Source organism: Mycobacterium sp. (assembly GCF_035640695.1).
Classification (GTDB): domain Bacteria; phylum Actinomycetota; class Actinomycetes; order Mycobacteriales; family Mycobacteriaceae; genus Mycobacterium.
The window spans coordinates 1-105,224 of the sequence record NZ_DASQVQ010000132.1 but is presented as its reverse complement, the minus strand read 5'-3'; the positions used below and the strand labels follow the sequence as shown (position 1 = coordinate 105,224).

The window sequence follows — 105,224 nt, the reverse complement described above, 5'->3', positions numbered from 1 at the left end:
CGCGACGTGGGTCGTCGGCTCCGGCGGCCGAGCCCGCGTCGGCCCGACCGCGGCGGCGTGCGCGGCGGCGGTCCGGCCCGCCCGGCCGCCCACGACCAACCCCTCCAGCAAGCTGTTCGACGCGAGCCTGTTGGCGCCGTGCATGCCGGTGCGGCCCACCTCACCGGCCGCGAAAAGCCCGGGCAGCCGGGTGCGGCCGGAGGTGTCGGTGATGACCCCGCCGCAGCTGTAGTGCGCGCCCGGCACGACGGGTATCGGCTGGCGCGTCGGGTCGACACCGACCGCACGGCACGCCGCGGTGACCGTGGGAAACCGCTTCTCGAAGCCCGAGATCGCCCGAGCGTCGAGGAAGACGCAGTGATCGCCGCTGGCCCTCAGCCGCGCATCGATCGCCGCGGCGACGACGTCGCGCGGCGCCAAGTCACCCATCGGGTGCACGCCTGCGGTCACCGAATTGCCTTGGCGGTCAATCAGTCTGGCGCCCTCGCCGCGCACCGCCTCGGTGATCAGCGGTCTGCGGCCCCTGGCGCGGCCGTCGAAGAGCATGGTGGGGTGGAACTGGATGAACTCGATGTCGCCTACCGGCACCCCCACCGACAGCGCCAGCGCGATCCCGTCACCGGTCGACCCGTCGGGGTTGGTGGTCGAGCTGTAGAGATGGCCGAGGCCGCCGGTGGCCAGAATCACGGTCGGCGCGTGCACGATGCCGACGCCGTCGTCGTTGGCGACCAGCACACCCGACACCCCGTCTGGGCCCGAAATGACTTGCTGTGCAACGTGATTGTGACGGATGTCGAGAATGCCCGCGGCTCGGTTCAGCGCCCGCTGCACCTCGGCGCCGGTCGCGTCGCCGTCGGCGTGGATGATGCGGCTGCGCGTGTGTCCGCCCTCGCGGGTCAGCGCCCAGCGGCCCGGGGCCGCCTCGTCGAAGCGGGCGCCGTCGGCGACCAGGGCGGCGACCGCGCGGTAGCCATCCGCGACGATCGAGCGCACCGCGTCGGGGTCACACAATCCCCCGCCGGCCGCAATGGTGTCCTGCACGTGTGCGTCGACGGAATCGTCGGAATCGGGCAGCACCACCGCTATTCCGCCTTGGGCGTAGTAGGTGGCGGTGACCCCATTGCTTTGGCTGGCCTTGCTCAGCACGATCACCGAGCTGCCACGCCGATGCGCGGCCAGCGCGGCGGCCAGTCCAGCGACCCCGGTGCCGATCACGACGACGTCGGCCCGGTCGTGCCAGGTGATCATTCCCCGCCGCCGGGTTGGCCGATCTCGATCATGCGCTGCACGCTGGCGCGGGCGCGCCGGGCAGTCTCGGGATCGACGTCCACCTCGTCGGCGCCGTCGGTGAGGCAGCGCAGCAGCGCGGCGGGCGTGATCATCTTCATGTACCTGCACGACGCCCGGTCGTTGACCGCGCGGAAGTCCACATCCGGTGCGGCCCTGCGCAATTGGTGCAGCATGCCGACCTCGGTGGCGACCAGGACCTGGCGGGCGTTCGTCGCGCGAGCCGCGTCGAGCATGCCGCCAGTGGACAGGATCTTGACGCGGTCGGCCGGAACCGCGCCCTCGCTGGCCAGATACAGCGCCGACGTCGCGCAGCCGCACTCGGGATGAACATACAACTCCGCTTCCGGATGGCTGCGCGCCTGACCGGCGAGCTCGTCGCCGTTGATACCCGCGTGCACATGGCATTCGCCCGCCCACACGTGCAGATTCTTGCGGCCGGTCATCCGTCGCACGTGCGCGCCGAGGAACTGGTCGGGGCAGAACAGCACCTCGCGCTCCGCGGGAATGGAGGCCACCACGTCCACGGCGTTGGCCGAGGTGCAGCAGATGTCGGTCTCCGCCTTGACCGCCGCGGTGGTGTTGACATACGACACCACGACCGCGTCGGGGTGCTCGTCCTTCCAGGCCCGCAACTCGTCGGCGGTGATCGAGTCGGCCAGCGAGCAGCCCGCCCGCTGGTCCGGGATGAGCACGGTCTTGCCGGGGCTGAGGATCTTGGCGGTCTCGGCCATGAAGTGCACGCCGCAGAACACGATCGTGTCCTCGGGCGCGTCGGCGGCGATGCGCGACAACGCCAGCGAATCGCCGACGTGGTCGGCGACGTCCTGGATGGCCGGGACCTGGTAGTTGTGCGCCAGCAGCGTCGCGCCGCGCAAGTCGGCGAGCCGACGGACCTCGGCCGCCCACTCGGCGTCACCGTCGACGCCGGTATAGCCGGCGGGGCCGTCGCTGATTCGGACGGCCACATCGTCTGCGATCACACGGTCTAGAACCGTCATGCTGGGCACCTCAATCCCAAAACAGGTTTTCGACTTATAATCGAAAACATGCCCCATGCTAGCACTGCCCATGAAGTGCTCGCCGTCGTGTTCCAGGTTCGGCAGCTTGATTCCCCGCAACCCGCGCTTAACGTGCTGTTATGGCAGCGTGCACGCGAGCCGGAGCGCGGCAAGTGGTCGCTGCCTGGTGGCCGGCTCGGCGACGACGAGGACCTGACCAGCTCCGTTCGTCGCCAGCTCGCCGAGAAAGTGGATCTGCGTGAGCTTGCTCACCTCGAACAGCTCGCCGTGTTCTCCGACCCGCACCGGGTGCCCGCAACGCGCACGATCGCATCGACGTTCTTGGGCGCGGTGCCCTCCCCCGCGACGCCGGCGCTGCCGCCGGACACCAGGTGGCATCCGGTCAACGCGCTGCCGGAGATGGCGTTCGACCACGGGCCGATGGTTGACCATGCGCGCACCCGGTTGGTGGCCAAGATGTCCTACACCAACATCGGTTTTGCCTTGGCACCAACGGAGTTCGCAATGTCGACGCTGCGCGACATCTACGGCGCCGCGCTGGGCTACCAGGTGGATGCGACGAACCTGCAGCGGGTGCTGACGCGCCGGGGTGTCATCATCCCAACCGGTACCATCGCCCGCTCCGGCCGCAGCGGCGGCCGGCCGGCGGCACTGTACCGCTTCACCGACTCGCGGTATCGCGTAACCGACGAATTCGCCGCGTTGCGACCACCCGGGTGAGTCGACTGGATTCTTAGTGCCTTCTTAAGTAACAATGCCCGTTGGCCACAAAGGAGTGTCAATGGACCCAGCCAGCCTCGCCCAGGCGACGACCGGTGCCGACTGGATCGGATATGTGCCGCACGAGGACATGCGGCGCAGCCGTCCCATATTGCCGCCGAACGACCCGTTCTACCGGCCGCCACCGGGCTTCCAGCACGCCAAACCCGGCACGGTGCTGCGCTCGCGCGACGTGGAGCTGGCGTTCTTGGGGCTCGTTCCGCAGTGCTTCGCCGCCGTCCAGCTGCTGTATCGGACCACCGACAAGGACGGCGTGCCTGAGGCGGCGGTCACCACGGTGCTGGTCCCGGCCGAACCCGACCCGCGCACCCCGTGCCCGGTGATGTCCTACCAGTGCGCGATCGACGCGGTGAGCGCGCGCTGCTTCCCGTCCTACGCCTTGCGTCGCGGCGCCCACGCCGTCGGCGCGCTGCCTCAGTTCGAGCTCCTGATGGTGGCGGCCGCGCTCGCCGAGGGCTGGGCGGTCTCGGTGCCCGACCACGAGGGCAGCAACGGCATGTGGGGCACGCCCTACGAGCCGGGCTACCGGGTTCTCGACGGCATCCGCGCCGCGGTGACTTCCGACCGGCTCGGCCTGTCCCCCTCGGCGCCGATCGGACTGTGGGGATACTCCGGGGGCGGGCTGGCCTCGGCGTGGGCCGCCGAGGTGAGCGCCTCCTATGCGCCGGACCTGAACATCGTCGGCGCGGTGCTGGGCTCGCCCGTGGGCGACCTCGGCAGTACGTTCCGCCGGCTGAACGGCACCTTCTTTTCCGGCCTGCCAGCGCTCGTGGTGGCCGCGCTGGCCCACGTCTACCCCGACCTCGACGCGGTGATCCAGCGCCATGCCACCGAGGAGGGCCGCGCCCTGCTCGACTCGCTGGAGAAGATGACGACCGTCGCCGCGGTGCTGCGGATGGCGGGCCGCAACATGGCCTCCTACGTCAATCGGCCACTCGAGGAAATCCTCGAAACCCCGGCTGTGCAACACGTTTTCGCCGACATCAAGCTCGGCACGACGATCCCCACCCCGCCGGTGCTGATCGTCCAGGCGGTCCACGACAAGATCGTCTCGGTCAACGACATCGACGAACTCGTGGACACCTACAGCTCCGGCGGCGCGGCCGTCACCTACCACCGCGACATGTTCAGCGAACACATACTGCTGCATCCGATGTCGGCTCCGATGACATTGCGCTGGCTGCGGGAACGATTCAACGGCCGACCGCTCGGCGAGCACCGGCTGCGGACGACGTGGCCAACGTTGTTCAACCCGTCGACGTATCGCGGGATGGCCGCGCTGATAACGATCGCCGCGAAGATCATCACTGGCAGAACGGTCGAGCGCCGGCCGCTGTCGAAGTTCGACAGGCCGAAGCCGGCCGAGGTTTAACCGGCTCAGCGGTGCAGCACCGCCCCGCCGCCCGATTCGGCGGTCGCCAGCGCCCTAGGACGCGAAGTACCGAGCTCGATGTCACCGCGATGGCGGCGCACCGTGGCTCACAATGTGAGGGTGAAGACAGCGATCTGCGACATGCTCGGCATCGACATCCCGCTGGTGGCGTTCAGCCACTGCCGCGACGTGGTCGCCGCCGTCACCAACGCCGGCGGGTTCGGCGTGCTCGGCGCGACGACGTACACCCCCGATCAGCTCGAGCAGGAGCTCGCCTGGATCGATGGCGAGGTACGCGGCAGGCCGTACGGCGTCGACATCATCGTGCCGGAGAAGTCGGTCGGCAAGGGTCAGCGGCTGACCTCCGAGCAGTTCGCCGAGATGATCCCGGCCGAGCACCGCACCTACATCGACGCAATCCTGAAGGACCACGGCATCGAGCCGGCGCCCCGGACCCGACCGCCGCGGGTGTCGGTGTCCGATGACGCCGGCGAGCGGCTGCTCGAGGTCTCGTTTGCGCACCCGATCAAGTTGATCGCCAATGCGCTTGGCGTACCGCCGAAGTCGATGCTGGAGGCCGGCAAGTCAGCCGGCGTTCCGGTTGCCGCGCTGGTGGGCGCCAAGGAGCACGCGATCAAGCAGGTGCAGGCCGGCGTCGACATCCTCGTCGTGGAGGGCACCGAGGCCGGCGGGCACTGCGGCGAGGTGACGACGCTGGTGCTGGTGCCCGAAGTCATTGAAGCCATCGAGCCGATACGGCCGGTGCCGGTGCTGGCCGCCGGCGGGATCGTCACCGGCCGGCAGATGGCCGCCGCGGTCGCGCTCGGTGCGGCGGGCGCGTGGACCGGATCGGTGTGGCTGACGACCGACGAGGCGGAGACCGCGCCGTACACCAAGGCGCGCATGCTGGCGGCCACCTCGCGCGACACCGTGCGTTCGACATGCCGTACCGGCAAGCCGACCCGGCAGCTGCGCTCGGACTGGACCGACGCGTGGGAATCCGCGGACGCCCCCGACCCGCTGCCGATGCCGCTGCAGTCGATGATCAGTGAGCCCGCGCTGCGCCGCATCGACGCGCTGGCCGGCCGGGGCGATGAGGGCGCGCGCGCGTTGGCGACCTATTGGGTCGGCCAGGGCGTCGGGCTGATGAACGCGGTCAAGCCGGCGAAACAAGTGGTCTACGAGTTCGCCGAGGACTATCTCGCGGCGGCCGAGCGGCTAGCCGGCAGTCTCGGGGACTGACGCGTCGACGCCAAGATCGTCGTGCGCCGACCCGGCCGCCAGCGCGGCATAGGTCAGCGCCGCCGCCACCGCCGGCACCAGCAGCGTCGCCAATACCTGCAGCGGGGCGTGGCCGAAGAACACCGTCGGCGCCTCGGTGACATAGTGCACGCGGTGCTCGGGCGAAATCGGCGCGCCCGCGACGTCGACCGCGCCGTACCGCAACCGCGCCAGCGCCGCACCGCCGGCCGTCGCGGCGCCCGCCCCGGCAATGCCGCCCAGCGTCAGCGCGATGACCATCCACGGGCCGCGTTGCCGTCGCCACTGCCACACCAGCACCGCCGTCACCACGGCCGCCGAGGTGAGCAGCCCGACCATGATCACCGCGGAGACGAAGAAGTGGTCGGCCTCGCTGCCGAGGTACACGTGCACCCGGTCGCCCTTTCTGGTCAGCGCGACCGCCCCGTGCACCGGCGGTGCCAGAACCGCCCACGCCGCGCCGATCAGCGCGCCCGCGACCGCCATCGCGACCACCACCGCCAGCAGTCGCCTCATCGCTTCACGTCCAAGTCCGTCGAATCCACCCGGCCGTGTCGCGAGCACTGCGCCCACCAACCGTCGGGCCGCACCTGTACGACCATGCGTCGCCCGCATTCGGCGCAGAACCGCGGCGGCTCCAGGCCGAGCCGCGCGGCGGTCGGCGTGTCGCCGCCTTCCGGTTCGCCGGTGTAGGCGTTGAACGTCGGCGTCATTCCTACAGCGTGCCTACAGCGTGGCGTTGAGCGCCTTGATGGGCATCTGGAGATCGTCGAGCAGCTCGAGGTCGGCCTCGGCCGGGCGGCCCAGCGTGGTGAGGTAGTTCCCGACGATCACGGCGTTGATGCCGCCGAGAATGCCCCGCTTGGCACCGAGGTCGCCGAGCGTGATCTCGCGGCCGCCGGCGAAGCGCAGCATCGTGCGCGGCAGCGCGAGCCGGAACGCGCCCACCGCCTTCAGCGCCTCCGACGCCGGCAACACGTCGAGGTCGCCGAACGGTGTTCCGGGGCGCGGGTTCAGGAAGTTCAGCGGCACCTCGTCGGGTTCGAGTTCGGCCAGGTTCGCCGCGAATTCGGCTCGCTGCTCGAGGGTTTCGCCCATGCCGAGGATGCCGCCGCAGCACACTTCCATGCCGGCGTCGCTGACCATCCGAAGCGTGTCCCAGCGTTCCTCCCACGTGTGGGTGGTCACCACGTTGGGGAAGAAGGACCGCGCGGTCTCGAGGTTGTGGTTGTAGCGGTGCACGCCCATCTCCGCGAGCTGCTTGACCTGCTGTCGGGTGAGCATGCCCAGCGAACAGGCGATCTGGATGTCGACCTCGTCGCGGATCGCCTCGATGCCCGCGGCGACCTGTGCCAGCAGCCGCTCGTCCGGGCCGCGCACCGCGGCGACGATGCAGAATTCGGTGGCTCCGGTCTTGGCCGTCTGCTTGGCCGCCTCGACAAGGCTCGCAACATCGAGCCACGCGCTGCGCACCGGCGACGAGAACAGGCCCGACTGGGAGCAGAAGTGGCAGTCCTCCGGACAGCCGCCGGTCTTCAGGCTGATGATGCCCTCGACCTCCACCTCCGGCCCGCACCAGCGCATCCGCACCTGGTGGGCCAGGGCCAGCAGCTCGTCGAGCCGGTGGTCGGGCAGCCGCAGCACGCGCAGCGTCTGGTCCTGGTCTAGGCCCTCGCCGCGGTCAAGCACCTGCTCGCGAGCCTGCGCCAGAATGTCGCTCACCCGTCGCCTCCTCAAACTTGAACGCCGTTCAGGTTAAGGTACGGGGCCAGGGTGAAGCGACCGGGAGGGGGCCAAGCCGCGTGCAGCTGCACAAACGGGACCTGGTCGATGCCGCCACCGCGATCCTGGACAACTACGGGATCGCCGACCTGACGATGCGCCGCTTGGCGCGTGAGCTCGACGTGTCTCCCGGCGCGCTGTACTGGCATTTCGGGAACAAGCAGCAGCTGCTCGGCGCGGTCGCCGACCGGATCCTGCAGCCCAGCGTCGAGGTGAATTCGGCGTGTCCGGCGGCGTGGCCCGATCGCGTCGCCACGCTATGCGAACGGCTGCGCGACGCGCTGCTGTCGCACACCGACGGCGCCGAACTGGTGTCGGCGAGTTTCGCCGCCGGGCAGTCGCGGGTGGCGGGCGAGATCCTCGCGCGGCTCGCCGACGCGGCAGCGGAGGCGGGCGTCGACCCCGGGCAGGCCGAGCTGGCCGCCCGCACGGTCCTGTACTACGTGCTGGGCTTCACCGTCGACGAGCAGTCCCGGCTGCAGTGGGACGCCGCCGGCGCGCAGATGCCGGACGGGCAGTCGGTGTTGTGCACCGATCCGAACCGGCGCTTCAGATTTGGGCTGCGGCTGCTGATCGACGGTATCGCCGCGCGCCGGTCGGCGCCGGCGCGCCGAAAGTGACGTTTTGCAGAGGAAGTGCGAGTACGGCCGGCAAAACGTCGGTCTCGGCGCACGGGTGTCAGCCGATCGGGTACTCGATGCGCTTGTTGCCGTCCCAGCGGCGCAACCCGACGATGTCGCCCTTGATCTCACGGGTCAGCTTGCGAACGGTCAGCGCCCGTGCGAGCTGCCCGGGCTCCACCCGCCGCGCCAATGTGACGTGCGGAGTCCATTGGCCGGCAAGGGTGTTCGGCGCCGGTCCGGGAGTCAGATAGGGCAGGCACACGCGCAGCGCCTCGGCTTGCACCGCGAGCAGTTCGGCCGACGCGACGACCAGCCGCACCAATACGAACGTCGAGCCACCGAACAGCATCGGCGCGCCGACCACGCAGCGCAGCGGCAACCGTCGGGTCACCGCGACGAGCGGCTCGTCGACGTCGGGCGCGACATCGTCGGCGACGATCATCGTGACGTGCGGCCGGCTGGTGAGCGCCGGGCTGCGCAGCCCCAACTCGGACAGTCGTTCCCACACCCGTCGAATCGCCGACTCGGTGTCCGGGTCGAAGAGCAACTCGACGGAGTGGACCATGTCAGCCGATCAGCCCCTTGACCCAATCCGGGTCGAACGCCGATGCGCTCATCGCGGCGAACTCTGCTCTGGTCAGCGTCCCGGCGCCGGCGGGCAACGCCGCGCGCAGCGGCGCCAGCCTAGAAAGCGCCTCCCGATTGGACTCCGCGACCGTGCCGGGCCGGGCCGGCCATCCGCCGATGACCAGGCCCGCGCATGAAAGACACTGTGTGGCAAGGGCTTCGATCGTCAGTGCGGTGTGGTTGAGTGTTCCGAGCTGCGCCGAGACCACCACAAGCACCGGTGCCGCCAGGTCGACGGCGAGGTCGCGCAGCGTCACACCGCGGGAGCCCAGCTCGACCAGCAGGCCGCCGGCGCCCTCGACGAGCGTCAGTTGTCCCGGGCGGTCCAGCCGGCGGATCGCGGTGACGAGTTGACGGCGCGTGGGCAACGGAAGACCGGCCCGTGCGGCGGCCGCCGCCGGCGCCAGCGGGTCGGGATAGCGCGCCACCGCGGCCAGCTCGGTGACACCGGCAAGCCGGCGCACGTCCGCCAGGTCATCGTCGCCGTCGGCGGTGCCGGTCTGCACCGGCTTGCACACCGCGACCTCAAGGCCCGCCGACAGCGCGCAGCCGGCCAGCGCGGCGGTCGCCACCGTCTTGCCGACGCCCGTGTCGGTGCCGGTGACGACGAGGACGCTCACGCGCGCGCCGTCAACACTTCCGTCAGCACGCGGCGCGCCAGGTCCAGCTCGTCGTCGCTGAGCGACGCCCGTGCGGTCAGCCGCAGCCGCGACGTGCCGGCCGGGACCGACGGCGGCCGGAAGCAGCCAACTCGCACACCGCGGTCCAGGCACGCGGTCGCCGCGGCCACCGCGGTCTCGGGCTGCCCGAGGATCACCGACACCACCGCCGACTCCGGTCGCTCGGCGACCCCGCAGCCGGCGGCCAGCGCGGCCGCGTTGCCCAACACCTTCGCGGGCAGGTCTGGCCGCGCGATCAGCAGGCGCAGTGCGGCCAGCGCCGCGCCGACCGCCGCCGGCGCCAGGCCGGTGTCGAAGATGAACGGCCGCGCCGCGTCGATCAGGTGATCCCGCACCGGCGCCGGCCCCAGCACCGCGCCGCCCTGGCTGCCCAGCGCCTTGGACATCGTCGTGGTCATCACCACATTCGGCGCCCCGGCCAGCCCGACCTCGTGCAGCAGGCCGCGCCCGCCGGTGCCCCGCACCCCGAACCCGTGCGCCTCGTCGACGATCATCAGCGCGCCGTGGCGGCGGCAGACGTCGTGCAACCGCAGCAGCGGAGCGAGCCGGCCGTCGGCGCTGAACACCGAGTCGGTGATCACGACCGCGCGCGGCTCGGTGCGGCCGGCCAAGGCGGCCTCGACGGCGCCGACGTCGCGGTGCGGGGCGACCACCACCCGGGCCCGCGACAGCCGGCACGCATCGACCAGCGATGCGTGGCTGTGCGCGTCGGACACCACCAGCGAACCGGCACCGGATAGCCCGGCGACCGCCGCGAGATTCGCGGTGTACCCCGACGAGAACACCAGCGCCGATTCGGCGCCGACGAATTCGGCCAGCGCGGTCTCGAACGCCTCGTGCAGCTCGGTGTTGCCGGTCACCAGCCGGGACCCCGTCGACCCGGCGCCCCAAACCCGCAGCGCGTCGACGCCGCCGTCGATCACGGCCGGATGCTGGGACAACCCGAGGTAGTCGTTGGACGCCAGGTCCAGTTCCGATGCGACGGCCGGACGCGGCCGAATGGATCGGCGCAGACCGGCGTGCCGGCGCTGCCGCTCGACCTCGTCGAGCCACGCCAATGGCGAAGCAATGCCGGTACCGCCGGCCCCCGCGAGGCGACCGGGGGAAAGCTGGGTCATCGCGCCCTACCCTAAGCGACCGGCCACGTTGACCATGGCCGAGGTGATCCGGTCGACCTCATCGGGGGTGCAGATGTAGGGCGGCATCGCGTAGACGAGATTGCGGAACGGCCGCAGCCACACGCCGTTGTCGAGCGCCGCGGGGGTCGCGACGGTCAGGTCGACCGGTCGATCCATCTCGATCACGCCGATCGCGCCGCGCACCCGAACGTCGGTGACCCCCGCCACCCTGCGCGCGCGCTGCAGACCCGAGCTCAGTCCCGCTTCGATCGCCCGCACCCGGCCGTGCCAGTCCTGGCCGAGCAACAGCTCCACGGAGGCCACCGCGACCGCACAGGCCAGCGGGTTGGCCATGAACGTGGGGCCGTGCATCAGAGCGCCGGGCTCGTGCGTGCCAATCGTGTCGGCGATCTCGCGGGTGCACAGCGTGGCGGCCAGCGTGATGTAGCCGCCGGTCATCGCCTTGCCGACGCACATGATGTCGGGGGTCACGCCGGCGTGGTCGGCGGCGAACAACGCGCCGGTACGGCCGAAACCGGTGGCGATCTCGTCGAAGATCAGCAGTACATCGTGGCGGCGGCAGGCGTCGCGAAGGTCGACCAGATACCGGGGGTCGTGAAACCGCATGCCGCCCGCGCCCTGCACCACCGGCTCAACCACCACGGCCGCCAGCTGGCCGGCGTGCTCGGCCAGCTGCTTTTCGAACGCGGCGCCGTACTGGGGGTCATAGTCGGTCGGAACCTGCGGCGCGAACACCTGACGGGCCAGCACGTCGGTCCACAGCGCGTGCATGCCGCCCTCGGGGTCGCAAATGCTCATCGGCGTGAACGTGTCGCCGTGGTAGCCACCCCGCCACGTCATCAAGCGGTGTTTGGCGGGGCGGCCGAGGCTGCGCCAGTACTGCAGCGCCATCTTGACCGCGACCTCCACCGACACCGAGCCGGAGTCGGAGAAGAAGACCGTCTCGAGCCCGTCGGGGGTGATCTGCACCAGCAGCTGCGCCAGCCGGGCGGCCGGTGCGTGCGTGAGGCCGCCGAACATCACGTGGTTCATCGTGGCGAGCTGGTCGGTGATCGCCGCGTCCAGCGCCGGATGGCCGTGACCGTGAATAGCGGTCCACCACGAGCTCATCGCGTCGAGCACGTCGGTCGGTCGGCCGTCGCGGATCACTGTCAGGCGGGCGCCGTGCGCGCCGACGGCCACGACGGGCGACACGGCGTCGGCGCCGATCTTGCCGTAGGGGTGCCAGACGTGGGCGGAATCGATCGCGCTGATTTCCGCGGGGGTCAAGGCAAACACGGCAAATGAGCCTAATGCAGCAGCAATGTCCGGACCGTTAATCATTTGCTCAGGTGCCCCGAAAGCGCGTGCCGCGGCAGGTGTCGGCACATCGCCTTCGGTACATTGAGGTGCGATCATGATTACGCTCACCCCGACCAGGCCGGCGCCATCGACCGCTTCGGCGCCCGCCCCGGCGGCCATCAACGGCTCCCGGGACTCGGGGTCCTACCGACACGATCTGGACGGTCTGCGCGGCATCGCGATCGCGCTCGTCGCGATGTTTCACGTGTGGTTTGGTCGGGTTTCGGGCGGCGTCGACGTCTTTTTGGTGCTGTCGGGATTCTTCTTCGGCGGCCGGATGGTGCGCGCCGCGCTGAACCCCAGCGCGTCGTTGTCACCGCGCCCGGAGCTGATCCGGCTGGTTCGCCGGCTGCTTCCGGCGCTCGTCATGGTGCTTGCTGCGTCGGCCCTGCTGACCATTGTGGTGCAGCCGGAGACACGCTGGGAAACGTTTGCTGATCAAAGTCTGGCAAGCCTGGGCTATTACCAGAATTGGGAATTGGCGAACACCGCGGCAAGCTATTTGAAGGCCGGCGAGGCGGTCAGCCCGCTGCAGCACATCTGGTCGATGTCGGTGCAGGGTCAGTTCTATGTCGCCTTCCTGATGCTCATCGTCGGATTTGCCGCGGTGTCTCGCCGCGTTCTTGGCAAATACATGCGCATTTCACTTGTGCTGCTGTTGACGGCGATGACGGTCGGGTCGTTCGTGTTCGCGATATTTGCTCAGCAGGCCAATCAGGCCACCGCCTACTACAACAGTTTCGGCCGGGCGTGGGAGTTGTTGGTCGGCGCGCTGATCGGCGCGCTGATCCCGTACATCGGCTGGCCGATGTGGCTGCGAACCGCGCTTGCGACGCTTGGGCTGGCCGCGATCGTGTCGTGCGGCGCGCTGATCGACGGGGTGCGCGAGTTCCCCGGACCGTGGGCGCTGGTGCCGGTCGGCGCGACGGTGTTGTTGATCCTGTCCGCCGCCAACCGGCAATCCGATCCGCGCCTGCGCGACCGGATGCCGGTGCCCAACCGGCTGCTGGCCAGCCGGCCATTCGTCGCGCTCGGTGCGCTGGCGTACTCGCTGTACCTGTGGCATTGGCCGGTACTGATCTTCTGGCTGTCCGCCACCGGGCGAGCCCACGCCAAACTCGTCGACGGCGCCCTGGTGCTGCTGCTGTCGGGCGGGCTGGCGTACCTCACCAACCGGTACGTCGAGAAACCGCTGCGCTATCGCGCCGCCTCGAGCACCGCGCCCGCCCGCACGGTGCCGTTGCGGGTGCGGTTCCGCCGCCCCACGATTGTGATCGGCTCGGCGGTCGCGCTGCTTGGCGTGACGTTGACGGCGACGTCGTTCACCTGGCGCGAGCACGTGATCGTGCTGCGCGCCAACGGCAACGAGCTGGCGGGGCTGAGCGCGCGCGACTACCCGGGTGCGCGCGCGTTGATTGAGCACGCGAAGGTGCCCATGCTGCCGATGCGGCCCACCGTGCTGGAAGCCAAGAAGGACCTGCCCGAGACCACCACGGACGGCTGCATCAGCGACTTCGGCGACATGTCGATCCGCAACTGCGAGTACGGCGACAAGACCGCCGCCCGCACCATCGCGCTGGCCGGCGGCTCGCATGCCGAACACTGGATCACCGCGCTGGACCTGCTGGGCCGGCTGCACCATTTCAAGGTCATCACCTACCTGAAGATGGGCTGCCCGCTGTCGACCGAGGAGATCCCGATCATCGTCGGCGACAACCTTCCCTACCCGCAGTGCCGCAACTGGGTGCACGACGTGATGGCGAGGCTTGTGACGGACCATCCGGATTATGTGTTCACCAACAGCACCCGTCCGCGTTACTATCCCCAGCCCGGCGACGTGATGCCAGACAGCTATGTGGGCATCTGGGATATCTTGTCGCGCAACATGATCGGCATTCTCGGCATGCGTGACACGCCGTGGATGACGCGTGACGGCCGCCCGAACCAACCCGCCGACTGCCTGGCCGAAGGGGGCAACGCGACCTCCTGCGGGATGAAGCGCACCGATGTGCTCGACGACCACAACCCGACTCTGGACATCGTTGCGCACTATCCGTTGCTGAAACCACTGGACATGACCGAAGCGGTGTGCCGCACGGACATCTGTCGCGTCGTCGAAGGAAACGTGTTGATATATCACGATTCCCACCACCTGTCCGCCACCTATGTGCGCAGCATGGCACCCGAGCTCGGCCGACAGATCGCCGCGGCGACCGGCTGGTGGTGACAGCTCGCGCGGCCCGAGCGGGCCGCCGATAAGGTCGAAGAATGTCCTCGCCCGCACGCGCCGCCACAACCACGGCCGACACCGCACCCCGGCTGCCGACCGTGTGGCCCGGCACGCCGTATCCGCTCGGCGCGACCTACGACGGCGCGGGCACCAACTTCTCGCTGTTCTCCGAGGTCGCCGACAAGGTCGAACTGTGCCTGATCGATCAGGACGGCGCCGAGGAGCGCATCCGCCTCGACGAGGTCGACGGCAACGTGTGGCACGCGTACCTGCCGACGGTCACCCCGGGCCAGCAGTACGGCTTCCGGGTGCACGGCCCGTGGGACCCGGCCAAGGGGCTGCGGTGCGACCCGAGCAAGCTGCTGCTTGACCCGTACGGCAAGTCGTTCACCGGCAACTTCGACCGTGGTCCGGCGCTGTTCTCCTACGACCTCAAAAACCACGACGACGCGGCCTCCGGCCCGCCGCCCGGGCTGGACTCGCTGGGCCACACCATGACCAGCGTGGTGATCAACCCGTTTTTCGACTGGCAGTCCGACCGCTCGCCGCGCACGCCGTATCACGAGACGATCATCTACGAGGCCCACGTGAAGGGGATGACGAAAACCCATCCGGGCATCCCAGAAGAGCTTCGCGGCACCTACGCCGGCCTGGCACATCCGGTCATCATCGACCACCTCAAGTCGCTGAACGTGACGGCGATCGAATTGATGCCGGTGCACCAGTTCATGCAGGATCACCGGCTGCTCGACATGGGGCTGCGCAACTACTGGGGCTACAACACGTTCGGGTTCTTCGCCCCGCACCACGAGTACGCGTCGGTGCAGCACGCGGGCGGCGCGGCGGCCGAGTTCAAGACCATGGTGCGGTCGTTTCACGAGGCGGGCATCGAGGTGATCCTCGATGTGGTTTACAACCACACCGCCGAGGGCAGTCAGCTGGGGCCCACCATCAACTTCCGGGGCATCGACAACGCCGCCTACTACCGGCTGCTCGACGAGGATTTGCGCTATTACAAGGACTACACCGGCACCGGCAACAGCCTCAACGCCCGGCATCCGCACACGCTGCAGCTGATCATGGACTCGCTGCGGTACTGGGTGCTGGAGATGCACGTGGACGGTTTCCGGTTCGACCTGGCCGCGACGCTGGCCCGCGAGCTGCACGAGGTGGACCGGCTGTCGGCGTTCTTCGACCTGATTCAGCAGGACCCGGTGGTCAGCCAGGTCAAGCTGATCGCCGAGCCGTGGGACGTCGGCGAGGGCGGCTACCAGGTGGGTAACTTCCCCGGCCTGTGGACCGAGTGGAACGGCAAGTACCGTGACACCGTCCGCGACTATTGGCGCGGCGAGCCGGCCACGCTAGGCGAGTTCGCGTCAAGGCTGACCGGATCGTCGGACCTGTACGAGGCCACCGGTCGGCGCCCCGGCGCCAGCATCAACTTCGTCACCGCCCACGACGGGTTCACGCTGCACGATCTGGTCTCCTACAACGAGAAGCACAACGACGCCAACGGCGAGGGCAACCGCGACGGCGAAAGCCACAACCGGTCGTGGAACTGCGGTGTCGAGGGACCGACCGGCGACCCGGCCATCGTCGAGCTGCGGTGCCGTCAGATGCGCAACTTCTGGGTCACCCTGATGCTGTCGCAGGGCACCCCGATGGTGCTGCACGGCGACGAGATGGGCCGCACCCAGCGCGGCAACAACAATGCGTACTGCCAAGACAACGAGTTGTCGTGGATGGACTGGTCGCTGACCGAGACGAACAGCGACCTGCTCGAATTCACCCGTCGCGTGACGAAATTCCGTAGCGAACATCCGGTTTTCCGGCGTCGCCGGTTCTTCGCGGGCACCCCGATTCGCAGCGGCGATCAACTCCGCGACATCGCGTGGCTGACGCCCGCGGGCCACGAAATGACCCCGGCCGACTGGGGCGCGGGGTTCGGCAAGAGCATCGCGGTGTTCCTCAACGGCGAGGCCATTCCCGAACCGGACGCGCGGGGCGAACGGATCGTCGACGACTCGTTCCTGTTGTGCTTCAACGCACACGACAACGCCCTGGATTTCGTTGTCCCCGAAGGTGTCTACGGCAAGGAGTGGACGGCAGACCTGGACACCTCCCATCCGGTGGGTGACACCGAGCTGGTGGTGCAGGCAGGCGAGAAGATTTCCATCCCCGGCCGTTCGGTGCTGGTTTTGCGCAAGACGGCGTAACCATGCCCGAGCCGCTGGCGACCTATCGGCTGCAGTTGCGAGGCGATGCCTTCACCTTTGCCGACGCGGTGGAGCTGCTGGACTACCTCGACGAGCTCGGCGTCTCCCACCTATACCTGTCGCCGATCCTGACCGCGGTGTCCGGTTCGGCGCACGGCTATGACGTCACCGACCCGACCAAGGTGTCGCAGTCACTCGGTGGCGCCGACGGGTTGGCGCGGTTGTCGGCCGCGGCGAAGGCCCGCGGCATGGGCCTGATCGTCGACATCGTGCCCAACCACGTCGGCGTCGATCCGCCGGACCAGAATCCGTGGTGGTGGGATGTGCTGCGGCACGGCCGGGACTCGCCGTACGCGACGTTCTTCGACATCGACTGGGGCCTCGACCCCGATCGCCGGATCGTGTTGCCGCTGTTGGGCTCCGACGACGACGTCTCGCGTCTGCACGTCGACGCCGACGTGCTGCGGCTCGACGGGCTGGCGTTGCCGATCGCGCCGGGCACCGGTGGCGGAACCGGGCCTGAGGTGCACGACCGTCAGCACTACCGGCTCGTCGGCTGGCGGCGCGGGGTGTGCGGGTATCGCCGGTTCTTTGCGATCACGTCGCTGGCCGGGCTGCGCCAGGAAGATCGAAGCGTGTTCGAAGCTACGCACGTCGAGGTGGCGCGCTGGTTTTCGGCGGGGTTGGTCGACGGAGTGCGGGTCGATCATCCCGACGGTTTGGCTGATCCGACGGGCTATTTGAGGTGGCTGCGGGAATTGGTCGGGCCGGACGCGTGGATCGTGGTGGAGAAGATCCTGGCCGTCGACGAGCCGTTGGAGCCGTCGTTGCCGGTGGCCGGCACCACGGGCTATGACGCGCTGCGTGAGATCGGCGGGCTGTTCATCGACCCGTCGGGGGCGGCCCCGCTGACTTCGCTGTACGAGTCGGCGGCTGTCGGCTACGCCGCAATGCCGCTGCTGGCGCGGGAATTGAAGGCCAACGTGGTCGTGAACACGCTGGCCAGCGAGCTGGGACGGCTGCGGCGCGCGATCGTCGGGGCCACCGGCGTCGACCATGCGGACCTGCCAGCGGCGCTGGCCGCGCTGGTCGGTCACATCGGCGTGTACCGATCCGACTACCGCGGGCTCTCGTCGGTGACACCCGAGGCGGTGGCCACCACGGTGTGCGAGGCGCCCGAGCTCGCCGACCCGCTCGAGGTGATCGCCGCCGCGCTCGCGACGGGCTCCGAACCGGCGACGCGCTTTCAGCAGCTGTGCGGCGCGGCGACGGCGAAGGCGATCGAGGACTGCCTGTTCTACCGCGACGCCCGGCTGGTGTCACTCAACGAAGTCGGCGGTGAGCCACAACGATTCGGCGTCAGCGCCGCGGAGTTCCATCAGCGCGCCGCCGTGCGCGCCCGGCTGTGGCCGCACACGATGTCGGCGCTGTCGACCCACGACACCAAGCGGGGCGAGGACGTCCGGGCTCGGATCGGGGTGCTTTCACAGGTGTCGTCACTGTGGGCGCGGTTCGTCGCCGCCTGGCAGCAACGAGCGCCGTCGCCCGACGCCGCGACTGGACTATTCTTGTGGCAGAACATTTTCGGCGTGTGGCCCGCGGACGGCGACGTCACCGCCGAGCTGCGTGAGCGGCTGCATGCCTACGTCGAGAAGGCGATCCGCGAGGCCGCCGTTCACACCACGTGGAACGATCCCGACAGCGATTTCGAGAGTGCCGTGCACGATTGGCTCGACACCGTGATCGACGGGCCGGTCGCCGCAGAGCTCACCGAATTCGTCGCACGGCTCGATCCGCACGCGCGCAACGATGCGCTCGGGCAGAAGCTCGTGCAATTGACCGCGCCGGGCATCCCGGACGTCTACCAGGGCACCGAGCTGTGGGAGGACAGCCTCGTCGACCCGGACAACCGGCGGCCGGTCGACTTCGCGGCGCGGCGCAAAGCGCTTGCGGCGCTGGATCACCCGAAGCTCAGGGTGACCACCGAGGCCCTGCGGCTGCGCCGGCGCCGTGCGGACAGCTTCCTGATCGGCGGATACATCCCGGTGCTGGCCACCGGGCCGGCACATGAGCACCTGATCGCATTCGGCCGCGGCGACGACGTGGTGGTGGCGGTGAGCCGGTGGACGGTGCGGCTGGCCGAAAAGGGCTGGCGTGATACGGCTTTGCCGCTGCCCGACGGGCAATGGGTGGAGCTGCTCGGCGGGCGCCGGTGCAGCGGCGCGGCACCGGCCGCCGAGCTGTTCGCCGAGCTGCCGGTGGCGCTGCTGGAGCGCGAGCCGGGGGCAGGAGCGATGGAGGCAGCTCCCGCCCTCGGGGCGGGGGCACAGCTCGGGGACGAGCACCGTGCGTGAATTCGCGGTATGGGCGCCGCTGCCGCAGCTCGTGCGGTTGGACGTCGACGGGCAATTGCACGACATGGCCCGCGGCGGCGACGACTGGTGGCGCGCAACGGTGCCGGCCCGGCCCGACGCCCGTTACGGCTTCGTGCTCGACGAGGATGCGACGGTGCTGCCCGACCCCCGGTCGCCCCGGCAGCCCGACGGCGTTCACGAGCGTTCGCAGCTGTGGGAACCGGACCCACAGGCGTGGACGGACGGCGACTGGTCCGGGCGCCCGATCGCCGGCTCGGTGATCTACGAACTGCACATCGGCACGTTCACACCCGACGGCACGCTGGACGCCGCGATCACCAAGCTGGACCATCTGGTCGGCCTCGGTGTCGATTTCGTCCAGCTGATGCCCGTGAACGCGTTCAACGGCACGCACGGCTGGGGGTATGACGGCGTGCTGTGGTACGCCGTGCACGAACCATACGGCGGCCCGGATGCGTTGGTGCGCTTCATCGACGCGTGTCACAACCGCGGGCTGGGGGTGCTGATCGATGCCGTGTTCAACCACCTCGGACCGTCGGGGAACTATCTGCCGCGGTTCGGCCCGTACCTGTCGTCGGCGCGCAACCCGTGGGGTCAGGCGATCAACCTGGCCGGGCCGCACGCCGACGAGGTGCGGCGCTACATCATCGACTGCGCGCTGCGCTGGATGCGCGTATTCCATGCCGACGGGCTGCGGCTGGATGCCGTGCACGCGCTGGTCGACACCACCGCCATTCACATTCTCGAGGAACTCGCCGCCGAAACCGATGCGCTGGCACACCAGTTGGGCCGGCCGTTGTCGCTGATCGGCGAGAGCGACCGCAACGACCCGCGGCTGATCACTGGGCGTCACCGCGGCGGGTATGGCCTGGCGGCGCAGTGGGACGACGACATCCACCACGCCATCCACAGCGCGGTGTCGGGCGAACGGCAGGGCTACTACGCCGATTTCGGCTCGCTGGAAACCCTGGCCACGACGCTGCAGAACGGCTATTTCCACGCCGGCACGTATTCGTCGTTCCGCGGCCGCCGCCACGGCCGCCCGTTGGACAAGTCGACGATTCCCGCTACCAGCCTGATGGCCTACAGCACCACTCACGACCAGGTGGGCAACCGCGCCGTCGGCGATCGCCCGTCACAGAATTTGGACTTCGGCCAGCTCGCAATCAAGGCCGCGCTGGTGCTCGCATCACCCTATACCGCAATGATTTTCATGGGCGAGGAGTGGGGCTCGTCGCGGCCGTTCCAGTTCTTCAGCGCACATCCCGAGCCGGAGCTGGCGCGAGCCACCGCCGAGGGCCGCAAGCGGGAGTTCGCCGAACACGGCTGGGACACCGACGATATTCCCGATCCGCAAGACCCGCAGACCTTCCTGCGGTCCAAGCTCGACTGGGACGAGGTCCGAATCGGCGAGCACGGTCGGTTGTTGAGCGTGTACCGCGATCTGATTGCGTTGCGGCACAAGGAGCCTGACCTGGCCGACCCATGGCTGCAGCACCTGTGGGTTGATTATGACGAGCAACAGCGGTGGATCGCGATGCGCCGCGGCCCGCTGGTGATCGCCTGCAACATCGGAACCGACGCCGCGACGGTGCCATTCACCGGCGAGGTCGTGTTGGCCTGGGACGATCCCGACGTGCGGGCCGATGCCGTGACGCTACCGGGCCATTCGTTCGCGATATTGCGGGAAGCCCGACCCAGCGCGATGGCGGCTACGGATTGATCAGATACCGGTAGGCCTGCGAATCGGGCTTGAGTTGTTCGACGTCGATGTCGGAAGCCGCCATGCGGGTCAACAGACCGTCGAGATCCTCCGCCGAGCCCAGCTCGATGCCGATCAGCGCGGGGCCGGTCTCTCTGTTGTTGCGCTTGACGTACTCGAACAGGGTGATGTCATCGTTGGGTCCGAGCACCCCGTCGAGGAACCGCCGCAGCGCGCCGGGTTCCTGCGGGAAGTTGACCAGGAAGTAGTGCTTCAGGCCGAGGTGGACCAGGGAGCGCTCGAGAATCTCGCCGTAGCGCGACACGTCGTTGTTGCCGCCGGAGATCAGGCAGACCACCGTCGAATCCGGGTCGATCTGGTCGGTCTCCATCAGCGCCGCGACCGAGAGCGCGCCGGCCGGCTCGGCGATGATGCCCTCGTTCTGATACAGGTCGAGCATCGCGGTGCAGACCGCGCCCTCGTCGACCGGCGTCACCGCCACCATGTCATCGGCGGCGGCCAGCGCGGCATAGGGCAGCGCGCCGGCCCGGTTCACCGCCGCACCGTCGACGAACTGGTCGACGTGTTCCAACGTCACCGGCTCACCCGCGGCGAGCGCGGCGATCATCGCGGCCGCACCCGCGGGCTCGACGCCCAGCACCGACGTGGTAGTGGTCCGCTCGGCGAGATAGGTGGTGATGCCGGCGACGCAGCCGCCACCGCCCACCGGCACCACCACCAAATCGGGTTCGCCGTCGAGCTGTTCGAGGATCTCCGCGGCGATCGTGCCCTGCCCGGCGATCGTGCGCAGGTCGTCGAACGGGTGTACCAGCGTCGCGCCGGTGCGCTCCACGTCCTCGAGGGCCGCGGTGGCCGCCAGGTCGTAGGTGGAGCCCACCGCGATCAGCTCGATGAAGTCGCCGCCGTGGAAACGAATCCGGTCGCGCTTCTGCTTGGGCGTCTTGGCCGGCACGTAAACCCTGCCGTGGACACCCATCGACCGGCAGGCGTGGGCGAAGCCCTGCGCGTGATTGCCGGCGGACGAACACACCACGCCGGCGGCGATCTCGTCGGCGGACAACTGCATGAGCAGGTTGTAGGCGCCGCGCAGCTTGTAAGAGCGCACCGACTGTAGGTCCTCGCGCTTGAGGTAGACGGTGGCGCCGGTCGCCGCGGAGAGCCGCTCGCTGATCTGCAGCGGGGTCGGCGCGACGACCCCGGCAATTCGCTCGGCCGCCGCGTCGATGTCGGCCGCGGTCAGCGGCCCACCGCGGTGGCTCAGGCTCAGTTCAGCGGACACCCGCCAATGGTGTCATGAGACCGGCGTGAGCACGAAGACGGGGATCTGGCGATCGGTCTTGGTCTGGTAGTTGGCGTAGTCCGGCCACGCCTGCACGGCGCGTTCCCACCACCGGGCCTTCTCGTCGCCGAAGACCTCGCGCGCCTCGTAGTCGCGGGTGACGGTGCCGTCCTGCAGCTCGACGCGCGGGTTCGCCTTGAGGTTGTAGTACCAGACCGGATTCTGCGGCGCGCCGCCCAGCGACGCGACAACCGCATACTCGCCGTCGTGCTCCACCCGCATCAGCGGCGTCTTGCGCAGTTTGCCGGTCTTGGCACCGACGGTGGTCAGCAGGATCACCGGCTTGCCCTGCAAGTCGGTGCCGTCTTTACCGCCGGACTCCATGTACTTCTCGGCCTGTTCGCGGGACCAATCGAGAGGGCTGGGTGCATATTCTCCGGATAGTGGCATGCGACCAGCTTAGACCGGCTATTGAAGCGGTCGCGGCAAGGTTTGGAGCAGCGGCCTCGACGTGACATGCCCACTGAGCTCGGTCATGGTTCGTGCACGAGAGGCCCCGGCTCGGCGGCGTAGAGTTCCTCGATTTCTGCGGCGTACTTCTCGTTGATCGGCTTGCGTTTGAGCTTCATCGTCAACGTGATCTCCTCGCCGCCGGGCTCCCAGAACGTCGGCAGCACCCGGAAGCGCTTGATCTGCTCGACCCGGGACAGTTTCGCGTTGCCCTCGGCCACCCCGGCGGCGATCCGGGCGATCAACTCCGGGTCGGATGCCAGTGTTTGCGGCGACGCGTCGGCAAGCCCCCGCTGCGCGGCGTACGGTCCGGCCGACTCGGCGTCGAGCACGATCAGCCCGGTGTTGTACGGGCGGGCGTCGCCGAGAGCGATGATCACGCCGATCAGCGGGCACGCCGCCTTGATCGTGTTCTCGATATTGGCGGGCGACATGTTCTTGCCGCCGGCGTTGATGATCAACTCCTTCTTGCGGTCGACCACCCGCAAGTGGCCATCATCGTCCATCTCGAAGATGTCGCCGGTGTGTAGCCAACCGTCCTTGTCGATCGCCTCGGCGGTCTTCCGCGGCTCCTTGCGATAACCCTTCATGACCAGGGGACCCCGGATCAGCAATTCGCCGTCGTCGGCGATCCTGCCTTCCAGTCCCGGCAGCAGCTTGCCCACGGTGCCCAGTCGCGCGTCGGACGGATGGGCCACGGTGGCAATGCAACTCAGTTCCGACATGCCCCACACCTCGGAGATGGGGATGCCGAGCCCGGCAAAGAATCCCAGCGTCTCCTTCGGGATCGGGGCGGCACCCGACACGGCGCCCCTGAGCTGGTCAAGACCCAGCCTGGCCCGCAGCTTCGACAGCACCAACTCGTCGGCCTTTTCCCACTCTGCCGCCACGTCATCTGGCACCGGTTCGCCGGCCAGCAGCGCCGCGGCCTTTTTCGCGGCGACCGCCAAACCCCACTGCAAGCCTTGGCGTTTCACCTCGTCGGGTTCGGTCGCGGCGGTGAATTCGATTGCCGCCTTGAGCTTTTCCCACACGCGTGGCACCGCGCCCCAGATCGTCGGCCGCACGTCGGGCAGCGCCGCCGCGATGGCGCGGGGGTCGGGAACCGTGGTGACCTGAACGCCGAACACCTCCTGGAGGTAGAGGCAACCCATCCGGTCGGCGATGTGCGCGGACGGAAGAAACGACGTGGTTCGGTCGCCGAACCGGTAACCGAGCACGTCATGCAGGGCGAACGCCTCGAACAACAAACTGGCGTGCGTCATCTCGACGCCTTTGGGGTTTCCCGTTGTGCCCGACGTGTAGATCAGCGTGACGACGTCGTCGGGACGGACCGCCCGCCAGGCGGATTCGAAGTCGAAGTCGTCGGCGCCGCCGGCGATGAACTGCTCGAACGCCATTGTGCCCGCCGGCGATCCGTCGATGCAGACAATGTGCTCGATGGGCGCGCCGCTGGCGCGGATGCGGTCGACGTACTGTGCCTCGCAGATGACGACTTTGGTGCCGGCGTTGTCGAACACGTAGGTCAGCTGCTCCGGGGCCAACGTGTTGTACACGGAGAACGAGGTGGCGCCCACGTGCTGCGCGCCGACGTCGAGCGGATAGAACTCGATCCGGTTGGTCATCATCAGCGAGACGGTGTCGCCACGCTGCACGCCGAGCGCTGTCAGCCCGGCCGCGACCCGGCGCACCTGGCCGGCGTATTGACGCCAGGTCAGCGTCTGGGTGTCTGCGACGGTTCGCAGCGCGACCGCGTCGGGGTCGATCGCGGCCGTGCGCTGGAACGCCTCGCACAGTGTGGTGGGACGTGCGTCGCTCATGGCCGGTTAGCCTACGTGGCTCACACTTGGCTGATGAACGGCATCGAGGAACCCAAGCGGCCCCGTGACGGCGTGGTGCGGCGGGCCGAGCAAATCGCCGTCGACGCTGAGGCGCATCTGCCCGCGTGGCTGCGACCCGGAAACGCGGAAAGCCGCCTCCCCGTGCTGGTGGCGCTGATCACGGCGATCGTCATGCAGCGCGCGATCCCCCAGCGCTACACGCTGGTTCCGCGCTGGCCGCTGATCACGATGGAACTGCTGCTGCTGGCCGTGCTGCTGGTCATCAACCCGGTGCGGATCAAGCGGTCGACGAAGCTGGGTAAGACCGCCAGCTTCGTGCTGTTGGCGGCGATCACCGCCGACAACACCGCCTCGGCGGCGATCCTGGACTACCACATCGTGACCGGCAAGGTGAGTAACGACGCCGCGATCCTGCTGGGCAGCGGAGCGGCGGTATTCCTCACCAACATCATCGTGTTCGGAATCTGGTATTGGGAGTTGGACCGCGGCGGCCCCTTCCGGCGCCTGGGCTCCGATCCGGATCATCCAAAGCCCAGGTTCCCCGACTTCCTCTTCCCACAGATGACGACGGCGAAAGTCGCACCGGAGAAATGGGAGCCGCGCTTTGTCGACTACCTCTACGTCAGCATCACCAATGTGATGGCGTTCTCCCCCACCGACACCATGCCGCTGACGCACCGGGCGAAGGCGATGATGACCTTGCAGGCCGTCGTGGCGGTGTCGACGATCGCGCTCGTGTTCGCGCGCGCGGTGAACGTTTTGCGCTGATTGTTCAGCCACCGAAGCGGAGTACGTTGGCGGACATGGGAATTGATGCGGGGGCACTGACGCCGCTGGAAGCGACCGCCTTGCTCACGGTGTACGCCCGGGCACTGGACAGCCGCTGGGCCCACCCGCCCGATACTGGGCGACGTGCGGGCCGACGAGGTGGTCGCCAAGATCGACTACGACTTCAACGGCCTGGGCGTGGGCAACAGCGTGGTGTGCCAGACGGCGCTGCGCGCCAAGATGCTCGACGACCGGGTGCGGAGGTTCGTCAAGCAGTACCCGGACGGGGTGGTGGTCGACCTGGGCGCCGGCCTGGACAGTGGCGTGTACCGAGTGGACCCGCCACCGACGGTGGACTGGTACAGCGTGGACCTGCCGGACGTCACCGCGCTGCGCGACGCGGTGCTGCCCGCTCGCGACGGGTCGCACTCGGTTGCGGCGTCGCTGGCCGACGGCCACTTGCCGGACTCGATTCCGGCCGACCGGCCGACGATGCTCATCGCCGACGGGCTGCTGGCCTTCCTGTCCGAGGACGTGATCATCCGGCTCTTCGGCCGGGTCACCGACCACTTCTGTAGCGGCGAGGTGGCTTTCAACGACTACGGCCGCATCGGCTGGTTCAGCCGGCTGGCGGTCAGGCTCTCCCCGCGGAAGATGTTCAAGGACGTCGGAAGCCAATGGGGGTATCCGGGATTCAAGGACGCGCACCACCCCGAGACGTGGAACCCGCGGCTGGAACTCGTCGAGGAGGCCAGCCTGGCCCACCAGCCCGAGGTCGACCTGTTTCCCGGCTGGATCCGCGTCGCCACGAAACTGTCCGGCATGAGTAAGGCCGCCGCCCGCAAGGCCCGGATCCTGCGCTACGCGTTCTGACCGCGAGCTGAAGATCGGCTGAAGAATTCCCGCCAAATGCGCCGACATGTCGTCCCGATTCGTCGCGGGACGACTCTGGCAACAGGTCGCCGCACCCCGCCATCGGCACAAGCGCTTGAACGTATCGTCGCCGCCTACCGTAACGGCCGCGACCTGCGAGCACTCACCAAGGCGATCCTCATCGAGAACGCAGCGCTCAGCTAAAGCCCAGCGTGCGAGTCCGGAAGTTGTTGCAAGGGGCCGTGCCTGGAGGCACGCATGGGAGTTGGGTAGCGTCGTTTTATGCTGACCGACAGGGCGCTCGCGCCGTCGTACTCCACCCTCCGGCCGACCAAGCCGATCGCGTCGTCCACCTTCCCGGTGTACGACGATCTCGGCGCGAAGCTCGCCGGGGTCACGCAGCATCCCGACCCGACCGTGGCCCACACCCTCGCGGTGGCGGCCGGGTACGCCTACTCGGACGCCGAGACGGTCGCGATGATGCTCGCGCGCATGGGCCTTGCCGACAACCATTGTCTGCGGGTGGCCATGTCGGTGGACGCGATGTTCATCCAGTCCACCGCCCACGTAGTCCAGAGCAGCGATGGCAGTGTCGTGATCGTGGCCTACCGGGGAACCGAGCCGACGAACTTCGTCAACTGGCTGACCGACGCGGACGTGTACCCCGACAAGATCGCCTTGCGATTTGCGGACGACACCGATCTGTATGCCGTCCATGGCGGGTTCTACCGCAACGTGCGGGCGACCCGGTTCGAGGTTGTCGCGGCTCTGAAGCGGGCGCTTGACGGGCGCTCCGTGCTCGACGACGGCACGGGAGCGTCACCGATGCCGTCGATGGCGAGCCCGATGACAACGCTGTACCTCACCGGTCACAGTCTCGGTGGGGCGATGGCCGCGCTCATGGCCGTGATGCTGTCGGTCGACAAGGACTACGTCGAGCGTTTCGCGCCGGTCTTCAAGGGCGCCTACACGTACGGCGCACCGATGGTGGGCTCACCGGACTTCGCCGAGGCCTGCACCGGCCACCCTTTCCTCAACCGGAACGTAGTCCGATATGTCTACAAGCGCGACCCGGTGCCGCACCTCCCGCCACGGGATTCCGACTTCTTCCAGCACTTTGGACAGGAGTACCGCTACGAAGGCAGCTACCCGTGGAAGGACACCTCCGACGACCCGATTAGGCAAATTGGCCACCCCTTTGCGCTGATCGAGGCCCCGCTGGCGTTCGTTGCCCGCCAGTTCCGGCTGGTGCGTGGCCTACCGTTCCAATTTTCTCTAAACGACCACGGCCCCCAGCACTACATTTCAGCCATCACTCCGCCCGAGGTACCCAACGAGTTCGGCGACGCCTATCTGATCCCGGCAACCTGACCAATCGCGCATCGGGGAGGACATCTGTGCCGGCGATCCCGCCCTCTCCGTGGACGCCGTCGCGCGCCTCGATGCCATCGGTGTCCTGAACGTCCCGGGACCTACGCGACGGTGACGGGCGCGGTAGCGGCCGCCGAATGACGCTGAATGAAAATGGTTGTGGCACAGTGCAATTCAAATCGCAACAGCCACGGCATCCGACACGCCTACGCCCATTATCGCTGGAACTGCGGATATGTGGCTCAATCCGGCAAGTTTCGCGCTCAGCCGCTGAGGCAGTCCGGGCCGAGCAGCGCCTTCAGGTCACCCATCAGCGCCGACGACGGCGTGACCCGCAGCGACGCGTCGAGTTCCAGCGTGGTGACGCGATCGCCGCTGACCAGCCGCAGGTGCACCTGCGAGGTGCCGGGATGGCCCGCCAGCACTTGCTTGAGCGCGGTCACCTTGTCGACCGTGCACTGCCGCGTCGGCATGCTGACCGCCAGCGTTCGGTTCACCTGAACGTTCGAAAAGTCGGGCACGACGAGCTCACCGGCGATCAAGCAGATCCGGTCGTCCTGGATCCGGACCTTCGCACTGATCACCACCACCGCGTCGTCGATGATTTCGGCGCCATATGTGGAATAGGTGTGCGGGAAGAACATCACCTCGATTCCGCCGGTGAGATCCTCCAACTGTGCTGATGCCCAAGGCATCCCGTTCTTGTTCACCCTGCGGTTCACCGACGCGAGAATGCCGCCGACCCGCACCTGGGTTTCGTTCGGGACATCGCCGTCGAGGATGGCCGGGATCTGGGTGTCCACCTGGCCGGCCAGCAGATGAGCGACGCCGTTGAGCGGATGGCCGGACACGTACAGGCCCAGCATCTCGCGCTCCAGCGCAAGCTTGTGCTTGTCGTCCCACTCCTCGTCGGGCACCTTGACCGCGAACACCGCATCGCTGCCGGCGTCGCCCGCTGCCCCGAACAGGTCGAACTGGCCCATCGCCTCGGCCTTCTTGGTGCCCAGCACCGAGTCGACCGCGTCGCTGTGCACCAGGAACAGGCCCTTGCGGGGATGGCCCAGCGAGTCGAACGCACCGGCCTTGATCAGCGACTCGGTGACCTTCTTGTTGCAGGCGGCGATGTCGACCTTGTTCAGGTAGTCCGAGAAGTCGGTGAACTTGCCCTTGCCGCTACGGGTTTCGATGATGGAGCCGACGACGTTGGCGCCGACGTTGCGCACCGCGCCCAGCCCGTAGCGGATGTCGGCTCCCACCGACGCGAAGTTCAGCCCGGATTCGTTGACGTCCGGCGGCAGCACCGTGATGCCGAGCTTGCGGCAGTCGGCCAGATACACGGCGGCCTTGTCCTTGTCGTCGCCCACCGACGTGAGCAGCCCGGCCATGTATTCGGCCGGATAGTTGGCCTTCAGGTACGCCGTCCAGTACGACACCATCCCGTAGCCGGCGGCATGCGACTTGTTGAACGCGTAGTCGGCGAACGGCAGCACCGTATCCCACAGCGCCTTGATGGCGGCGGCAGAGAATCCGTTGGCCCGCATGCCTTCCGAGAAGCCCTCGTACTCCTTGGCGAGCACATCGCGTTTCTTCTTGCCCATCGCCTTGCGCAGGATGTCGGCTCGCGCCAGCGAATAACCCGCCACCCGCTGCGCGATGCGCATGATCTGCTCTTGGTAGACGATCAGGCCGTACGTCTCGGCGAGAATGTCGCGCAGCGGCTCGGCCAGCTCCGGGTGGATCGGGGTGATGGGCTGGCGGCCGTTCTTGCGGTCGGCATAGTCGTTGTGGGCGTTCATCCCCATCGGGCCCGGGCGGTACAGCGCGATGACGGCCACGACATCCTCGAACCCGGTCGGCTGCATTCGACGCAGCAGGTCACGCATCGGGCCACCGTCGAGCTGGAACACGCCCAGCGTGTCGCCGCGGCCCAGCAGCTGGTAGGTTGCCGGGTCGTCGAGCGGCAGCGACTCCAGGTCGACGTCGATTCCCCTGTTGGCCCTGATGTTTTCGATCGCGTCGCCGATGATCGTCAGGTTGCGCAGGCCGAGGAAGTCCATCTTCAGCAGGCCGATCGCCTCACACGCCGGGAAGTCCCAGCCGGTGATCACGGCACCGTCCTGCGGCCGCTTCCACAGCGGAATCGAATCGGTCAGCGGCTCGCTGCTCATGATCACCGCGCAGGCGTGCACGCCGGCGTTGCGGATCATGCCCTCCAGTCCGCGTGCGGTCTGGTAGATCGTGCGCACATCCGGGTCGGTGTCGATCAGGCCGCGCACCTCGGCGGCTTCCTTGTACCGCTCGTGCTCGGGATCCGTGATGCCCGACAGCGGAATGTCCTTGGCCATGATCGGCGGCGGCAGCGCCTTGGTGATCCGGTCGGCGATCGCGAACCCGGGCTGCCCGTAGTGGATGCGGGCCGAATCCTTCAGCGCCGCCTTGGTTTTGATGGTGCCGAACGTGATGACCTGCGCGACGCGGTCGTGGCCCCACTTGTCGGCGGCGTAGCGCACCATCTCGCCGCGGCGGCGGTCGTCGAAGTCGATGTCGATGTCGGGCATCGACGTGCGCTCCGGGTTGAGGAAACGCTCGAACAACAGCCCATGCGGGATCGGGTCGATGTCGGTGATGCCCAGCGCGTACGCGACCAGCGATCCGGCGGCCGAGCCGCGGCCGGGGCCGACCCGGATGTCCACCGACCGGGCGTGATTGATCAGGTCGGCCACGATAAGGAAGTACGCCGGGAAACCCTTGTCGCAGATGACTTCGATCTCGTAGGCCGCGCGCTCGGCATAGCCGTCGGGCAGCCCGGCCGGGAACCGCCGGGCCAGCCCGCCGTCCACTTCATGGCGCAGCCACGACGCCTGGGTGTGTCCGCGGGGAACCGGAAACTCCGGCATCCGGCTGCGCGGCGCCCACACGTCGTCATACGGCTGCACCCGCTCGGCGATCAGCAGCGTGGCGTCGCAGGCGCCCGGAACCTGGTCGTCCCAGATCTGGCGCATCTCCGCGGCGGATTTCAGGTAGTAGCCGTCGCCCTCGAACTTGAACCGGTTCGGGTCCGACAACGTCTTGCCGGTCTGCACGCACAGCAGCGCCTCGTGGTTGTGCGCGTGATCGCGGGTGACGTAGTGACAGTCGTTGGTGGCCAGCGGTGCGATGCCGAGCTTGCGGCTGATGTCGAGCAGCCCGTCGCGCACCTGCCGCTCGATCGCCAGGCCGTGATCCATCAGCTCGAGGAAGTAGTTGTCGGGGCCGAAGATCTCCCGCCACTGCGCGGCCGATTCCAGCGCTTCGGTGAAATGCCCGAGCCGCAGCCGGGTCTGCACCTCCCCAGACGGGCAGCCGGTGGTGGCGATGATGCCGCCGGCGTGCTCGGCGATCAGTTCGGCGTCCATCCGCGACCACTTGCCGAGCTGGCCCTCGAACGATGCCAGCGACGACAGCCTGAACAGGTTGCGCAGACCTGCGGCGTTCTCGGCGATCATCGTCAGGTGCGTGTAGGAGCCGCTGCCGGAGACGTCGTCGGCCTTCTGGCTGGGATCACCCCAGAAGATCCGGCGGGTATCAAAACGGGAACCGGGAGCGATATACGCCTCCACACCGATGATCGGCTTGATGCCAGCCTCGGTGGCCTTCGAGTAGAACTCGCTGGCACCGAACATGTTTCCGTGGTCGGTCATCCCGATCGCGGGCATCTCCAGCCGGTGCGCCTCGGCCAGCATCGGCGCGATCTTCGCGGCACCGTCCAGCATCGAGTACTCGGTGTGGTTGTGCAGGTGCACGAAGGACGACTGGTTCATAGGGTGGCCAGTCTATGGCGGCCCACCGACGAGTTTGGGCGTGTCGCCGCGTGCGTGTCTCATCACGACGCGCGTTCCAGCTCATACCGCAACGGATGGAGGGCTCCCCGCTTCAAGGCCGCGCGCAGCGGGCCTGGGCCGGACACGTATTGACACATCTGCTCGCCGGGCACCCGGTCGACCCGCACCAATCGCCAACCGGGCAGCCGCCGCAGCAACCGCTCGCCGCGCGGGCCGGCGGCCAGTGAACGGTTGAACCCCACCATGATCAGCCGGGCGCCGGGCGCGGCAACACCCGTCACACTTTCGGCATAAGCGTCGCGCCGGCCGGGCGGGATCGTGTGGTAGCAGCCGCCGTCCATCAACAGCGTGAATCCCGAGCCGATGTCCAGCTCGGACAGTCGCGTCACGTCCCCCTGCACGAATTGCACCTGCAGTCCCCGTGACTCGGCCGTGCGCCGGGCCACGTCGATCGCATAGCCAACCATCTCGACGCCGATGGTGTCCCAGCCGTGTGCGGCCAGATAAAGAGCGTTGCGGCCGGTGCCGCAGCCGAGGTCAAGGCCGCGTGCCGGCGGCAACCGATGCGGGCCCTCGACCAACTCCACCAACCGGTGATCGGGAACATCGGAGGGCTGTGGCCCGAGACCCGCCCGGTACGCCAGCTCGCCCACCGCCCGCAAGATAGAATTCACCACAAGCTGAATTGTTTCCTCGCCGGCCTTCGGCGTCAAGGACAGCTTCGACGCCAGATCGAGCACACGGCCGCGTCGATGTGAGACACCACGTTGTGGCCCAGCCGTGTTCGCACGCGAGGCAGCCCGTTGCTTCGGAGAGCCGCGGGACTGCCTAGATCCAACCCAGGGTGCGGGGAACCATGTATAGCCCGAACGCGATGACGACCAGGCAGAAGCCACGGGTCAGGTACTTGCGGCAGCCTTGCATGCGCCACTGCGGTGGCAGCGCCTTGGCCTCCAGGGCCAGCAACAATCCCAGCACCACCGGCAGCAGCAGAGCGTTCATCACCTCCACGTCCACGGCCAGGTTGACGAGGTCGACACTGGCAAGAACCAGCGCCGCCCCGATCAGATGCGCCAGCGCGTAGGTGGTGTAGAACTTGGCGGTGGCCCGGTTGGGTCGCTGGTTGAGGCTGTGCTGCCAGCCCGAGACCTCGGCCAGCCCCCAGGCGCCGGCCAGTGAGGCCACGATCGCGGCGACCAGCGCCGCGCCAAGCATCCCGAGACCGAACAGAACGGTTCCGCCCATCCGGCCCAGGTACGGCGTCAGCGCCTCGGAGATCTGCCCGACCGTCTCCAGCGGCGCTTGCGGATTGTGCGTGCCGATGGTGGCGGCGACCGCGATGATCACCGAGATCATGACCAGCTGGGTGAGCACCGCGCCGACGGCGGTGCCCCGGCGGGCGTCGCGGATGGTGGACGTGGACAGCTGCTTGTCGATCACGGCGCCCTGCTGGTAGAAGACCATCCACGGCATGATGACCGCGCCGACGTTGGCGGCCACCAGCATCAGGTAGGAGCTGTTGCCCAGTGGCATCGAGGCGAGACCGCGCACGATCGTGTCCAGGCGCGGGCGGCTGAGGATCATCGCGACCAGAAACGCCAGTTCGGCGGCGCCCAGCGCGAGACCGATGCGCTCCACACGCCGGTAGCTGCCGGTCAGCGCCAACGCCAGCAACAGCGCCGTTGCGGTCGGGATGGTCAACCAACGCGAGATCCCGAACAGCTCACCCACCCCGGCTACGCCGGCGAACTCGGTCAGCAATGCCCCGATGCCGCACACGAACAGCGTGCTCGCCGACAGCCACCCCCAACCGCGGCCGAACCGCTCGCGAATCAGCGCACCGTGGCCTTTGCCGGTCACGATGCCCAGCCGCACCGTCATCTCCTGCACGACGTAGAGGATCGGCATCAGGATCAGCTGCGGCAGCACCATGCGGTACCCCCACTGAGCACCGGACTGCGAGGCGGTGATCAATGACCCGGCGTCGGTATCGGCCAACATGACCACCAGGCCGGGACCCCAGGCGGCCAATCCGAGCCACAGCCACCGACCGCGACGGCCCGGCGGTACCGGCAGCGGGCCCGATGCCTTCTCGACGACCGCGTCCACCACAGCGGGGCCTCCTTACCGATCGCAACGGGCGTAATTCGATGCCAAGGGAACGATATAGGGCAGCCTTACCTAAACCCAAGGTGACGTGGACCGCTAATTCTGAAAAAACTGAACCCACGGCGTCCCGCAGCGGAACACGGTGGGGCGCCCGGGATGATGAGAAGCCGTCGGAAACGCTTGCATCGCAACGGGATTACATGACGACGCCGATTAGGTCGATCGACGTGGTCCCGGCACGAAAGTGAGCAGCATCACTCTGGTTGCGGCCGTTTTTGGAATCCTTCCAGAAACTAGAGCCGTTATGAACGATGTCGTTTCAAACAGCTTGAAGGAGTGGATATGGGCAGCGGGGAAGCCGGCCGCTTTCGTGACCTACTCGCCGCCGAGCGGCGCAGCGCCGACCTGTATGACGGGTTGGCAGACTCCGCCACCGGAGAGCGGCGTGAGGTCCTCAACCAACTCGCCGCGGTGGAGCGCCAGCATGCCGCTCACTGGGCGGCCAAGCTCACCGAGCTCGGCGAGCCGGTGCCCGAGCCCGGCCAGCCCGCGCTGCGCACTCGGGTGCTGTCCTGGCTGGCCCGCCGGTTTTCCATCGATGCCGTGCTGCCGTACCTCGAGCGCGCCGAGCGCGCCGACGCCGGGCTCTATCGGAACGATCCCGACGCCACATCGAGGATGGCCATCGACGAGCGTTCGCATGGTCGGGTGCTGACCCGGCTGCGCGACAGCGGCATCGACGACCCCAGCAGAATTCGCCGGCTCGAACGCTGGCATCGTGGTGACCGCTCGGGCGCGCTGCGTGCCGGGGTGTTCGGTGTCAACGACGGGCTGGTGTCCAACACCTCGCTGGTGATGGGATTCGCCGGCTCCGGAGCCAGCGCGACGGTGATTTTGTTCGCAGGGCTGGCCGGGTTGCTGGCCGGGGCGCTGTCGATGGCCGCCGGGGAATACATTTCGATGCGCAGCCAACGGGAAGCATACGAGCGCGAGATCGGCCTCGAAGAAATGGAACTGCGCGATGACCCGGAGGCGGAGGCCGAGGAGCTCGCGCTGATCTACCGCGCCAAGGGGCTCGACGCCGAGGAGGCCGAGCGCGTCGCGACCACCATCATGAAAGACCGCGACGCCGCGCTGGACACCATGGCGCGCGAGGAACTCGGACTCGATCCCGACGAGCTCGGCTCGCCATGGTCGGCGGCGCTGTCCAGTCTGCTGGCATTCGCTCTCGGAGCGATTGTGGTGGTGCTGCCCTATTTCTTCGGTTCGGGTGTGGCGGCTTTGGTCACTGCGATCGTGCTGGCGGGGCTGGCGCTGTTTGGCGTCGGCGCGACGCTCGGCGTGCTCAACGGCCGCGGCGGCCTGCGGGCGGGAATACGGCAGCTGCTCATCGGCGGCGGCGCGGCGCTGCTGGTATTCGTGATCGGGCACCTGGCCGGCGCGGTTGCCGGCGTGCGGCTCGGCGCCGCATAGGCGGCCAGCTCCGACCATCGCGTGAGTCTCTGCGGTCAAACGACGAAGTATCACCACCGAAGGGAACTAGCTCGGTGATGTGGTCACATTGTGCGGCCGATGGGTGTCGTTACTCGTGAGGACAGCGGTACGGGCTGCACTCAAGCAGTGCCGCCCGCTAGATCGTCGGGCGCACCGTCACCGTATTGGAGGCTCAGCCGATGGACACTTCGGTATCACATCGCCGCACAAGGGTCTCATCTACGCGAGCGAAGGGTGTTGCCTACTGGGCCACTACTGCCGTCGTGGTTGGGGAGTGCGTCGTGGGCGGGGTGATGGGGGCACTCCGGCTGCCGCCGTTCTATGGCACCGCGATGCATCTGGGTTATCCCGCTTACTTCATGACCATTCTCGGTGTCTGGTACGTCTCGGCGGGCATCGTGGTGCTCGCCCCAGGGCTTCCGCGGCTCAAGGAGTGGGCGTATGCGGGTCTGATGTTCAACTACACCGCAGCGGCGGTGTCACACCTCTGGGTCGGTGACGGCCCCAAAGCGGTTGTGGGTCCCCTGGTGTTCGCTGGGCTCACTGCTGCCTCTTGGGCCCTGCGGCCGCAATCCCGGCGTGGGTTCAGACCGAATCCGCTCACCATCCACGGCTTCACCATGGCCCACATCATCGGCTACTGGATCACCACCGTGCTGGTCGCGGCCGAGCTCGCAGTCGGCGGCATTTGGGATCTCCTCCAAACCGATCAGGTTCGCGCCGCGGTTGGACAGCTCGGCTATCCCGCCTACCTGTTGATCGTGATGGGGGCGTGGAAGTTGGCAGGCGCGGTAGCTCTTCTAATACCGGGATTTCCGCGGATCAAGGAGTGGGCCTACGCCGGCGCCGTCATCACCTACGGTTCCGCGATCGTTTCCCACTTGATCGTCGGAAAAGGCAGCGGCTCACTCGTCGCTGCGATTGTGCTGCTTGCTCTCACCGTCGCCTCGTGGGCCTTGCACCCACCGCTGGCCAACTCGGCCGCTAGGAAGTAATGCTGCGTGCGATATGTACCAACCGACCCGCATTGACCGTCGAGGCCGTGTAAACCTCTGACGCCGCGGTGAATTCCCTTCTCTGCCGGAGCATCGCCACGGCACGGCCTCGTCGACGGTCGGCTCGCGCGGCTCGCGGAACTCGCCCACGCCGCCTCAGCCGACCGTGTTGGTCTTGAGGTCGAACTTGAAGTGGATGCCGGTGTCAAGGGACCCGTCGGCCCGCTGAGGCCGGTACTCGAAGTCCAACTTGGCGAATTTCAAGGTGACCGTTTCGGAATACGGCGCCTCGTCGGTTCCGCTGTGGTTGACCGCGGTGACGGTGACATCGGTCAGCTTGACGATGAGGAATTCCTGCTGACTCCTGCCCGCCTTGCGGTGCGTGATGGTGGTGTCCTTGATGTGCACGCCGGTCGCACAGGCCTGAAGCAGCGCCGGGCTGGCCTTGTCGATGCCGTGCACGATCGACAGGTCCTGGAATGTCGCCTTGCCCGCGCCTCCCCCGGCACCGCCGGCGGCGGACCCGGTGCGCGCCACGCCCCAGGAGAACGACACCACCTCGATCTCGTCCCTGTGCTTGGCGTCGGCGGACTCGCCTTTGATGTCACCGATCTTCGCGAAGATCTGCGTCGCCATCGCACTGCCCTCCCTCGGCGACGCGATGTTAGCCCGGTCTTGCCCGTGATTCGGTCAGCCGCGCCGTCAGATATCCGCGCACACCTTCGTCGCTCGTCAATTCGATCGCGCGCCGAAACGCATCGGCGGCGGCCCGCGGTCGTCCCGCCTCGAAGAGCAGATGGGCACGCGTCGACCAGAACGGCTGGAACCGCTCGACGGCCGGATCGTCGATCGCGTCCAGAGCCGCCAAACCGGCGTCGGGCCCGTCGATTTCGCCGTCGACCGAGGCGAGCGCCACCGTCGCGCCGAGCGACGGCGCGACTTGCAGCAGTCCGCGGTGCAGTGTCCGCAGGGCGGCCCAGTCCGTGATCCCGGTGCGGGCCCGGTCGCAGTGTGCCGACTGAATCGCCGCCTCGAGTTGGTAGCGGCCGGGGCGGCGATGGCCGTGCGCGCGCCGCAGCAGCGCCTCGCCGCGGTCAATCAATGTGCGGTCCCACACCGCGGTGTGCTGCTCGTTGAGCGGAACGAAGCTTCCGTCGGCACGGCGCCGCGCCGGCCTGCGCGCCTCCGAGAGGCACACCAGCGCCGCCAGGCCGAGCACCTCGGGCTCCTCGGGCACCAATTCGGCCAGCAGCAGCGCCAGATGTAGCGCCTCTGCCGAAAGCGACTCGAGCGGCGCGCCCTGCGGTGTCAGCTGCCAATCGATTGCGTACGCGCCGTAGACGGCTTCCAGCACGGCCGGCAGCCGGTCGGCCAGATCGGCTCGCTGCGGCAGCACGAACGGAATGTGTGCAACGCGGATGCGGCGCTTGGCCCGCACGAGCCGCTGCGCCATTGTCGACGCCGGCACCGCGAACGCCTCGGCGATCGCCTCGGCCGCCACGCCCAGCACCGTCTGCAGCATCAGCGGCGTGCGGACGTCTTGCGCGATCGCCGGATGCGCGCACACCAGCATCAGCTCGAGCCGCCGGTCCGGTATTGCGTCGGGGTCTGCGGGTTCGACCGTCACTGTGCGGTCGTCGATCTCGCTGACCGGGTCGGTCATCCGGTAGGCATGCGACTTCCACACGTCGCGCAGTCGGTTCTTCGCGACCGTGACGATCCAGCCCTCGGGGTTGGCCGGGATGCCGTCGACCGGCCAGCGGGTCAGGGCGCGTTCCAGCGCGTCGGCGATCGCGTCCTCGGCGGCCGCGATGTCGCCGGTGGGTGCGGCCAGCAGCGCAAGCAGCCGGCCGTAGGAGTCGCGGGTGACCCGGTCGACCGCCCCGGCCACCCGCGACTCCGGGTCGCCTATGGGGTGAACCACTCGCCCCGCTCGCTGGTGTAAGTGCGTGCCACCGGCCGGATCTCGATCGAGCCGAACGCGGCTGCCGGGTTTCGTTTGGCCCAGTCCAGCGCCGCGTCCAGGTCGGGGACGTCGATCACGAAGATGCCGCCGAGGCGTTCCTTGGTATCGATGAACGGCCCGTCCTGGATCTCCGGTGTTCCGTTGCGCGCGGTGACCGTCGTCGTCGCGACCACCGGTTCGAGCACCTGGGTGGTGACGAGTACGCCGGCCTTGTCGAGATCGGCGGCATAAGCCTGGAAAGCGGCCATCGCGGGCGCCATGTCCTCCTCGGTCAGCCCGATGTCGCCGGCCTCCTGGTAGTGCATGAGCAGGCAGTAGCGCATTGTGGTGTCCTTTCGCCAGTTGATGGTGTCACCGGTATGACGATTCGGCCGACGCCCGATCGACACGGGCCCGCCACAATGCGTCGGCGCTGAACACGGCCAGCGACAGCCAGATCAGCGCGAAGCCCAGCCAGCGCGCCGCGGGCATGGGCTCGTGTCCGACCAGCACGCCCCACGTCAATTGCATCGCCGGGGTGAGATAGAACAGCAGGCCCATTGTCACCAGCGGCAGCCGCTGTGCCGCGGCAGCGAACAGCAGCAACGGCAGCGCGGTCAACGGGCCGGACAGCATCATCAGCGCCGCGTGTGCCACTCCGTGGTTGGCGAACTGGCCGTGGCCGCCGATCTCGAGCGCCGCGATGTATGCGAGCGCCAGCGGCGTGGTGATCGCCGCCTCCACCCCGACGCTGACGGTTGGATCGGTCGGCACCACCTTCTTGACGGCGCCGTACAGCCCGAACGAGAACGCCAGCCCGAGACCGATGACCGGCGGTGCGCCGACCTCGACGGTCATCACGACCACGGCGACCACCGCGATGGCCAACGCGACGAATTGGGCGCGGTTGAGCCGCTCCCGGAACACCACCAGCCCGAGTGCGACGCTGACCAGCGGGTTCATGAAATAGCCGAGTGCGGCGTCGACCACATGGCCGTTGTTGACGGCGTAGATGTAGATCACCCAGTTGGCCGCGATCAGGAATGACGCGCACACCAGCAACAGCCAGATCCGCGTCGTGATCGAACGGATGTCGCCGAGGCGGCGCACCGCCGCGATGACCGCAATCATCAGGACAAAGGTCCATACGATGCGGTGGGCCAGCACTTCGAAGGAGCCCGCCGGCTTCAGCAACGGGAAAAACGCCGGAAACAGCCCCCACATAGCGTAGGCGCCAACGCCATACGCCAGCCCGGACCTTCGGCTGTCATTCACGCGTCGTGGTGGCGGAGCACGTCGAGCGCATGCTGCAGGTCCGGCGGATACGGGCTGGTGATCTCGATCCGACGGCCGTCGGCGGGATGGTCGAATGCCAACGAGCGGGCATGCAACCATTGTCGTTCCAGCCCAAGCATTTTCGCGAGTTTCGGGTCGGCGCCGTAGGTGAGGTCCCCGCAGCAGGGATGGTGCAGCGCGGCGAAATGCACGCGAATCTGGTGTGTGCGACCGGTTTCGAGGTGGATGTCGAGCAGGCTGGCGGCGACGAACGCCTCAATGGTGTCGTAATGAGTGATACTGTGCCGACCGCCCTCGGTCACCGCGAACTTCCAATCATGACCGCGATGCCTGCCGATCGGCGCGTCAATGGTGCCGCTGGACGGATCCGGATGACCCTGCACCAGAGCGTGATAGCGCTTGTCGACGGTGCGCTGCTTGAACGCCCGCTTCAACACGGTGTAGGCCCGCTCAGAGATCGCCACCACCATTACCCCGGAGGTGCCGACGTCGAGGCGGTGCACGATGCCCTGCCGCTCGTGAACGCCCGACGTGGAGATGCGAAACCCGGCCGCGGCCAGGCCGCCGAGCACGGTCGGCCCGGTCCAACCGACGCCGGCATGCGCGGCCACGCCGGGCGGCTTGTCCACCGCCACGATGTCATCGTCGGCGTAGAGGATTGTCATGCCCTCGACGGTCTCTACCCGGTTCCGCACTGGCGGTCGTTCATCGGGCAGCCGCACGTCCAACCACGCGCCGGAGATCAGCCGGTCGGACTTGCCGGCGGGCGCGCCGTCGATGTCGACGGCACCGTGCTCGGCCAGCGCGGCCGCCGCTGTGCGAGACAGCCCAAGCAGCCGGGCGAGCCCGGCGTCGACGCGCATGCCCGCCAGCCCCTCGGGGACCGGCATGGATCGCTGCGGCATCAGGACTTGTCGGCCTCGTCCGACTCGTCGCCGGGCTTACGGCGCCCGGTGTCCGATTCGCCGTCGGCCTTACCCCGGCCAGCCAGGTCCTCGTCGCCGGGCTTACCCCGGCCAGCCAGGTCCTCGTCGCCCGGCTTGCGCCGGGCGACGGTGTCGAAGTCGAAGCCGAACAGCGACAACCCCACCAGCAGCGCAGCGCCGCCGACAACCGACGGGTCGGCAACGTTGAACACCGGCCACCAGCCGATGGAGAGGAAGTCCACGACGTGCCCACGCAGCGGGCCCGGTGAGCGGAAGAACCGATCCACCAGGTTGCCCATGGCGCCGCCGAGGATCATCCCGAGGCCGATCGCCCACCACGGCGACACCAGCCGACGGCCCATCCAGAAGATCCCGATCACCACCGCGGTCGCGATCAGCGTTAGCACCCAGGTGTAGCCGGTGGCCATCGAAAACGCCGCGCCGGAGTTGCGCACCAGCGTCCAGGTCACGGCGTCGCCGATGATCGAAACCGGTTGGCCCGGGGCGAGCAGGTGCACCGCGAGCACCTTGGTGACGATGTCCAACGCGAGCACCACCGCGGCAACCGTCAGCAGCAGCCGGACCCGCCGCTTCGGCGGCCGCGCGTCGGCTTCGTCCTTGTCAGCCGTCGCCGGCTCCGCAGTGGATTCGTCGGTCACCGCTCCATCATCCCCCAGCCATCCTTCAGCGTGCCTGCGGCATGATCGCAGCCATGGCCAGCATTCTCGTCGTGACCACCGGCGGCACGATTGCCTCGGCGGCCGACGGCAGCGGCGTGTTGCGGCCGGCACGAACCGGCGCCCAGCTGGCCGCCGGGCTCAACGCCGAGGTGGTCGACCTGATGGCGGTCGACAGCTCCGAGCTCACCGTCGCCGACTGGGACCGGATCAGCGCTGCGGTGCGTGGCTCGGGTGCCGACGGCGTCGTCGTCACCCACGGCACGGACACGATGGAGGAAACCGCGCTGTGGCTGGACTTGACCTACGACGGCGCTGCACCGGTGGTGATCACCGGTGCGACCAAGAGCGCCGACGCACCCGATTCCGATGGCCCCGCCAACTTGCGTGACGCGCTCGCGGTGGCGGCCTGCCCGGCGGCCCGCGGGCTGGGGGTGCTGATCTGCCTGTCGGCTGCGGTGCTGGCGCCGCTGGGCACCAGCAAGATCGGCGGCCCAGCTGGATTCCAAGGACCACAGATCGGTTCGGTGACCGACGGCGTGCCGACCATCGACGAGAAGCAGCGGCCGTTTCTGGGTGCGGCATCCGCGAAGTCGGCGCCGCGCGTCGATGTGGTCTCGTGCTATCTCGGTGCCGACGCGGTCGCACTGGACGCGTGTGTCGGGGCCGGCGCACGCGGCGTGGTGCTCGAGGCGCTGGGCTCGGGCAATGCGGGCCAACCGATCGTCGACGCCGTGCGTCGGCATCGAGCGGCCGGCGTCGAGGTGCTGGTGTCGACGCGGGTGCCGTACGGCCGTGTCGCCGCCAGCTACCGACCGGGCCGCGCACTGGTCGATGCGGGCGCGGTGCTGGTGCCGCGGCTACGGGCGGCGCAGGCCAGGGTGCTGCTGATGGCCGCACTGGCCACCGGTTCACCGACTGGCGAGGTCGTCGCCCGCTGGGGCTGAGTCAATTCCCGGGTTGTCCCCCTGCCCTTCGGGCGGGAGGTGCCCCCAGCGCTGCCCGGCATCGAGCAGCCCGTTGACATATTCCGGCCAGTCCAGGCTGTCGACCGGGTTGGCACGCTCGACGTCGGGGCTGGCGACGGCGAACGTGCGCGCCGGGCCTGGGCCGCTGGCGCGGGTCTCGAATCGCACGGTCATGACGCCGTGGCCCGCGCCCTGAACCCAGCCGTGGCCGAACTCGCCGTGATGGACGTCGTCGCCGACGCGCCAGCCCGCCGGTTCCCCCGCCCCCGCGGGCGCGGGCGCCTGGGTGGTGTCGGCCGGCTCGGCCAGTAGCTCCAAGTCGGGAAACAGCGGTTCCTGGCGAACCTCGGTGAGCCCGGAAAAGCCAACGCCGACAAGGCGAATCGGCCCGATCTGGAGCGGATCGAGCAGCAGCCTGCGGGCCGCCGCGATCAGCGTCGCGGCGTCGGTGGTGGCATACGGCAGCGTCGCCGAACGCGTCAGGATGCTCATGTCGGCCTTCTTCAGCTTCACCGTTACGGTGCGGGCGCCGCGCCCGTCGCGCAGCAGCCGCTGGTGGGCGTGCTCGCCGATCGGTGCGGTGGCCTCATGCAGCTGCTCGAGCGTGGTGAGGTCGGTCGCGAAGGTGGATTCGGCGCTGATCTGCTTGGCTTCGGCGCGTTCGGCAACGGGACGGTCGTCGATGCCGCGGGCCAATCGGTGCAGCGCGGGCCCGACCGTCGCGCCGAGGATGTTGGCGACCTCGGCCTCGGTCAGTGCGGCGAGCTGGCCGATGGTCTGGATGCCGAGCCGGTGCAGCTTGTCCTCGGCCACCGGGCCAATGCCCCAGAGCCGCCGCACCGGTAACCCGTGCAGCAGCGGCTGTTCGTCGTCGCGGGCGACCACCCGGATGCCGTCGGGTTTCGCCAACTCGGATGCGATCTTGGCGATCTGCTTGCCCGATCCGGCGCCGACGGAGGCCGTCAGACCGGTCTCGTCGCGCACCCTCGCCCGCAACTGCTGGCAGAACCGTTCGACGTCGGCGGCATCCGCGCCGGCGAGTTCGGCGGGTTCACCGAACGCCTCGTCGTGGGAAAGTTGTTCAAGCACCGGCATTACGGTGCGGACGGTGTCGAGCACGCGGCGGCTGGCCACACCGTAGACCACGCCGCGCGGCGGCAGCACGACCGCATGAATGCCGACAAGCCGGCGGGCCTGGTGCATCGGCATCGCCGAGCGGGCGCCGAATTCGCGGGCCTCGTAGCTGGCGCCCGCCACCACCCCGCGGCCGCCGAGACCGCCGACCAGCACCGGCCGTCCGCGCAGCGTGGGTCGGGTGAGTTGCTCGACGGACGCGAAAAACGCGTCCATGTCGATATGCAGCACCCAGCGGCCCATGCCGATGATGTTATGGACAAACGAGCCATCCTCGGCCCGCCATGCCCCGCTAAGGCATCGCTACGCGGCTATTGCTAACCGGACTGTTCTGCTGTGCTGGTGATGACTTCCCCGCGGCGATGAGCTGGTCGGCGACGCGCTTGCCCTGATCGACTGGTATGGCGAAACCCAGACCGGTCGAACCGGTTTCACCGCCGGCGCTAGCCAGCCCAGCGACCGCGGTGTTGATGCCGATCAATTGGCCCTTGAGGTTTACCAGAGCTCCACCGGAGTTCCCGGGGTTCAGCGGCGCGTCGGTTTGAATGGCATCCAGGTGTGCGCCGGCCGGGTCGCCGCCCGGCGACACCGGCCGATGCAGCGCGCTGATGATCCCCGATGTCACCGTGTTGCTGAGACCCAGCGGCGATCCCACCGCCACGACCTGCTGGCCGACCTTTAGGTCCGACGACGACCCCAGCGCCAGCGGGGTCAGCCCGGAAAGGCCTTGAGCGCGTACAACGGCGATGTCGTCGACCGGATCGGTGCCCACGATGCTGAAGGGCGCGGTCCGGCCATCGGCCAATGTCACCTTGTTCTGCGCACCGTTGGCACCTGCCGGGGCATTGGCCGCCGGGGACACCACATGGTTGTTGGTGAGAATCAAGCCGTCGGAGGTCAAGATGATGCCCGAACCGAGCTGGACCTGACCGCCGGACGGGGTCTGCAACTCCACCACGCTGGGCAGCACCGTGGCGGCAACCTGTTCGATGGATCCGCCCGAAACGCGTGCGGCGGGCTGTGCGGCGGCAGATGCCGACGTCGGCGAGTGACCGCTGACGTCGTGGGCGTGCGGATATGCCGCCACGGCGGCTGCTCCACCGGCGGCGGCGGAGACCGCCGACACCAACACCACTCCGGTGAGCAATGCCAACACATGATTGCGGGCCCGATGGCGCGATGTGACCTGCCGTGCGACTGCCGGGCGCGGCGCGGTTGGATCGGCGCGGTGTCGAGCCGTGGACCGATCCGTCGCCGGCTCATCTTTCGGCTGGTGCCGGCCGGGAGGAATCTGCCGATGGGATGTCATGGCTACCACGCCTCGTTTCGGTGATCCGGGTTGTCGGGTCCATTGCGGTGAGTGCCCCGCCCGGCAGTGCCACCGTTGGCGCCGGCGGATTCCTCGGCACCTAACCAGGTTCGTGCAGCGGCAAAGCGCTGCCATCGCTGCTGGCGTCCATCGACTCTTCCGGCTGGCACCCAGCCACCGACCGGCTCGACTAAAAGCCGCTGCTCACCGCAATCTGCTGACCCGGGGCGCTGCACGCGCACGCCGAGCACCGCGCCGGCGGCCACGACGACATGACCGCGTTGGTGATCGACGCCGTCGGGTTGCGCCCCGCTTGAGGCCCGTCGCGCCTCAGCGATTCCTCAGTGGCGCGCGCCTACCGTCGGCGATGACACGCCGATGCGCGACGGATGACAGACGGATCTGAAACACGCCGAAGAAGGAGCGACGATGCGGGCCAGAAGCTATGCCGGTGCAGTCGGCTTGATCGTCGCACTAGCGCTCGGGGCGGCGTGCTCGAACGGCCACCGTCCCGCCGCGGCACCCTCGCCCGGGTCGGGCGCAACCGTCAATGCGCCGCGCGGGCAGGTCAGTGAGCCAGACACCGCCGGAGACATTCCCGACACCCAGGCCTTCGTCGCATTTACCGCGCCGGACGGGTCTTTCACTGTTGAAATCCCCGAGGGTTGGGCCAGGACAGACTCGCCCGGCGGGGTGACGTTCAGCGACAACTTCAACAGCGTGGCTGTCGAGAGTCGCACCGGCACCGCGCCGACAGTCGAATCGGTGCGGTCGACCGAACTACCGGCGATGGCGGCCGCCGACGCCAGCCTCAACTCTGCCGACGTCGCAACGGTTGACCGCGCGGCCGGCCAGGCGATATTGACCACGTTCAAACGAAATTCGGCACCCAACCCCGTCACCGGAAAGGTCGTCCCGCAGGCCGTCGAACGCTACGAGTTCTTCCGCACCGGCCACACCGTTGTGCTCACCCTGGCCGGCCCGGTGGGAGCAGACAACGCAGACCCGTGGCGGAAAGTCACCGATTCGTTCCGATGGCTGCCATGACGGACGCAACCCGTAATCGCAACGCCGACGGGCCGCCACCGCTGGAAGCCGCCTCGCTGTACCGCTTCTTTCGGGCCGGCGATGAGGAAACCCTGGCGCTACAAGGTGTTTCGCTGACGGTGGCGGCCGGTGAGCTGGTGGCGGTCGCCGGGCCTTCGGGTTCAGGCAAATCCACGTTGTTGGCCTGCCTGGCCGGGATCGACAATCCCGACGGCGGCGTGGTGCGCATCAGCGGCCAACGGTTGAGTCACCAACCCGAACACGTTCGGTCGCGGATCCGCGCTGAGCAGATCGGCTTGCTGTTCCAGACCGCAAATCTGCTGCCACACTTGACCGTCGCGCAGAATGTGCGGCTGGCGCAGGCCCTGGTGCGACGGTCGGCGGGTCCGGCGACGCTTCTCGAGGCGCTCGGGATGGGCCACCGCGCGCGCGCCTACCCCAGCCAACTTTCGGGTGGGGAGCTGGCCCGCGCCGGTCTCGCGGTGGCGCTTGCCAACACGCCGGTGGTGATATTGGCCGATGAGCCCACTGGCGAACTTGACGGTGCCACCGAAGCGATCGTGCTCGACCTGCTCGTCGACTGCGCGCAGGCCGGGGCCGCGATCTTGATCGTCAGCCATAGCGGTGCGGTGACCGCCGCCGCCGACCGGGTCATCCGGCTATCCGACGGTCGGGTCAGCCCGTGACCTCGTTGCACCGGCGGGCTCAGCTGCCGGCGTCGAGAACCGATCAACCGGTGCTGGCCATCAGCCGCGTGACCCGCACCTTCGGCGCAGCCGCCGCCCCGATCACCGGGGTGGCCGCGGCCAGCTGCGTGCTCGAGCCCGGAATGCAGATCGCGTTGACGGGGCCGTCCGGGTCGGGCAAGTCGACGTTGCTGCACCTCATGGCGGCCCTCGACACCCCGACATCTGGGACCGTGAGCTGGCCTGCGTTCGGTGACGATCGACTCGCGGTGCGCGGGCGGGTGGGAATCGTTTTCCAGGGCCCGAGCCTGGTCCCATCGCTCGACGTGACCGAGAACGTGTCGCTGCCCATGCTGTTCGGCGGGATCGCCGAGTCCCTCGCCGCCGATCGCGCCCGTGCGGCCCTGGTCCGGTTGGCGATCGAGGACCTGGCCGCCAAACTGCCGCAGGAGCTGTCCGGCGGCCAGGCGCAACGCGTCGCCGTGGCACGGGTTCTGGCGGCGGCCCCGATGCTCATCCTGGCCGACGAGCCCACGGGCCAGCTCGATCACACGACCGGCGCCAAGGTCATCGACGTACTGCTGCACGCCTGTGCGGAATCGGGCGCCGCGCTTGTGGTGTCGACCCACGACCCGCTCATCGCTCGCCGGCTGCCGCACGAGTGGACGATGCGCGATGGACACCTGCACACAGACACTGCGCCGCCGAAAATGGCGCTGGCATGACCACTTTGTGGATCTTCGGGCTACTGCGCCGCCGCCCGCTGCGGCTTGCCGGAACCGCGGCAGGCATCGCCGTGGCCGTCGCGTTGATCGCCACCCTCGCCGTGTTCACGGCCCAATCCAAGGCGACGATGACCGCGCGGGCGGTGCGTTCGGTCGCGGTCGACTGGCAGGTCCAGGTCCAACCGCAAGCCAATCCCGCCGACGTCGCCCATCTGGTCAGCACGGACCCGGACGTGAAAACCAGCGCCCTCGTGGGATACGCCCATGCGGCTGGACTAAGTGCGGTCACCGGTGCGACTACCCAGACGACCGGGCCGGCGACCGTGCTGGGCGTGCCGGTCGGTTATCAGAGCATGTTCCCCGGCGAGATCCGATCGATGCTCGGCGCGTCCACCGGGGTTCTGCTGGCCCAGCAAACCGCGGCGAACCTGCACGCCGCACCCGGCGACACCATCACGGTGGGCCGGGCGGGCCTGCCACCGGTGACCGTCACCGTCGACGGGGTCGTCGACCTGGCCCAGGCCAACTCGCTGTTCCAAACAGTCGGAGCTCCGCCCGCCGCGCAACCGTCGGCACCGCCCGACAACGTCGTTCTGCTTCCCCAAGGCCAGTGGCACGCGATCTTCGACCCGCTCGCGTCCGCGCGGCCCGACCTGGTGACCACCCAGATCCACGTCGTGCGGCAGCACGACCTGCCGGCCGACCCGGCGGCGGCCTACAACTTCACCGCCGCGGCGGCGCACAACCTGGAAGCACGCAGCGCGGGCACTGCGTTGGTCGGCGACAATCTTGGCGCCGAGCTCGGGGCCGCCCGCAGCGACGCCGCCTACGCGCAGGTGTTGTTTCTGTTCCTCGGCGTGCCCGGCGCCGTCCTGGCCGCCCTGCTGACCGCGACCGTTGCCGCCGCCGGAGCGGGCCGGCGACGCGCCGAGCAGGCGTTGTTGCGGGCCCGCGGCGCGTCGCCGCGCCGGCTGCTGCGGCTTGCCGTGGCCGAGGCCCTGGTGACCGGCGCCGTGGGCGCGGTCGTGGGCCTCATCGGCGCCATCGCCGTCGCCTACCTCGCGTTCGGCGCGCTGCGATTCGGCACGACAGCCGCCGCCACCATCGGCTGGGCGGCCGGGTCCGCCGTCGTGGGTGTGGTCATCGCGTTGATCACCGTTGTCGGACCTGCCCGCCGCGACCTCCGCCACAGCAGCGTGGCGTCCGCGCGAGGTGAGGTCGCGGCGGCCCGATACCCCATCTGGGCCAGATACGGGCTTGACGGTGCCGCGCTGATCGCCGCGGGCCTTGCGTTCCTCGCGACAAGCCGGAACCACTACCAAATCGTGCTGGCGCCGGAGGGAACCCCGACGATCTCGGTGTCCTATTGGGCGTTCGCGGGGCCCGCGCTGCTGTGGATCGGCGCCGCATTGCTCACCTGGCGACTCGCCGACTTGGTGCTGGGGCGGGGCCGCAACCTCGTGCGCCGCGCGTTAGCTCCGACCGCGGGTTCGCTGGCCGGCGTCGCGGCAGGCGGGATATCGCGGCAGCGCCGGCCACTTGTGCGGGCGATCGTGGTGCTCGCCCTGGCTATTGCCTTCGCGATTTCCACCGCAACATTCAACGCCACTTACCGTCAACAGGCCGAAGCCGATGCACTGCTCACCAACGGCGCCGACATCGCCGTCGCCTTTCCGCCGTCCGCGTCGCCCGGCCCGTCCGCGGCCGCGCGCCTTGCCGCGGTGCCAGGGGTGACCGGAGTCGAGCCGCTGCAGCACCGCTTCGCTTACGTGGGTGCCGACCTTCAGGACTTCTTCGCTGTGGATCCGACCACGATTACGAAGTCAACTGCCCTGCAGGACGCGTACTTTCAGGGCGGCACCGCCAAGTCATTGATGAGTACCCTGTCGGCCCACCCGGATTCGGTCCTGGTCTCGGCCGAAACCGTCAGCGCCTATCAGCTGCGCGTCGGCGACCCGATCACCCTGCGTCTCGTCGACGCCAACACCCACCAGCCCAAGCCGGTCAACTTCCGTTACGTCGGGGTGGTCAACGAATTCCCGACTGCGCCAAAGGATTCGTTCTTCGTGGCCAACGCCGGCTACGTCAGCCAACAGACCGGATCTGATGCCGTCGGCACCTTCCTCGTCGACACCGGGGGCAGGAACACCGCATCGGTTGCCGCGGGCCTGCGCGACCTGCTGGGCACCTCGGCGACGGTCACCGACATTGCCACTGTCCGGGGACAGGTGGGCTCCAGCCTCACGTCGGTTGATCTGCGTGGTTTGACCCGCGTCGAGCTGGCTTACGCCCTGCTGCTCGCCGTCGCGGCCGGCGCGCTGGTCTTCGCTCTCGGCCTGGCCGAGCGGCGTCGCACCTTCGCGATCTTCGCCGCACTGGGCGCCAAAGGTGGCCACATGCGGGCTCTCATCGGCAGCGAAGCCGGGGTGCTCACGGTCTTGGGTCTTGGCGGCGGCGCCGCGATCGGCGCAATCCTGTCGATGATGCTGGTCAAAGTGCTCGGCGGGGTATTCGACCCGCCGCCATCGGTGATAGCCGTTCCCTGGCCGTACCTGTGGGCCCTGTTCGCGATCACGGTGGGCGGCCTTGGTGCGGTCGGCACCGCCGCGCTAACAGTGACACGTAGGTCTGCGGCCACAGTGCTGCGCGAGCTGTAACCACCGGGCAATCGACAACCGCACGGCATCCCTGCCACGTGCATCATCGCCGACACCGGGCAAACGGTCAGGACCTGGCGGGTGTCGCCGAGTTGGCCGTCCGTCAAACCTTCGCGATAGCCACCCGCACGCCGTCACCGATCTCGGCCCCGTCGGCCGGCTCGCCGAACTCGAAGCTGGTGGCCAGGATTTCGCGGGCGATCATGTCCTTGTGGGTGTGCGCCCATTCTTCGCGCTGCGGCGGCACGTTCATCACGACGCTGATCCGGTCGGAGACGTCCAGGCCGGTGGACTTGCGCAGGTCCTGCAGTTCGCGGATGCGGTCCTTGGCCCAGCCCTCCGCCTCGAGCTCGGGGGTGACGGTGGCGTCGAGCACGACCAGCCCGGCGTCGTCGGGCAGCGGGGCGGTGTACTCCGGATCGGCGGCCACCAGCCGCGACGTGTACTCGCCGGGCTGCAGGGTCGCGGGTCCGGCGGTCAGCGTCCCGTCCGGGTTGGCCACCGCCTCGCCGGCCTTGACCGCCTTGATCGCCGCCTGCACGTCCTTGCCCAGCCGGGGGCCCGCGGCGCGGGCGTTGACGGTCAGCTCGAAGCGGCCGTACTTCGCGATGTCGTCGGTCAGCTCGACCGACTTGACGTTGAGTTCGTCGGCGATCAGGTCGGTGAACGGCTTGAGCCGGTCCGGGTTCGCCACCGCGACGGTCAGTTTGGGCAGCGGCAGCCGGACCCGCAGCTTTTTGGCCTTGCGCAGCGACGACGCCGCCGAGCAGACGTCGCGCACCTGGTCCATCGCGGCGACCAGCTGCGGGTCGGCGGGCACCTCCTGCGGGCCGGGCCAGTCGGTCAGATGCACCGAGCGTTCGCCGGTGATGCCCCGCCAGATCACCTCGGTGGTCAGCGGCAGCAGCGGCGCGGCCAGCCGCGTGGTCACCTCGAGCACGGTGTGCAGCGTGTCGATCGCGTCGGGGTCCTCATCCCAAAACCGCGATCGTGACCGTCGCACATACCAATTCGTCAGCGCCTCGGTGAACTGGCGCACCTGGTCGCAGGCGCCGGAGATGTCGTAGACGTCCATCGCCTCGGTCAGGTCGTCGCGCAGCTGGGCCAGCTTCGCAAGTATGTAGCGGTCGAGAACGTGCGGCGAATTCGTCCGCCAGGTCCCGGTTTTCGGTGCGTACAGTGCCAGGAAGCTGTATGCGTTCCACAACGGCAACAGCACCTGGCGCACGCCGTCGCGGATGCCTTGCTCGGTGACGACCAGGTTGCCGCCGCGCAGGATGGGCGAGGCCATCAAGAACCAGCGCATCGCGTCGGAACCGTCGCGGTCGAACACCTCGGTGACGTCGGGGTAGTTGCGCAGGGATTTGCTCATTTTCTGGCCGTCGTTGCCGAGCACGATGCCGTGCGAGACGCAGGTCTTGAACGCGGGCCGGTGGAACAGCGCGGTGGCCAGGATGTGCAGGGTGTAGAACCAGCCGCGGGTCTGGCCGATGTATTCGACGATGAAGTCGCCAGGGTTGTGGCTGTCGAACCACTCGACGTTCTCGAACGGGTAGTGCACCTGCGCGTAGGGCATGGACCCGGAGTCGAACCACACGTCGAACACGTCGGGGATGCGTCGCATCGTCGACTTGCCGGTGGGGTCGTCGGGGTTGGGCCGGGTCAACTCGTCGATGTAGGGCCGGTGCAGATCGGTTGGGCGGACGCCGAAGTCGCGCGCGAGCTCGTCGAGGCCGCCGTACACGTCGATGCGCGGATACGCCGGGTCGTCGGAGATCCACACCGGAATCGGTGTGCCCCAGTAGCGGTTTCGGGATATCGACCAGTCACGCGAGTTTTCCAGCCACTTGCCGAACTGGCCGTCCTTGACGTGCTCGGGGTACCAGGTGATCTGTTGGTTGAGTTCGACCATGCGATCGCGGAACTCGGTGACCTTGATGAACCACGACGACACCGCACGATAGATCAGCGGGTTGCGGCAGCGCCAGCAGTGCGGATAGGGGTGCTCGTAGGTTTCGTGACGCAGCAGGACCGGACCGTTGACCGCGGCGGGCCCGGTGCCGTTCTTGAGGTCGCGGATGATCTGCGGGTTGGCATCGAAGACGTGCTGGTTCTGGTAGTCGGGCACGGTCGCGTCGAACCGCCCCTTGGAGTCGACGGGGGTGACCGGGACGATGCCGGCCGCGTCGGCGGCCGCCTTGTCGTCCTCGCCGTAAGCAGGTGACATGTGCACGATGCCGGTGCCCTCGTCGGTCGTGACGAATTCACCGGGCAGCACCCGAAAAGCGTTGGCGCTGTCCATGAAGTACGGGAACGGCGGCAGGTAGCGCAGGCCGAGCAGCTCGCTGCCGCGGTAGGTGGCGAGAATATCGGGCTCTTCGCCGAGTTCCCGGGCGTATGCGGCCAGCCGCGACTTGGCCAGCAGGTAGCGCCGGTCGCCGGCCTGTACCTGCACGTATTCGACATCGGGATGCACGGCGACGGCCTGGTTGGACGGCAGGGTCCACGGCGTGGTGGTCCAGATCAGGAGGTAGGCGCCGTCGAGGCCCGGGCTGCTGCTGTGAATCTTGTAGCCGACGGTGATCGCCGGGTCCTGGCGGGGCTGGTAGATGTCGTCGTCCATCCGCAGTTCGTGGCTGGACAGCGGCGTCTCGTCGTTCCAGCAATACGGCAGCACCCGAATGCCTTCGTAGGCCAGCCCCTTGTCCCACAGCTGTTTGAACGCCCAGATCACCGACTCCATGAACGTCGGGTCGAGCGTCTTGTAGTCGTTGTCGAAGTCGACCCAGCGGGCCTGCCGGGTCACATAGGCCCGCCATTCGTTGGTGTATTTCAGCACCGACGCGCGGCAGGCGTCGTTGAACTTCTCGATGCCCATCCGCTCGATCTGCGACTTGTCGGTGATACCGAGCTGACGCTGGACCTCGAGTTCGGCGGGCAAGCCGTGGGTGTCCCAGCCGAACCGCCGTTCCACCTTGAAGCCGCGCATCGTGCGGTAGCGCGGCACGATGTCCTTGACGTAGCCGGTGAGCAGGTGGCCGTAGTGCGGCAGGCCATTGGCGAACGGCGGGCCGTCGTAGAAAACGAATTCGGGCGCGTGGTCGCGGCGGGCGATGCTGGCGCGGAACGTGTCGTCGCGGGCCCAGTAGTCGAGCACATCGAGTTCGAGCTTCGGGAAATCCGGCGTGCCGCCGCGCGGATCGGCGCCCAACTCGGTGCGCGGGTAAGCCCTTTCGGAAAGGGCCGGCTCAGTCACTCGTGCGTCTCCTGTGCCCACGTGTCGGTCAAGGCACGGGGACGACGACGCGCCGGTGCGCGAGCGCCGCGGTACCACCCCGCTTGTCACGCGCCGGTACGCGTGACCACTTGTAGAGGCTGTTACGGGCCTACCCGTTCGGGTCTACTGAGCCAGAGGCCGTTCTTCCGAAGGCTCCCCGGTGATGGCCGGATCCACGCTGGTGAGGACAGTCTACCGGGCAGCCGCGGCGCCCGACCGTGGACCTGGATGCTGGTGATCGCGGCTCGGACCGCATTTCCGGTCAACAATTTCTTTTGAGAGCCAGAGCTAAGGTCACGCATACTAAATGGGCCATGCTTAACGGACGACTGGCCAATCCAGATACCACACTCGGCACCGATCCACGGTCCGACCCGCGCATGGTCGCCGCGTTGGCGCCATTCGGCCTCGACGGCAATACCCCACCACCGCCGGTCACAGCTGACGCATCGCTGCAAGACCGATTCGCATACGTCGCACAGATGGAGGAAGCCTTCACCGAAGTCCTCGATGCCCTGGCCCAGGCCGGACCGGTCTCAGAAGGCGTGACGACAGAAACCGTCACGATCACCGGCATCGATGGCAACGATGTGACGCTCTACATCAGCCGGCCCGCCGCGTCCTCGGCGTCAACGTTGCCGTGCATCGTCCACCTCCACGGTGGCGGCATGGCTTTCCTCAGCGCCGCCGACACTGGATTCGTTCGCTGGCGCGACAATCTCGCCGCCACCGGCCTGGTGGTCGTTGGCGTCGAATTCCGCAACAGCGCTGGGAAATTGGGCCCGCATCCGTACCCGTCCGGTGCTAACGACTGCGCGACAGGCATCCGATGGGCGGCCGCGCACCTGACCGATCTGGGTGCCTCTCACATCGTCGTATCCGGAGAATCAGGCGGCGGCAATCTCACCCTTGCCGTCGCGCACAAGGCCAAGCGAGAGGGCTGGCTGGGCGAAATCGCCGGCGTCTACGCGCAGTGTCCGTACATCTCGAACCGGTACCTCGAGCAGCCCGATGAGCTGGCCTCACTGAAGGAGAACGACGGCTACATCTTCAACAGCATGGAGTTGGCGATAAGCGGCTCGGTCTACGACCCCGACAAGCAGTTCGTGGGCGACCCCGCCTGCTGGGCAGGGAACGCGACCGAGGCCGACCTCGTCGGCATGCCGCCCCATGTGATCTCCGTCAACGAACTCGATCCGCTACGGGATGAAGGCTTGACCTACTACCGCAGCCTGATACACGCGGGAGTACCGACAGTCGGCCGAATCGTCGCCGGCACCTGCCATGCCGGCGACATGTTGTGCGCCGGCACCATCCCGGACGTGTACGGCGCAAGCCTGCGCGACGTCAGCGGCTTTGCCAAGGCGGTTGCGAACTAGCCGACCCGTTCGGCACGCATTCATGGCCTGCGGTCGATGAGTTCGAAGACCTCTAGGGAGCGTAGGAACGGCTCGGGCGTAACGGCGACTTGCGTCCCGAACGGATGATCGAGCCAGTAGATGGGCCTGAAGCGGTCTTCGGCGCCGGCTGCGGTCTTCGGTACCAATTCGAGCCGCTGCGGGTCGGCTTCTGGTACGCCGAAGCCATGACCAACCACACCTATCGCGTCATCGAAATCGTCGGCACCTCACCGGACGGGGTCGACACGGCGATCCGCAACGGCCTGGCCCGCGCCGCGGACACGACGCGCAATCTCGACTGGTTCGAGGTGCAGTCGATTCGCGGCCACCTCGAGAACGGCGCCATCGGCCACGTGCAGGTGACGATGAAGGTGGGCTTCCGAATCGAAGACACCGACAACTAGCGGCCCAAGGCGCTGGCGCGCCTGGGCCAGGCGCTGGGGCGCGAAAGCTTACCCCGCGACGGCGCCCGGCTCCGGGTACGGAGCACCGAACTCGGGCACGATGTGCGGCCCGCGCCTGCGGGCGGCGACGGCCGCCCGACGCAACAATGCGAACAACCCGACGAAAACGGCCTGGTCGAAAATCATCGGAGTCAGCAACCTGTTGTGCACGAAGCCGAACGACGTCCCGCTGGACGGGTCGGCCCAGCCGATCGAACCGCCCAGCCCGGCATGGCCGAACCCGGGCAGCATCCCGGGGATCGGTACCGCGTGATAGCCCAGATGCCAAGACAGCGGCACCACGAGATTGCGGTCGGCGCGCAGACTGGGTTTTCCGGTCAGACCCATAACGAGTTCCTCGGAGAGGAACTGCGATCCGTCGATCTGCCCGCGATTGGCGATCGCCCCGTACATCTTTGCGAGCCCACGTGCGGTCGCCACGCCATTGATCGACGGAATCTCACCGTCGAGCATCGGAATATCGCCCTGCACAATGGCTTTCATACCCGGGAAGTACATCGCCCCGAAGCCCCCGGAGAACCACAGCGCGGCTAGCTTGGGCGCGACGAAGTTGAACAACGGGTTGGCCCTGGTGTCCTGCGGAATCAGGATTTGCGCCGTCCGGGTCGCCGACGTGATCGGCGGCCGGCCCAGATGCAGTCCGTCGGTGTCCAGCGACCGCGCCAACTCGGTGCGAATCAACTCCCGCATGCCAACACCGGTCACCGCACGCGCCAAGCCGGACATCAGCCACCCATAGGTCACCGCGTGATAGGCCGGCTTACCCAACAGCGCGACCGCCGGCTTGGCGGCGGCCAGCCGTGCCTCCATCAGTTGGTGATCCATCAGGTCCGTGCGGGTCATGCCGTTCAGCTGGGACAGCCCGGCCCGGTGCCGCATCACGTCGCGCACGGTGATCTGCGACTTGCCGTTCGCGGCGAATTCCGGCCAGTACTCGGCTACCGGTGCGTCATACGCCAGCAGCCCCCGGTCTACCAGCCGGTGGATGACCGTTGACGCCATGCCCTTGGTGGCCGAAAAAATGACCGCACCGGTGTCGGCCGTCCACGGGACCTCGCCGCGTCTGTCGGCCGATCCCGTCCAGACATCCACCACCGGGCGACCGTCGACGTAGACCGACAGCGCCCCGCCACCGAAACGCCGGCCCGGAAACAGGCCGGCGAACGTCCGCATTGCGCACGCAAAGTGCGGGTCCGCGGCGCCTTGAACCCCGCCCGGGAGAGCGCCGTGGAGGTAGTGAATGCTCGCGCGCGTCACAAGTTAGAGAATTTACCGATCGCTTGGCCGCTAATCACCGTAGTGTTACCGATTTGTTACGCAGCTAATTTGCTGCGGTGATAATCCGTTGCGCCGCCAACGCTGGCGTGAGTTCACCGTCGCGCACCTGTCGTTCGACCTGGGCTCGAATCGTTTTCACGTTCGGATTCGACAAGACCCGGTCGAGCACCGCATCCCGAACCATCGACCACGTCCAATCCACCTGTTGCCGGCGACGTTTCGCTTCGAACTCGCCTGCGTCGGTCATCACGTCACGGTGCCGCACCACCGTTTCCCACAGCTCCTGCAGCCCAGCGCCTTGCAGCGCGCTCATCGTCAGCACCGGTGGACGCCAGAGGATGTCGCGCGGATAGATCAGCCGGATCGCGGCATTCAGTTCCCGCGCCGCGGCCTTAGCCTCGACTGCGTGTTCGCCGTCGGCCTTGTTCACCACGACGACGTCGGCGAGCTCCAAAACTCCTTTCTTGATGCCCTGAAGCTGATCTCCGGTGCGGGCCAGGGTCAAGAACACGAAGCAGTCGACCATGTTGGCAACCGCGACCTCGGACTGGCCGACGCCCACGGTCTCGACGAGGATCACGTCGAAACCCGCCGCCTCCAGCAGCACGATGCTCTCGCGGGTGGCCTTGGTTACGCCGCCGAGCGTGCCCGCGGTCGGCGACGGCCGGACATATGCGTCGGGATGCACTGCGAGCCTGGCCATCCTGGTCTTGTCGCCGAGGATGGAACCGCCCGTCCGCGTCGACGACGGATCCACCGCGAGCACCGCGACGCGACGGCCCTGCTCGATCAGCATCATGCCCAGCGCTTCAATCGCAGTGGACTTGCCGACGCCCGGCACACCGGTTATCCCCACCCGCAGTGCGTGGCCCGACTCGGGCAACAACCGCAGCAGCAGCTGCTGGGCCTGGTCGCGGTGGTCCGCCCTGGTGGACTCGACCAGCGTGATCGCCCGCGATAGCTCCGTGCGGTCGCCGCTGTGCACGGCCGCCGCCAGCTCCTCAACAGAGGTCGCTTCGCTCCTGCCCTCCGTCGACGATTCCCGGGTCGCTTCGCTCCTGCCCTCCGCCTCGGCCATCAGTCGAGGTCATACCCCAAGCGCTCGCCGAGCCGTCGCACCAGCCCGATCGCGGCGTCCGCGATGACCGTCCCCGGCGGGAAGATAGCTGTTGCCCCGGCGGCATACAGTGCTTCGAAGTCGCCGGGCGGGATCACGCCGCCGACCACAATCATGATGTCGGGTCGGCCCACCGCGGCCAGTGCGTCGCGCAACGTCGGCACCAGCGTCAGATGTCCTGCGGCCAACGACGACACGCCGACCACGTGGACGTCATTGTCGGCGGCCTGGCGCGCCACCTCTTCGGGCGTGGAGAACAGCGACCCGACGTCGACGTCAAAGCCGATATCCGCGAACGCCGTTGCGATCACCTTCTGGCCGCGATCGTGCCCGTCCTGACCCATCTTGGCGACCAGGATGCGCGGGCGCCGGCCGTCGGCCTCGGCGAACTTCTGCACTAACTCGGTCGCGCTGGAGATATTGGTGGCCCTTCCGACTTCATCGCGGTATACCCCGGTGATGGTACGGATCTCGGCCGCATGTCGTCCCCAGACCTTCTCCAACGCGGCGGAAATCTCGCCCACCGTGGCCTTTGCGCGCGCGGCATTGACGGCGAGCTCCAGCAGGTTGCCTTGACCTTCGGCGGCGCGGCTCAACTCCGCCAGCGCGGCGTCGACGGCGGCCTGGTCCCGATCCGCGCGCAGCCGTTGCAGTTTGGCGATCTGCTCGGCGCGCACCCGGCTGTTTTCGACCTTGAGCACCTCGATCGGCTGGTCCTCGTCGACCTTGTACTTATTGACGCCGATCACCGGCTGCTGGCCGGAGTCGATGCGGGCCTGGGTGCGCGCGGCCGCCTCCTCGATGCGCAGCTTCGGGATACCGTCGTCAATGGCCTGCGCCATGCCGCCGTGCTCGGCCACCTCGCGAATGTGCTTGCGCGCGCGGACGGCCAGCTGGTGCGTCAGCCACTCCACGTAATGCGAGCCGCCCCAAGGGTCGATCGGCCGCGTCGTCCCCGATTCCTGCTGCAGCAGCAGCTGCGTGTTGCGTGCGATGCGCGCCGAAAAGTCAGTCGGCAGCGCCAGCGCCTCGTCGAGGGCGTTGGTGTGCAGCGACTGGGTGTGACCCTGGGTGGCGGCCATCGCCTCGATACAGGTGCGCGCAACATTGTTGAACGGGTCCTGGGCGGTCAGCGACCAGCCCGATGTTTGCGAATGTGTGCGCAGTGAAAGCGATTTGGCGTCCTTCGGATTGAACTGCGCAACGAGCTCGCTCCACAGCAGACGCCCGGCCCGCAGCTTGGCGACCTCCATGAAGAAGTTCATGCCGATGCCCCAGAAGAACGAGAGTCGCGGTGCGAACTTGTCGATGGAAAGGCCCGCGTCGAGTCCGGCCTTGATGTACTCGACCCCGTCGGCGAGCGTGTAGGCGAGTTCCAAATCCGCTGTCGCGCCGGCTTCTTGGATGTGGTAGCCGGAGATCGAGATCGAGTTGAACTTAGGCATCCTGGCGCTGGTGTAACCGAAGATGTCAGAGATGATCCGCATCGAAGGCTTCGGCGGATAGATGTAGGTGTTGCGGACCATGAACTCCTTGAGGATGTCGTTCTGAATGGTTCCGGCCAGTTTCTCCGGCGGCACCCCCTGCTCCTCGGCGGCCACCACATAGAGGGCGAGAATCGGTAGCACCGCGCCGTTCATCGTCATCGACACCGATACCGTCGACAGATCGATGCCGTCGAACAGTTGGCGCATGTCGAGAATGGAATCGATTGCCACCCCGGCCATTCCGACATCACCCTGCACGCGCGGATGATCGGAGTCGTAGCCGCGGTGGGTGGCCAGATCGAACGCGACCGACAGCCCCTTCTGTCCGCCTGCGAGATTGCGGCGGTAAAACGCGTTTGATTCCGCGGCGGTGGAAAAGCCGGCATACTGCCGGATTGTCCACGGCTGGTTGACATACATCGTCGGGTACGGACCGCGGACGTAGGGCGGCTCGCCGGGGAAGCCGTTGAGTGGGTAGCCGTCGACGACTGTGGCGGCGCGGTCGGCGGCGGTGTAGACGGGTTTGACGACGATGCCCTCGGGCGTGTGCCAATCCAGTTGATCGGGGGTGTACCCGTGCGCGGCGGCGGCCGCGGCGACGTACTCGGTGACGTCCGCCGCGGTGACCGGCGTCGCGACGGGTCCACCGTGCAGCGGGATGTCGGCGAAGCTCTCGACGATCGGCGAGCTTTCCTGGGCCGCGTGGCCGGCGACATCATGAACCGACATCTTCAGGCCCCCAATCGCGCAAGCAGGTTCGAAAGCGCTTCGACCGCGTCCATCGTGGCGGTCAGATACCCGTCGGGCCGGTGGCCGGCCTCGACGCCGGCGACCGCCGTCTCCGGGCCGGCCAGGTAGATCTCGGTGATGCCCGCCGCATGCGCGGCCTCGACGATGGCCACCAGTTCTGAGCCATACCGTGCGTCGGTGCCGCAAATGACCGCGATGTTCGGGGATCCGGCGTCGGCGACGGCCGCCCCGACACCGGCGGTGTCCACTGGTCCGGGGTTGACGGCCGCAATGCCGCCGGACGCCAACAGGTTCGCGGCAAACGTGGCGCGCACGTTGTGCTCGGCCAGTGGACCAAGAGGCAACAGCACGACCCGTGGCCGCGACCCGGTGCGCTGCAAAAACGCGTCGGAGCGGTCGCGCAGTGCCTCGAAATCGGCGGCGTACCGGCGGATCTCGCCGTCGGCCGGTCCACGGGCAGAAATTGGCGGCTCGGCCAGGTTCGGATACTCGTTGACTCCGGTGATGGTCGCGCGCCGGTGGTCGATGTCGTCGGTTCGCTTGTCGCGCACCTCGGCGACCTGCGCGCCGATGAAGTCGAGCGCCTCGGCGAATCCCCCGCGCGCCTCGATCTGCTGGAAGTGCTGCCATGCCCGCTGCGCCAGCGTTTCGGTCAGCTTCTCGACGTACCAGGACCCGCCCGCGGGATCGACCACCCGACCGATGTTGGACTCTTCCAACAGAAGCAGCTGCGTATTGCGGGCCATGCGCCGGGAAAAACCGGCGCCAACACCCGGCGCGCCGCCGGCTATCGCTACGTCGAACGGGTGCACCAGCACAGTGTCGGCGCCGCCGATACCGGCCCCGAACGCCGCGACCGTGCTCCGCAGCATGTTCACCCACGGGTCCCGCTGCGTCATCATCGGCAGCGACGTCACCGCGTGCGTGGTCGTCGACCCCGCGCCCGGCGCGCCGACGACTTCGGCCACGCGCGCCCAGAGTTTGCGCGCCGCACGGAATTTGGCGATCGTCATGAATTGGTCGTCGTCGGCGGCGAACCGAAAGCTGATTTGGCGCAAGGCGGTTGGCACACCCAATTCCGCGAGCGTCCGAAGATAGGCGACCCCGGCGGCCACGGAGCCCGCCAGCTCCCACGATGCGTTCGCGCCGAGATTGTGGAACGCCGGCCCGTCAACGGTGACGGCGCGGACCACGCCGCGAAAGTCGCGGGCCCGCGTTGCCATGGCCAGAACGTCGTCCATCGCCGGCGCCGCCCGACCGCTCAGTCGGCCGGTCAGCGGGTCGGCGCCCAGGTCGATCGACAACAGTGCTCGCTTGTCGTCGTCGAACCCGTCGACCAGGCCCAGCAGCGCGTTGGCGGCCGCCGCGTAATCGGCGCCGGCGTCCAGCACGACGGGCACCAGTTCAAGAAAGACGCCCTCGAGCAAGCGCTCGAGTTCGACCGCCCGGACGCCCGTTTCGCCGACCCGCAACACCAGTGCGCTGACGCCTTCGGTCAACGCGAGCAGCACCGCGCCATTGCTCTCGGCCACCGCGGGCCGGCCCGGCGCCGGAAACGCCTCGGCCACCTTCCAGCCGGACTTGACGTCGCGCAGCGCGTCGCCGCCGCGCACGAACGGCCACCGGCCCGGCAGCGGCGGCTCGGGCAGCCCATCCAGCGCCGTGTACAACGCGTGTACCGGGAAGCCCTCATAGGTGGGCGTGTCGAGCAGTCGCTCCGGCTCGGCGGGCAGGTCTGCCGGGTCGCGCCGCTTGCTCTTCGCCAGCACCCCCGCCACCGCGGATCGCCAACGTTCGCGTCCTTGCGTTACCTCGGCGGGGACATCAATCGACACGGGATCAGGCTAAATGATGCACCTCGGGCCCGGAGCGGCCGGTATCGCGGACCGTGACCGAAACTCCGGCCGCCCGGACCGCGCTATTCACCCGTTGCCCGTAGTGTTGACAGTCGTGAACGACACGGTCGCCGGCGCGCTGGGCGGTTTGCGCTCGGCGGTGACCGCGACCGCGCGGCAAGTGTCCCGGCGCCGCATGATCCTCACCGCGCTGGTGGCTGTGATTCTCGTCGCAGTAGCCATGCTGGTGCCGGTGCCTACCGCGGTGCAACTGCGCGACTGGGCGACATCGGTCGGACCGTGGTTCCCGGTGGCGTTCCTGGCCGCCTACATCGTCATCACGATCTTCCCGATTCCCCGCACCGCGTTCACGCTTGCCGCCGGGCTGATGTTCGGTGCCTGGCTCGGCGTGGCGCTGGCGGTGCTCGCCAGCACGATCAGCGCCGTGATCGCACTGCTGCTGGTGCGCGCCGTCGGCTGGCAGTTGAACCGGTTGGTCAGCCACCCCACCATCGATTCGCTGGATTCCCGGCTGCGCCGTCGCGGTTGGCCGGCGATCGTGTCGCTGCGGCTCATTCCGGCGGTGCCGTTCTCGGTGGTGAACTATGCCGCCGGCGCGTCGGCGGTGCGGGTGATGCCATACACGCTGGCCACCGTGGTCGGGCTGGTGCCAGGGACATTGGCTGTGGTCGTCCTCGGCGACGCGCTGACCGGGCACATCAGCCCGTTGCTGTTCCTGGTGTCGGCCGTCACCGCCGGCGTCGGGGTCGTCGGGCTGACCTTCGAGGTGCGCGCACACCGCCGGCACCACCGCGCCCGGCGCACCGAGGCGAAGGTGGCGGAGCCCGCCGTCGCCGGCTAACGGCCCGTGCCGCCTGGTGGCGCGCCGGGCCGGCGAGGTATTTCGGATCCACCGGGGCGGCCTGGTCAGCGCACTCGGGCGAACCAGACCATCCACCACTGTGAGCAACGGAGGCAGACCGTGTCCGCAACCAACGCATTCGCCCGCGCGGGTGCCCGGATGCTCCGCAACCGCTGGCTGATGCGCGCCCCGATTTGGATTTATAAGTTGCGCGGCGGAGCCCTGCTCAGCTCGCGGGTGCTGATGCTTGAACACGTCGGCCGCAAGTCCGGGGCCCGGCGCTACGTCGTCCTGGAGGTCGTCGACCACGCCACGCCCGACACCTTCGTCGTCGCCTCTGGCTTCGGGACCAGGGCACAGTGGTTCCGAAATATTCGGACGAATCCGAGAGTGCGCCTCTGGGTAGGAAGTCGTGGGCCCGCGCCGGCCACGGCGCGTGTCCTCGACCAACCCGAAACCGACCGCGCCCTCGCGGAATACCGCGCCAAACGTCCTCGGGCGTGGGAACGCTTCAAGCCGGTGCTTGAAGAGACGCTCGGCAAACCGATCACCGACACCAACGCACCGTTGCCGATGGTCGAACTGCGGCTCGATACTTAGGGCGCGACGCGCGATCCCTTCGCGGTCATAGCCGCGAAGATCACGGCAAAGCCGGCGGCCGCGACGGCCGCGACACCAAGGTCCTTGGCCTTCGCGTGCAAGCCCACCGCGAGCACGAAATACAGCGTCAGCATCGCCGTGGTCACCCTGGCCAGACCCGGAAACCACCGGGCCGAAAACAGCCCGAGCGCCGCGGTCGCCTTGATCGGCGGGAAGATCCACCGGTATCGCTCGGGAAAGTCGATGTCGTCGAGGACCAGCGCGACGAACGGAAGCGGAATCGCGTCGGCCACGGCGCTCGCGGCCAGGTAGGCCCCGGACGCGTCGTAGGCGCGCGGTGAGCCAAGCAGATCCGTCATGGGCCGGCCAGCGAGGGTGGCGTCACGCCCGGCCCCGGAACCGACTTGCGGGCCTCGGCCTCGGCCGCGGCGACCGCCCGCGCGATCGCGGGATCGGTCTCGGTGGAGAACCAGTCCGCGACCTCGGCCGAGTCATCCTCGGGGGCCGCGTGGCGACCGTCGTCGTCGACCGGTGACGGCTGATAGCGGAACACGCCGTCGTCGCCGGGCGCGCCGAGCAGCTTGGCGAAGCCCTGCAGCGCAGCGCCGAAATCGCTCGGCACGATCCACACCTTGTTCGCCTCACCCTTGGCCATCTGCGGCAGCGTCTGCAGGTACTGGTAGGCCAGCATCTCCGGGGTGGGCCGGCCGGCCTTGATCGCCGCGAACGTCTTCTCTATCGCCTTGGCCTGGCCTTGGGCCTGCAGGTACTGCGCGGCCCGCTCGCCTTGCGCGCGCAGCATCCGCGACTGCCGGTCGCCCTCGGCGGCAAGGATCGAGGCCTGCTTGGCGCCCTCGGCGGCCAGAATCTGGGACTGCTTCTGGCCCTCGGCCTGCTTGATCGCCGCCTCGCGGGTGCCCTCGGCCGTCAGGATCGTCGCCCGCTTCTCGCGGTCGGCGCGCATCTGCTTTTCCATCGAGTCCTGGATCGATGGCGGCGGGTCAATGCTGCGCAACTCCACGCGGGCGACTCGCAGCCCCCAGCGGTTGGTGGCTTCGTCGAGCACGCCACGCAGCGCGGCGTTGATCTGGTCCCGTGAGGTCAACGTCTGTTCCAGCGTCATGCCGCCGACCACGTTGCGCAGCGTGGTGGTGGTCAGCTGCTCGACGCCGACGATGTAGTTGCTGATCTGGTAGACCGCCGCTTGCGGATTGGTGACCTGGAAGTACACCACCGTGTCGATGTTGACGGTCAGGTTGTCCTCGGTGATCACCGGCTGCGGCGGGAAGGACACCACCCGCTCACGCAGGTCGATCCTCGCGCGGATCCTGTCGATGAACGGCAGCAGCAACGTCAGCTGACCCGACACCGTCTTGCTGTAGCGGCCCAGTCGTTCGATCACCGCCGCCTCGGCCTGCGGGATCAGCGCGACCGATTTGGCCACCACGATGATCGCGAACACCACCAGTACGGCCAGCAGCACCAGGCCGGCGACGGCACTTTGCATGACGCGTTCCTTCCCCTGTTTGCCCAGGCTTGTCTAGACGACCTTTTGGACGACGGCGGTGGCGCCGTCAATGTGCACGACCGTGACGTGGTCTCCCGGTTCGTAGACATCGTCGGTGTTGTACGGCCGCGCCGTCCAGACTTCGCCGTCAAGCTTCACCTGGCCTTCATGCCGGGCGACCCGGTCGAGTACCAGCGCACTCTTGCCCTCCAGTTGCCTGACGGGTTCCGGCAGGCCCTTGCCGGCCGTCAACCGTCGGCGCAGCACCGGTCGGACGCCGGCCAGCAGCAGCACCGACACCACCAGGAAGACCACCCCGTCGGCCCAGATCGGCAAGCCGAACAGCCAGCTGGCGCCGGCTGCGGCCAGCGCCCCGCCGCCGAGCATCAACAAGAACAGGTCGCCGGTGAGCACCTCGGCGCCTGCCAATGCCAGCGCGACAATCAGCCAGATGAGGGCCACGGGCATGTTGCCAGCCTAACTCGTAGCGGGCCATCGCCGCCCCGAACAATTACACTGCGAGCATCATGTGGTGCCCGAGTGTCTCCCTGTCGGTGTGGGCCAATGCCTGGCTTGCCGGGTCGGCTGCGCCCGATGACGTCCTTGACGCGTTGTCACATTGGGCGCCAAGGCATTCGGTTACTGCCCACGACGCGATAGCGGCGGGCCACACCGGGCTGCCGTGGCCGGATCCGGTCGACACCGGCGCCGTCACGCTGCTGCAGACGCTGCGCACCGCGGCCGGGGCGGGCACGGCGCCCGAACCCGCGATCAGCATTGCCCTGCCGGTTCCCGGAGATGTCCGGGGCCTGGCGGCGGGCACCAAGTTCGAGCGGGACGCGATGGCCGCCGGTGAGGCGATCATCGTCGGTGATCACCGCGGCACGGCGATTGGGCTGGTGCCCGAATTCGAGTACGACGAGCCGGAATCGGCGGATTCAGCCGACGCCGAACCCGAACTCAATGCCTTGTCGTGGACCGTGTACTCGCTGCCCGGCGTTCCGGTCGCCCAGCACATCGACCTGGGCGAGGCCGAATATGAGCTGCGCTCTGCGGTGCGCTCGGCGGCCGACGCCCTCGGCGCCATTCGCTCCGGATACGGCGCGATCGAGGTCGCCGACCCGCGGGGGCTGGTCGAGCAGGTATTGGCATTCGAACGCCGGCACCGGGCGCCCAACGATGCGCCGACGCGGGCGCTTCGGGTGTTGGAGAACGCGGCTCACGTCGATGCGATCATCACGGTCAGCTCCGAGCTGATGCCGATCGGCACCCAGAGCTTGTCCGAAGCCCAGATCGCCAGCGACGCGCTTCGCCCTTTGAGCGGGGTCGTGCGCTCGGCCCGCATCGCCGCGATCACCGCGATCCTGCACGACGCCTGGCGGCGTTGACCCCACCCCACTACTGCGGCGTGGATCAGCCGCAGTCCAGCGTGCACACCGCGCCGTTGACTGAAAAGCCGTACAGCGGAACAGGTTCTGGGCCCGCCAGCCGAGCCGGCTCGCGCCCGTCGCGCAGCTCGTCGATCAAATCGACGGCCAGCCGTGCGAATCGCCGATCCGCGTTGGGCGTCGACGCGCGCGCGAACGCCATTCCGGATCGCTCGGCCTGCAGCCGCAGTTCGTGATCCAGGTCCCAGACCACCTCGATGTGGTCGGCGACGAAGCCGATCGGGCAGACAATCACCGCAGCAGTTGCCTCGCCGGCCAGCTTCGTCAGGTGGTCGGCGACATCCGGCTCGAGCCACGGCACTTGCGGTGGCCCGGAACGGGATTGCCACACCTGGTCGTAGTCGGCATACCCGGCCGCCGCGGCGACCAGCCGCGATGCGTAGGCGACCTGGCGGGCATACAAGTCCGCGCCACACCGATTTCGCGCGGCGGCCGGAATGGAATGCGCGGTGAACACCAGGCGCGCCCGGTCGCCAAACTCGTCCGGCAGCGTCGCGGCTGCCTCCGCAATCGCGTCGGCGAACATCTCCACCATCAGCGGGTGGTCGAAGTACTGCCGCAGCTTGACCAATTCGGGTGCGCCGTCGCCCACCACCCGGCGGGCCCGCGCGATGTCTTCAACGTACTGGTTGCAGCTGGAATAGCCGCCCCACGCCGAGGTGGTGAAGACCGCCGCCCGCCGAACTCCGTTGTCGCGCATAGCCGCAACGGTGTCCTCGACGTACGGCTCCCAGTTGCGATTGCCGAAGTACACCGGCAGGTCAGCGCCGCGGTGGATCAGCTCGACGCGAAGCTGCTCGATCAGCGCGCGGTTGATGCCATTGATCGGCGACACGCCGCCGAAGTGCATGTAGTGCTCGGCGACATCCTTCAGCCGCTCCGGCGGCACGCCGCGCCCGCGGGTGACGTTCTCGAGGAACGGCAGCACCTGCTGCGGGCCCTCGGGGCCACCGAAGGACAAGAGCAGGACCGCATCGACGTTCAATGTTCCTCGCCCACTACAGCAACTGCGTGTGCGCGCCGCCGTCGGCGTAGATGATCGATCCGGTGGTGGCCGGCAGCCAGTCCGACAACACCGCGCACACCGTCTTCGCCACCGGCTCGGCGTCCTTCATGTCCCAACCGATCGGCGCGCGCTGGTCCCAACCCTGCTCGAGCAGCTGCATCTGGTCGCTGATTCCGGCGATGCCGGCGCCGACGATCGCGCTCATCGCCAGTGTCCGGATCGGCCCGGCGGCAACCAGATTCGAGCGCACCTTGTACTGCCCCGCCTCCCGCGCGACGAATCGGTTCACCGACTCCAGCGCGCTCTTGGCCACCGTCATCCAGTTGTAGAACGGCATCGCGCGGGTGGGATCGAAGTCCATGCCGACGATCGCGCTGCCCGGACTCATGATCGGCAGCAGGGCCTTGGCTAGCGACGCATACGAATACGCCGAGATGTGGAAGCCCTTGGCGACATCATCGAACGGCGCGTCCAGGAACGGGAACTCGCCCATGCCGCTGCGCGGCATGAATCCGATCGAATGCACCACGCCGTCGAGTTGGCTGCCCTCGCCGATCACCTCGGTGACCCGGTCGGCCAGTGTGGCTAAGTGCTCACCGTTCTGCACGTCGAGTTCCAGCAACGGCGCCGGCTGGGGCAGCCGGTCGATGATCCGCCGGATCAGCCGCAGCCGATCGAACCCGGTGCACACCAGTTGGGCGCCCTGCTCCTGGGCCACCCGGGCGATGTGGAATGCAATTGAGGAGTCGGTGATGATCCCGGTGACCAGAATCCGTTTGCCTTCGAGCAGCCCTGACATGTCCGTCCTTCGTCCTAGTGGCCCATGCCGAGGCCGCCGTCGACCGGAATGACGGCGCCGGAGATGTAGGCGGCGTCCTCCGACGCCAGGAAGCTGATCACACCGGCGACCTCGGGCGCCTTGCCGATGCGGCCCAGTGGAATCGCCGTCATCGCCATCTCGAGCTGCTTGTCCGTCATGGCACGCGTCATGTCGGTGTCGATGAGGCCGGGGGCCACGACGTTGGCGGTGATCGAACGCGATCCCAACTCGCGTGTCAACGAGCGGGCCATGCCTACCAGGCCGGCCTTCGACGCCGAGTAATTCGCCTGCCCCGGAATCCCGGTCAGCCCCGCCACCGAGCCCATGAAGATCAGGCGGCCGAATCGCTGCTTGATCATGTTGCGCGACGCCCGCTTGGCCACTCGGAACACGCCGGTCAGGTTCGCGTCGACGACCTTCTCGAACTGCTCCTCGGTCATCCGCATGATCAGCATGTCGGCGTTCATGCCGGCGTTGGCCACCAATACCTCGACCGGGCCCTGGTGCTCCTCGACCTCGGTGAACGCGGTGTCAACCGCGGTGCTGTCGGTGACGTCGCACTGCACACCGAACAGTTCGTCGGGGATATCCGAGCCGCGATGGGTCACCGCCACCTTGTGGCCGTCGGCGGCCAGCCTCCGCGCCACGGCGAGCCCGATGCCCCGATTACCGCCGGTGACCAGCACGGAACGGGACAAGAACGGCGGCCGCCCGCCGGACGCGGCCGGGTCGGACACGCTGGTGGCATCGGCAACGGTGTCGGTCATGCCCGTCAACTTAATGCCTCAGCGCGCTGGCTTCCGAATCGGCTGCTACGTCGGCAGCCTGCGGTTGATCAGCACCGCCGCCAGCGCGGCGCACGCCAGTAGCAGCGCGCCGAGCCGCAACCAGCCGACGCTCGCATCGCCCTTGATCGTTTCGTAGCCGATCTGCTGCTGCAGCGTCGAGTACACGTGGCGCAGCTCGGAGAGGCTGCCGGCGTTGTAGGTGTCGCCACCGGACAGCTCGGCGATCTTCTTGAGCGTGGCGTTGTCGACGGGTACCGGCTGGCGCTGGTTGTTGATCTCGACGTAGCCGTAGGGCGTGCCGAACGAGATCGTGGAGATCGGCACGCCCTGGTCCTTGGCGGTGCGGGCCGCGGTGTAGGCGCCCTTCGGGTTGTCCGGGTTGGACGGCACCGTTTCCTTACCGTCGGACAGCAGCACGATGCGTGCCGGCGGCGGCGCGTCACCGCCGCCGATCACCGCGCCCACCGTCGCAATCGCCTGCAGCGCGGTGAAAATGCCCTCGCCGGTGGCGGTGCGGTCGGCCAGCTGCAGCTTGTCGATCGCGCGCTTCGTCGAGTCCCTGTTGGTCGTCGGCGACACCAGCACGGTGGCCGTGCCGGCGTAGGAGACCAGCCCGAGGTTGATGCCGGGCGTCAGCTCGTCGGCGAACTGTTTGGCGGCGTCCTGGGCGGCGGCCAGCCGATTGGGCTGGACGTCGGTGGCGTGCATCGACTGCGACACGTCGATCGCCAGCATCACCACCGCGCGGTTGCGCGGGATCCGAACGTCGTGGGTCGGTCCGGCCATGGCAATTGTGAACAGCACCAGCGAAATCACCAGCAGAATCGCCGGCAGGTGCCGCCACCGGTTAGGTCGCTGCGGCGCAACGCTTTCTAGCAGCTCCATGTTGGCAAACCGCAAAAGGCGGCGCTGGCGGGCCAGCTGCACAACGATATAGAGCCCGATCAAACCGAGGATGACGAGCAGAAAAAGGAAATACCATTTGTGTTCAAAGCCGGACAGCGACATCGGGCCCAGCAACGGCAACGTCATATCAGAACGTCACTTCAACGATTTCTTTTGCGACGCATGTGATTTCGCGTCTGTAATTCATGATCGTATTTTCAGCCGTGTCACTTTCACGCATGTGATTTCCGGATTCCGCGTTACTGATGGCCCGCCAACGCCCCGCGCCGCCGGTTGGCGACAAAACGGACGACGTCGGCGATCCAGTCCCGGTCGGTGCGCAGGCTCAGCAGCGGCGCATCGCACCGGCGCAGCGTGCGGGCAACCTCGGCGCGGTGTGCTGCCGCGGCCTTGGCGAAGTCGTCTCGCAGTTGCGGATCGATGGTGAACTCGCGAGTCACGCCCGTCTCGGCGTCCTGCAGGATCACATCCCCGACATCGGGCAATTCGACGTCGCGCGGGTCGAGCACCTCGATGCCGAGCACCTCGTGGCGCCCGGAAATGGCCCGCAGCGGCCGCATCCAGTTGATCGGGCCGAGGAAGTCGCTGATGATCACCGCCATCCCGCGCCGGCGCTCTGGGCGGCGCAGCTCGTCGATGGCGGCGGCCAGGTCGCCCCGGACACCGACCGGAGCCTTGGGTGTGGTGGCGATCGCCCGAAGCAGTTCCTGCTCGTGCATGCGGCCGGACAACGCGGGGACCCTCCGAACCGATTGGCCGTTGGCGATCACCGCGCCGAGCCGGTTGCCGCCACCGCTGTTCAAAAACGCGATCGCGGCCGCCGCCGCCACTGCCAGGTCGCGCTTTTCACACCCGGTAGTGCCGAAGTCGAGGCTGGCCGACATGTCCACCACCAGCCAGGTCTCCAGCTCCCGGTCGGCGATCATCTCGCGCACGTGCGGCGTGGTAGTTCGCGCGGTCACCGACCAGTCCATCCGGCGGACGTCGTCGCCGGGCTGGTAGATCCGCGACTCCCCGGGCTCGGAGCCTGGCCCGGGGATCAGGCCGAGGTGGTCGCCGTGCAGCACGCCGTCGAGCTTGCGGCGGACGGTCAGCTCCAGCTTGCGCAGCGCCGCCGACAGCTCGGGGTCGCGAATCTGGCCGCGCTGCAACGACGGCAGGTCGACCGTCCGCCCCCGGGGAGAGCTCACCGACCGCTTGCCGCTGCCGCCGCGGCGGGCACCACTGGCGGCACCGAATGTCCTTGCTGCGGAACGGCATTGACCTGCGGCAAGGCCACCGTCTGCAGGACGCGGTTGATCACGGTCTCGTTGGAGATCTCGTCGGCCAGCGCGTCATAGGTCAGCACCAGCCGGTGCCGCAGCACGTCGGGGATGATCTCGATGACGTCCTGGGGAATCACGTAGTCGCGGCCGCGGACCAGCGCGAGTGCCCTGGCCCCGGCGATGATGCCCAGCGATGCGCGCGGCGACGCCCCGTAGGCGATCCACGCCTTGGCGTCGGGCATACCGAACTGATCCGGCCTGCGCGTGGCGGTCACCACCCGCACCACGTAGTCGACGAGCGCGTGGTGCACGAACGTGTTACTGGCCACGTCCTGCAGGCGCGCCAGGTCGCCCGGGGCGAGTATCTGCTTAGGCGTGGGCGGCGTGACGCCCATCCGGTAGATGATCTCGCGCTCTTCCTCTGGCGTCGGATAGTCGATATTGATCTTGAACAGGAAGCGGTCGCGCTGAGCCTCCGGCAGTGCGTAGACGCCCTCCTGCTCGATCGGGTTCTGCGTGGCCATCACCAGGAACGGCTTGGGCATCGGGAAGGTCTTGCCGCCGATCGACACGTGGCGCTCGGCCATCACTTCCAGCAGCGCCGACTGTACCTTCGCCGGGGCTCGGTTGATCTCGTCGGCCAGGATGAAGTTGGCGACGACCGGGCCGAGCTCGATGTCGAACTCCTCCTTGCCCTGCCGGTAGATCCGGGTGCCGACGATGTCGGTGGGCACCAGGTCGGGCGTGAACTGGATGCGGGCGAACGTGCCGCCGACCACCCGGGCGAACGTCTCCACGGCCAGGGTCTTGGCCACGCCGGGCACGCCCTCGAGCAGCACATGACCCTTGGCCAGCAGTCCGACCAGCATCCGCTCGACTAGCTGGTCCTGGCCGACAATGATCCGCTTGACCTCGTAGATGGCCCGTTCCAGGGTGTGGACCTCACCGGCGAGGGCGTCGTTTACCTGTGCCGGGCCACCGGGACCGTGGGGCTGCGGCGTGGCCGCATGGGCCCCCTGCGCGCCGCCGGGATAACCGGGTGCCGGACTCGGTGACGTCATCAAAGATCCTCTCAACCTGTCGTCAGGGTCGCTGGCGTCGCGGCATGCCCGCCGCGTGCTCGCAGTCAACTATTCCAGGCGCTTCAAAATCCGTCGACGTAGGTTGCTGGCTGACGGCTGTGAATCACCCGTCAACTCTCGATGATGCGGGTCACGTACGGCGTCATGCCCGCCGTGCGCACCGGGCTGACTATCACCTTGCCCGCCAGCGAGGACGCCTCCAGCATCTGGCCGTTGCCCAGGTACATGGTCACATGCTGGGTCCCGTCCGGCCCGTAGAAAATGAGATCGCCCCGCTTGGCCTCCGAGGGCGGAACGTGCCGACCGGCGTTGTACTGGTCGCCGGAGAAGCGCGGGATCAGCACGCCCACACCGGCGAACATGTAGCGCATCAAGCCCGAGCAGTCGAAGCCGACCGTGCCTGCCCCGTCCTCGACTCCGGTGGACGGGCCGGTGAGGCTGCCGCCGCCCCACGAGTACGGGACGCCCATCTGCGAGGCGCCGCGCCGGACCACGTATTCGATGGCCTGCTTGCCGTAGACCCGGTTGATCCGCCCGGGCTGTGGCTGAAGCTGCTGCGCCTGCCCGCCGATGCCAAGGCTGCCTAGAAACTTGCGGCCCAGATCCATCGTGGTCTGCGCGGCGTTGGCGCTGGCCTGCAGCGATGCGTTGGCGATCGCCACCGGGTCGCCGGGCGCACCGGCGCTGATCACCTTGGGCAGCGTCGGATCCCACTGCACATCGTCGGCGTTGGCGACCGCCGGCGCGGCGAGGGCCAGGACCAGTCCGAGCAGCATGAGGATCAGTCCGAGACGGCGCACCCGATCACCCCCAGTCAGTACTCGATGTATCGGACGACGAAGGGCGTCATGCCGCTGGTGCGCACCGGCGACACCTTGACCACCGAGCCGGTGTAGGGCGCCTCCAGCATTTGTCCGTCGCCGAGGTAGAGGGTCACGTGCTGGCTGCCGCCGGGGCCGTAGAAGATCACGTCCCCGCGGCGCATCTGCGAGGACGGGATCTTGCGCCCGGCGTTGTACTGATCGCCGGAGTAGTGCGGCAGCCGGATGCCGACTCCTGCGAACGAGTACAGGATCAGGCCCGAGCAGTCGAAACCGACTGTGCCTGCGCCGTCGTCGATGCCGGTGCTCGGGCCCGCCGCGTTGCCGCCGCCCCACGAGTACGGCACGCCGAGTTGCGAAAGTCCGCGCCGGATAACATATTCCGAGGCCTGCTTGCCGTACACGCGCGGAATGCGGCCATTGGTGATGCCTGTGTCGTTGGGCCTGAGTATGCCCATCTGCGTCAGGAAGTTGCGGCCCAGATTCGCGGTCACTTGCGACGAGGTCGCCGAGATGCCGAGGACCGAGTTGATGATCGCGATCGGATCGCCGCTGACGAACGCGCTGGGCACCATGGGCAGCGTGGGATCCCACTGATTGGCGTCCCACTGCCGGTTGCCGCTGGCGGGCGCGGGTGCGCCGGCCGCGGCCTGATCCCAGCGGTCACCCGGCGCCGCGGATTTCGACAGGGTCGCGCGGGCGGCGGCTAGCCGGGCCTCGGCCTCCTTGCGTGCGGCCGCCAGTCGATCGATTTCGGCGCGCTGAGCGGCGAAGTCGCGCTGGGCATCGGTCAGCGCGGCCACCGCCTCGTCCTGGCTGTGCTGCGCGTCGGCAGCGGCCTGGTCCGCCTTCTGCGCAGCGGCCCGCGCGGCGGACTCCTTGTTGACCTGTTCGGTGCGGGCGCGCCGCAGATCGGTCATCACCTGCTGAGAACTGCCGGCGACGGTCTGGCCGGCGGTGACCGTGGCGATCATGTCCTCCGGCGTGGTCGCGGTCAGGTAGGAGCCCGACGGTCCATTGACATAGGTGGCCGCGGCGAACCGGTCAAACCGTTGCTGCGCCGAGCCGATCGCGGCGGTGGCATCCTTGACCGCCTGCTGACTGGCCCCGACGTTCTGCCGGGCGGTGTCGGCGGCGTCGCGCGCTGTCTGCACGTCGCTGATCGCCTTGTTGACGCTCTCCTGCCGGGTCTGCACGGCCGCGCCGATCTGCTGCAGTCTCTGGTTCGCGTCGGCCACCGCGGCGATCAACTGGGCGAGGGTGTTCGGACTGTCCGGGTCGGCCGCGGCTACGCCGGGCGTCGCGAGCAGCAGCGCGACGGTGAGCGCGACGGCGCACGAACGGGTGCGTCTCATTCGACTCGGGTCTCCTATGGCTCACGCGCGAATGTCTCGGCTCATCCGCCGGTATCTCAGGCACAACAGTCACTACAGACACGTCTACAACAGAGATACCAATTGCACCGTACGTCACAGGAGACGCCAAAGAAACTTTAGTCACAAACTACAAGGCTGTAATTAAAGCCGGTGTGACCGAATAGTTATGGCCCGGCGATATTTAAAGCCGGATTCGAGGCCGGATTCGAGGCCCGAATCCATGCCGGATTCGAGGCCGGCGGTGAGGGTTTCGTGCTCAGTCCGCGGTGGCGGGCGGCTTGGTGCTGGTGGGCCGCCTGCTCCAGACCTGCAGCAGTCGGGTCGCGAACACGGCGGCGACCACGGCAATCGTGACCACGATCGTCATCGCCGTCCACGGAAAATCGGGAGTCGTCAACTGGCTGACGAAATTCTTCGACGATTGCACCGGTTCACCGTTCTTCGCGAGATCTTGGCCCGCCTCCAGCGTCACGCGATCGAACTTCGGGCTGTAGGTGCCCGCCCACGTCGGGCTCATCACCAACACCGTCGATCCGGGATAGGTATGCCCGACCTCGGTCGCGATGTCGCGCAGCGGCGTGTCGATCGGCGGGTTCTTCTCGATCCAGACGATCTTGAGGTCAATGCCCTTCTGGCGCGCATCGGCGACGACCTGCCGTAGGGCCGGCACATCCTTGCCCGGCGCACTGACCCCGCCGTCGCCGACGTCGGCCTTGACCTTGTTCAGATCGACGTCGGGGGGTATGTAGGTCGGCAGGAACGGAATCACATGTGGGCCGGCCGTCATAGCGGGCAGCGTACGCGATGACCCCGTGCGACGGCCGCGGCGCTACTGTCCTTCCTCCTCCTCGGCCAGTCTGGAGATCAGTCCGCCGGCCAACACATCCTTGACCTGTCGTGGTGAAAGACGGTGCCGCACATCGAAGGACGTCTGCTTCGTCAGATTCTCGACCTCGAACGACTTGCTGTTCGGCAAGGTTTCGCGAACATTGCGGATCCGCAGCGTGTCGTCCGGGTCGATGTTCTCGTAGTCGCCTGCATTCTCGAACTCCAGTGCCAGCACGCCGTAGTTCGCGAGGTTCTGCCAGTGGATGCGGGCGAACGACTTGGCGATGACAACGCGCAGCCCGAGGTAACGAGGCGCGATCGCCGCATGCTCCCTCGAAGAGCCCTGACCGTAGTTCTCGCCGCCAACGATGACATGGCCGGTGCCCTCGGCCTGCTGGGCCCGCTGGGGATAGGACTCATCGATCTGGGTGAAGCTGAACATCGCCAGCTTGGGGATGTTGGACCGAAACGGCAGTGCCCGGGCACCGGCCGGGGAGATCTCGTCGGTGGAGATGTTGTCGCCCACCTTGAGCAGAACGGGCGCCTCGATCTCCTCAGGCAGCGGCGTCAGCTGTGGAAGGCTCGACACATTCGGCCCCTTCACCGGCTCCACCTGCTGTGCCTCGTGCGCCGGCAGCGGCGGCACCAGCATCGCGGTGTTGACCGAGTGCTTTTCGGGCAGGTTCAGCTTCGGATATTCCGTCTGCGCGTCGCGTGCCCAGTCGCGCGGGTCGGTGATGCGCCCCGTCAACGCCGATGCGGCGGCGGTTTCCGGCGAACACAACCACACGCGGTCCGCTCTGGTGCCAGACCGACCGGGAAAATTGCGTGGCATTGTCCGCAGCGAGTTGCGACCGGTCGCCGGCGCCTGCCCCATGCCGATGCAGCCCATGCATCCGGCCTGATGGATGCGTGCCCCGCCGATCACCAGTGCGGTCGTTGCGCCCATCTTCGTCAGATCGGCCAGTATCTCGCGTGACGTCGGGTTGATGTCGAAGCTGACCTCGGGCGCGGTCTGTCGGCCGGCCACCATCGCGGCCGCGATCGCGAAATCGCGGAGGCCGGGATTGGCGCTCGATCCGATCACCGCCTGGGCGATCTCCTCGCCGGCGACCTCGCGCACCGGCACCACATTGCCCGGTGAGGACGGCTTTGCAATCAACGGCTCGATTTGCGAGAGGTCGATGGTCTCGTCGATGTCGTAATCGGCGCCCGGGTCGGCAACGAGCTCCACCCAGTCGTCCTCGCGTCCCTCGGCACGCAGGAAGTCGCGCACCGCCTCGTCGCTGGGGAACACCGTCGTGGTGGCGCCCAATTCGGCGCCCATGTTGGCGATCACGTGGCGGTCCATCGCGGTAAGGCCGGCCAGCGCGGGTCCGTAATACTCGATGATCCGGTTCACGCCGCCCTTGACGTCGTGTCGGCGCAACATCTCCAGAATCACGTCCTTGGCCGAACACCACTCCGGCAGCTCACCTTCCAGCCGGACGCCCCACACCTGCGGCATCAGCACGTTCAGCGGCCGCCCTGAGATGGCCAGCGCCACCTCGAGCCCGCCCACACCGATCGCGAGCATTCCGAGGGATCCGGCCGCCGGGGTGTGTGAGTCCGACCCCACCATCGACTTGCCCGGAATCCCGAACCGTTGCATGTGGGTTGGATGAGACACGCCGTTACCCGGCTTGGAGAACCAGAGTCCGAATCGCTGCGCGGCGGTGCGCAGATATTCGTGGTCCTCGGCATTCTTTTCGTCGGTCTGCAGCAGGTTGTGGTCGACATACTGCACGCTCACCTCGGTGCGCGCCCGATCGAGTCCGATCGCCTCCAGTTCCTGCATCACCAGGGTCCCGGTAGCGTCCTGCGTCAGCGTCTGGTCGATGTGTAGCGCGATCTCCTCGCCGGGCGTCATCTCGCCCGACACGAGGTGTGAGTCGATGAGCTTGCGTGTCACGTTGAGAGCCATGCCTGGGTGGTTTCCACGAACGGCCAACATCAAAACGAGTGCGGCGCGAGTGATATAGGACAAGCGTACTGTTAGAATTGAAAGGGTCGGCGACACGGCCCGTCACCGATGAGCAACTTAACGGGAGTGGATGTGACCAGCACAGAATCGGCGAATTCCTTCGGAGCCCGCGACACCCTCACGGTCGGGGACCACAGTTACCAGATCTACCGCCTCGACGCAGTTGCCGGCACCGAGAAACTCCCCTACAGCCTCAAGGTGCTCACCGAAAACCTGTTGCGCAACGAGGACGGCGCAAACATCACCAGCGACCACATCCAGGCGATCGCCAACTGGGACCCGTCCGCAGAGCCGAGCGTCGAGATCCAGTTCACGCCCGCACGGGTCGTCATGCAGGACTTCACCGGCGTGCCGTGCATCGTGGACCTCGCCACCATGCGCGAGGCCGTCGGTGAGTTGGGCGGCGACCCCGACAAGGTCAACCCGCTGGCGCCGGCCGACCTGGTGATCGACCACTCGGTGATCGCCGACCTGTTCGGCCGCCCCGATGCGTTCGAGCGCAACGTCGAGATCGAATACCAGCGCAACGGCGAGCGCTATCAGTTCCTGCGTTGGGGCCAAGGCGCTTTCCGCGACTTCAAGGTGGTGCCGCCGGGCACCGGCATCGTGCACCAGGTCAATATCGAATACTTGGCGCGCGTCGTGATGGAGCGCGATGGAGTGGCTTACCCGGACACCTGCGTGGGCACCGACTCGCACACCACCATGGTCAACGGGCTCGGCGTGCTCGGCTGGGGCGTCGGCGGCATCGAGGCCGAGGCCGCGATGCTCGGCCAGCCGGTGTCGATGCTGATCCCGCGGGTGGTCGGCTTCAAGTTGAGCGGTGAAATCCAGCCGGGCGTGACGGCCACCGACGTGGTGCTCACCGTCACCGAGATGCTGCGCAAGCATGGTGTGGTTGGCAAGTTCGTCGAGTTCTACGGCGAGGGCGTGGCCGAGGTTCCGCTGGCCAACCGCGCGACGCTGGGCAACATGAGCCCCGAATTCGGTTCCACCGCAGCGATTTTCCCAATCGACCGGGAGACCATCGACTACCTGCGGTTCACCGGCCGCAGCGCCGAGCAGCTGGCGCTGGTTGAGGCCTACGCCAAGGAGCAGGGCATGTGGCACGACCCCGCTCACGAGCCCGACTTCTCCGAGTACCTCGAGCTGAACCTGGCCGACGTGGTCCCGTCGATCGCCGGTCCGAAGCGCCCGCAGGACCGGATCGCCCTCTCCGGCGCCAAGGGCGCATTCCGCAGGGACATTCACAACTACGTCGAAGACAACTTGCCGCCCGAGCACACCAAGCTCGACGAGGCGGTCGAAGAGAGCTTCCCGGCCAGCGATCCCGCAGTGCTGTCGTTCGCCGAGAACGGCGCGGCCGAGGTCGCCTCCGCGGCCAGCGGCGCAGAAGGGCGGCCGAGCAACCCGGTGAAGGTAAAGTCCGACGATCGCGGCGAATTCGTGCTGGACCACGGCGCGGTGGTGATCGCCGCGATCACCTCCTGCACGAACACGTCCAACCCGGAGGTGATGCTGGGTGCGGCGCTGCTAGCCAAGAACGCGGTCGAGAAGGGCCTGAGTTCTCGGCCATGGGTCAAGACCTCACTTGCCCCTGGTTCGCAGGTGGTCACCGACTATTACGAGAGGGCCGGGCTGACACCGTATCTGGAGAAGCTTGGCTTCTATCTGGTCGGCTACGGGTGCACCACATGTATCGGCAACAGTGGCCCGCTGCCCGACGAAATTTCGAAGGCGGTGAACGACAACGACCTGGCCGTCACCGCTGTGCTGTCCGGCAACCGCAACTTCGAGGGCCGCATCAACCCCGACGTGAAGATGAACTACCTGGCTTCGCCGCCGCTTTGCATCGCGTATGCGTTGGCCGGAACGATGGACTTCGATTTCGACAATGATTCGCTCGGGGTCGACAAGGACGGCAACGACGTCTTCCTTCGCGACATCTGGCCGTCGCAGCGAGATGTCTCCGACACCATCGCAAACGCGATCAGCCGGGAGATGTTCACAAAGAACTACGCCGACGTGTTCAAGGGCGATGAGCGGTGGCGCAATCTGCCGACGCCGAAAGGCAACACGTTCCAGTGGGACCCGGACTCGACGTATGTCCGCAAGCCGCCGTACTTCGAGGGCATGCCCGCCCAGCCGGAGCCGGTGACCGACATCCGGGGTGCGCGGGTGTTGGCGCTGCTCGGCGATTCGGTGACGACCGACCACATTTCGCCGGCGGGCAGCATCAAGCCGGGCACGCCCGCGGCGCAGTACCTGGATGAGCATGGCGTCGACAAGAAGGACTACAACTCCTACGGGTCGCGCCGCGGCAACCATGAGGTGATGATTCGTGGCACATTCGCGAATATCCGGCTGCGCAATCAGCTCCTCGACGACGTCGCCGGCGGCTACACCCGCGATTTCACCGAGGAGGGCGGGCCGCAGGAGTTCATCTACGACGCGGCGCAACACTATGCGCAGCGGGGCATCCCGCTGGTGGTGCTCGGCGGCAAGGAGTACGGCTCCGGCTCGTCACGGGACTGGGCCGCCAAGGGGACCCGGTTGCTCGGTGTGCGCGCCGTGATCGCCGAGTCGTTCGAGCGCATTCACCGCTCGAACCTGATCGGCATGGGCGTGATACCGCTGCAATTCCCCCAGGGCAAGTCGACGAAGTCACTGGGTCTGGACGGCACCGAGACCTACGACATCACCGGCATCGAGGAAATCAACACGGGCACGACGCCGCCGACCGTACATGTGAAGGCCAGCAAGGACGGTGGCGACGCCAAGGAGTTCGATGCGGTCGTGCGCATCGACACACCGGGTGAGGCCGACTACTACCGCAACGGCGGCATCCTGCACTACGTGCTGCGCCACATGTTGAACGCCTAGACAACCTCAATCGCGTAAGCGGATACATGCCCAGAGTCAGCGAAGACCATTTGGCCGCCCGGCGCCGCCAAATCCTCGCCGGCGCCAGGCGGTGCTTCGCGAAATACGGCTACGAACAGGCAACGGTGCGCCGGCTGGAGCAGACGATCGGATTGTCGCGCGGAGCGATCTTCCACCACTTCCGCGACAAGGACACGCTGTTCTTCGAGCTGGCCCGCGAGGACGCCGAGCGAATGGCCGAAGTCGCGGCGCGCGAGGGGCTGATCCAGGTGATGCGCGACATGCTGGCCGCGCCCGACCAGTACGACTGGTTGGCCACCCGGCTGGAGATCGCCCGAAAGCTTCGCAATGACCCGGCTTTTCACCGCGGCTGGGCAGAGCGATCGGCGGAATTGTCGGCGGCGACGGCCGACCGGCTGCGCCGCCAGCGCACGGCGGGCCGGTTGCGCGAGGACGTGCCGGGCGAGGTGTTGCAGACCTACCTCGACCTGGTGCTGGACGGACTGGTGGCCCGGTTGGCCAATGGCGATGATCCGGCAAGGCTCAGCGGCGTACTGGACCTCGTCGAAGATTCGGTACGACGTCCGTGATCAGCCGCGTCGGGTTAGCGCACGCGGACGCGGCCGCGGTGATTCGGTCCGCCGCGACTGCGCATCCTGGTGCCCGATTCGCGCAGCAGGCTATGGATGGACCCATACGACCGGCCGGTTGACGCGACCAGCTTCCTGATGCTGGCGCCTCCTTCATAGGCGTTGCGCAGCTCGTGCATCAACTCGTCACGACCCTTGTCCAACTTCCTCATCGTCCCTCCCCGCGTCAGGCGAGCCCCGCGAAGGCCAGCGTAAGAAACGGCGCGCGGCAACGGGCGGGTTTGACCGAAATGGGTTGACCCAGCTATCAGGCGAGCTCGATCAGATCGCCGTAATCCTCGGACCAATGGTCCTCGGTGCCGTCTGGCAGCAGCACCACCCGCTGCGGACCGAGAGCTGCTGCCGCGCCAGGATCATGCGTCACCAGCACCACCGCGCCGATATAACTACGCAGCGCGTCTAGTACTTGCTCTCGCGATGCGGGGTCGAGGTTGTTGGTCGGCTCGTCGAGCAGCAGCACGTTGGCGGTTGACGCGACAAGGCCGGCCAGCGCCAGCCGCGTCTTCTCACCGCCGGAGAGCGTGCCCGCCGGCTGATCGAGCTGCGGTCCACTGAACATGAACGCGCCGAGTAGCCCGCGCAGGTCCTGCTCGCCGGTGTCGGGCGCCGCGTGCCGGATGTTCTCCCACACCGTCGCATCGTCGTCGAGAGTGTCGTGCTCCTGCGCGAAATACCCGATCTTGCAGCCGTGCCCGGGCTCGAGCACGCCGGCGTCGGCGGTTTCGACTCCGGCCAGCAGCCGCAGCAGCGTGGTCTTGCCCGCGCCGTTCAGGCCCAGCACCACGACGCGCGATCCGCGGTCGATCGCGAGATCCACGCCGCTGAACACCTCCAGCGACCCGTAGTTCTTGGTCAGTCCCTTCGCGATCAGCGGCGTGCGCCCGCACGGCGCCGGCGTCGGGAACTTGATTCGGGCCACCTTGTCGGCGCGGCGTTCGGGCTCTAGCGCGGCCATCATCCGATCGGCTCGGCGCAGCATATTCTGGGCAGCAACGGCTTTCGTCGCTTTGGCACCCAGTTTGGCGGCTTGAGTTCTCAGCGCCGCGGCTTTCCGTTCGGCGTTGACGCGCTCGCGGCGGCGGCGCTGCTCGTCGACGGCCCGCGCGTCGAGGTACTTCTGCCACGTCATGTTGTAGACATCGACCTCGGCGCGCACCGCGTCGAGGAACCACACCTTGTTCACGACGTCGGCGAGCAGGCCGACATTGTGGCTGATGACAACCAGACCGCCGGAGTGTGCTTGCAAGAAGTCGCGCAGCCAGCCCAGTGAGTCGGCGTCGAGGTGGTTGGTCGGTTCGTCGAGCAGCAGCGTGGTGGCCGACCCGGCGCCGGTGTCGGATGCGGCAAACAGGATCCTGGCCAACTCCACGCGTCGGCGCTGGCCGCCGGACAGGGTGCGCAGCGGCTGGGTCAGAATTCGTTCGGGCAGGCCGAGATTGGCGCAGATGCGGCCCGCTTCGCTTTCGGCGACGTAGCCGCCGAGTGCCGAGAACCGCTCCTCGAGTTGACCGTAGCGCCGCACCGCGCGGTCGCGTTCGGCGTCGTCGGCCACCTCGGCCATCAGTGCTTGCTGCTTTTCCAGGTCGGCTAGCAGGGTGTCCAGCCCGCGCGCGGACAGCACCCGGTCGCGGGCGAGCACGTCGAGGTCGCCTTCCTTGGGATCCTGCGGCAGATAGCCGATCTCCCCGGTGCGGGTGACCGTCCCGGCGTACGGCTCGGCGACGCCGGCGAGAATGCGCATCGTCGTGGTCTTGCCGGCGCCGTTGCGTCCGACCAGTCCGATGCGGTCACCTGGTTGCACGCGCAGCGCCGGTCCCGGCGCGAGCAGCAGCGTGCGCGCGCCGGCGCGGACCTCTAGGTCCGTTGCGGTGATCACGCGGGTGCTCCTCGGTTGTTCTCAGGTTCGACGGTCGTCGGTGAAGACGGGCGCGCGCTTCTCGGCGCGCGCGGCGACGGCCTCTTCGAAGTTCTCGGTGAGCAGGCGGACGAACAGTTGTCCGAGACCCTCGGCCTGCATGTGCCCTTCCAGGCTAGCGGCGTCCAGTCCAGCCCACAGTGTGCGCTTGGTCAACTCAATTCCCGGCCGGGAAAATCCGACGATGCGCGCCGCGATCTGATAGCAGGTCTCGAGCAGCTGGTCGGGTTCGACCGTGCGCGACACCAGGCCGATGCGTTCGGCCTCGTCGGCGTCGATGTCTCGGCCGGTCAGCATGATGTCGAAGGCCCGTGACGTGCCGATCGCCCGGGGCAGCAGGTAGCTCAGACCGAGTTCGCTGGCCGTCAGCCCGTTGTTGATGCCGGCGGCGCGGAAGTACGCGGCTGAGGAGGCGACGCGGATGTCGGCGGCCAGGGCCAGGCACAGCCCGCCGCCGATGGCCGCGCCGTTGACGGCGGCGATGACCGGCTGGTGCAGTCGTCGCAGCGCAAGGATCACGTCGTCGAGGACCTCCATCGAACGCAGCGCGAAGGTCGGCCTCGTCAGGCCCGCGATGTGGGGCACCGCGCCGGCGGACTTGTGGTCGGCGCCCGAGGAGAAGCCGCGGCCGGCGCCGGTCAGCACGACGACGCGAACATCGTTGTCGTGGGTGATCTCCTCGAGCACGTGTTTGAGCGGGACCATGACGTCGAACGCCATCGAGTTCATTCGCTCGGGCCGGTTCAGGGTGACCAGCGCGATCTTCGGGCGAGGACGTTCGACCAGGACGTAGTCATTCACGGGTTTGCACGCTATCGCGTGCTAACCCTCTTGGTTGTCCTGCGCGGCGATCGCGGCGTCGACGTCGAAGTCCTTGACCTGCTGCACCAGCTGCTCCAGCATTGCCGGCGGCAGCGCACCGGGCTGATTGAACAGCAACTTGCCCTTCTTGAACGCCATCAGCGTGGGGATCGAGAGGACGTTTGCCGCAGCGGCGAGCTCCGGCTGGGCTTCGGTGTCCACCTTGGCGTGCACGATTTCGGGGTGAGTCTCCGATGAGGCCTCGAAGGTCGGCGCGAACTGACGACACGGGCCGCACCACGCCGCCCAAAAGTCGACGAGCACGATGTCGTTGTCGCTGATCGTGTCGTTAAACGATTCGGCCGTGATTTCGCGGGTTGCCATGCTGAACTCAACGCGCCCAGCTGCGGAAATGTTCCGGGCCGGGCGGCGCCTGGTCGACGGGGCCGGCCGCGGCTGCCGCGAGCCGAATCAATGTAGGAAGCCCAGCATATCCGGACCGTACTCGGTGGTCGAGGCGATGCCGAGCCCTAGGCTTGGTTCGTGGCATCGCTTTCCGACTCGTTATGGCAAAGCAATCGAGTCCTTGCTGAGGCCGCGGTTGGGCACCCGTTCGTCCAGGGCATCGCGTCGGGAGAGCTGGCCCGAGCGAGGTTCGCCTACTACGTGGGACAGGATGCCGCGTTTCTCGACGCGTTCTGCCGGGCCTACGCCTTGGCCCTGGCAAAGAGCCCCGACCGAGACGGTCTCATCGCGTTTCGGGAGCTACTCGACGGCGCCGCCGACGAGCTGCGGCTTCACCAGGGCTACGCGGCCCGCTGGGACGTCGACCTTCACCAAGCGGCAGACCCCGCCACCTCGGCGTACACCAACTTCTTGTTGTCGGTCGCTGCGCTGGAGCCGGTTGGCCACATCGCGGCGGCGATGACGCCGTGCATGCGCCTCTACGCCTACCTCGGCCAGCGGCTGGCCGCACAGACAAAGCCCGAGAGTCCATATCGCGAGTGGGTGATGACGTACTCGAGTGAGGAGTTCGAGGCCCTGGCCCGACGTCTCGAGGTGCTACTCGACCGCTACGGAGGTGATCACGACCGCCTGGCAGTCCTGTATCACCAGGCGATGGAACTCGAATTGCGATTCTTCGACGCTGCCGACCGATGGGAGGGGCCATGACCGCGGATGCGTTGGTGAGCCGTCACACAGTCGCGTGACAGGCGGTTCACCGCTCCTCGCGGCCTCGCGGGGGGCGTGGTCTTCGCAATGACTGTCTAGTCAATACCGACGCCCAGCGCGGGCGCCACCGCATCGGCGATGGCGCCCACGCTGCCTTGGCCGCCGCGATTACCTACCGCGGTGGGGACCCGAGGTTGAAGCCGCCGCCGGTATTGCTGCCGACACCGGCGCCGACGCCGCCCGGCCCCACGTTGAGCCCGCCGCCGGTGTCACTTCCGGCGCCACCACCGACCGGACCGAGGTTCAGCCCGCCCCCGGTATTGCTGCCGACACCGGCGCCGACGCCGCCCGGCCCCAGGTTGAGCCCACCGCCGGTGTCACTTCCGGCGCCACCACCGACCGGACCGAGATTCAGCCCGCCGCCGGTATTGCTGCCGACACCGGTGCCGAAGCCGCCGGGCCCCAGGTTGAGCCCGCCGCCGGTGTTGCTGCCGGCGCCGCCGTTGAACCCATCGTTCGGATCAGCGCTCGCGACGCCGGCGCCGAACGCGCCGAGTGCGAGGGCCGTCGCCGCAGCAAGTGTCCATTTGCGAAGGTTATGAGGTGTATTCATGCATTCCTTCCATCGGTGCCGAAATAGGGGCAACTGAACGGGAATACGTTGCTATCCCCCGGCCGCCCGCATCGATACCCCCGGTGGACTGTCCACCCATGCCCGACTGTATTCGGTGACTCGGCTGAGCGCAAAACAGCTCGACAGAAACCAATGAATCGGCGCGCAATCCTTCCGGTGGTGTTCGTCAGCGGCGGTCTCTGGTTAAGTAGTAGCGATGAAGAAATGCCTGCTAGGCAACGGTTTTCATGTCCTCGCCAAGCTCCGGAACCTACGTGAAGGAGCCGCTGGTAGAGGCGTTTCGTCACAACGGTGGGGGAACTGAGCGCAGGTCCTGACCTGCACTTTCCTCGCTTGGGTTCCGCTAGTGAGGAATTCGATCATTTTTCTAATCCGGGCCTACTGACCAGCCGAGTTATCAGTGCAGCCAAAGCGTTTGGCGACCTTGTGTTGTTGACCAGGCCGCACCTGTTGACGAGCGACGGGTGCTCAGCAGTTTGGCGTATCGCGCGACGAATTGCCGGATCATGTCGGCGACCAACCACCGCTAAGATTTCGTGATTCGGCCGTCTGGTGCGGAATGTGCTGGGCCGGCCCAGGATCTGCCGGAAAGGGGACTGCAATCGGGGTCGCCGTCCTTACGTTGCGAGATGCAGCAACGCGTGATGGGCGTCACAGCAGTTTCACATCGATTTGTGAGGTGCACACCAGCTCCGTGAGCCACGGTGACGGTCATGCGCTACATCGTGTTCGCCATCGTCGGGGCGTCGGCACTGTCCCTCGCGGCGTGTGCTTCATCAACCAGCCCGACCAACCACTCTCCTGGCGCTTCCGGAGCCTCGTCGAGCCCCAGTACGACCGCCAACGCCGGGGGTGGCAGAGACCGCGTCGCCGGGCTGATCGCCTCGGTGTCCGGCAACGCGATTCAGGTCAACCAGCAAAATGGACCCGCCACAGTAGATTTCACGAATTCGACAAAGTTCGCCGAGATCAGCCCTGGTGCGCTCACCGACGTAACGGCGGGCAGCTGTGTGACTATCCGGACTTCCCGAGAAAACCAAAGCACGGCACGCGCAGTACTGGTCAGCCCGGCCGACAACGGTAAATGCCCGCAACCGCAGCGCAATCGGGGCATCGTCGGCAGCGTCAGTTCCGTCACCGGGAACACGATCAGCGTCGCGACGGCGGGTAACTCCACCAACGTCTCGGTCACCGCCGACACCAGCTACGCCAGACGTGCCAGCGCCACTTCTCAGTCTGTCGCACAGGGCAAGTGCATCGCAGCCCGCGGAACCAAGGACAACAACGGTGCGCTGCAGGCCACCGCCGTCACCGTGCTGCCCGCCAACAACGGCAACTGCCCACGTACTAAAGGTTGACCGGATGGTCGAATGCGCCTGAAGAGTAGTTGAAGCTCTCGTCGTCCAACGGCGCGCCGAGCGGTTTGGCACGTAGTGTCGTGCTCGTCAGCCGAATAGTGCTCATGAGCACGCGCTCGAATGGATTGGGAATGCCGACCCAAGCGGCCCGCCGTCCCCGACAAGCACCCAACCCTCGCAACCGGTCGTCCTAAACGGTAAACCCGAGGGCCCGCAACTGCTCCCGGCCGTCGTCGGTGATCTTGTCCGGGCCCCATGGCGGGTTCCACACCCAATTGATCCTGATGTCGTTCACCAGGCCGGCACCGATCAACGCGGTGCGGGACTGATCCTCGATCACGTCGGTCAGCGGGCACGCCGCCGACGTAAGCGTCATGTCCAACAGCGCGACCGTCCCGTGCTCACCTCGCTCGACGTTCAGGTCGTAAAGCAGCCCGAGATCGACAACGTTGATGCCCAGTTCGGGGTCGACGACGTCGCGCATCGCCTCTTCGATGTCGGCGAGCAGCTCGTCATCCGGCACGACTGTTTGGCTCATCGTCCACCTCCTGTAAGTCCAATCTAGATGGTGCCAGCGCTGTGCTCGATGCGCTCGGTGCCAGCGCTGTGCTCGATGCGCTCGCATTCACGAGCGCCTCCTTGAAAGCCATCCAGCCCAGCAGTGCGCATTTCACCCGCGCCGGGTACTTCGCGACACCGGCGAACGCGATGCCGTCGCCGAGCAGCTCCTCGTCGCCCACCACGGCGCCGCGAGAGGCGATCATCTCCGAGAACGCGCCCACAACGTCGAGTGCCCGATCCACACGTTGCCCAATCACCTGATCGGCCAGCACCGACGTCGCCGCCTGGCTGATCGAGCAGCCCTGGCCCTCATAGGACACGTCGGCGACTCGATCACCGTCACCGCTCAGCGCGACCCGGAGCGTGACCTCGTCACCACAGGTCGGGTTCACGTGGTACACCTGCGCGCCGAACGGCTCGCGCAGCCCACGGTGATGCGGGTGCTTGTAGTGGTCCAGAATCACTTCCTGGTAGATCTGCTCGAGCCGCAAACTACGGCCCGCCAAAGAAATCCACGGCCCGGCGCACCCCGGCCACCAGGCGGTCCACCTCGTCAATGGTGTTGTACACCGCGAACGAGGCCCGCGCGGTCGCGGCGATTCCGAACCGGCGATGCAAAGGCCAAGCGCAGTGATGCCCGACCCGCACCGCGACGCCGTCGTCATCAAGAACCTGGCCGACGTCGTGGGCATGAATGCCGTCGACGACGAACGCCACCGGCGATCCCCGGTCCACAAGCGACCCGGGCCCGACGATGCGGACGCCCTCGACAGCGGCCAGCCCGTCGAGCGCGGCGGCCACGAGCTCCGCCTCATGCGCCTCGACCGCAGCCATGCCGATCGCCCGCAGATACCGCACCGCGGCTGCCAACCCGACCACCTGCGACGTCATCGGCGTGCCCGCCTCGAAACGCTGCGGCGCCGGCGCGTAGGTGGTCTCCTGCATCGTCACGGTCTCGATCATCGAGCCGCCGGTGATGAACGGGGGCATCGCATTCAGCAGCTCGCGGCGGCCGTACAGCACACCAATGCCGTTGGGGCCCAGCATCTTATGCCCGGAGAACGCGGCGAAGTCGACATCCAGAGCGTGGACGTCGACCGGCTGATGCGGCACCGACTGGCAAGCGTCCAGCACCGTCAGCGCGCCGACCGCCCGCGCCCGCCGGACGAGCTCATCCACCGGCGCGAGCGCGCCCGTCACATTTGAGTGGTGGCTGAACGCAGCGACTTTCACGCGCTCGTCGAGCTGGAGCGAGTCGAGGTCGATGCGGCCATCGTCGGTCACGCCAAACCACCGCAGCGTCGCGCCGGTGCGCCGGGCCAGCTCTTGCCACGGAATCAGGTTCGCGTGGTGCTCCAGCTCGGTGGTGACGATCACATCGCCGGGGCCGACGGCATGCCCTTCGAAGCGGTTGTCTCCCAGCACGTACGACACCAGGTTGATCGCCTCGGTGGCGTTCTTGGTGAACACCAACTCGTCGGCGGTTGCGCCGATGAACGCCGCGATCTCGGCGCGGCCCTGCTCGTAGGCGTCGGTGGACTCCTCCATCAGCTGGTGTGCGCCGCGGTGTACCGCGCCGTTGGACGTGGTCAAAAACTCTCGTTCGGCGTCCAGCACCTGCAGCGGCCGCTGTGACGTCGCGCCGGAATCCAAGTAGGCCAGCTGGGTTCCGCCGCGCATCACCCTCTTCAAAATCGGGAAGTCGGCCCTGATGGCTGCCAGATCCAGTGGGCGCACCGATGTCGTCATCGCTACACTCCGGTGGCTGCCGTCTGGGTGAAGCGCTCGTATCCGTTCTGGTCGAGCTCGTCGGCCAATTCCGGTCCACCGGACTCGACGATGCGGCCGCCGATGAACACGTGCACGAACTGCGGATGGATATAGCGCAGAATCCGGGTGTAGTGCGTGATCAGCAGGATGCCGCCGCGCACCTCCTCGGCGTAGCGGTTAACGCCCTCGCTCACGACGCGCAGTGCGTCGACGTCCAGCCCCGAGTCGGTCTCGTCGAGAATCGCGATCTTCGGCTTCAGCAGCGCGAGTTGCAGGATCTCGTGCCGCTTCTTCTCGCCACCGGAAAAGCCCTCGTTGACGCTGCGCTCGGCGAACTGCTGATCGATGTTGAGCTGCTCCATGGCGCCCTTGACCTCTTTGACCCAGTGCCGCAGCTTCGGCGCCTCACCACGCACGGCCGTCGCCGCGGTGCGCAGGAAGTTCGACATCGACACGCCGGGCACCTCGACCGGGTACTGCATGGCCAGGAAAAGCCCGGCGCGGGCGCGCTCGTCGACGGTCATCGCCAAAACGTCCTCGCCGTCAAACGTGATCGAGCCCTGTGTCACCTTGTATTTCGGGTGACCGGCGACCGCGTACGACAGCGTCGACTTGCCGGATCCGTTGGGGCCCATCAGCGCGTGGGTCTCGCCCGACTTCACCGTGAGGTCGACGCCCTTCAGGATCGGGATCTCGGCTCCATGTTCTGCGATCGCGTCAGCGGCCGCAGCGACGCTGACGTGCAGATCCTTGATTTCCAGTGTGGTCATTACTTCCCTTGAATCGTCTCGGTGAGCTCGAGCTCGTGTTCGATGGCGTCGGTGAGGCGCTCGCGCACGGCGGGCACGGCGATCTTCTGGATGATTTCGCCGAAGAAGCCGCGCACGATCAGCCGGCGGGCCTGGTCCTCCGGGATGCCGCGCGCCTGCAGGTAGAACAGCTGCTCGTCGTCGAATCGCCCGGTCGCGCTGGCGTGTCCGGCGCCGATGATCTCGCCGGTCTCGATCTCGAGGTTGGGCACCGAGTCGGCGCGCGCGCCGTCGGTCAGCACCAGGTTGCGGTTGGTCTCGAACGTGTCGGTGCCGACGGCCTGCGGCCGGATTAGCACATCACCGACCCACACCGTGTGCGCGTCGGAGCGCGACGAGTCCGGATCACCTTGCAGCGCGCCCTTGTACGTCACGCGCGAGCGGCAGTTCGGCCGGGCGTGGTCGATGAGCAGCCGCGACTCGAAGTGCTGGCCGTCGTCGGCGAAGTACAGCCCGAGCAACTCGGCGTCACCGCCGGGCGCGTCGAAACGTACCCGCGCCGTCGAGCGCACCAGATCGCCGCCGAGCGTGACCGCCACGTGGCGTAGCACCGCGTCCTTGCCCAGTGCGGCGTGGTGGCTGCTGACCTGCACCGCGTCGTCGGACCAATCCGCGATCGACACGACGGTCAGCCGGGCCGCGTCGTCCACGACGAATTCGATGTTGTCGGCATAGGTTCCGCTGCCGCGCTGGTCGATGACGACAACCGCCTCGGACAGCTCGCCGACGCGCACCTGCAGATGTCCGTACGCAGTCGCGCCTTCTCCCGGGCCGGTGATCGCGATGTCGATCGGCTCCAGCGGTCCCGCGCCACGCTCCACGCTAACGATGGTCGCGTGGTTGAACGACGAGAAAGCTTGTGCCGCAACCCGGTCGGCGGGAATTCCGGCTTGGCCCAGCCGCTCGTCGCCCCGGCGCACCGTCTCGACGGTGACCCCGCCGCGCTCGGTCACCGCGATCTCGGCGTTGCCGGTCGCTACCGCGGAGCCGTCGTGCAGGCCGCGCAGCCGGCGCAGCGGGGTGAACCGCCAGATTTCGTCGCGGCCGCCGGGCACCTCGAATGCGTTGACGTCAAACGACGTGAACTGTTCACCCTTATTCGAGATGCCTTCGACGGCGGCGGTCAGATCCTGCGTCGTCACCCGACCGCGCCCTCCATCTGCAGCTCGATCAGCCGGTTGAGCTCTAGCGCGTACTCCATCGGCAGTTCCTTGGCGATCGGCTCCACGAAGCCGCGCACCACCATCGCCATCGCCTCGTCCTCGGTCAGCCCGCGGCTCATCAGATAGAACAGCTGGTCCTCGCTGACCTTCGACACGGTGGCCTCGTGGCCCATCGTGACGTCGTCCTCGCGGATGTCGACGTATGGGTAGGTGTCGGAGCGGCTGATCGTATCGACGAGCAGCGCATCGCATTTCACGCTGGACCTCGAGCCGTGCGCGCCCTTGTTCACCTGGACCAGCCCGCGGTAGGACGCGCGGCCGCCGCCGCGGGCCACCGACTTGGACACGATGTTGCTCGACGTGTTCGGCGCCAGGTGCAGCATCTTCGCGCCGGTGTCCTGGTGCTGTCCCTCGCCGGCGAACGCGACCGACAGCACCTCGCCCTTGGCGTGCTCGCCGGTCATCCACACGGCCGGGTACTTCATCGTGACCTTGGAGCCGATGTTGCCGTCGATCCATTCCATCGTGGCGCCGGCTTCCGCGCGGGCCCGCTTGGTCACCAGGTTGTACACGTTGCCCGACCAGTTCTGGATTGTCGTGTAACGGCAACGGCCACCGGGCTTCACGATGATCTCGACCACCGCGGAGTGCAGCGAGTCCGACTTGTAGATCGGCGCTGTGCAGCCCTCGACGTAGTGCACGTACGCGCCCTCGTCGACGATGATCAGCGTGCGCTCGAACTGGCCCATGTTCTCGGTGTTGATCCGGAAGTAGGCCTGCAGCGGGATGTCGACATGTACGCCCGGCGGGACGTAAATGAACGAACCGCCCGACCACACCGCGGTGTTCAGCGCCGAGAACTTGTTGTCCCCCGCCGGGATCACGGTGCCGAAGTACTGCTTGAAGATGTCCGGGTGTTCCTTCAGGCCGGTGTCGGTGTCGAGAAAGATAACGCCCTGTGACTCAAGGTCTTCGCGGATCTTGTGATACACGACCTCGGAGTTGTGCACCACGAGACCCTCGGCCACAAAGTTATGCGGGCCGTCCACCCCGATGTCGTACACCGGCTCGACCGCGTACGGCTGGATCGACTTGACTCGCTCGAAGCCCAGCCACTCGTTGCAGTGAAAACGAATCGTGGTGCCGTGCGCACCGTTCGACGAGTGGAAATAGGCACGACGGCCAAAACGATCCGTCCGCTTGGGATTACGGCAACCAAGCCGTTCGAAGTCGCCGGACATTCCCAGCCGCCAAGCGACCTGCGTCCGCTCCGGCCGGTGTCGATATGGCTGTGTGAACCGCCACGGCCCGCCGGCCCGCAAACCCGACAGCTCTGCCAGCTCCCGGGCTTGTTCCAGCAGCGCCTCGTTGGCGCACGTCAAAGTGATCGAACCACTGCGATCGGGCCGCACATACCCGTCCGCATCAACCCAGCCTCCGAGGAAGGCGAGCCGCTGATCGACGGGCAGCGAATACACCCACTCGGGAACCCGTTTGGTCAAGGACAACCCGGTGAAGCCAAGCTCAGTAAACCACTCGGTTAACGCCTTCGAGTTCACGACAATGCGGTACTCGTCGGCCTCGATGCAACGCAGCCCGAACAGGTCCTTGACGACACGGATCAGTTCGGCGCGCAGTTGCCCATCGGTGGCTGGTATGGCGAACTGAACGCGGTACGTCTTCGTCGACAAATGCAGGTTGCCGTCGCCGATGTAGAGGCCTAGCAGCCACATCAGATCGGCAGAGCTCGTCGGCGGTGAGGTCAAGCCCGCAACGGTCGGGAGCTCCTTCGCCTCGCCGAACTCAGGAGTCTGGCGCGGCACAGCGATGAAGTCGCCGACCGCAATTTCGCCAAGCGTGACCCATCGCCGGGCATAGCGGGCCCGCTGACGGCCGGGCTTGCGCTCGTCGCGCAGCACCAACATGGGATGGTTATCCGTGGCACGAATGGTGCGCCGCCCAGTCTTCACTTCGAAGGTCATCCGCGTATCGGTCTGTGCGGACGCCTTGACCGGCGCCACCACGAACCGCTCAGCGGCCTCGTCGTACGCGAAAACCCGGTCGCCATAGGCGATGTCCTTGATCGGAACCTGGCCGCGATTGGCCGTCCACACCAGGGTGTCACCGGCCAAGCACTCGTACTGCGCGGCCACACCGGCGACTAGGCGTTGCTTTTCGGCCTCGGGGATGCCCAGCTTGTCGTAGGTGCTCTTGATGTCATCGGGCAGGTCCTCCCAGCTGGCCGCCTGCTTCTCGGTGGAGCGGACGAAGTACTTGATGTTGTCGAAGTCGATGCCCTCGAGGTTGGAGCCCCACGCCGGGACCGGCTTGCGCTCGAAGATGCGCAGCGCCTTCAGCCGGCTCTGCAGCATCCAATCCGGTTCGTTCTTCTTCGCCGAGATGTCGCGGACCACGGCCTCGGACAAACCTCGCTGCGCACTGGCGCCCGCGACGTCGGTGTCGGCCCAGCCGTAGCCGTATCGGCCCAGCGAGGCAATGGCCTCTTCCTGGGTCAGCGGCTCGGTCCTGGCGACCGAGGTCTCGGGGGTAGCGGTCATAACGACGCTCCTTGTGTGGTCTGGGCTTCGGTGCGGGTCGCGCGCCGAAGGGCTGTTGGCTGGTCGGGCAGTGGTACGTGGGTGGTGCACGCGCAGTCGCCGTTGACGATGGTGGCCAACCGCTGCACGTGAGTGCCGAGCACGTCCGCGAACGCCTCCCGCTCGGTCTCGCACAGTTCGGGGAACTCCTCGGCGACATGTGACACCGGGCAATGGTGCTGGCAGAGCTCGATGCCGTGGATCTTGCCACCCACGCGGGTGGTAGTCGCGGCGTACCCCGCCTTGGTCAGCGCCGCGGCGACGCGATCTGCGGTGGGTTCAACGTCGTCGGGCCCGTCGGTTACACCGGCGAGGATGGCATCGATCCGGCGCCGCGCGAAGGTCCGCACCGCGTCGTTGCCGCCGATCTCGCGCAGCTGGCGCATCGCGGCGGCCGCCAGGTCGTCGTAGGTGTGGCCGAGCTTTGCCCGGCCCGTGGCGGTCAGCCGATAGCGCTTCGCCGGTCGTCCGCGGCCGCTGTGCTGCCAGGACGCCGCCGCAGTGGCCTGCGCGTCGCCGGCGTCGATCAGGGCGTCCAGATGGCGGCGCACGCCCGCGGCCGAGATGCCGAGCCGCTCGGCGACGTCGCCCGCGGTGATCGGTCCGGCTTCCAGCAGCAGCTTGACGATCGCATTGCGGGTGCGGCCGTCGAATTCCCCGGATCGTCCCCCTGCCCGGGCGGAAGCTGGGCCCAGCGGTCCTGCCCCGGGGCCGGCCTTCGAGCCGATTTTCACAACACCATTGTGACGGAATTCGGGCAACGGGTCCAGCAAGGCGACCCTTAGGGTGACGACGGTTACGCTGCACTGATGGCCGCCCGCCATGTGTCCCTGAGCTCGACGATCGCCAAATGGCACGGCGACGAGCGCCCGGTGGGCTCGCCGCTCAACGATGCCGAGGTCACCGCGCTGCGGCGGACGCGGTTGCTCGGCGCCACCGGCACCGTACTGATGGCGATCGGAGCGCTGGGCGCGGGCGCGCGCCCGGTGGTGCAGGACCCGACGTTCGGCGTTCGGCTGCTCAACCTGCCGTCGCGCATCCAGACGGTTTCGCTGACGATGACGACCACCGGCGCGGTCATGATGGCGTTGGCGTGGTTGATGCTGGGCCGTTTCACGCTCGGCAACCGGCAGATGTCGCGCGGCCAACTGGATCGCACCCTGATGCTGTGGATGCTGCCACTGCTGATCGCGCCGCCGATGTACAGCAAGGATGTCTACTCCTATCTCGCCCAGAGCCAGATCTCGCGGCTGGGACTGAACCCGTACCGCGTCGGCCCGGCACCTGCGCTGGGCCTCGACCATGTGTTCACGCTCTCGGTGCCCAGCCTGTGGCGGGAGACGCCGGCACCGTACGGGCCGCTGTTCTTGTGGATCGGTCGCGGCATCTCGGCGGTCACCGGCGAAGACATTGTCTTTGCGGTGCTGTTTCACCGGCTTGTGGTGCTGATCGGCGTCGGGCTGATCGTGTGGGCCACCCCGCGGCTGGCCCGTCGATGCGGGGTCGCCGAGGTCAGCGCGCTGTGGCTGGGGGCGGCCAACCCGCTGCTGATCATGCATCTGGTGGCCGGCATCCACAACGAGGCGCTGATGCTCGGCCTGATGCTGGCAGGCACGGAATTCGCGTTGCGCGGCGTCGACTCCGAGCGTCCGTTGGTGCCGAAGCCGCTGGCGTGGCCACGGGGCCGCACCGAGTGGTCGCGGTGGAGCCCGTTGGCGATGCTCATCGCGGGCGCGGTGCTGATCACGATGTCGTCGCAGGTCAAGCTGCCGTCGCTGCTGGCCCTGGGTTTCGTCGCGATGGCACTGGCGCGCCGCTGGGGCGGCACCGTCAAGGCGTTCCTGGTGGCCGTCAGTTCGCTGACCGCGGTGTCGCTGGCGGTGATGGCGCTGATCGGCTGGGCCAGCCGCCTCGGATTCGGGTGGATCTATACGCTCGGCACCGCCAACGTGGTGCGCAGCTGGTTGTCGCCGCCCACACTGCTGGCGCTGGGAACCGGCCAGGTCGGCATTCTGCTCGGCCTCGGCGACCACACCACCGCGGTGCTGGCGCTGACCCGTGGCATCGGCGTGCTGATCATCGCCGTCATCGTCACGTGGCTGCTGATCTCGGTGCTGCGCGGGCGGTTGCATCCGGTCGGCGGCCTCGGTGTCGCGATGGGCGCGACGGTGCTGCTGTTCCCGGTGGTGCAGCCGTGGTATCTGCTGTGGGCGATCATCCCGCTGGCGGCCTGGGCCACCCGCCCCGGCTTCCGCGGCACGACGATTGCGGTCACACTGATCGTCGGCGTCTTCGGCCCCACCGCCAACGGCGACCGGTTCGCGTTGTTCCAGATCGTCGACGCGACCCTGGCCAGCACCGTCATCGTGGCGCTGCTGATCGCCGGCACGTACCACCGGCTGCCCTGGCGGCCGCTTTCAATCACCGAGGCGGCCCAGCTGCCCGAACCGGCGCCGGCTCCGGCCGAGCCCCGCCGGGCGGTGTCGTCGCCGCCCAGCGCGGTGCCCGGCATACGCTGAGTTCCGGTGAGTTCCAGCGTCCCGGTGCGGCTGCGCGGGGTGTGCAAACAGTACGGGTCCACGACCGCGGTGTCCGGACTCGATCTCGACGTGCACACCGCGGAGATATTCGCCCTGCTGGGCCCCAACGGCGCGGGCAAGACCACGACCGTGGAGATGTGCGAGGGTTTCGTCCGCCCGGACGCCGGAAAGATCGAGGTGCTGGGCCTGGACCCGATCGCCGACAACGCCCGCATCCGGGAACGCATCGGGGTGATGCTGCAAGGCGGCGGGGGATATCCGGCGGCGCGGGCCGGCGAGATGCTGAATCTCGTCGCGGCATACTCGGCCAACCCGCTTGAACCGCAATGGCTTTTAGACACGCTCGGGCTTACCGAGTCGGCCCGCACCGCATACCGCCGGTTGTCCGGCGGCCAGCAGCAGCGGCTGGCGCTGGCGTGTGCGTTGGTCGGACGCCCGGAACTGGTGTTCCTCGATGAGCCGACGGCGGGCATGGACGCGCACGCGCGGCTGCTGGTATGGGAGTTGATCGACGGGCTGCGCCGCGACGGGGTGACCGTGGTGCTGACAACGCATCAGCTGGCCGAGGCCGAGGAGCTGGCCGACCGGATCGTGATCATCGACCGCGGCGTCGCGGTCGCGTCGGGCACGCCTGCCGAGCTGATGCGCAGCGGCGCCGAGAATCAGCTGCGGTTCACGGCGCCGCGGATGCTCGACCTGTCGCTGCTGGAATCGGCGCTGCCGGAGGGCTATCGGGTCAGCGAGGTGTCGGCAGGCCAGTACTTGGTGGAGGGCCACATCGACCCGCAGGTGCTGGCCACGGTGACGGCCTGGTGCGCGCGGCTGGATGTGCTTGCCACCGACATGCGGGTGGAGCAGCGCAGCCTCGAAGACGTGTTCCTGGACCTGACCGGGCGGGAGTTGCGGCGATGAGCACACGTTTCGCGCCCGGCACTTTCACACCCGATCCGCGACCCAACGCGGTGGCGCGGATGCTCGCCGCGCAGTTCGGCCTCGAGCTCAAGCTGTTGCTGCGCAACGGCGAACAGCTGCTGTTGACGATGTTCATCCCGGTCACGCTGCTAATCGGGTTGACGCTGCTGCCGCTCGGCTCGTTCGGATCCAATCGGGCCGCGACGTTCACGCCGGCGATCATGGCGCTGGCGGTCATCTCCACCGCGTTCACCGGGCAGGCGATCGCGGTCGCGTTCGACCGCCGCTACGGCGCGCTGAAGCGTCTCGGCGCGACGGCGCTGCCGGTGTGGGGAATCATCGCCGGCAAGTCGATGGCGGTGGTGACGGTGGTGTTCTTGCAGTCGATCATCTTGGGCGCCATCGGTTTTGCGCTGGGCTGGCGTCCATCGCTGCTCGGACTGGTGATGGGGGCGGTGGTGATTGCGCTGGGGACCGCGGGATTCGCCGCGATGGGCCTGCTGCTCGGCGGGACGCTGAAGGCCGAGGTGGTGCTGGCGGTGGCCAACCTGCTGTGGTTCGTGTTCGCCGGGCTGGGCGCGCTGACGCTGGGCGGTGGCATGGTGCCGCAAGGCGTCGAATGGGTGGCCCGGCTGACGCCGTCCGGCGCGCTGACCGAGGCGCTGTCGCAAGCGATGAGACTCTCGGTGGACTGGTTCGGGTTCGCCGTCCTCGTCGTCTGGGGTGTGCTGGCCGGGCTGGGCGCGCTGCGCTGGTTCCGGTTCACCTGACCGGTATGACGACCGTGCTCGGCATCGACGCCTGCCCGGCCGGCTGGGTCGGTGTCGAGTTGCGAGACGGGCGGTTCGGCGCGGCGCATCGTGGATCTACGCTCGAGGCGGTGATCGGCGACGTGGCCGCGGCGGCGATCGCCGTTGACATCCCCCTTGGGCTGGTCGAGGTTGGCTGGCGCGACGCCGACATCGCCGCCAAGAAGTTTCTGCGCCGCCGGTCATCGAGCGTCTTCATCATGCCGCCACGGCCCGCGCTGGCCGAGCACACGCACGCGCTCGCGTCGGCCCGGTGCCGCGAGCTGACCGGCAACGGTCTCAGCGTCCAGGCCTGGGGATTGAAAGCCAAACTGTTGCAGGCCAATTCGCTATACGAATCGGGCAGCCACGCGTTATACGAGGTGCATCCCGAGGTGTCTTTCACGGCGATGGGGCTGACTTTCGACGACGGTGGCAAGAGGTCGTGGCGCGGTCAGCGGGCCCGGCTGCGGCGGCTGCATGACGTCGGCATCGACCTGCCCGACGACGTCGGCGCGGCTGGCGACGTGCCCACCGACGACCTGCTCGACGCGGCCGCTGCGGCGTGGAGCGCACGCCGCATCGCAACCGGGGCCGCGAGCTCGCTGCCGGACCCGCCGCAAGTCAACGAGCGGGGTCGGGTCGTGGCGATCTGGTACTAGTCGAGCCCGCGAAACAGGTCGACCTACTACGACGTGTAGTTGCCGCTGCTTTACCATCGGCACGTGGATCTGCTTGCCCCGCCGAGCCTGCGCGTGCAGCGCGCCGTCGCCGCGTTGGTGGTGCTCACGCAGGGCGGAATCGCCGTCACCGGCGCGATCGTGCGTGTCACGGCATCGGGCCTCGGCTGCCCCACCTGGCCGCAATGCTTCCCGGGCAGTTTCACCCCGGTCCCGCACGCCGAAGTTCCGCGGCTGCATCAGGCCGTGGAGTTCGGCAACCGGATGATCACGTTCGCGGTCGTGCTGACCGCGGTGCTGGCGGTGTTGGTCGTCATCCGGGCGCGCCGCCGTCGCGAAGTTCTCGTCTACGCGTGGCTGCTGCCGGCCTCGACCGTGTTGCAGGCGGTGATGGGCGGCATCACCGTGCTGACCGGGCTGCTGTGGTGGACGGTCGCGATGCACCTGCTGTTCTCGATGGCGATGGTGTGGCTGGCGGTGCTGCTTTACGTCAAGATCGGCGAACCCGACGACGGGACGCCCACGCTCGTCGTGGCCACGCCGTTGCGCCGGCTGACCCTTGTCAGCGCCGTCACGCTGGCGGCCGCGCTGGTGGCCGGCACCCTGGTGACCGCCGCCGGCCCGCATGCCGGCGACAAAAGTCCGACCCGCACGGTGCCCAGGCTGCAGGTCGAGATCACCACCCTGGTGCATGTGCACTCGTCGCTGGTGATCACCTACCTCGGGCTGATCGTCGGGCTCGGTTTCGCGCTGCTTGCCGTGGGCGCGCCGCGGCCGGTGCTGGTGCGCCTCGGCGTGCTGCTGGCGGTGGTGTGCGCGCAGGCGCTCATCGGGCTCGCCCAGTACGACACCGGCGTGCCCGCCGCGCTGGTGGCCCTGCACGTCGCCGGCGCGGCCGCGGCCACGGCGGCCACCGCCGCGCTATGGGCGTCGATGCGAGAACGGACCGAGGCCCAGCCGCTCGAGGGCTGACTCGACGGACAACGCGAACTCGCGCTGCTGCAGCTCCCGCGTCTTCGGATCGAGCTGGCTCCAACCCAGTGACGGCTCCACCAGCTCAAGCTCCAGCAGCCGCGGATCGTCGCGGCCGCCGATCACGTCGGCGCGGGCGTACAGGAACTCGCTCTGGCCGATTCCGAGATGGCGCGCCGCCGCGTCCAACGCCGCCGCCCCGACATCCCACACCTCGAAGTCGGGATCGGCGGGCGCCAGCCGCTCCACCGCATAGGTGCCGGTCGCGTCCAGCTGCGGCGTCCGGCCCGCCGGCGGCAACATCACCCGCTTGGTAAACGCGTGCGAGTGCTTCCCCCCCAAGAACACCAGCGCGGTCTCGCCGTCGCGGTCGACCCGCTCGTCATATTCCTGCACAAGCACGTCGCGGCCCTGGTCAAGCAGCTCGGCCAGGTACGCGCGGGCGGCGGCGCGGTCGGTGAACCGCCGGGCACCGACCGAACCGACGCCGATGGTCGGTTTGACCACGACCTGCCGCGCCGACGGCAACCGCACCTTCTCCCCCGGTGCGAACACCGCACTCGGCACCGTCGGGACACCGCCGCCGACCAGGTCGAGCAGGTAGCGCTTGTTCGTGTTCCACGCGACGACCACGGGTGGGTTCAGCAGGTTGGCGACGCGGCGCGTCCAGGTCAGGAACTCGTCCAGCCGGTCGACGTAATCCCATGTGGCGCGCAGGATCACCAGGTCGGCGCGCAACGTTTCCGGGTCGTCCCATGACAGCCACCGGGCATGCAGGCCGCGGCCGCGCAGCGCGGTCACCAGGCCGGCGTCGTCGCCGTCGCCCTCGATCAGCTGCGGAAAGCCGGCCAGCACGATCCGCGGATGGAAGACGTCCGGCCGCGCGAGCTTCATGCCCCGGCATGATAGTGAGATGCACGCAATCGAAGTCGGAGAAACCGGCGGCCCCGAAGTCCTGCGCTACGTCGAGAAGCCGAAGCCGTCCCCCGGGCCGGGGCAGGTCCTGATCAAGGCCGAGGCGATCGGCGTTAATTTCATCGACACCTACTTCCGTTCCGGCCAGTACCCGCGTGAGGTCCCATTCATCCTGGGCCAGGAAGTGTGTGGCACGGTCGAGGCCGTCGGCGAGGACGTTGCGGCGATTGGCATCGGCGACCGCGTGGTCACCGCGGCGGCCATCGGCGGGTATGCCGAATATTGCCTCGCGCCAGCAGATTTCGTCGCCTACGTGCCCGACGGCGTCGACGCCGACGTGGCCGCTTCGGCACTGCTCAAGGGAATGACGGCCCATTACCTGATCAAGTCGGTCTACCCGGTGCAACAGCGCGACACGGTGTTGATGCATGCCGGCGCCGGCGGAGTGGGGATGATCCTGACGCAGTGGGCAACCAGCCTCGCCGCCCGGGTCATCACCACGGTGTCGACACCGGAAAAGGCCGAACTGTCACGCAAGGCCGGCGCGGTCGAGGTGCTCGACTACCCGGAAGACCCCGAGGCGTTCGGCGCGAAGGTCCGCGAGCTGACCGGTGGCGAGGGCGTGAAGGCGGTGTACGACGGTGTCGGCAAGACCACGTTCGACGCCAGCATGGCCAGTCTCACCATCCGCGGCACGTTGGCGTTGTTCGGCGCGTCCAGCGGCCCGGTGCCGCCGTTCGACCCGCAGCGGCTCAACACCGCCGGTTCGCTGTTCTTGACCCGCCCGTCGCTGGTCCACTACACCCGCACGCCCGACGAATTCTCTTGGCGCGCCGGAGAATTGCTCTCCGCGATTGCCGCGGGCACGATCACCGTGACCGTCGGTAACCGCTACCGGCTGGCCGATGCCGCCGACGCGCATCGTGATCTTGAGGCGCGTAAGACGGTGGGTTCGGTGGTGCTGCTGCCCTAAACCGGCTGCGCTTCGGGGAACGTCCATTGGCCGTCGAGGACCTTCGGCTGGGGGCGGTACAGGCGCACCATGTAGTTCCATCCCGGGGTAATCGGCAGGCAATTCGGGAGCGCGCCGTCACAGCCGCCGAACTGGACGACGACGCCGGCGTCGGCGCCGCGGGTCGCCGTGATGCTGTTGAGCGAGTAGGCGTTCTGCGGGTTCGGCGTGAGGTAGCCGTCCTTGTTGTAGACGGTGATCGACCAGAATCCGTCGACCGGCACCTCACCCACCATCACCCGGTACACCGTCGCGCCGTCGTTGCGCGGCGGGTTGACATTCAGGTACAGCGCATCCGTTTCCGGGTTGCCGCCCCACGCCGATGCCGCACCGATCAGCCGGCGCACCGGGTCGGTGTGGTCCCTTGGTCCGAACATGCCTTTGGTGTCGGGTACCGCCGTGGACAACGCGATGAGCTTGTCGCGAACATTTTCCCGGCTCACCGGATCCCACTTGGGCGTCTGGAAGCTGCCGGTGTTCTCCTGCTTGACCACGATCGCGTCCTGTAGCTGGTGCGCGGCGGCGACATCGGCCGGGTCGTTCGGATTGAGCAGGACGCGAACGGCGAGCATCGCGTACCGCGTGCCGATCTTGTCGCGGGCGAATGTGTGCAATCCCTTCGCGTAGATGACGTGCGGGGTGTACTCGTCCTCGTCGATCACTTGCAGGGACATGAACCGGCCGCCTGGGTCGGGCAGCGTGATCGTGACCGGGCCGGCGTCGAGGTCGAACACGGCCCCCGAATAGAGCGTGTCGCGGTTCTCGCGGACAACGAGCTGGCCGTCGACCGGCGTCAGCACGCGATTGTGGAAGAACTTTCCGAAGCCGCCCTGCCGCACGATGTTGCCGAAGTACCAGTCGGTTTCGGCCCGGATGAAATTGTCCGGCGTCACGATCACCGCGCCGTCGGGGGTGGTGCGCTGGGAGTCGTTGAGGGTCAGGCCGGTGGACTTGCCCGCGGTGTCGACCCGCGCGCACGCGGCCAACAACAGCAGTGCGAACACGGGCACGACGGCCCGCCGCAGCGTCATCCGAACAGCGTAGGCAGCGCGAACGCCGAATCCACCGCCAATGCGCAGAACACGACGGCCAGATAATTGTTGGACTGCAGGAACAGCCGCAGCGGCCGCACCGGCTCGCCGCGGCGCACGCCGGCATAGAGCTGATGGGCCATCACCAGGAACCAGGCGCCGGCCGCCAGCGCGACCGCCGCATAAAGCCAGCCGGTCGCGAGCGCGAGCGCCAGCGTCGCAGCGACGGTCAGCCACGCGTAGATCAGGATCTGCTTGGTGACGTGTCGCTCGGTGGCGACCGTGGGCAGCATCGGCACCCCGGCCGCCCGGTAGTCGTCCTTGTAGCGCATGGCCAGCGCCCAGGTGTGTGGCGGCGTCCAGAAGAAGATGATCGCGAACATCACCAGCGCGGGCCATTGGATCGTCCCGGTGACCGCCGACCACCCGATCATCACCGGCATGCAGCCGGCCGCGCCGCCCCACACCACGTTCTGTGCGGTGCGGCGCTTGAGCAGCAGCGTATAGACGAACACGTAGAACGCGATGGTGGCCGCCGCCAGCAGGCCGGACAGCAGGTTCGTCGTCCACCACAGCCAGAAGACCGAGCCGATCGACAGGACCAGACCGAACACCAGCGCATACCGGCGCCGGACCACCTCGCGCGCCAGCGGCCGGCGCGCGGTGCGCTTCATCACCTTGTCGATGTCGGCGTCGGCGACGCAGTTCAGCGTGTTGGCACCGGCGGCGGCCAGGATGCCGCCGATCAGCGTATTGAGCATCAGCAGCGGGGCGACGGTGCCGCGATGGGCCAGCAGCATCGCCGGTATGGCGGTTACGAGCAGCAACTCGATGACGCGCGGCTTCGTCAGGGCCAGGTAACCCACCAGCGTGTCGCGCATGCGGGCGGGCCCAAGAGCGGAACTGGCCCGCTCGCGAGTGCTCACGCAGGTAACTCCTCAGGGTGCGGGCGCCGCTTCTACTACAGGCGATGGTAGACCGCTGACCTTGTCACCCTTCACCTCAGGGTGGGGATTCGCGTTGATTGGTTTTTTTCGAGGTAACGCGAGCTGGGATATCGCGCTCGGCTGCCGTTGGACCAATCGACCATCCCGGCGGCCCGCACTAGGGTATTGAATGGGTCAGTCTGTCGAGGGGAGCACGCAAGTGACCACGCTTGAAGAGATTTCCGCCCTTACCCGTCCCAACCATCCGGACGACTGGACGGAGATCGATTCGCGTGCGGTCGACACGATCCGGGTGCTGGCCGCCGACGCGGTGCAGAAGGTGGGCAATGGCCATCCCGGCACCGCGATGAGCCTGGCGCCGCTGGCCTACACGCTGTTTCAGCGCCAGATGCGCCACGACCCCAGCGATGAACACTGGCTGGGCCGCGACCGGTTCGTGTTGTCCTGCGGGCACAGCAGCCTGACGCTGTACATCCAGCTGTTCCTGGGCGGGTTCGGGCTGGAGTTGTCCGACATCGAGTCGTATCGCACGTGGGGTTCCAAGACTCCGGGGCACCCGGAGTTCCGCCACGCCAAGGGCGTGGAGATCACCACCGGTCCGCTCGGCCAGGGCCTCGCGTCGGCTGTCGGCATGGCGATGGCGTCGCGCTACGAGCGCGGCCTGTTCGATCCGGACGCCGAACCAGGCGCCAGCCCGTTCGACCACCACATATACGTGGTCGCCTCGGACGGCGACATCGAGGAGGGCGTCACGTCTGAGGCGTCGTCGCTGGCTGGCACCCAGCAGCTGGGCAACCTGATCGTGTTCTACGACCACAACCAGATCTCCATCGAGGACGACACCAACATCGCGCTGTCCGAGGACACTCCGGCGCGCTACCGGGCCTACGGCTGGCATGTGCAGGAGGTCGAGGGCGGCGAGAACGTCGTCGGCATCGAGCAGGCGATCGAGGCGGCCAAGGCGGTCACCGACAAGCCATCGTTCATCGCACTGCGCACGATCATCGGCTATCCCGCGCCGACGAAGATGAACACCGGCAAGGCGCACGGCGCCGCCCTGGGCGACGAGGAGGTCGCCGAGGTCAAGAAGATCCTCGGGTTCGACCCGGACAAGACGTTCGAGGTGCCCGACGGCGTGCTGGAACACACCCGCAGGCTGATCGATCGCGGCAAGGAAGCGCACGCGAAATGGCAGCAGGACTTCGACGCCTGGGCGGGGCGTGAGCCCGAGCGCAAGGCGCTGCTGGACCGGCTGCTCGCGCAGAAATTGCCCGCCGGGTGGGACGCCGACATGCCGTCGTGGGAGACCGACGCCAAGCCGCTGGCGACGCGCGCGGCGTCGGGCGCGGTGCTGGCCGCCGTTGGCCCGAAGCTGCCCGAGCTGTGGGGCGGTTCGGCCGACCTGGCCGAGAGCAACAACACGACCATCAAGGGTGCCGACTCCTTTGGGCCGCCGTCGATATCGACGAAGGAGTGGAAGGCCCACTGGTACGGGCGGACGCTGCACTTCGGTGTCCGCGAGCACGCTATGGGCGCGATCCTGTCCGGCATCGTGTTGCACGGGCCAACCCGGGCCTACGGCGGGACGTTCCTGACGTTCTCCGACTACATGCGACCGGCGGTGCGGCTGGCGTCGCTGATGGACATCGACACCATCTACGTGTGGACGCACGACTCGATCGGGCTGGGTGAGGACGGTCCGACGCATCAGCCGATCGAGCACCTGGCGGCGCTGCGCGCGATACCGAACCTGTCGGTGGTGCGCCCGGGCGACGCGAATGAGACCGCCCATGCCTGGCGGACGATCCTCGAGCGCGGCGCACGCAGCGGCCCCGTCGGCCTGATCCTCACCCGTCAGGGTCTGCCGGTGCTGGAGGGCACCAGCGCCGAGGGCGTATCGCGGGGCGGTTACGTGCTCGGCGGCACACCCGACGAGGAGCCGGATGTGTTGCTGATCGGCACCGGTTCGGAACTGCAACTCTGCGTTGCTGCAAGCGAGATCCTGGCGGACAAGGGAATAACGGCCAGCGTGGTGTCGATGCCGTGCCTGGAATGGTTCGAGTCGCAGCCGGTCGAATACCGCGACAGCGTGCTGCCGCCGGCGGTGTCTGCGCGTGTCGCGGTCGAGGCGGCGGTCGCGCAGAGCTGGTGGAAGCTGGTCGGCGACACCGGCGAAGTCGTCTCGGTCGAGCACTACGGCGCCTCCGCGGATTACAAGACCGTGTTCCGCGAGTTCGGGTTCACCCCCGAGGCGGTCGCCGCCGCCGCCGAGCGATCACTGGACAACTAACAGAAGGGCTAATTGCGATGACTGAGTGCAATCCCAACCTCGCGGCGCTGTCCGCCGCCGGCGTATCGGTCTGGCTGGACGACCTATCCCGCGACCGGCTGCGCACCGGAAACCTGCAGGAACTGATCGACACCAAGTGTGTCGTCGGGGTCACCACCAATCCGACGATCTTCCAGAAGGCGTTGTCGGAGGGCCACGCCTACGACGAGCAGATCGCCGAGCTGGCCGAACGCGGCGCCGACGTCGACGCCGCGATCCGCACCGTCACCACCGACGACGTGCGCGACGCCTGCGACGTGCTGCGCCCGCAGTGGGAGATGTCAGACGGCGTCGACGGGCGGGTGTCGATCGAGGTCGATCCGCGGCTCGCCCACGACACCGACAACACGATCCTGCAAGCCATCGAGCTGTGGAAGATCGTCGACCGGCCGAACCTGTTCATCAAGATTCCGGCGACACAGGCGGGGCTGCCGGCGATCACCGCGGTGCTTGCCGAAGGCATCTCGGTGAACGTGACGCTGATCTTCTCCGTCGAACGCCACCGCGCGGTGATGGACGCGTACCTGGCCGGCCTGGAAGCCGCGAAGGCCGGCGGCCACGACATATCGAAGATCCATTCCGTGGCTTCGTTTTTCGTGTCCCGGGTGGACACCGAGATCGACAAGCGGCTGGAGAAGATCGGCACCGACGAGGCGCTTGGGCTGCGCGGGCAGGCGGGAGTCGCCAACGCCCGGCTGGCGTACGCGGCCTACCAGGAGGTCTTCCTCGGCGGCCAGCGCTACCAGCCGCTCAAGGCCGACGGCGCCCGGGTGCAGCGTCCGCTGTGGGCGTCCACCGGAGTCAAGAACCCCGACTACTCCGACACGCTGTACGTGACCGAACTGGTCGCGCCCAACACGGTGAACACGATGCCGGAGAAGACAATTGACGCGGTCGCCGACCACGGCGTGATCACCGGTGACACGGTGACCGGCAAGGCCGGGGAGGCGCAGCAG

The 105,224-nt window shown here is 67.8% G+C and carries 89 protein-coding genes and 2 pseudogenes; 35 read left to right on the top strand and 56 right to left on the bottom strand.

What is annotated here, in order from left to right; translation table 11 throughout:
- Both VE759_RS15720 and nadA read right to left on the bottom strand, forming a co-directional pair.
- A partial coding sequence (locus tag VE759_RS15720; protein ID WP_324934049.1) for an L-aspartate oxidase occupies positions 1–1,248 on the bottom strand: 1,248 nt, incomplete at its 3' end.
- Positions 1,245–2,288 (bottom strand): quinolinate synthase NadA, encoded by a 1,044-nt coding sequence (nadA, locus tag VE759_RS15715; RefSeq protein ID WP_324934047.1) that lies wholly within the window; start codon positions 2,286–2,288, stop codon positions 1,245–1,247. The genes VE759_RS15720 and nadA, both read right to left, overlap by 4 nt.
- 48 nt (positions 2,289–2,336) lie before the next feature.
- Here nadA and VE759_RS15710 point away from each other — a divergent pair, with 48 nt between their 5' ends.
- The 3 genes from VE759_RS15710 (at position 2,337) to VE759_RS15700 (ending at position 5,703) form a co-directional block, all read left to right on the top strand.
- Entirely contained in the window at positions 2,337–3,029 is a 693-nt protein-coding gene (locus VE759_RS15710) for an NUDIX hydrolase (RefSeq protein ID WP_324934046.1), read from the top strand.
- 61 nt (positions 3,030–3,090) lie between these two features.
- Positions 3,091–4,461 carry a lipase family protein gene (locus VE759_RS15705; RefSeq protein ID WP_324934045.1) on the top strand — a complete coding sequence of 457 codons (1,371 nt, stop codon included), beginning with the start codon at positions 3,091–3,093 and terminating at the stop codon, positions 4,459–4,461.
- A gap of 120 nt (positions 4,462–4,581) precedes the next feature.
- Positions 4,582–5,703 carry a nitronate monooxygenase family protein gene (locus VE759_RS15700; RefSeq protein WP_324934043.1) on the top strand — a complete coding sequence of 374 codons (1,122 nt, stop codon included), beginning with the start codon at positions 4,582–4,584 and terminating at the stop codon, positions 5,701–5,703.
- Here VE759_RS15700 and VE759_RS15695 read toward each other — a convergent pair.
- From VE759_RS15695 to bioB, 3 genes are read right to left on the bottom strand one after another with little or no spacing between them, the layout of a single operon-like run.
- Positions 5,680–6,237 carry a DUF2567 domain-containing protein gene (locus VE759_RS15695; RefSeq protein ID WP_324934041.1) on the bottom strand — a complete coding sequence of 186 codons (558 nt, stop codon included), beginning with the start codon at positions 6,235–6,237 and terminating at the stop codon, positions 5,680–5,682. The genes VE759_RS15700 and VE759_RS15695 overlap by 24 nt on opposite strands.
- The gene (locus VE759_RS15690) at positions 6,234–6,434 is read right to left on the bottom strand and encodes a hypothetical protein (protein WP_324934039.1); all 201 of its coding nucleotides are present in this window, start codon (positions 6,432–6,434) and stop codon (positions 6,234–6,236) included. The genes VE759_RS15695 and VE759_RS15690 overlap by 4 nt, the downstream gene beginning before the upstream one ends.
- A gap of 13 nt (positions 6,435–6,447) precedes the next feature.
- Entirely contained in the window at positions 6,448–7,443 is a 996-nt protein-coding gene (gene bioB, locus VE759_RS15685; protein WP_324934038.1) for a biotin synthase BioB, read from the bottom strand.
- 80 nt (positions 7,444–7,523) lie between these two features.
- Between bioB and VE759_RS15680 the strand changes: the two genes are divergently transcribed.
- Positions 7,524–8,123, top strand: coding sequence for a TetR family transcriptional regulator (locus VE759_RS15680; protein ID WP_324934036.1), 600 nt, complete (start codon positions 7,524–7,526; stop codon positions 8,121–8,123).
- A gap of 58 nt (positions 8,124–8,181) precedes the next feature.
- Here VE759_RS15680 and VE759_RS15675 read toward each other — a convergent pair whose 3' ends face one another.
- The 4 genes from VE759_RS15675 to VE759_RS15660 are packed head-to-tail and all read right to left on the bottom strand — an operon-like array spanning position 8,182 to position 11,877.
- Complete coding sequence (locus VE759_RS15675; RefSeq protein ID WP_324934034.1) at positions 8,182–8,691, bottom strand: 2'-5' RNA ligase family protein; 510 nt, start codon at positions 8,689–8,691, stop codon at positions 8,182–8,184.
- A gap of 1 nt (position 8,692) precedes the next feature.
- Positions 8,693–9,373: a dethiobiotin synthase gene (bioD, locus tag VE759_RS15670; RefSeq protein WP_324934032.1), complete on the bottom strand. Its 681-nt coding sequence runs from the start codon at positions 9,371–9,373 to the stop codon at positions 8,693–8,695.
- Positions 9,370–10,551, bottom strand: a complete 1,182-nt coding sequence (locus tag VE759_RS15665) for an 8-amino-7-oxononanoate synthase (RefSeq protein WP_324934030.1) — start codon at positions 10,549–10,551, stop codon at positions 9,370–9,372. Before VE759_RS15665 ends, bioD begins: the two co-directional genes overlap by 4 nt.
- A 6-nt stretch (positions 10,552–10,557) precedes the next feature.
- Positions 10,558–11,877: an adenosylmethionine--8-amino-7-oxononanoate transaminase gene (locus VE759_RS15660; protein ID WP_414687931.1), complete on the bottom strand. Its 1,320-nt coding sequence runs from the start codon at positions 11,875–11,877 to the stop codon at positions 10,558–10,560.
- Positions 11,878–11,968: 91 nt separating this feature from the next.
- Between VE759_RS15660 and VE759_RS15655 the strand changes: the two genes are divergently transcribed.
- From VE759_RS15655 to treZ, 4 genes and pseudogenes are all read left to right on the top strand, one after another.
- Positions 11,969–14,140 (top strand): acyltransferase family protein, encoded by a 2,172-nt coding sequence (locus VE759_RS15655; protein WP_324934026.1) that lies wholly within the window; start codon positions 11,969–11,971, stop codon positions 14,138–14,140.
- A 41-nt stretch (positions 14,141–14,181) separates the two neighbouring features.
- Entirely contained in the window at positions 14,182–16,359 is a 2,178-nt protein-coding gene (glgX, locus tag VE759_RS15650; RefSeq protein WP_324934024.1) for a glycogen debranching protein GlgX, read from the top strand.
- Positions 16,360–16,361: 2 nt separating this feature from the next.
- Positions 16,362–18,635 (top strand): annotated as a pseudogene (treY, locus tag VE759_RS15645) (malto-oligosyltrehalose synthase); the annotation flags it as partial.
- Between the two features lie 70 nt (positions 18,636–18,705).
- Entirely contained in the window at positions 18,706–20,457 is a 1,752-nt protein-coding gene (treZ, locus tag VE759_RS15640) for a malto-oligosyltrehalose trehalohydrolase (RefSeq protein WP_324934022.1), read from the top strand.
- On the opposite strand, the gene ilvA is transcribed toward treZ, so the two are convergent.
- The 3 genes from ilvA to fadD11 form a co-directional block, all read right to left on the bottom strand.
- Positions 20,447–21,736 (bottom strand): threonine ammonia-lyase IlvA, encoded by a 1,290-nt coding sequence (ilvA, locus tag VE759_RS15635; protein ID WP_324934020.1) that lies wholly within the window; start codon positions 21,734–21,736, stop codon positions 20,447–20,449. The two genes, treZ and ilvA, sit on opposite strands and share 11 nt — an antisense overlap.
- A gap of 12 nt (positions 21,737–21,748) precedes the next feature.
- Positions 21,749–22,186 carry a nitroreductase family deazaflavin-dependent oxidoreductase gene (locus VE759_RS15630; protein ID WP_324934018.1) on the bottom strand — a complete coding sequence of 146 codons (438 nt, stop codon included), beginning with the start codon at positions 22,184–22,186 and terminating at the stop codon, positions 21,749–21,751.
- Between the two features lie 83 nt (positions 22,187–22,269).
- Positions 22,270–24,066: a fatty acid--CoA ligase FadD11 gene (gene fadD11, locus VE759_RS15625; protein WP_324934017.1), complete on the bottom strand. Its 1,797-nt coding sequence runs from the start codon at positions 24,064–24,066 to the stop codon at positions 22,270–22,272.
- Positions 24,067–24,099: 33 nt separating this feature from the next.
- Between fadD11 and VE759_RS15620 the strand changes: the two genes are divergently transcribed.
- The 3 genes and pseudogenes from VE759_RS15620 (at position 24,100) to VE759_RS15610 (ending at position 27,099) form a co-directional block, all read left to right on the top strand.
- On the top strand, positions 24,100–24,855 hold the full coding sequence (locus VE759_RS15620) for a hypothetical protein (RefSeq protein ID WP_324934015.1): 756 nt from the start codon (positions 24,100–24,102) through the stop codon (positions 24,853–24,855).
- 35 nt (positions 24,856–24,890) lie between these two features.
- Positions 24,891–25,728, top strand: a pseudogene (locus VE759_RS15615) (class I SAM-dependent methyltransferase).
- Between the two features lie 282 nt (positions 25,729–26,010).
- A complete protein-coding gene (locus tag VE759_RS15610; protein WP_324934013.1) occupies positions 26,011–27,099 on the top strand; it encodes a lipase family protein in 1,089 nt (362 codons plus the stop codon).
- 263 nt (positions 27,100–27,362) lie between these two features.
- Here VE759_RS15610 and dnaE read toward each other — a convergent pair whose 3' ends face one another.
- The 3 genes from dnaE to VE759_RS15595 all read right to left on the bottom strand — a co-directional run bounded on the left by dnaE (position 27,363) and on the right by VE759_RS15595 (position 33,032).
- Entirely contained in the window at positions 27,363–30,899 is a 3,537-nt protein-coding gene (gene dnaE, locus VE759_RS15605) for a DNA polymerase III subunit alpha (RefSeq protein WP_324934011.1), read from the bottom strand.
- Between the two features lie 62 nt (positions 30,900–30,961).
- Complete coding sequence (locus VE759_RS15600; protein WP_324934009.1) at positions 30,962–31,597, bottom strand: class I SAM-dependent methyltransferase; 636 nt, start codon at positions 31,595–31,597, stop codon at positions 30,962–30,964.
- Between the two features lie 151 nt (positions 31,598–31,748).
- Positions 31,749–33,032: an NRAMP family divalent metal transporter gene (locus VE759_RS15595; RefSeq protein WP_414687930.1), complete on the bottom strand. Its 1,284-nt coding sequence runs from the start codon at positions 33,030–33,032 to the stop codon at positions 31,749–31,751.
- A gap of 339 nt (positions 33,033–33,371) precedes the next feature.
- Here VE759_RS15595 and VE759_RS15590 point away from each other — a divergent pair, with 339 nt between their 5' ends.
- Together VE759_RS15590 and VE759_RS15585 are read left to right on the top strand one after the other, a co-directional pair.
- Entirely contained in the window at positions 33,372–34,502 is a 1,131-nt protein-coding gene (locus VE759_RS15590; protein WP_324934007.1) for a VIT1/CCC1 transporter family protein, read from the top strand.
- 200 nt (positions 34,503–34,702) lie between these two features.
- Positions 34,703–35,518 (top strand): DoxX family protein, encoded by an 816-nt coding sequence (locus VE759_RS15585; protein WP_324934005.1) that lies wholly within the window; start codon positions 34,703–34,705, stop codon positions 35,516–35,518.
- Between the two features lie 156 nt (positions 35,519–35,674).
- On the opposite strand, the gene VE759_RS15580 is transcribed toward VE759_RS15585, so the two are convergent.
- The 6 genes from VE759_RS15580 to lspA all read right to left on the bottom strand — a co-directional run bounded on the left by VE759_RS15580 (position 35,675) and on the right by lspA (position 40,344).
- Positions 35,675–36,154 carry a type VI secretion system tube protein Hcp gene (locus tag VE759_RS15580; RefSeq protein ID WP_324934003.1) on the bottom strand — a complete coding sequence of 160 codons (480 nt, stop codon included), beginning with the start codon at positions 36,152–36,154 and terminating at the stop codon, positions 35,675–35,677.
- 28 nt (positions 36,155–36,182) lie between these two features.
- Complete coding sequence (locus VE759_RS15575; RefSeq protein WP_324934062.1) at positions 36,183–37,364, bottom strand: RNA polymerase sigma factor; 1,182 nt, start codon at positions 37,362–37,364, stop codon at positions 36,183–36,185.
- A gap of 62 nt (positions 37,365–37,426) precedes the next feature.
- Entirely contained in the window at positions 37,427–37,807 is a 381-nt protein-coding gene (locus VE759_RS15570; RefSeq protein WP_324934001.1) for a YciI family protein, read from the bottom strand.
- A 28-nt stretch (positions 37,808–37,835) separates the two neighbouring features.
- Positions 37,836–38,738 carry an EamA family transporter RarD gene (rarD, locus tag VE759_RS15565; RefSeq protein ID WP_324933999.1) on the bottom strand — a complete coding sequence of 301 codons (903 nt, stop codon included), beginning with the start codon at positions 38,736–38,738 and terminating at the stop codon, positions 37,836–37,838.
- Positions 38,735–39,664: an RluA family pseudouridine synthase gene (locus VE759_RS15560; RefSeq protein WP_324933997.1), complete on the bottom strand. Its 930-nt coding sequence runs from the start codon at positions 39,662–39,664 to the stop codon at positions 38,735–38,737. The genes rarD and VE759_RS15560 overlap by 4 nt, the downstream gene beginning before the upstream one ends.
- A complete protein-coding gene (gene lspA / locus VE759_RS15555; RefSeq protein WP_324933995.1) occupies positions 39,664–40,344 on the bottom strand; it encodes a signal peptidase II in 681 nt (226 codons plus the stop codon). Before lspA ends, VE759_RS15560 begins: the two co-directional genes overlap by 1 nt.
- 53 nt (positions 40,345–40,397) lie before the next feature.
- Between lspA and VE759_RS15550 the strand changes: the two genes are divergently transcribed.
- Positions 40,398–41,309, top strand: a complete 912-nt coding sequence (locus VE759_RS15550) for an asparaginase (RefSeq protein ID WP_324933993.1) — start codon at positions 40,398–40,400, stop codon at positions 41,307–41,309.
- Here the strand turns inward: VE759_RS15550 and VE759_RS15545 are convergent.
- Positions 41,274–42,695, bottom strand: coding sequence for a DNA polymerase IV (locus VE759_RS15545; protein WP_324934060.1), 1,422 nt, complete (start codon positions 42,693–42,695; stop codon positions 41,274–41,276). The two genes, VE759_RS15550 and VE759_RS15545, sit on opposite strands and share 36 nt — an antisense overlap.
- Before the next feature lie 61 nt (positions 42,696–42,756).
- Complete coding sequence (locus VE759_RS15540; RefSeq protein WP_324933991.1) at positions 42,757–43,617, bottom strand: S1C family serine protease; 861 nt, start codon at positions 43,615–43,617, stop codon at positions 42,757–42,759.
- 585 nt (positions 43,618–44,202) lie between these two features.
- On the opposite strand from VE759_RS15540, the gene VE759_RS15535 reads away from it, so the two are divergent.
- Genes VE759_RS15535 through VE759_RS15520 form a run of 4 tightly spaced genes read left to right on the top strand, consistent with a single transcriptional unit; the run spans position 44,203 to position 48,888 of the window.
- Positions 44,203–44,820, top strand: a complete 618-nt coding sequence (locus VE759_RS15535) for a hypothetical protein (protein ID WP_324933989.1) — start codon at positions 44,203–44,205, stop codon at positions 44,818–44,820.
- A complete protein-coding gene (locus VE759_RS15530; RefSeq protein ID WP_324933987.1) occupies positions 44,817–45,506 on the top strand; it encodes an ABC transporter ATP-binding protein in 690 nt (229 codons plus the stop codon). The genes VE759_RS15535 and VE759_RS15530 overlap by 4 nt, the downstream gene beginning before the upstream one ends.
- Positions 45,503–46,231: an ABC transporter ATP-binding protein gene (locus VE759_RS15525; RefSeq protein ID WP_324933985.1), complete on the top strand. Its 729-nt coding sequence runs from the start codon at positions 45,503–45,505 to the stop codon at positions 46,229–46,231. Before VE759_RS15530 ends, VE759_RS15525 begins: the two co-directional genes overlap by 4 nt.
- Complete coding sequence (locus tag VE759_RS15520) at positions 46,228–48,888, top strand: FtsX-like permease family protein (RefSeq protein WP_324933983.1); 2,661 nt, start codon at positions 46,228–46,230, stop codon at positions 48,886–48,888. Before VE759_RS15525 ends, VE759_RS15520 begins: the two co-directional genes overlap by 4 nt.
- 103 nt (positions 48,889–48,991) lie before the next feature.
- Here VE759_RS15520 and ileS read toward each other — a convergent pair whose 3' ends face one another.
- Positions 48,992–52,144 carry an isoleucine--tRNA ligase gene (gene ileS, locus VE759_RS15515; protein WP_414687929.1) on the bottom strand — a complete coding sequence of 1,051 codons (3,153 nt, stop codon included), beginning with the start codon at positions 52,142–52,144 and terminating at the stop codon, positions 48,992–48,994.
- A 335-nt stretch (positions 52,145–52,479) separates the two neighbouring features.
- Here ileS and VE759_RS15510 point away from each other — a divergent pair, with 335 nt between their 5' ends.
- Positions 52,480–53,544 (top strand): alpha/beta hydrolase fold domain-containing protein, encoded by a 1,065-nt coding sequence (locus VE759_RS15510; protein WP_324933981.1) that lies wholly within the window; start codon positions 52,480–52,482, stop codon positions 53,542–53,544.
- Positions 53,545–53,750: 206 nt separating this feature from the next.
- Complete coding sequence (locus VE759_RS15505) at positions 53,751–53,969, top strand: dodecin (protein WP_324934056.1); 219 nt, start codon at positions 53,751–53,753, stop codon at positions 53,967–53,969.
- A gap of 48 nt (positions 53,970–54,017) precedes the next feature.
- Here the strand turns inward: VE759_RS15505 and VE759_RS15500 are convergent, their stop codons facing one another.
- From VE759_RS15500 to mutA, 4 genes are all read right to left on the bottom strand, one after another.
- Positions 54,018–55,286, bottom strand: a complete 1,269-nt coding sequence (locus VE759_RS15500) for a serine hydrolase domain-containing protein (protein ID WP_414687928.1) — start codon at positions 55,284–55,286, stop codon at positions 54,018–54,020.
- A 64-nt stretch (positions 55,287–55,350) separates the two neighbouring features.
- Positions 55,351–56,385 (bottom strand): methylmalonyl Co-A mutase-associated GTPase MeaB, encoded by a 1,035-nt coding sequence (meaB, locus tag VE759_RS15495; RefSeq protein ID WP_324933978.1) that lies wholly within the window; start codon positions 56,383–56,385, stop codon positions 55,351–55,353.
- Complete coding sequence (gene scpA / locus VE759_RS15490) at positions 56,385–58,640, bottom strand: methylmalonyl-CoA mutase (RefSeq protein ID WP_324933976.1); 2,256 nt, start codon at positions 58,638–58,640, stop codon at positions 56,385–56,387. The genes meaB and scpA overlap by 1 nt, the downstream gene beginning before the upstream one ends.
- Before the next feature lie 2 nt (positions 58,641–58,642).
- Positions 58,643–60,496, bottom strand: coding sequence for a methylmalonyl-CoA mutase small subunit (gene mutA, locus VE759_RS15485; protein WP_324933974.1), 1,854 nt, complete (start codon positions 60,494–60,496; stop codon positions 58,643–58,645).
- Positions 60,497–60,611: 115 nt separating this feature from the next.
- Between mutA and VE759_RS15480 the strand changes: the two genes are divergently transcribed.
- Together VE759_RS15480 and VE759_RS15475 are read left to right on the top strand one after the other, a co-directional pair.
- A complete protein-coding gene (locus VE759_RS15480) occupies positions 60,612–61,358 on the top strand; it encodes a TVP38/TMEM64 family protein (protein ID WP_324933972.1) in 747 nt (248 codons plus the stop codon).
- Positions 61,359–61,517: 159 nt separating this feature from the next.
- Complete coding sequence (locus VE759_RS15475) at positions 61,518–61,958, top strand: nitroreductase family deazaflavin-dependent oxidoreductase (protein ID WP_324934054.1); 441 nt, start codon at positions 61,518–61,520, stop codon at positions 61,956–61,958.
- Here VE759_RS15475 and VE759_RS15470 read toward each other — a convergent pair.
- From VE759_RS15470 to VE759_RS15460, 3 genes are read right to left on the bottom strand one after another with little or no spacing between them, the layout of a single operon-like run.
- Positions 61,955–62,317 carry a hypothetical protein gene (locus tag VE759_RS15470; protein ID WP_324933970.1) on the bottom strand — a complete coding sequence of 121 codons (363 nt, stop codon included), beginning with the start codon at positions 62,315–62,317 and terminating at the stop codon, positions 61,955–61,957. The genes VE759_RS15475 and VE759_RS15470 overlap by 4 nt on opposite strands.
- A complete protein-coding gene (locus VE759_RS15465; RefSeq protein ID WP_324933968.1) occupies positions 62,314–63,465 on the bottom strand; it encodes an SPFH domain-containing protein in 1,152 nt (383 codons plus the stop codon). The genes VE759_RS15470 and VE759_RS15465 overlap by 4 nt, the downstream gene beginning before the upstream one ends.
- Positions 63,466–63,498: 33 nt before the next feature.
- A complete protein-coding gene (locus VE759_RS15460) occupies positions 63,499–63,933 on the bottom strand; it encodes an NfeD family protein (RefSeq protein ID WP_324933966.1) in 435 nt (144 codons plus the stop codon).
- 59 nt (positions 63,934–63,992) lie between these two features.
- On the opposite strand from VE759_RS15460, the gene VE759_RS15455 reads away from it, so the two are divergent.
- Positions 63,993–64,853, top strand: coding sequence for a hypothetical protein (locus VE759_RS15455; protein WP_324933964.1), 861 nt, complete (start codon positions 63,993–63,995; stop codon positions 64,851–64,853).
- Between the two features lie 25 nt (positions 64,854–64,878).
- Here the strand turns inward: VE759_RS15455 and VE759_RS15450 are convergent, their stop codons facing one another.
- From VE759_RS15450 to VE759_RS15405, 10 genes are all read right to left on the bottom strand, one after another.
- Positions 64,879–65,898, bottom strand: coding sequence for a ferrochelatase (locus VE759_RS15450; protein ID WP_324933961.1), 1,020 nt, complete (start codon positions 65,896–65,898; stop codon positions 64,879–64,881).
- 13 nt (positions 65,899–65,911) lie between these two features.
- Positions 65,912–66,718 (bottom strand): NADH-dependent enoyl-ACP reductase InhA, encoded by an 807-nt coding sequence (gene inhA / locus VE759_RS15445; RefSeq protein WP_324933959.1) that lies wholly within the window; start codon positions 66,716–66,718, stop codon positions 65,912–65,914.
- Between the two features lie 14 nt (positions 66,719–66,732).
- The gene (gene fabG1, locus VE759_RS15440; protein ID WP_324933957.1) at positions 66,733–67,506 is read right to left on the bottom strand and encodes a 3-oxoacyl-ACP reductase FabG1; all 774 of its coding nucleotides are present in this window, start codon (positions 67,504–67,506) and stop codon (positions 66,733–66,735) included.
- 45 nt (positions 67,507–67,551) lie between these two features.
- Entirely contained in the window at positions 67,552–68,559 is a 1,008-nt protein-coding gene (locus VE759_RS15435; protein WP_324933955.1) for a VWA domain-containing protein, read from the bottom strand.
- Between the two features lie 113 nt (positions 68,560–68,672).
- Positions 68,673–69,623, bottom strand: coding sequence for a DUF58 domain-containing protein (locus tag VE759_RS15430; protein WP_324933953.1), 951 nt, complete (start codon positions 69,621–69,623; stop codon positions 68,673–68,675).
- Positions 69,620–70,759: a MoxR family ATPase gene (locus VE759_RS15425; protein ID WP_324933951.1), complete on the bottom strand. Its 1,140-nt coding sequence runs from the start codon at positions 70,757–70,759 to the stop codon at positions 69,620–69,622. Before VE759_RS15425 ends, VE759_RS15430 begins: the two co-directional genes overlap by 4 nt.
- A gap of 131 nt (positions 70,760–70,890) precedes the next feature.
- Positions 70,891–71,556, bottom strand: a complete 666-nt coding sequence (gene ripB / locus VE759_RS15420; protein ID WP_324934052.1) for an NlpC/P60 family peptidoglycan endopeptidase RipB — start codon at positions 71,554–71,556, stop codon at positions 70,891–70,893.
- A gap of 38 nt (positions 71,557–71,594) precedes the next feature.
- Complete coding sequence (gene ripA / locus VE759_RS15415; RefSeq protein ID WP_324933949.1) at positions 71,595–72,956, bottom strand: NlpC/P60 family peptidoglycan endopeptidase RipA; 1,362 nt, start codon at positions 72,954–72,956, stop codon at positions 71,595–71,597.
- 277 nt (positions 72,957–73,233) lie between these two features.
- Positions 73,234–73,764, bottom strand: coding sequence for a DUF6676 family protein (locus tag VE759_RS15410; RefSeq protein ID WP_324933947.1), 531 nt, complete (start codon positions 73,762–73,764; stop codon positions 73,234–73,236).
- A gap of 42 nt (positions 73,765–73,806) precedes the next feature.
- Positions 73,807–75,768 (bottom strand): aconitate hydratase, encoded by a 1,962-nt coding sequence (locus VE759_RS15405; RefSeq protein WP_324933945.1) that lies wholly within the window; start codon positions 75,766–75,768, stop codon positions 73,807–73,809.
- Positions 75,769–75,876: 108 nt separating this feature from the next.
- Between VE759_RS15405 and acnA the strand changes: the two genes are divergently transcribed.
- Entirely contained in the window at positions 75,877–78,711 is a 2,835-nt protein-coding gene (gene acnA / locus VE759_RS15400; protein ID WP_324933944.1) for an aconitate hydratase AcnA, read from the top strand.
- Positions 78,712–78,737: 26 nt separating this feature from the next.
- Complete coding sequence (locus tag VE759_RS15395; protein WP_324933943.1) at positions 78,738–79,301, top strand: helix-turn-helix domain-containing protein; 564 nt, start codon at positions 78,738–78,740, stop codon at positions 79,299–79,301.
- Positions 79,302–79,315: 14 nt separating this feature from the next.
- On the opposite strand, the gene VE759_RS15390 is transcribed toward VE759_RS15395, so the two are convergent.
- The 4 genes from VE759_RS15390 to trxA all read right to left on the bottom strand — a co-directional run bounded on the left by VE759_RS15390 (position 79,316) and on the right by trxA (position 82,461).
- Positions 79,316–79,513: a helix-turn-helix domain-containing protein gene (locus VE759_RS15390; protein WP_324933941.1), complete on the bottom strand. Its 198-nt coding sequence runs from the start codon at positions 79,511–79,513 to the stop codon at positions 79,316–79,318.
- 95 nt (positions 79,514–79,608) lie between these two features.
- Positions 79,609–81,237, bottom strand: coding sequence for an ABC-F family ATP-binding cassette domain-containing protein (locus VE759_RS15385; protein WP_324933939.1), 1,629 nt, complete (start codon positions 81,235–81,237; stop codon positions 79,609–79,611).
- A 21-nt stretch (positions 81,238–81,258) separates the two neighbouring features.
- On the bottom strand, positions 81,259–82,077 hold the full coding sequence (locus VE759_RS15380) for an enoyl-CoA hydratase (RefSeq protein WP_324933937.1): 819 nt from the start codon (positions 82,075–82,077) through the stop codon (positions 81,259–81,261).
- A gap of 21 nt (positions 82,078–82,098) precedes the next feature.
- Positions 82,099–82,461 (bottom strand): thioredoxin, encoded by a 363-nt coding sequence (gene trxA / locus VE759_RS15375; protein WP_324933935.1) that lies wholly within the window; start codon positions 82,459–82,461, stop codon positions 82,099–82,101.
- A 159-nt stretch (positions 82,462–82,620) separates the two neighbouring features.
- Between trxA and VE759_RS15370 the strand changes: the two genes are divergently transcribed.
- Positions 82,621–83,250, top strand: coding sequence for a TenA family protein (locus VE759_RS15370; RefSeq protein ID WP_324933933.1), 630 nt, complete (start codon positions 82,621–82,623; stop codon positions 83,248–83,250).
- Between the two features lie 172 nt (positions 83,251–83,422).
- On the opposite strand, the gene VE759_RS15365 is transcribed toward VE759_RS15370, so the two are convergent.
- The gene (locus VE759_RS15365) at positions 83,423–83,863 is read right to left on the bottom strand and encodes a hypothetical protein (protein WP_324933931.1); all 441 of its coding nucleotides are present in this window, start codon (positions 83,861–83,863) and stop codon (positions 83,423–83,425) included.
- A 908-nt stretch (positions 83,864–84,771) separates the two neighbouring features.
- On the opposite strand from VE759_RS15365, the gene VE759_RS15360 reads away from it, so the two are divergent.
- Entirely contained in the window at positions 84,772–85,242 is a 471-nt protein-coding gene (locus tag VE759_RS15360) for a DUF5666 domain-containing protein (protein ID WP_324933929.1), read from the top strand.
- Positions 85,243–85,432: 190 nt separating this feature from the next.
- Here the strand turns inward: VE759_RS15360 and VE759_RS15355 are convergent, their stop codons facing one another.
- The 7 genes from VE759_RS15355 to VE759_RS15325 are packed head-to-tail and all read right to left on the bottom strand — an operon-like array spanning position 85,433 to position 92,966.
- Complete coding sequence (locus VE759_RS15355) at positions 85,433–85,780, bottom strand: metal-sulfur cluster assembly factor (RefSeq protein ID WP_324933927.1); 348 nt, start codon at positions 85,778–85,780, stop codon at positions 85,433–85,435.
- Positions 85,755–86,309, bottom strand: coding sequence for a Fe-S cluster assembly sulfur transfer protein SufU (gene sufU, locus VE759_RS15350; RefSeq protein WP_324933925.1), 555 nt, complete (start codon positions 86,307–86,309; stop codon positions 85,755–85,757). The genes VE759_RS15355 and sufU overlap by 26 nt, the downstream gene beginning before the upstream one ends.
- A complete protein-coding gene (locus VE759_RS15345) occupies positions 86,296–87,552 on the bottom strand; it encodes a cysteine desulfurase (protein WP_324933923.1) in 1,257 nt (418 codons plus the stop codon). Before VE759_RS15345 ends, sufU begins: the two co-directional genes overlap by 14 nt.
- 2 nt (positions 87,553–87,554) lie before the next feature.
- Positions 87,555–88,343, bottom strand: coding sequence for a Fe-S cluster assembly ATPase SufC (gene sufC, locus VE759_RS15340; RefSeq protein WP_324933921.1), 789 nt, complete (start codon positions 88,341–88,343; stop codon positions 87,555–87,557).
- Positions 88,343–89,524, bottom strand: a complete 1,182-nt coding sequence (gene sufD / locus VE759_RS15335) for a Fe-S cluster assembly protein SufD (protein ID WP_324933919.1) — start codon at positions 89,522–89,524, stop codon at positions 88,343–88,345. Before sufD ends, sufC begins: the two co-directional genes overlap by 1 nt.
- Positions 89,521–92,103 carry a Fe-S cluster assembly protein SufB gene (gene sufB, locus VE759_RS15330; RefSeq protein ID WP_324933917.1) on the bottom strand — a complete coding sequence of 861 codons (2,583 nt, stop codon included), beginning with the start codon at positions 92,101–92,103 and terminating at the stop codon, positions 89,521–89,523. Before sufB ends, sufD begins: the two co-directional genes overlap by 4 nt.
- Positions 92,100–92,966 (bottom strand): metalloregulator ArsR/SmtB family transcription factor, encoded by an 867-nt coding sequence (locus VE759_RS15325; protein WP_324933915.1) that lies wholly within the window; start codon positions 92,964–92,966, stop codon positions 92,100–92,102. Before VE759_RS15325 ends, sufB begins: the two co-directional genes overlap by 4 nt.
- On the opposite strand from VE759_RS15325, the gene mptB reads away from it, so the two are divergent.
- From mptB to VE759_RS15300, 5 genes are all read left to right on the top strand, one after another.
- Complete coding sequence (gene mptB, locus VE759_RS15320; RefSeq protein WP_324933913.1) at positions 92,952–94,661, top strand: polyprenol phosphomannose-dependent alpha 1,6 mannosyltransferase MptB; 1,710 nt, start codon at positions 92,952–92,954, stop codon at positions 94,659–94,661. The two genes, VE759_RS15325 and mptB, sit on opposite strands and share 15 nt — an antisense overlap.
- 6 nt (positions 94,662–94,667) lie before the next feature.
- Positions 94,668–95,594 carry an ABC transporter ATP-binding protein gene (locus VE759_RS15315; protein WP_324933910.1) on the top strand — a complete coding sequence of 309 codons (927 nt, stop codon included), beginning with the start codon at positions 94,668–94,670 and terminating at the stop codon, positions 95,592–95,594.
- The gene (locus VE759_RS15310) at positions 95,591–96,364 is read left to right on the top strand and encodes an ABC transporter permease (RefSeq protein WP_324933908.1); all 774 of its coding nucleotides are present in this window, start codon (positions 95,591–95,593) and stop codon (positions 96,362–96,364) included. Before VE759_RS15315 ends, VE759_RS15310 begins: the two co-directional genes overlap by 4 nt.
- A gap of 5 nt (positions 96,365–96,369) precedes the next feature.
- Complete coding sequence (locus VE759_RS15305; protein ID WP_324933906.1) at positions 96,370–97,044, top strand: DUF429 domain-containing protein; 675 nt, start codon at positions 96,370–96,372, stop codon at positions 97,042–97,044.
- A 63-nt stretch (positions 97,045–97,107) separates the two neighbouring features.
- On the top strand, positions 97,108–98,034 hold the full coding sequence (locus VE759_RS15300) for a heme A synthase (RefSeq protein ID WP_324933904.1): 927 nt from the start codon (positions 97,108–97,110) through the stop codon (positions 98,032–98,034).
- Here VE759_RS15300 and VE759_RS15295 read toward each other — a convergent pair.
- Positions 97,984–98,928, bottom strand: a complete 945-nt coding sequence (locus VE759_RS15295) for a hypothetical protein (protein WP_324933902.1) — start codon at positions 98,926–98,928, stop codon at positions 97,984–97,986. The two genes, VE759_RS15300 and VE759_RS15295, sit on opposite strands and share 51 nt — an antisense overlap.
- Before the next feature lie 19 nt (positions 98,929–98,947).
- On the opposite strand from VE759_RS15295, the gene VE759_RS15290 reads away from it, so the two are divergent.
- On the top strand, positions 98,948–99,922 hold the full coding sequence (locus tag VE759_RS15290) for a quinone oxidoreductase (RefSeq protein ID WP_324933900.1): 975 nt from the start codon (positions 98,948–98,950) through the stop codon (positions 99,920–99,922).
- On the opposite strand, the gene VE759_RS15285 is transcribed toward VE759_RS15290, so the two are convergent.
- Both VE759_RS15285 and VE759_RS15280 read right to left on the bottom strand, forming a co-directional pair.
- Positions 99,919–100,854, bottom strand: coding sequence for a DUF1254 domain-containing protein (locus tag VE759_RS15285; RefSeq protein WP_324934050.1), 936 nt, complete (start codon positions 100,852–100,854; stop codon positions 99,919–99,921). The genes VE759_RS15290 and VE759_RS15285 overlap by 4 nt on opposite strands.
- Before the next feature lie 134 nt (positions 100,855–100,988).
- On the bottom strand, positions 100,989–101,918 hold the full coding sequence (locus VE759_RS15280) for a heme o synthase (protein ID WP_324933898.1): 930 nt from the start codon (positions 101,916–101,918) through the stop codon (positions 100,989–100,991).
- Between the two features lie 220 nt (positions 101,919–102,138).
- Here VE759_RS15280 and tkt point away from each other — a divergent pair, with 220 nt between their 5' ends.
- Together tkt and tal are read left to right on the top strand one after the other, a co-directional pair.
- Positions 102,139–104,229, top strand: a complete 2,091-nt coding sequence (gene tkt, locus VE759_RS15275; RefSeq protein WP_324933897.1) for a transketolase — start codon at positions 102,139–102,141, stop codon at positions 104,227–104,229.
- Between the two features lie 17 nt (positions 104,230–104,246).
- Positions 104,247–105,224, top strand: a 978-nt coding sequence (tal, locus tag VE759_RS15270) for a transaldolase (RefSeq protein ID WP_324933895.1), incomplete at its 3' end; no start/stop codon positions are given.

Coding starts and splice junctions, on each gene's coding strand:
- nadA (WP_324934047.1), bottom strand. CDS start 2,288: ATGACGGTTCTAGACCGTGTGATCGCAGACGATGTGGCCGTCCGAATC.
- VE759_RS15710 (WP_324934046.1), top strand. CDS start 2,337: ATGCCCCATGCTAGCACTGCCCATGAAGTGCTCGCCGTCGTGTTCCAG.
- VE759_RS15705 (WP_324934045.1), top strand. CDS start 3,091: ATGGACCCAGCCAGCCTCGCCCAGGCGACGACCGGTGCCGACTGGATC.
- VE759_RS15695 (WP_324934041.1), bottom strand. CDS start 6,237: ATGAGGCGACTGCTGGCGGTGGTGGTCGCGATGGCGGTCGCGGGCGCG.
- VE759_RS15690 (WP_324934039.1), bottom strand. CDS start 6,434: ATGACGCCGACGTTCAACGCCTACACCGGCGAACCGGAAGGCGGCGAC.
- VE759_RS15675 (WP_324934034.1), bottom strand. CDS start 8,691: ATGGTCCACTCCGTCGAGTTGCTCTTCGACCCGGACACCGAGTCGGCG.
- VE759_RS15665 (WP_324934030.1), bottom strand. CDS start 10,551: ATGACCCAGCTTTCCCCCGGTCGCCTCGCGGGGGCCGGCGGTACCGGC.
- VE759_RS15655 (WP_324934026.1), top strand. CDS start 11,969: ATGATTACGCTCACCCCGACCAGGCCGGCGCCATCGACCGCTTCGGCG.
- glgX (WP_324934024.1), top strand. CDS start 14,182: ATGTCCTCGCCCGCACGCGCCGCCACAACCACGGCCGACACCGCACCC.
- VE759_RS15630 (WP_324934018.1), bottom strand. CDS start 22,186: ATGCCACTATCCGGAGAATATGCACCCAGCCCTCTCGATTGGTCCCGC.
- fadD11 (WP_324934017.1), bottom strand. CDS start 24,066: ATGAGCGACGCACGTCCCACCACACTGTGCGAGGCGTTCCAGCGCACG.
- VE759_RS15620 (WP_324934015.1), top strand. CDS start 24,100: ATGAACGGCATCGAGGAACCCAAGCGGCCCCGTGACGGCGTGGTGCGG.
- VE759_RS15610 (WP_324934013.1), top strand. CDS start 26,011: ATGCTGACCGACAGGGCGCTCGCGCCGTCGTACTCCACCCTCCGGCCG.
- dnaE (WP_324934011.1), bottom strand. CDS start 30,899: ATGAACCAGTCGTCCTTCGTGCACCTGCACAACCACACCGAGTACTCG.
- VE759_RS15590 (WP_324934007.1), top strand. CDS start 33,372: ATGGGCAGCGGGGAAGCCGGCCGCTTTCGTGACCTACTCGCCGCCGAG.
- VE759_RS15585 (WP_324934005.1), top strand. CDS start 34,703: ATGGACACTTCGGTATCACATCGCCGCACAAGGGTCTCATCTACGCGA.
- VE759_RS15580 (WP_324934003.1), bottom strand. CDS start 36,154: ATGGCGACGCAGATCTTCGCGAAGATCGGTGACATCAAAGGCGAGTCC.
- VE759_RS15570 (WP_324934001.1), bottom strand. CDS start 37,807: ATGCGCTACTGCCTGCTCATGCACTACCAGGAGGCCGGCGACATCGGG.
- VE759_RS15560 (WP_324933997.1), bottom strand. CDS start 39,664: ATGCCGCAGCGATCCATGCCGGTCCCCGAGGGGCTGGCGGGCATGCGC.
- VE759_RS15550 (WP_324933993.1), top strand. CDS start 40,398: ATGGCCAGCATTCTCGTCGTGACCACCGGCGGCACGATTGCCTCGGCG.
- VE759_RS15535 (WP_324933989.1), top strand. CDS start 44,203: ATGCGGGCCAGAAGCTATGCCGGTGCAGTCGGCTTGATCGTCGCACTA.
- VE759_RS15530 (WP_324933987.1), top strand. CDS start 44,817: ATGACGGACGCAACCCGTAATCGCAACGCCGACGGGCCGCCACCGCTG.
- VE759_RS15520 (WP_324933983.1), top strand. CDS start 46,228: ATGACCACTTTGTGGATCTTCGGGCTACTGCGCCGCCGCCCGCTGCGG.
- VE759_RS15510 (WP_324933981.1), top strand. CDS start 52,480: ATGCTTAACGGACGACTGGCCAATCCAGATACCACACTCGGCACCGAT.
- VE759_RS15505 (WP_324934056.1), top strand. CDS start 53,751: ATGACCAACCACACCTATCGCGTCATCGAAATCGTCGGCACCTCACCG.
- meaB (WP_324933978.1), bottom strand. CDS start 56,385: ATGGCCGAGGCGGAGGGCAGGAGCGAAGCGACCCGGGAATCGTCGACG.
- scpA (WP_324933976.1), bottom strand. CDS start 58,640: ATGTCGGTTCATGATGTCGCCGGCCACGCGGCCCAGGAAAGCTCGCCG.
- VE759_RS15475 (WP_324934054.1), top strand. CDS start 61,518: ATGCTCCGCAACCGCTGGCTGATGCGCGCCCCGATTTGGATTTATAAG.
- VE759_RS15470 (WP_324933970.1), bottom strand. CDS start 62,317: ATGACGGATCTGCTTGGCTCACCGCGCGCCTACGACGCGTCCGGGGCC.
- VE759_RS15465 (WP_324933968.1), bottom strand. CDS start 63,465: ATGCAAAGTGCCGTCGCCGGCCTGGTGCTGCTGGCCGTACTGGTGGTG.
- VE759_RS15460 (WP_324933966.1), bottom strand. CDS start 63,933: ATGCCCGTGGCCCTCATCTGGCTGATTGTCGCGCTGGCATTGGCAGGC.
- VE759_RS15455 (WP_324933964.1), top strand. CDS start 63,993: ATGTGGTGCCCGAGTGTCTCCCTGTCGGTGTGGGCCAATGCCTGGCTT.
- inhA (WP_324933959.1), bottom strand. CDS start 66,718: ATGTCAGGGCTGCTCGAAGGCAAACGGATTCTGGTCACCGGGATCATC.
- fabG1 (WP_324933957.1), bottom strand. CDS start 67,506: ATGACCGACACCGTTGCCGATGCCACCAGCGTGTCCGACCCGGCCGCG.
- VE759_RS15435 (WP_324933955.1), bottom strand. CDS start 68,559: ATGACGTTGCCGTTGCTGGGCCCGATGTCGCTGTCCGGCTTTGAACAC.
- VE759_RS15425 (WP_324933951.1), bottom strand. CDS start 70,759: ATGACGTCACCGAGTCCGGCACCCGGTTATCCCGGCGGCGCGCAGGGG.
- ripB (WP_324934052.1), bottom strand. CDS start 71,556: ATGCTGCTCGGACTGGTCCTGGCCCTCGCCGCGCCGGCGGTCGCCAAC.
- ripA (WP_324933949.1), bottom strand. CDS start 72,956: ATGAGACGCACCCGTTCGTGCGCCGTCGCGCTCACCGTCGCGCTGCTG.
- VE759_RS15410 (WP_324933947.1), bottom strand. CDS start 73,764: ATGACGGCCGGCCCACATGTGATTCCGTTCCTGCCGACCTACATACCC.
- VE759_RS15405 (WP_324933945.1), bottom strand. CDS start 75,768: ATGGCTCTCAACGTGACACGCAAGCTCATCGACTCACACCTCGTGTCG.
- acnA (WP_324933944.1), top strand. CDS start 75,877: ATGAGCAACTTAACGGGAGTGGATGTGACCAGCACAGAATCGGCGAAT.
- VE759_RS15395 (WP_324933943.1), top strand. CDS start 78,738: ATGCCCAGAGTCAGCGAAGACCATTTGGCCGCCCGGCGCCGCCAAATC.
- VE759_RS15390 (WP_324933941.1), bottom strand. CDS start 79,513: ATGAGGAAGTTGGACAAGGGTCGTGACGAGTTGATGCACGAGCTGCGC.
- trxA (WP_324933935.1), bottom strand. CDS start 82,461: ATGGCAACCCGCGAAATCACGGCCGAATCGTTTAACGACACGATCAGC.
- VE759_RS15365 (WP_324933931.1), bottom strand. CDS start 83,863: ATGAATACACCTCATAACCTTCGCAAATGGACACTTGCTGCGGCGACG.
- VE759_RS15355 (WP_324933927.1), bottom strand. CDS start 85,780: ATGAGCCAAACAGTCGTGCCGGATGACGAGCTGCTCGCCGACATCGAA.
- VE759_RS15345 (WP_324933923.1), bottom strand. CDS start 87,552: ATGACGACATCGGTGCGCCCACTGGATCTGGCAGCCATCAGGGCCGAC.
- sufC (WP_324933921.1), bottom strand. CDS start 88,343: ATGACCACACTGGAAATCAAGGATCTGCACGTCAGCGTCGCTGCGGCC.
- sufB (WP_324933917.1), bottom strand. CDS start 92,103: ATGACCGCTACCCCCGAGACCTCGGTCGCCAGGACCGAGCCGCTGACC.
- mptB (WP_324933913.1), top strand. CDS start 92,952: ATGGCCGCCCGCCATGTGTCCCTGAGCTCGACGATCGCCAAATGGCAC.
- VE759_RS15325 (WP_324933915.1), bottom strand. CDS start 92,966: ATGGCGGGCGGCCATCAGTGCAGCGTAACCGTCGTCACCCTAAGGGTC.
- VE759_RS15310 (WP_324933908.1), top strand. CDS start 95,591: ATGAGCACACGTTTCGCGCCCGGCACTTTCACACCCGATCCGCGACCC.
- VE759_RS15305 (WP_324933906.1), top strand. CDS start 96,370: ATGACGACCGTGCTCGGCATCGACGCCTGCCCGGCCGGCTGGGTCGGT.
- VE759_RS15295 (WP_324933902.1), bottom strand. CDS start 98,928: ATGAAGCTCGCGCGGCCGGACGTCTTCCATCCGCGGATCGTGCTGGCC.
- VE759_RS15290 (WP_324933900.1), top strand. CDS start 98,948: ATGCACGCAATCGAAGTCGGAGAAACCGGCGGCCCCGAAGTCCTGCGC.